Origin of the sequence: Candidatus Poriferisodalis sp., from assembly GCF_965204125.1 — a bacterium.
GTDB lineage: Bacteria > Actinomycetota > Acidimicrobiia > Acidimicrobiales > Poriferisodalaceae > Poriferisodalis.
The window spans coordinates 1710586-1825928 of the sequence record NZ_OZ241968.1 but is presented as its reverse complement, the minus strand read 5'-3'; the positions used below and the strand labels follow the sequence as shown (position 1 = coordinate 1825928).

At 66.5% G+C, this 115343-nt stretch carries 88 protein-coding genes and 1 tRNA gene (2 of these 89 only partly in view); 47 read left to right on the top strand and 42 right to left on the bottom strand.

Annotated elements, in window-relative coordinates; all coding sequences use genetic code 11:
- A protein-coding gene (locus ACOGXD_RS08660; RefSeq protein ID WP_419914193.1) for a cytochrome P450 crosses the window boundary here: on the top strand, positions 1–618 show its 3' portion. It extends 600 nt beyond the left edge of the window; only the last 618 of its 1218 coding nucleotides appear in the window; the start codon falls outside the window, past its left edge; the stop codon is at positions 616–618.
- Positions 549–1919 (top strand): MFS transporter, encoded by a 1371-nt coding sequence (locus ACOGXD_RS08655; protein ID WP_419914191.1) that lies wholly within the window; start codon positions 549–551, stop codon positions 1917–1919. Before ACOGXD_RS08660 ends, ACOGXD_RS08655 begins: the two co-directional genes overlap by 70 nt.
- Before the next feature lie 8 nt (positions 1920–1927).
- On the opposite strand, the gene ACOGXD_RS08650 is transcribed toward ACOGXD_RS08655, so the two are convergent.
- The 4 genes from ACOGXD_RS08650 to ACOGXD_RS08635 form a co-directional block, all read right to left on the bottom strand.
- Positions 1928–2206, bottom strand: a complete 279-nt coding sequence (locus ACOGXD_RS08650; RefSeq protein ID WP_419914189.1) for an HU family DNA-binding protein — start codon at positions 2204–2206, stop codon at positions 1928–1930.
- A 132-nt stretch (positions 2207–2338) separates the two neighbouring features.
- Entirely contained in the window at positions 2339–3214 is an 876-nt protein-coding gene (locus ACOGXD_RS08645; protein ID WP_419914187.1) for an ABC transporter permease, read from the bottom strand.
- Positions 3201–4187, bottom strand: coding sequence for an ABC transporter permease (locus ACOGXD_RS08640; protein WP_419909346.1), 987 nt, complete (start codon positions 4185–4187; stop codon positions 3201–3203). Before ACOGXD_RS08640 ends, ACOGXD_RS08645 begins: the two co-directional genes overlap by 14 nt.
- Positions 4188–4224: 37 nt before the next feature.
- Positions 4225–6018, bottom strand: coding sequence for an ABC transporter substrate-binding protein (locus ACOGXD_RS08635; RefSeq protein WP_419914185.1), 1794 nt, complete (start codon positions 6016–6018; stop codon positions 4225–4227).
- A gap of 153 nt (positions 6019–6171) precedes the next feature.
- Here ACOGXD_RS08635 and ACOGXD_RS08630 point away from each other — a divergent pair, with 153 nt between their 5' ends.
- From ACOGXD_RS08630 to dtd, 3 genes are read left to right on the top strand one after another with little or no spacing between them, the layout of a single operon-like run.
- On the top strand, positions 6172–8592 hold the full coding sequence (locus ACOGXD_RS08630; protein WP_419914183.1) for a CoA transferase: 2421 nt from the start codon (positions 6172–6174) through the stop codon (positions 8590–8592).
- Between the two features lie 51 nt (positions 8593–8643).
- A complete protein-coding gene (locus ACOGXD_RS08625; RefSeq protein WP_419914181.1) occupies positions 8644–9054 on the top strand; it encodes a RidA family protein in 411 nt (136 codons plus the stop codon).
- A 4-nt stretch (positions 9055–9058) separates the two neighbouring features.
- A complete protein-coding gene (dtd, locus tag ACOGXD_RS08620) occupies positions 9059–9496 on the top strand; it encodes a D-aminoacyl-tRNA deacylase (protein WP_419914179.1) in 438 nt (145 codons plus the stop codon).
- A gap of 25 nt (positions 9497–9521) precedes the next feature.
- Here the strand turns inward: dtd and ACOGXD_RS08615 are convergent, their stop codons facing one another.
- Both ACOGXD_RS08615 and ACOGXD_RS08610 read right to left on the bottom strand, forming a co-directional pair.
- A complete protein-coding gene (locus ACOGXD_RS08615; RefSeq protein ID WP_419914177.1) occupies positions 9522–9941 on the bottom strand; it encodes a Zn-ribbon domain-containing OB-fold protein in 420 nt (139 codons plus the stop codon).
- Positions 9938–11104 (bottom strand): thiolase domain-containing protein, encoded by a 1167-nt coding sequence (locus ACOGXD_RS08610; protein WP_419914175.1) that lies wholly within the window; start codon positions 11102–11104, stop codon positions 9938–9940. Before ACOGXD_RS08610 ends, ACOGXD_RS08615 begins: the two co-directional genes overlap by 4 nt.
- 96 nt (positions 11105–11200) lie before the next feature.
- Here ACOGXD_RS08610 and ACOGXD_RS08605 point away from each other — a divergent pair, with 96 nt between their 5' ends.
- Positions 11201–13660, top strand: coding sequence for a CoA transferase (locus ACOGXD_RS08605; protein WP_419914173.1), 2460 nt, complete (start codon positions 11201–11203; stop codon positions 13658–13660).
- Between the two features lie 110 nt (positions 13661–13770).
- Here ACOGXD_RS08605 and ACOGXD_RS08600 read toward each other — a convergent pair whose 3' ends face one another.
- The gene (locus ACOGXD_RS08600; protein WP_419914171.1) at positions 13771–13995 is read right to left on the bottom strand and encodes a hypothetical protein; all 225 of its coding nucleotides are present in this window, start codon (positions 13993–13995) and stop codon (positions 13771–13773) included.
- Between the two features lie 211 nt (positions 13996–14206).
- Between ACOGXD_RS08600 and ACOGXD_RS08595 the strand changes: the two genes are divergently transcribed.
- From ACOGXD_RS08595 to ACOGXD_RS08580, 4 genes are all read left to right on the top strand, one after another.
- Positions 14207–14632 carry a transposase gene (locus ACOGXD_RS08595; protein WP_419914169.1) on the top strand — a complete coding sequence of 142 codons (426 nt, stop codon included), beginning with the start codon at positions 14207–14209 and terminating at the stop codon, positions 14630–14632.
- On the top strand, positions 14533–15006 hold the full coding sequence (locus ACOGXD_RS08590) for an IS5 family transposase (RefSeq protein ID WP_419917380.1): 474 nt from the start codon (positions 14533–14535) through the stop codon (positions 15004–15006). Before ACOGXD_RS08595 ends, ACOGXD_RS08590 begins: the two co-directional genes overlap by 100 nt.
- Positions 15007–15115: 109 nt before the next feature.
- On the top strand, positions 15116–15379 hold the full coding sequence (locus ACOGXD_RS08585) for a hypothetical protein (protein ID WP_419914167.1): 264 nt from the start codon (positions 15116–15118) through the stop codon (positions 15377–15379).
- Positions 15380–15552: 173 nt separating this feature from the next.
- Positions 15553–15626, top strand: a tRNA-Leu gene (locus ACOGXD_RS08580).
- A 147-nt stretch (positions 15627–15773) separates the two neighbouring features.
- On the opposite strand, the gene ACOGXD_RS08575 is transcribed toward ACOGXD_RS08580, so the two are convergent.
- From ACOGXD_RS08575 to ACOGXD_RS08560, 4 genes are all read right to left on the bottom strand, one after another.
- Positions 15774–19250 (bottom strand): DUF499 domain-containing protein, encoded by a 3477-nt coding sequence (locus ACOGXD_RS08575; RefSeq protein ID WP_419914165.1) that lies wholly within the window; start codon positions 19248–19250, stop codon positions 15774–15776.
- Between the two features lie 312 nt (positions 19251–19562).
- Entirely contained in the window at positions 19563–20570 is a 1008-nt protein-coding gene (locus tag ACOGXD_RS08570) for a hypothetical protein (RefSeq protein ID WP_419914163.1), read from the bottom strand.
- 103 nt (positions 20571–20673) lie between these two features.
- Positions 20674–23484: a DUF1156 domain-containing protein gene (locus ACOGXD_RS08565; protein WP_419914161.1), complete on the bottom strand. Its 2811-nt coding sequence runs from the start codon at positions 23482–23484 to the stop codon at positions 20674–20676.
- A gap of 22 nt (positions 23485–23506) precedes the next feature.
- Complete coding sequence (locus ACOGXD_RS08560; protein ID WP_419914159.1) at positions 23507–27208, bottom strand: helicase-related protein; 3702 nt, start codon at positions 27206–27208, stop codon at positions 23507–23509.
- 344 nt (positions 27209–27552) lie between these two features.
- Between ACOGXD_RS08560 and ACOGXD_RS08555 the strand changes: the two genes are divergently transcribed.
- Positions 27553–28053 (top strand): hypothetical protein, encoded by a 501-nt coding sequence (locus tag ACOGXD_RS08555; protein ID WP_419914157.1) that lies wholly within the window; start codon positions 27553–27555, stop codon positions 28051–28053.
- A 75-nt stretch (positions 28054–28128) separates the two neighbouring features.
- Here the strand turns inward: ACOGXD_RS08555 and ACOGXD_RS08550 are convergent, their stop codons facing one another.
- From ACOGXD_RS08550 to ACOGXD_RS08530, 5 genes are all read right to left on the bottom strand, one after another.
- Positions 28129–29130 (bottom strand): DNA-processing protein DprA, encoded by a 1002-nt coding sequence (locus ACOGXD_RS08550; RefSeq protein WP_419914155.1) that lies wholly within the window; start codon positions 29128–29130, stop codon positions 28129–28131.
- The gene (locus ACOGXD_RS08545; protein WP_419914153.1) at positions 29127–31196 is read right to left on the bottom strand and encodes a RecQ family ATP-dependent DNA helicase; all 2070 of its coding nucleotides are present in this window, start codon (positions 31194–31196) and stop codon (positions 29127–29129) included. The genes ACOGXD_RS08550 and ACOGXD_RS08545 overlap by 4 nt, the downstream gene beginning before the upstream one ends.
- A 158-nt stretch (positions 31197–31354) precedes the next feature.
- Positions 31355–33928 (bottom strand): CoA transferase, encoded by a 2574-nt coding sequence (locus tag ACOGXD_RS08540; RefSeq protein ID WP_419914151.1) that lies wholly within the window; start codon positions 33926–33928, stop codon positions 31355–31357.
- Between the two features lie 143 nt (positions 33929–34071).
- Positions 34072–34788 carry a type 1 glutamine amidotransferase gene (locus ACOGXD_RS08535; RefSeq protein WP_419914149.1) on the bottom strand — a complete coding sequence of 239 codons (717 nt, stop codon included), beginning with the start codon at positions 34786–34788 and terminating at the stop codon, positions 34072–34074.
- 104 nt (positions 34789–34892) lie between these two features.
- Entirely contained in the window at positions 34893–36032 is a 1140-nt protein-coding gene (locus ACOGXD_RS08530; protein ID WP_419914147.1) for a serine hydrolase domain-containing protein, read from the bottom strand.
- 135 nt (positions 36033–36167) lie between these two features.
- Here ACOGXD_RS08530 and ACOGXD_RS08525 point away from each other — a divergent pair, with 135 nt between their 5' ends.
- A complete protein-coding gene (locus ACOGXD_RS08525) occupies positions 36168–37106 on the top strand; it encodes an LLM class flavin-dependent oxidoreductase (protein ID WP_419914145.1) in 939 nt (312 codons plus the stop codon).
- Positions 37107–37123: 17 nt separating this feature from the next.
- Positions 37124–38818, top strand: coding sequence for an AMP-binding protein (locus tag ACOGXD_RS08520; protein WP_419914143.1), 1695 nt, complete (start codon positions 37124–37126; stop codon positions 38816–38818).
- Here ACOGXD_RS08520 and ACOGXD_RS08515 read toward each other — a convergent pair.
- On the bottom strand, positions 38815–39726 hold the full coding sequence (locus ACOGXD_RS08515) for a YceI family protein (protein WP_419914141.1): 912 nt from the start codon (positions 39724–39726) through the stop codon (positions 38815–38817). The two genes, ACOGXD_RS08520 and ACOGXD_RS08515, sit on opposite strands and share 4 nt — an antisense overlap.
- 28 nt (positions 39727–39754) lie before the next feature.
- On the opposite strand from ACOGXD_RS08515, the gene guaB reads away from it, so the two are divergent.
- The 4 genes from guaB (at position 39755) to ACOGXD_RS08495 (ending at position 44246) form a co-directional block, all read left to right on the top strand.
- Positions 39755–40834 carry an IMP dehydrogenase gene (gene guaB, locus ACOGXD_RS08510; protein ID WP_419914139.1) on the top strand — a complete coding sequence of 360 codons (1080 nt, stop codon included), beginning with the start codon at positions 39755–39757 and terminating at the stop codon, positions 40832–40834.
- A 35-nt stretch (positions 40835–40869) separates the two neighbouring features.
- Positions 40870–41238 carry a preQ(1) synthase gene (gene queF / locus ACOGXD_RS08505; RefSeq protein WP_419914137.1) on the top strand — a complete coding sequence of 123 codons (369 nt, stop codon included), beginning with the start codon at positions 40870–40872 and terminating at the stop codon, positions 41236–41238.
- Between the two features lie 54 nt (positions 41239–41292).
- Positions 41293–43281 carry a putative glycoside hydrolase gene (locus tag ACOGXD_RS08500; RefSeq protein ID WP_419914135.1) on the top strand — a complete coding sequence of 663 codons (1989 nt, stop codon included), beginning with the start codon at positions 41293–41295 and terminating at the stop codon, positions 43279–43281.
- A gap of 86 nt (positions 43282–43367) precedes the next feature.
- A complete protein-coding gene (locus ACOGXD_RS08495) occupies positions 43368–44246 on the top strand; it encodes a haloalkane dehalogenase (protein ID WP_419914133.1) in 879 nt (292 codons plus the stop codon).
- 1 nt (position 44247) lies between these two features.
- Here ACOGXD_RS08495 and ACOGXD_RS08490 read toward each other — a convergent pair whose 3' ends face one another.
- A complete protein-coding gene (locus ACOGXD_RS08490; RefSeq protein WP_419914131.1) occupies positions 44248–45480 on the bottom strand; it encodes an LLM class flavin-dependent oxidoreductase in 1233 nt (410 codons plus the stop codon).
- Between the two features lie 284 nt (positions 45481–45764).
- On the opposite strand from ACOGXD_RS08490, the gene ACOGXD_RS08485 reads away from it, so the two are divergent.
- From ACOGXD_RS08485 to ACOGXD_RS08475, 3 genes are all read left to right on the top strand, one after another.
- A complete protein-coding gene (locus tag ACOGXD_RS08485; RefSeq protein WP_419914129.1) occupies positions 45765–46673 on the top strand; it encodes an NAD(P)-dependent oxidoreductase in 909 nt (302 codons plus the stop codon).
- Between the two features lie 4 nt (positions 46674–46677).
- Complete coding sequence (locus ACOGXD_RS08480; protein ID WP_419914127.1) at positions 46678–47601, top strand: HalD/BesD family halogenase; 924 nt, start codon at positions 46678–46680, stop codon at positions 47599–47601.
- 69 nt (positions 47602–47670) lie between these two features.
- Positions 47671–48378, top strand: coding sequence for a pyridoxamine 5'-phosphate oxidase family protein (locus ACOGXD_RS08475; RefSeq protein WP_419914125.1), 708 nt, complete (start codon positions 47671–47673; stop codon positions 48376–48378).
- 19 nt (positions 48379–48397) lie between these two features.
- On the opposite strand, the gene ACOGXD_RS08470 is transcribed toward ACOGXD_RS08475, so the two are convergent.
- On the bottom strand, positions 48398–48835 hold the full coding sequence (locus tag ACOGXD_RS08470; RefSeq protein ID WP_419914123.1) for a GFA family protein: 438 nt from the start codon (positions 48833–48835) through the stop codon (positions 48398–48400).
- Positions 48836–48947: 112 nt separating this feature from the next.
- Entirely contained in the window at positions 48948–50237 is a 1290-nt protein-coding gene (locus ACOGXD_RS08465) for a TolB family protein (protein ID WP_419914121.1), read from the bottom strand.
- Between the two features lie 76 nt (positions 50238–50313).
- Between ACOGXD_RS08465 and ACOGXD_RS08460 the strand changes: the two genes are divergently transcribed.
- Entirely contained in the window at positions 50314–51138 is an 825-nt protein-coding gene (locus ACOGXD_RS08460; RefSeq protein WP_419914119.1) for a gamma-glutamyl-gamma-aminobutyrate hydrolase family protein, read from the top strand.
- A 63-nt stretch (positions 51139–51201) separates the two neighbouring features.
- On the opposite strand, the gene ACOGXD_RS08455 is transcribed toward ACOGXD_RS08460, so the two are convergent.
- A complete protein-coding gene (locus tag ACOGXD_RS08455) occupies positions 51202–52221 on the bottom strand; it encodes an LLM class flavin-dependent oxidoreductase (protein ID WP_419914117.1) in 1020 nt (339 codons plus the stop codon).
- A gap of 182 nt (positions 52222–52403) precedes the next feature.
- Between ACOGXD_RS08455 and ACOGXD_RS08450 the strand changes: the two genes are divergently transcribed.
- From ACOGXD_RS08450 to ACOGXD_RS08435, 4 genes are all read left to right on the top strand, one after another.
- Positions 52404–54101 carry a flavin-containing monooxygenase gene (locus ACOGXD_RS08450; RefSeq protein WP_419914115.1) on the top strand — a complete coding sequence of 566 codons (1698 nt, stop codon included), beginning with the start codon at positions 52404–52406 and terminating at the stop codon, positions 54099–54101.
- 77 nt (positions 54102–54178) lie between these two features.
- The gene (locus ACOGXD_RS08445; protein ID WP_419914113.1) at positions 54179–55351 is read left to right on the top strand and encodes a thiolase C-terminal domain-containing protein; all 1173 of its coding nucleotides are present in this window, start codon (positions 54179–54181) and stop codon (positions 55349–55351) included.
- Positions 55352–55375: 24 nt separating this feature from the next.
- Positions 55376–55795 (top strand): Zn-ribbon domain-containing OB-fold protein, encoded by a 420-nt coding sequence (locus tag ACOGXD_RS08440; protein WP_419914111.1) that lies wholly within the window; start codon positions 55376–55378, stop codon positions 55793–55795.
- Positions 55796–55823: 28 nt separating this feature from the next.
- Positions 55824–58094 (top strand): xanthine dehydrogenase family protein molybdopterin-binding subunit, encoded by a 2271-nt coding sequence (locus tag ACOGXD_RS08435; protein ID WP_419914109.1) that lies wholly within the window; start codon positions 55824–55826, stop codon positions 58092–58094.
- 37 nt (positions 58095–58131) lie between these two features.
- Here ACOGXD_RS08435 and ACOGXD_RS08430 read toward each other — a convergent pair whose 3' ends face one another.
- Complete coding sequence (locus ACOGXD_RS08430; RefSeq protein WP_419914107.1) at positions 58132–59283, bottom strand: MFS transporter; 1152 nt, start codon at positions 59281–59283, stop codon at positions 58132–58134.
- Between the two features lie 125 nt (positions 59284–59408).
- Between ACOGXD_RS08430 and ACOGXD_RS08425 the strand changes: the two genes are divergently transcribed.
- Both ACOGXD_RS08425 and ACOGXD_RS08420 read left to right on the top strand, forming a co-directional pair.
- Positions 59409–61808, top strand: coding sequence for a CoA transferase (locus ACOGXD_RS08425; RefSeq protein WP_419914105.1), 2400 nt, complete (start codon positions 59409–59411; stop codon positions 61806–61808).
- 113 nt (positions 61809–61921) lie between these two features.
- Positions 61922–63448 (top strand): carboxylesterase/lipase family protein, encoded by a 1527-nt coding sequence (locus ACOGXD_RS08420; RefSeq protein ID WP_419914103.1) that lies wholly within the window; start codon positions 61922–61924, stop codon positions 63446–63448.
- A gap of 4 nt (positions 63449–63452) precedes the next feature.
- On the opposite strand, the gene ACOGXD_RS08415 is transcribed toward ACOGXD_RS08420, so the two are convergent.
- The 4 genes from ACOGXD_RS08415 to ACOGXD_RS08400 form a co-directional block, all read right to left on the bottom strand.
- Positions 63453–64712: an LLM class flavin-dependent oxidoreductase gene (locus ACOGXD_RS08415; protein ID WP_419914101.1), complete on the bottom strand. Its 1260-nt coding sequence runs from the start codon at positions 64710–64712 to the stop codon at positions 63453–63455.
- Positions 64713–64808: 96 nt separating this feature from the next.
- Positions 64809–65960, bottom strand: coding sequence for a serine hydrolase domain-containing protein (locus tag ACOGXD_RS08410; RefSeq protein ID WP_419914099.1), 1152 nt, complete (start codon positions 65958–65960; stop codon positions 64809–64811).
- A 130-nt stretch (positions 65961–66090) separates the two neighbouring features.
- Positions 66091–67053, bottom strand: a complete 963-nt coding sequence (locus ACOGXD_RS08405) for a hypothetical protein (protein WP_419914097.1) — start codon at positions 67051–67053, stop codon at positions 66091–66093.
- Positions 67050–67583 (bottom strand): RNA polymerase sigma factor, encoded by a 534-nt coding sequence (locus ACOGXD_RS08400; RefSeq protein ID WP_419914095.1) that lies wholly within the window; start codon positions 67581–67583, stop codon positions 67050–67052. Before ACOGXD_RS08400 ends, ACOGXD_RS08405 begins: the two co-directional genes overlap by 4 nt.
- Positions 67584–67764: 181 nt before the next feature.
- Between ACOGXD_RS08400 and ACOGXD_RS08395 the strand changes: the two genes are divergently transcribed.
- Genes ACOGXD_RS08395 through ACOGXD_RS08375 form a run of 5 tightly spaced genes read left to right on the top strand, consistent with a single transcriptional unit; the run spans position 67765 to position 77099 of the window.
- Positions 67765–69162, top strand: a complete 1398-nt coding sequence (locus tag ACOGXD_RS08395) for an ABC transporter substrate-binding protein (RefSeq protein ID WP_419914093.1) — start codon at positions 67765–67767, stop codon at positions 69160–69162.
- A gap of 58 nt (positions 69163–69220) precedes the next feature.
- Positions 69221–72052, top strand: a complete 2832-nt coding sequence (locus ACOGXD_RS08390) for an ABC transporter permease subunit (protein ID WP_419914091.1) — start codon at positions 69221–69223, stop codon at positions 72050–72052.
- A 10-nt stretch (positions 72053–72062) separates the two neighbouring features.
- On the top strand, positions 72063–72827 hold the full coding sequence (locus ACOGXD_RS08385) for an ABC transporter ATP-binding protein (RefSeq protein ID WP_419914089.1): 765 nt from the start codon (positions 72063–72065) through the stop codon (positions 72825–72827).
- Positions 72828–72840: 13 nt separating this feature from the next.
- The gene (locus ACOGXD_RS08380) at positions 72841–74190 is read left to right on the top strand and encodes an ABC transporter substrate-binding protein (protein WP_419914087.1); all 1350 of its coding nucleotides are present in this window, start codon (positions 72841–72843) and stop codon (positions 74188–74190) included.
- A gap of 50 nt (positions 74191–74240) precedes the next feature.
- Positions 74241–77099 (top strand): ABC transporter permease subunit, encoded by a 2859-nt coding sequence (locus tag ACOGXD_RS08375; RefSeq protein ID WP_419914085.1) that lies wholly within the window; start codon positions 74241–74243, stop codon positions 77097–77099.
- Positions 77100–77129: 30 nt separating this feature from the next.
- Here ACOGXD_RS08375 and ACOGXD_RS08370 read toward each other — a convergent pair whose 3' ends face one another.
- The 4 genes from ACOGXD_RS08370 to ACOGXD_RS08355 form a co-directional block, all read right to left on the bottom strand.
- A complete protein-coding gene (locus ACOGXD_RS08370; protein WP_419914083.1) occupies positions 77130–79028 on the bottom strand; it encodes a hypothetical protein in 1899 nt (632 codons plus the stop codon).
- Positions 79028–80245: an ABC transporter substrate-binding protein gene (locus ACOGXD_RS08365; protein ID WP_419914081.1), complete on the bottom strand. Its 1218-nt coding sequence runs from the start codon at positions 80243–80245 to the stop codon at positions 79028–79030. The genes ACOGXD_RS08370 and ACOGXD_RS08365 overlap by 1 nt, the downstream gene beginning before the upstream one ends.
- A gap of 224 nt (positions 80246–80469) precedes the next feature.
- Positions 80470–82866, bottom strand: coding sequence for a xanthine dehydrogenase family protein molybdopterin-binding subunit (locus tag ACOGXD_RS08360; RefSeq protein ID WP_419914079.1), 2397 nt, complete (start codon positions 82864–82866; stop codon positions 80470–80472).
- A gap of 58 nt (positions 82867–82924) precedes the next feature.
- A complete protein-coding gene (locus ACOGXD_RS08355) occupies positions 82925–83692 on the bottom strand; it encodes an SDR family NAD(P)-dependent oxidoreductase (protein WP_419914077.1) in 768 nt (255 codons plus the stop codon).
- A gap of 108 nt (positions 83693–83800) precedes the next feature.
- Here ACOGXD_RS08355 and ACOGXD_RS08350 point away from each other — a divergent pair, with 108 nt between their 5' ends.
- The 5 genes from ACOGXD_RS08350 to ACOGXD_RS08330 all read left to right on the top strand — a co-directional run bounded on the left by ACOGXD_RS08350 (position 83801) and on the right by ACOGXD_RS08330 (position 87482).
- Entirely contained in the window at positions 83801–84490 is a 690-nt protein-coding gene (locus tag ACOGXD_RS08350) for a metal-dependent transcriptional regulator (protein ID WP_419914075.1), read from the top strand.
- 177 nt (positions 84491–84667) lie between these two features.
- A complete protein-coding gene (locus ACOGXD_RS08345) occupies positions 84668–84931 on the top strand; it encodes a (2Fe-2S)-binding protein (protein WP_419914073.1) in 264 nt (87 codons plus the stop codon).
- 10 nt (positions 84932–84941) lie between these two features.
- Entirely contained in the window at positions 84942–85415 is a 474-nt protein-coding gene (gene bfr, locus ACOGXD_RS08340) for a bacterioferritin (RefSeq protein ID WP_323672579.1), read from the top strand.
- Between the two features lie 33 nt (positions 85416–85448).
- Positions 85449–86273 (top strand): sterol desaturase family protein, encoded by an 825-nt coding sequence (locus tag ACOGXD_RS08335; RefSeq protein WP_419914071.1) that lies wholly within the window; start codon positions 85449–85451, stop codon positions 86271–86273.
- Between the two features lie 15 nt (positions 86274–86288).
- Positions 86289–87482 carry a hypothetical protein gene (locus tag ACOGXD_RS08330; protein WP_419914069.1) on the top strand — a complete coding sequence of 398 codons (1194 nt, stop codon included), beginning with the start codon at positions 86289–86291 and terminating at the stop codon, positions 87480–87482.
- Here ACOGXD_RS08330 and ACOGXD_RS08325 read toward each other — a convergent pair.
- The 3 genes from ACOGXD_RS08325 to ACOGXD_RS08315 are packed head-to-tail and all read right to left on the bottom strand — an operon-like array spanning position 87442 to position 91642.
- Positions 87442–88467, bottom strand: a complete 1026-nt coding sequence (locus tag ACOGXD_RS08325; RefSeq protein WP_419914067.1) for a methyltransferase domain-containing protein — start codon at positions 88465–88467, stop codon at positions 87442–87444. The two genes, ACOGXD_RS08330 and ACOGXD_RS08325, sit on opposite strands and share 41 nt — an antisense overlap.
- 30 nt (positions 88468–88497) lie before the next feature.
- Positions 88498–89904, bottom strand: a complete 1407-nt coding sequence (locus tag ACOGXD_RS08320; RefSeq protein WP_419914065.1) for a DUF3179 domain-containing protein — start codon at positions 89902–89904, stop codon at positions 88498–88500.
- The gene (locus tag ACOGXD_RS08315) at positions 89870–91642 is read right to left on the bottom strand and encodes a hypothetical protein (protein WP_419914063.1); all 1773 of its coding nucleotides are present in this window, start codon (positions 91640–91642) and stop codon (positions 89870–89872) included. The genes ACOGXD_RS08320 and ACOGXD_RS08315 overlap by 35 nt, the downstream gene beginning before the upstream one ends.
- 83 nt (positions 91643–91725) lie before the next feature.
- On the opposite strand from ACOGXD_RS08315, the gene ACOGXD_RS08310 reads away from it, so the two are divergent.
- Positions 91726–93645, top strand: coding sequence for a flavin-containing monooxygenase (locus ACOGXD_RS08310; protein ID WP_419914061.1), 1920 nt, complete (start codon positions 91726–91728; stop codon positions 93643–93645).
- Positions 93646–93690: 45 nt separating this feature from the next.
- On the opposite strand, the gene ACOGXD_RS08305 is transcribed toward ACOGXD_RS08310, so the two are convergent.
- Positions 93691–94506, bottom strand: a complete 816-nt coding sequence (locus ACOGXD_RS08305; RefSeq protein WP_419914059.1) for an enoyl-CoA hydratase/isomerase family protein — start codon at positions 94504–94506, stop codon at positions 93691–93693.
- Between the two features lie 218 nt (positions 94507–94724).
- Here ACOGXD_RS08305 and ACOGXD_RS08300 point away from each other — a divergent pair, with 218 nt between their 5' ends.
- From ACOGXD_RS08300 to ACOGXD_RS08280, 5 genes are all read left to right on the top strand, one after another.
- On the top strand, positions 94725–96275 hold the full coding sequence (locus tag ACOGXD_RS08300; protein ID WP_419914057.1) for a trimethylamine methyltransferase family protein: 1551 nt from the start codon (positions 94725–94727) through the stop codon (positions 96273–96275).
- A 552-nt stretch (positions 96276–96827) separates the two neighbouring features.
- Positions 96828–97634: a hypothetical protein gene (locus tag ACOGXD_RS08295; protein WP_419914055.1), complete on the top strand. Its 807-nt coding sequence runs from the start codon at positions 96828–96830 to the stop codon at positions 97632–97634.
- A gap of 418 nt (positions 97635–98052) precedes the next feature.
- On the top strand, positions 98053–98436 hold the full coding sequence (locus ACOGXD_RS08290; RefSeq protein ID WP_419914053.1) for a hypothetical protein: 384 nt from the start codon (positions 98053–98055) through the stop codon (positions 98434–98436).
- Between the two features lie 57 nt (positions 98437–98493).
- Positions 98494–99552 carry an LLM class flavin-dependent oxidoreductase gene (locus ACOGXD_RS08285; protein ID WP_419914051.1) on the top strand — a complete coding sequence of 353 codons (1059 nt, stop codon included), beginning with the start codon at positions 98494–98496 and terminating at the stop codon, positions 99550–99552.
- Between the two features lie 76 nt (positions 99553–99628).
- A complete protein-coding gene (locus tag ACOGXD_RS08280) occupies positions 99629–100021 on the top strand; it encodes a nuclear transport factor 2 family protein (protein ID WP_419914049.1) in 393 nt (130 codons plus the stop codon).
- Positions 100022–100067: 46 nt separating this feature from the next.
- Here ACOGXD_RS08280 and ACOGXD_RS08275 read toward each other — a convergent pair whose 3' ends face one another.
- The 8 genes from ACOGXD_RS08275 to ACOGXD_RS08240 form a co-directional block, all read right to left on the bottom strand.
- Positions 100068–100859: an SRPBCC family protein gene (locus ACOGXD_RS08275; RefSeq protein WP_419914047.1), complete on the bottom strand. Its 792-nt coding sequence runs from the start codon at positions 100857–100859 to the stop codon at positions 100068–100070.
- A 138-nt stretch (positions 100860–100997) separates the two neighbouring features.
- Positions 100998–102545 carry a reverse transcriptase domain-containing protein gene (locus ACOGXD_RS08270; RefSeq protein ID WP_419914045.1) on the bottom strand — a complete coding sequence of 516 codons (1548 nt, stop codon included), beginning with the start codon at positions 102543–102545 and terminating at the stop codon, positions 100998–101000.
- A 385-nt stretch (positions 102546–102930) separates the two neighbouring features.
- The gene (locus ACOGXD_RS08265) at positions 102931–104268 is read right to left on the bottom strand and encodes an IS1380 family transposase (protein WP_419914043.1); all 1338 of its coding nucleotides are present in this window, start codon (positions 104266–104268) and stop codon (positions 102931–102933) included.
- A 178-nt stretch (positions 104269–104446) separates the two neighbouring features.
- Positions 104447–108250, bottom strand: a complete 3804-nt coding sequence (locus ACOGXD_RS08260) for an HsdR family type I site-specific deoxyribonuclease (protein WP_419914041.1) — start codon at positions 108248–108250, stop codon at positions 104447–104449.
- Positions 108247–109506: a restriction endonuclease subunit S gene (locus ACOGXD_RS08255; RefSeq protein ID WP_419914039.1), complete on the bottom strand. Its 1260-nt coding sequence runs from the start codon at positions 109504–109506 to the stop codon at positions 108247–108249. The genes ACOGXD_RS08260 and ACOGXD_RS08255 overlap by 4 nt, the downstream gene beginning before the upstream one ends.
- On the bottom strand, positions 109503–111053 hold the full coding sequence (locus tag ACOGXD_RS08250; protein WP_419917379.1) for a type I restriction-modification system subunit M: 1551 nt from the start codon (positions 111051–111053) through the stop codon (positions 109503–109505). Before ACOGXD_RS08250 ends, ACOGXD_RS08255 begins: the two co-directional genes overlap by 4 nt.
- A 90-nt stretch (positions 111054–111143) precedes the next feature.
- Positions 111144–111749, bottom strand: coding sequence for a hypothetical protein (locus tag ACOGXD_RS08245; protein WP_419914038.1), 606 nt, complete (start codon positions 111747–111749; stop codon positions 111144–111146).
- Between the two features lie 31 nt (positions 111750–111780).
- Positions 111781–112986, bottom strand: coding sequence for a helix-turn-helix domain-containing protein (locus ACOGXD_RS08240; protein ID WP_419914036.1), 1206 nt, complete (start codon positions 112984–112986; stop codon positions 111781–111783).
- 131 nt (positions 112987–113117) lie between these two features.
- On the opposite strand from ACOGXD_RS08240, the gene ACOGXD_RS08235 reads away from it, so the two are divergent.
- The 4 genes from ACOGXD_RS08235 to ACOGXD_RS08220 form a co-directional block, all read left to right on the top strand.
- Positions 113118–113633 (top strand): hypothetical protein, encoded by a 516-nt coding sequence (locus tag ACOGXD_RS08235; RefSeq protein ID WP_419914034.1) that lies wholly within the window; start codon positions 113118–113120, stop codon positions 113631–113633.
- A gap of 35 nt (positions 113634–113668) precedes the next feature.
- The gene (locus ACOGXD_RS08230; protein ID WP_419914032.1) at positions 113669–114112 is read left to right on the top strand and encodes a DUF7665 family protein; all 444 of its coding nucleotides are present in this window, start codon (positions 113669–113671) and stop codon (positions 114110–114112) included.
- Positions 114113–114161: 49 nt separating this feature from the next.
- Complete coding sequence (locus tag ACOGXD_RS08225; RefSeq protein ID WP_419914030.1) at positions 114162–114596, top strand: hypothetical protein; 435 nt, start codon at positions 114162–114164, stop codon at positions 114594–114596.
- A gap of 191 nt (positions 114597–114787) precedes the next feature.
- Positions 114788–115343, top strand: the 5' portion of a protein-coding gene (locus ACOGXD_RS08220; RefSeq protein ID WP_419914028.1) for a hypothetical protein. 644 nt of this gene lie beyond the right edge of the window; only the first 556 of its 1200 coding nucleotides appear in the window; the start codon lies at positions 114788–114790; the stop codon falls past the right edge of the window.

Here is a 115343-nt window from a genome sequence, read left to right as displayed (position 1 = left end):
ATCGCCGAGCGGCGCGCCGAGCCTCGCGACGACCTGCTCTCGGATCTCATCGCCGCAGAGGAGGAAGGCGACCGGCTGACGACCGAGGAGATGCAGTCACTGGCCAACGCCGTACTGCTCGCCGGCACCGACACCACGCGCAATCAGCTCGCCTGCGCTGTGGAACTGTTCGCCCGCTGTCCCGACCAGCTCCGGCTGCTGCGCGACGAGCCGTCGCTCGCGCCCCTGGCTGCCGAAGAAGTCATGCGGCACTTCGGCGCCATCCGGGGCACCGCCCGCTACGCCAGCGAGGACCTCACCTACCGCGACATCGAGTTCCCGGCCAGCACGCTGATCTTTCCCAGCTTCACCGCCGCCAACCATGACGAGACGCAGTTCGATCAGCCGCTGCGCTTCGACATCACGCGCCGGTCGAGTGCGCCGCACATGACCTTCGGCAGCGGCATCCACTACTGCCTCGGCGCGTTCCTGGCACGAGCCGAGCTGCAGGAGGCCCTCAAGGCCGTGGCGAAGCGAATGCCGGACTTGCGTCTCGACGGCGACGTGGAATGGAAACCGGTGTCCAACGGCATTTGGGGGCCATCGACACTGCCGATCAGGTTCACGCCGGGGCACTGAACCCCGCCTCCGCGCAGATGGGCCGCCTGCCCGACGTCTTCGAGGTCACTTCGGGCCAGGCCGCATCTAGCCCACCGGTACCCAGCGAGGTCGGGAGCACCCCGCGCGAGCGCGTCCGCTGGGGACGGGTGGTGCTGGTGGCTCTTTCGGGGGTGGTGTCGCACGTCTTCGGCCGGGCCACGGTCGGCGTGCTGGTGCCCGCCATGGCCGACGATCTCGACCTCAGCGACACGCTGATCGGCGCGCTCGGCTCGGCCAACATGGGCGCGTACTTCACCGGAGTGATCATCGTCACGTTCACTGCCGGTCGAATCGAGCCGTTCACCTTGCTGCGCGCCGGCATCGTCACTTCGACCGTGGGTCTTGCGGTGATCGGCACCGCGTCGAGCCCGGCAGCCGTAGTGATCGGCACTGCATTGGCCGGTCTCGGCGGCGGCGGCATCTGGCTCACGGCACCAGTGATCGCCAGCGAAGGCGTGCCGGCGAGTCGCCGCGGCGCCGCGCTCGGCACGCTCACCGCCACCATGGGCGCCGCGCTCATCGGCGTGCCGCTCGCAACCACTGCCCTGCGCAGCATTGCGGCCGACGATGCGATCTGGCGGCCCGTCTGGGTGGCCCAGGCGGCACTGTCGGTGGTGCTGTTTGCGGCGCTGTCGATATTCGTCCGGGCTCGACGCACCGAGCGGGTGGCCGGTGCCGGCGGCTTCGGAGCCCTGTTCCGGATTCACGGGTGGAAGCGCGCTGTCGCGGCATACATGGCATTCGCGTACATGGCGTCTTCGTTCGCGAACTTCTTGGGGCGAGCGCTGGAGGGCGATCACGAATTCAGCCGCACCGCCGCGACGCTCGTGTTCTCGTGGATGGGCGCGGGTTCGATCGTTGGGGCACTGGCCTTCGGACGGCTCAGCGACCGCATCGGGCGGCCCGCAACCATGGCCACCGTCATGGCCTTGAGCGCCGGTGCCGCCGTGGTCATGGCGACGCGTGCGCCCAGCGCCATGATCCTCGTCGCCGTGGTGGTTTTCGGCGCAGCATCGTTCTCGTTCCCATCGCTCACCGCGACGTTCGTGAGCGATCACGTCTCCGACCGCACGTTCGCCGCCGTGCTCGGCTCGATGACGATGTTCTACGGCCCTGCGTCGGTGATCGGCCCGGCCGCGAGCGGGTGGCTCGCCGACCGGACGAGCAGCTTCAGCACGACCTACTCGGTCATCGCTGCTCTTGCCCTCACTGCTTGCATCTGCATGGCGACGATGCGCCGAAGGGATGGTGTGGCGCCACAGACGGCGCCGCTGAGCTGAGCCTCAGCTCAGCTCATCAGCTGCTTTTTCATGGCAGCAGCGGTTGCCAGCTTGAGGGAGCGGCTCGGACCGATCTGGATGGACTCGCCGGTCTGGGGGTTGCGACCCATGCGGGCGCCACGCTCAGACATGGAGAAGGAGCCGAATCCCGGCCAGGTCACTTTGCCGCCGGCTTTCGCTTCGGCCGCAACGAGATCAAAGAACGCTGACAGCGTCCGCTCTGCGTCGCTCGCAGTCACACCGGCTTCGGCGGCTACTGCCTTGATGGTCTCTGCCTTGTTCGCCACAGTCCAGTTCCTCTCTGAAACGATTCGGGGTACCACCTCAGCACACAAAAGCCCTGAAGTGGTGGAATTGCGGCCCGCTGTCTACCGGCGCGACCCGGTACTTGCACCCCGCGACGACAGTCGGAGCGACCGTCAGCTGCGGCCTTCACCTCGCACGTCAAACGCATCGCGCAGGCCGTCGCCGACGTAATTCACGGCCAACACGGTGATGACGATGGCCAATCCGGGCGCCCACACCAGCCACGGCTCGACCGTCATGAAGCCCTCGTTGCCTCCGATCATGTTTCCCCATGTCGGCGTGTGGGCAGAGCTGACCCCCAAGCCCAGGAAGCTCAGCACTGACTCGGCCAGAATTGCACCAGCGACTGCGAGCGATACCGCGACAGAGATCTCACCGACCAGATTTGGCAGCAGGTGGCGAACCATGATCCGCGTGGTGCTTGCGCCCATCGAGCTGGCCGCCACAACGAATTCCTGCTCGCGCAGCGCCAGCGTCTTCGCCCGGATGATGCGGGCCAGCGCCATCCACCCCAGCAGCGACAGCACCAACACGACATCAGCGGCGCTGTCGCCCAAGATGCGCGCCAGCAGGATGATCATCATGAGGAGCGGCAGTGCGAGCAGTGTGTCGGTGAAACGCATCAACACGGCATCGATGCGTCCGCCCAGATAGCCGGCAACCACGCCGACGGTCGTGCCGAGCAGCGAGGCGATGAGCGCCACCGATATGCCGATGACGAGCGAGATCCGGCCGGCATACAGCGTCTGGCTCAGCGTGTCCCGACCCAAGGTGTCGGTCCCGAGCAGGAAGCCCGCCCCGGGAGGCGCCAGCACATGATCGAGATGCTGCTGTCCTGACCGGTAGGGGGCGATCAGGTCGGCACCGGCGACTGCCGTGGCAATGATCACGAGCGCAACGAGCGCTACGACCGACACGCGACGGCTGGCGAAGCGCCGCCAGGCTGCCATCAACGGGCGCTCTGCGAGCTCGTGATCAGCGAGCGCCACGCCGGATCCTGGGGTCGAGGACGCCGTAGGAGAGATCGCCTGCGAGGTTCACCAAGAAAACTGCTGTTGCAACGATCATCACGGAGGCCAGCAGCACGGGGTAGTCGCCGCCGTAGAGGGCGTCGACGAACAACCGGCCCATACCCGGGTACTGGAACACGAGCTCGGTCACCACCAGCCCGCCGACCAGCTGACCAGCATCGGTGGCGGCCTGCGCAGTCACGGGGAGCAGCGCATTGCGCACGCCATGACGAACCACCACGGTGCGTTCCGGCAGGCCTCGTCCACGAGCAGCGCGAACGTGATCCGAGTTCATGACATCAAGCAGGCTGGCCCGCATATAGCGGCTGTAGACGGCAATGAGCTGCAGCGACAGCGCCATCGTGGGCAGCACTAGGTGTCGCACTCGGTCGGCGAGGTCGAAGCCCTGCTGGCCAGGCGAGTACAGCCCCGCCGTCGGAAGCAGCGGCGGACCGATCCCCAGCCAATTTGCGAGGTACAAGCCGAAGAACAGCTGCAGCATGAGGCCCAGCCAGAACACCGGGATGGAAATCCCCAGGAACGAGATCGTGGTGGCCAAGTAGTCGATGAACGAGCCGCGACGGATGGCCGAGATCGCGCCGATTGCGATTCCCGCGACCAGCGAGAGCGCGACCGCCAAGCTCACCAGCACCAGCGTGTTCACCAACGCTGTGCGCACGATGGGCCATACATCCGCACCGTTGCGCACCAGCGAGATGCCAAGATCGGCTTGCACGAAGTCCCCGAGCCACTGCAGGTATCGGCTCAGGATCGGATCACCGAGCCCGAGGTGTTCGCGGTACCTGGTGATGTCCTCTGGCGCGATGCGGGGATTCACCGTGAGCGCGACCGTGGGATCCGAGACCTGATTCGCCGCCCAGAACACGGCGAACGAGATGGCCAGCAGGATCGGGACCGTCGTCGCGAGCCGTCTCAGCACGTAGCGCGCCACGATGTTGAGCCTGCCAGCCCGTTCGCGGGCTATGCGTTCATTCGACGTGCACGGTCCAGTCGAACATGTCGAAGAATCCGCCGTAGGGACTCGACACATAGGCGCCCGGTCCCGACACCGCATTGGGGTCCCAGATGATCATGTTGGGCAGCATGTACAGCGGGATCCACGGCACATCGGCCGCCAGGATCTGGCTTAACTCGTGAACCAGCTCCAAGCGGGCTGCTGGGTCCACTTCGGCATCAATCGCGAACGCCAAGTCGCTGGCCTGCTGGCTGCGGTAGGCCGTGAAGTTCTGACCCGTGTACTCGTTCTCCTCGGTGGGGATGCCGTCGATGTCGTAGAGATTGGCTACGGAGGGATCCGGGTTGGTGCTGTTCGCGAAGAGCGCCACCGGGCCGAAGTTCAGCGCCGGCAGTCGATTCTGGAACAGCTCGCCCGGGTCGTAGTTGATGATCTCCCAGCCGATGCCCAGCGGAGCGGTCATGTCGACGACCAGCGCTTGCACGTCCTCGCGCCGGTTGTTGCCGGCGACGGTGTTCCATGCCAGCACAAGCTCTTCACCTTCGGCGTTCATCCACAAGCCGTCGGGGTCGGGTCGTGTCCAGCCCTCGGCCTCGAGCAGCTCGGCGACCTTGGCCGCATCCTGCGTGTAGCGGGCGAAGTCGTCCTGGCACCAGGGGCCGAACCCGGGATTCCAGCCAGTGCACTGCAGGACCGGCGGGTCGGCGGTGATCGTGCCAAGCGCAATTTCGGCGATGCGTTCGCGATCCAGCGCATAGGCGACGGCTTGGCGCACGTTGCGCGTCATGTCGAAGCGGCGGTCGGGCGCGTCCTGGTTGATCCAGAGGCCTTCCATGTAGGTGCCCTCAGCGACCTTGTAGGTCAGATCACCGGTGATCCGCTCGCGGGCACCGGGAAACGGCTGGGGGAAGGCGGCCATGGCTTCGCCGGTCTGCAGGGCCAGCAGTTCCGAGTCGGTGTCCTCGCGGGGCACCATCACCACACGGTCCACCAGTGGGATGCGCTCGGCATCCCAGTAGCTGCGGTTCGGAACCAGGATGTGCTGCTCCTGATTCCATTCCTCCTGGATCCACGGACCGCCCGAGACCGTGATCTCGTCATTCCACTTGTCGGCGATATCGGTGTCGGGACCCAGCTCGTGCGCCGGCAGCAAGCCGCCGAACAGCGTCGGCCACGGTGCATACGGCTCGCTGAAGGTGATAACGGCCGTATGTGGGTCGGAATGGTCGATGTCGGTGATCAGATCCAGACCGATGGTGCTGAGCGTGCCGGTGGTGTCGAGCCCGGCGCGCCAGCTGAACCAGACATCTGTGCTGGTGATGGGCGTGCCGTCGCTCCACGTCGCGTCAGGATTCAGGCGGTAGGTGAGCGTGAACGTGCCATCGTCTGCGGTGACGAGGCCGCCGTTCGCCACGGTTGGCTCTTCGGCCAGCAACGACGACGCCACGTACGTGTTGCTCTGGTCGAGCTCCATGAGCCGCGGCAGGTAGTGGATCAGCACCGACCAGATCGTCCAGGTGGCATTGGCACACGAGGTGACGGGGTTGACGCACTCGGGCCACTGCTCGACGGCCAGCACGAGCGTGCCGCCGCTGGGGTCATCCCCGGTATCGGGTGCGACAGTGGTCGCAGATCCGGATGCCGGTTCATCGGGCACCGGCTCGTCGGTGGACGTATCGCTGCCGCACGCTGCGGCAAGAAATACGACGGCCATCAGAGCGATGCCGAAACGTCGACTGCGGCGCCGACGCGGGCCTGACGGTCTCGACGAACCCTTCGAGCTTCCCTGTGCCTCAAGCGTGGTCATGCAAGCAAAGTAACGCTCAGGCTCTTTGCCGAGCGGCAGTTCCGCGGACCGGACACCGCACGCATTGCACGCGTGCGGTGAGCGGTTCTGGCAGAGTTTGCGGGATTCAGCCGGGCACTCCGGCTCATTGGCGACAACTGGGGGCATACCGAGGTGCTGGACGGCTACCGGATTCTGGATCTGACCGACGACCGGGGCCATCTCGCCGGAATGCTGCTGGCCCAGCTCGGCGCAGAGGTGGTGCTCTGCGAGCCGCCCAGTGGGCATCGCACCCGTCACCGCGGTCCGTACGTCGATGACGTAGCCGACCCGGAGCGCGCTATCGAGTTTCTCGTCTACAACCGGGGCAAGCACTCGGTGGTCGTCGAGAACCCCGCGCAGATTGCCGAGCTCGCCGCCCGCTGCGATGCGGTGATCTCGTGCGGTGCGTTCGACGTCGACCTCGAGGCGCTGCGCGCAGCCAGCCCGCAGCTGGTGACCGCGGCCATCACGCCGTTCGGCGAAACGGGCCCCAAGACCGGCTGGGCCGCTACCGACCTCACCATCGCCGCTTCGAGCGGCACGATGTCGCTGACCGGCGACCGCGACCGGGCGCCGGTGCGCATCGGGCCGCCGCAGACCTGGCACAACGCTGCGGTGGACACCGCCGGCGCGGTCCTCATGGCGCTGCACGAACGGCAGACCTCCGGGCTGGGCCAGCACGTCGACACGTCGGCCCAGCAGTCGTTCGTGGACTGCACGCAATTCCAGATGATGGCGGTGCTCACCGGCGGCGAAGTGCCGGTGCGGCTGCCTGGCGCCGTGAACCTGGGCGGCTTCCTGATCCCCTGGGTGTACGAATGCGCCGACGGCTACGTGACCGTCACGTTCCTGTTCGGTCCGATGATCGCCCCGTTCACGAGCCGGATCCTGACCTGGGCCTGCGAGGAAGGGTTCTGCGAGCCCGAGCTGCGCGACAAGGACTGGGTGGACTTCGGCATGGCCATCGTGGAGGGCCGCGAGTCGATGGACACGTTCGATCAGGCCATCAAGGCGCTGACCTCGTTCGTGGCGACCAAGACCAAAGCCGAGCTGCTGGAACGGGCGCTGACCGACAACCTGCTCATCGCGCCGATCACCACCACCGCCGACGTGCTCGCCCTCGAGCACCTCGACGTGCGCGACTACTGGCAGCAGGTCGAGATGCCGCGTGCCGAAGGCTCGGCACCGGTGCGGCTCTGCGGCGCGCTCGCCAAGACCACCGGCGAGCCGCTGGCCGACCTGCCGGTGGCGCCGCGGCTCGGGGAGCACACGGCGCGTTACCTCGGCGGCGCGGCCGGGCCAGCGATCACCGCGCGCCCGCGGGCGGAGGCGGCACCTGTGGGGCAGCCGATGGAGCGCCCGCTTGATGACGTCAAGGTTCTCGATTTCATGTGGGCGCTGGCAGGCCCCGGCGCCACGCGCACGCTGGCCGACTACGGCGCCACCGTGGTCAAAGTCGAGAGCGAGCTGAAGCCCGATGTGCTGCGCGGCGTCCACCCGTTCATCGGCGAGGAGGGCGGGCAGGAGAACGCCCTGCAGTTCCACTCGATCAACGCCGGGAAAATGGACCTGACGCTCGACCTGTCGCTGCCCGAGGCCCGCGAGGTGATCCTCGATCTCGTCGCGTGGTGCGACGTGCTCACCGAGTCGTTCTCGCCGAAGGCCATGGAGAACTGGGGTCTCACCTACGACGTGCTGCGCGAGGTGAACCCCGAGCTGGTCATGTTCTCGAGCTGTCTGATGGGCCAGACCGGGCCGATGCGCATGTACGCCGGTTTCGGCACGATGGCGGCGGCCATCGCCGGCTTCTACCCGGTGACCGGATGGCCAGACCGCATCCCGGCGGGGCCGTTCACCGCCTACACCGACTACATCTCGCCGAAGCTGGGCGTGATGCTGATCCTGTCCGCGCTGGCGGAGCGCGATCGCACCGGGCGGGGCCAGCACATCGACTTCGCCCAGATGGAGGGGGCGCTGCACTTCCTGGCAACCGAGTTCGCCGACGAGGAGATCAACGGCCGCACCGCGGGCCGGGCCGGCAACGCCGACCGCCACATGTGCCCCCACGGCGTGTACCCCGCGGCCGGCGACGACCGCTGGGTCGCGATCGCCTGCGAGACCGACGAGCACTGGGACGCACTGGCGAACTTGCTGGGCGCAAACGCCGATCTGCTCGGTCTCGATGCAGAAGGCCGTCGAGCGCACGCCGAAACCATCGATGCTGCAATCACCGCGTGGACAGAGCCTCAGGCGGCAGCCGACATCGAGACGGCGCTCCAAGCGGCAGACGTGCCCGCCCACCGTGTGAGCGATGCTGCAGATCTCATGGCCGACCCGCAGATCGTGGCCCGCGATCACTTTCTGTCGGTACCGCACGCCAAGCACGGCCACACCTGGGTCGAGAACAGCAACTTCGAGCTGTCACGCACGCCTGGCCGGCCGCTGTGGGGCGGCCCGATGTTCGGCGAGCACAACATGGAAGTGCTCGAAGGCATCCTCGGCTACGACGGCGACAAGATCGCCGAACTCGTCATAGCCGGCGCCCTCGCCTAGAACGCTCCGTCAGCTTTCCACCGAACCCGACCATGCCGAATTGAGGTCAGCATGAGCACAGACAGCGGCGCTTCGGGCGTCGACAGGCAGAACATTTCAAGCGGCGGTCCGCTGGAGCCCGTGGCCGGCTACTCGCGGGCTGTGCGGCTCGGCGACTGGGTCGCTGTATCGGGGAGCACGTCGCTGGGCCCCGACGGCGTGGCGCACCCGGGCGACTGCTACGGGCAGGCCATCTACACGCTGGGGGTCATTGAGCAGGCGCTGGCAGAGGCGGGAGCGCAGATGAGCGATGTCGTGCGGACCCGCTCGTTCGTCACCGACATCGGGATGCTCGACGACTTCATCCGCGCCCATGGTGAGGTGTTCGGCGACATCCGGCCGGCGTCGACGCTCGTCGAGGTGTCGGGGCTGATCCATCCCGACCTCGTCATCGAGATCGAAGTCGACGCGATCATTCCCTGAGCGCGTGCGAGCACTGGTGCAGCGGGCCGCCGAGGCCCGGGTGCGAGTCGGCGGCGAGGTGATCGGCGAGATCGGTCCCGGGCTGTGCTGCCTGGTGGGTGCGACGCACGACGACAGCACTGAGTCGGCACACAGGCTTGCCGGCAAGATCTGGAACCTGCGCATCTTCGCCGACGACAACGGCCAGATGAACCGGTCAGTAGCAGATACCAGCGGCGAGGTGCTGGTGGTGAGCCAATTCACGCTCTACGGCGACACCCGCAAGGGTCGCCGCCCGTCGTTCGTTGCAGCAGCAGCGCCCGATCAGGCAACCGGGCTGATCGACGAATTGGTTGCCGAACTGCGTCGCCTGGGCGCCACCGTGGCCACTGGCTCGTTCGGGGCCGAGATGGCGGTCGAGCTGATCAATGACGGCCCGGTCACGCTGATGCTCGAAGTCTGACTCCGGCGCTCCCGCTGAACAGCGGTCAGGCTGGGGTGAAGCGCAGCAGTGCGGGGCCGTCTGGCGTGGGGTCGAAGACGGCCTGCACGGCTTGGCCGATATGGACCGTCTCGGGGTCGCAGCCGACGATGTTGGTGAGCACTCGGGGACCCTCTTCCAACTCGACGTAGGCGAGCACGAACGGGGCCGCCTTGCGCCACGAACCCGGGATGCGGCGGGTAACTGTGCAGCTGTACACGGTGCCTCGCCCCGAGGCCTCGAACCAGGTCACCGAGGTGCTGCCGGGCCCATCGCAGCGTTCCCGCGGGTACCACACGACGTCACCGCTGTTGTCGCAGCGGGGCAGCACCAGTCGGCCTTCGGCGGTGGCATCCCAGAACCGCTGCGTCTCGAGATTCACCGTCGGCGGCGGTACCGGCAGGCCGAACTGCCCGAGTTCGCTCACGTCGACCTGCCCATCACAAGCGTGGCGCTTCCCATGCGGGTGGCGAGGCTGCCTCCGGTGCCGTGCGCCAGGGCCAGCTCGCAGTCGGGCACCTGCACGGCCGCTTGGGCCTCGCCGCGCAGCTGGCGCACGGCTTCGACCACCTTGGTCATGCCGCCGCGGTTGGCCGGATGGTTGTTGCACAGGCCGCCGCCGTCGGTGTTGAACGGCAGCGCACCGCCGGGCGACTGCAGAGCGCCGTCGGACACGAAGCGTCCGCCATGACCCTTTTCGCAGAAGCCGAGGTCTTCCAGCGTCATCAGCACCGTGATGGTGAAGCTGTCGTAGATCGACACGTAGTCGATGTCGGCGGGTGTCACGCCGGCTTCGGCAAACGCCAGCGGCCCCGAGCGCGTCGCCCCCGTGTGGGTCAGATCGATGCGCCCGCCCGAGGTGTGCTTGATGGCGGTTCCCGTTCCCAGCACCGGCACGCAGTGGCGGTCAAGCGACGCCGCCACCGCTTCGCTGACCAGCACGAGGGCACCGCCGCCGTCGGTGATCACGCAGCAGTCGAGCCGGTGCAGCGGATCGGAGATCATCGGCGACGACACCACCTCCTCCACCGTCACGACGTCTTGGAGGAAGGCGTGCGGATTGTGCTGCGCATGGGTTGAGGCGGCCACCTTGACTTCGGCCAGCTGCTCTGAGGTGGTGCCGAATTCGTGCATGTGCCGTGCCGCGGCCAGCGCGTACCCGCCGGGTACCGACATGCCGAACTGGTTCTCGAACGAAGCCTCGGGCGCCGAGCTGAACCGGGCGCTGCCGCCTGGACCGGCGCCGCCGGTGCGCGGCTTGCCGGCCAGCGTGATCAGCGCCACGTTCACGTGGCCTGCAGCAATGGCCGCAGCGGCATGCTGAACATGGACCAAGTACGCCGAGCCGCCGGTCTCGGTGTCGTCGATGTAGGTGAGGTCGAGGCCGAGGTACTCCGCCATCGACAGGGCGCCGAAGCCGGGTGCGTCGCCGGCCGAGTAGTAGGCGTCGACGTCGGCCAGGGTCAGCCCGGCGTCGGCCAGCGCGCCCGCGGCTACCTCGGCGTGGATCTGCGGCAGCGTGCGGTCGGGCAGTTCACGGCCGGGATGCTCGTACACCCCGGCGATGAGTGCCTTGCCTCGAATCGTCACCGGCGGCACGCTAGCCGCCGGCGCCGACGCGATGCCCGATCTGCGCCGGTGCCGGGTCGTCGGTCGGCGCCGAGAGCGAGCGTTAGCTTCGCGGCGATGCTGAAGCCATACCGAGTGCTGGACCTCACCGATCACCGGGGCGCGATGTGCACCTCGATCCTCGGCTCATTGGGCGCCGAGGTGATCCTCATCGAAGGCCCCGATGGCCGCGGGCGAGACCATCGGGAAACAGGCCCCGACGGCACATCGCTGAACTGGTGGAACCTGCGGCGCGGTGCGCAGAGCTGCGTCATTGACGATCGCAACGAGCTGATGGAGCTGGTCGCCAGCGCCGACGCACTGATCGAATCGCCCGACCCCGGACTTGGCCTCAGCTACGACGAGCTGCGTGCGGTCAACCCGGGACTCGTGCACACCACCGTCACCCCATTCGGAAGCACCGGACCGAAGGCCGGCTGGGCAGCATCAGATCTCACCATTGCCGCCTCGGCATGCAGCGCTGCAATCACCGGCGACGCCGACCGGGCGCCGCTGCGCATCACGGCACCGCAGAGCTGGCTGCACGCGGGATCGCATGCCGCCGTCGGCACGGCGCTCGCGCTGCGCCAACGCGACCGCAGCGGGTACGGCCAGCACGTCGACATCTCGGCACAGCAGGCGATGATGCAGACGGCATTCCCCGGCATCATCCACGCCCCTAACGAATACCCGTCGGCCCGCCGAACCTCAGGCGGGATCCTCTTCCTCAACTTCCACCTGCAGTTCGTCTATCCGGCGTCCGACGGCTACGTCTCGATCACGCTGCTGTTCGGCGACACCATCGGCCGATTCACCAAGCGGCTGATGGACTGGGTGCATGAGAACGGCTGCTGTGACGACGAGCTCGCGGTACTCGACTGGGTCGATTTCGGGATGCGCCTGTTCACCGATCCTGAGGTTGCGCCGGGCCAGCTCGAGCAGACCAAGGCCGCGATCACCCGCTTGACGAGCACGCGCACCCGCGCCGATTTGTTCGCGGAAGCGCAGCGCCGCGAGCTGCTGCTGGCACCCGTGTACACGCCAGCCGAGCTGACCGAGGTGGAGCACTTCAACGAGCGCGGCTATTGGGACACCGTCGCCGATCCTGCGTGGGGCAGCGTGATCACCCCAGGCGCATGGTGCAAGCCCAGCCGCACGCCACTCCGCTCCCTCGGCACCCCGCCAGATCTCGGCGCCCACACCGCGGCCATCAAGGCGAAGCCGCGCTCGGCGCTGCTGGACGCCGCGGAGAAACTGCGCGACGGCGGCGGCGATCCGTCGAGCCCGCGGCCCCTCGAGGGGATCAAGGTGCTCGACACCACGTGGGTGTACGCCGGGCCGTTCACGACGCGGGTGCTCGCCGACTTCGGCGCCACGGTCATCAAGGTGGAAGGGCCAGCGCGATTCGACGCTGCACGCGGCAGCGGCGGCGGCCTGCGGGGAGACATGGGACCTGACGCCTCGATCCAGTACGGCACGCTCAACGCGGGCAAGCTCGGCGTGACCATCGATCTCAACACCGCCGAGGGCCGCGACGTGCTGTGCGACTTGGCGGAATGGGCCGACATCTACGTCGAGTCGTACACGCCGGGCACGCTCGACGACTGGGGCATCGGTTACGAGACGCTCTCGGCCCGCAACCCGGGCCTGATTCTGCTGAGCACCAGCCTGATGGGCCAGACCGGACCGCTCGCCACATTCGCCGGCTTCGGCAATCTGGCCGGTGCCATCACCGGCTACTACGAGATGACCGGCTGGCCGGACCGGGCGCCGGCGGGACCGTTCCTCGCCTACACCGACTACGTCACCCCGCAGTACATGGTGCCGCTGCTGCTGGCCGCGCTCGACGCCCGCGACGCCGATCCGCAGGGCCGGGGCCAGCATCTCGACTTCGCTCAGGCCGAGGCCGCGGTGCACTTCTTGGCGACCGAGGTGCTCGAGCACACGGTCAATGGCGTTGCTGCCACCCGATCGGGCAATGCCGATGCGTTCAGCAGCCCCCATGCGATGTACCCGTGCGACCAGGGCGATGCCAGTCCCGACAATCCCATCGAGCCACCGGAGGCGTGGATCGCGGTGGTGTGCGAAACCGAGCACCAGTGGGAGTCACTGTGTGAGGTGCTCAGCCGCGACGGCCAGCCCGTGCCGGCCGAACTCGCCGGCCTCGACGCAGCGGGACGCGTCGCGCGCAACGCAGACATTGACGCCGCCATCGCGGCATGGGCCGCCGGGCGCACACCGGCTGAAGCCGAAGCCGTGCTGCAGGCTGCGGGCGTGCCCGCACACGCCAGCCAGAACAGTCTCGGCTGCTTCGCCGATCCGCAGCTCATTCACCGCGGCCACTGGATGGACGTCGAGCACCCGGTGTACGACCGCATGATCGTCGAAGCGCCCCGCCTGCAGCTCGCCGGCACCCCCCACGCCGTCACCAGGTCAGGCCCGAGCCTGGGTGAGCACAACGACCGCGTCCTGCGGGACATCCTCGGTTACGACGACGACCGTGTTGTCGAACTCGCCGTGGCCGGCGCCATCGGCTGAACGCCGCTAGGGACTGTCCTCAAACAGTGAACCGTAGGTTGATGTCGCTCTGCCACCGAGTAGGGCACCAACGGGAACCGGTCGATGCGAACTTTCGAGTCGGCCGGTCTTCAATCTACCGACGAGTCTCCGTAGAGCGCCTGCCCGTAGGCCAGTACCGCTGCCGCCACGTTCGCATGCGTGTTGATCAGTTCCATGATTTCGGGGTCGTCTATGGGCGGTCCGCCCGGGCTGAGGATGCTGTCGCCAATCTGCAGCAAACGGTGACGGACCGATTCCAAATGTGCGCAGAGCGTTGCGTACGTTGGCTCTGTATCCGAAGTAATGAACGCCACGGAGACCTCCTCGTCGTCTCCGCGTACGGTACATCGGTTGGCTCATCAATCTATGAGACCCTGCCTCTATGGGCCGGCACCCGCAGACAACTGCGAGAAATCGCTCTACCCCCGCCCAGCGGGTGTCGGCTCCAAGAACTTATGATAATCGCAGGTCACGCCATGTTTCCGCAACGTGTTGCGAACATATATTCCTACTGTGTTTACCATAATGAGGCAAGCATTACCGGACGAACAGTGGAAACGGATAGAGCCGCTGCTCCCTCCGCAGCGCGGCCGCGGCCGGCCGTACGAAGCTTCCCACTGGGTGACGCTCGAGGGCATTCTCTGGATTGCCCGAAGAGGCGCTCCGTGGCGAGATTTGCCCGAGCGCTATGGCCAGCGGTTCCGGCGGTGGTCGCACCGAGGTGTCTTCGAGCGGTTGCTGCAATCTCTGGATAGCGAACTCGACTTCGGAACGCTCCAGATCGATGGCATGTTTATCAAGGTCCACCAACACGCCCGCGGAGCCCGCCGAAGAAAACGGCAAGGCCTCCCCTGCGATCCCCGAACAGCCTTGACGAAGCAATCGGAACAAGCAGAGGAGGCCCAACCTCCAAAGTCATCGCACTTACCGACCGATCGGGCCGGTTCCTGAGATTCAGCCTGCGACCCGGATACGCCGCAGAGTCGAAAGAGCTGATTCCGCTCCTTGATCGTTCCTCGGAACAGGCCAGCTGGCTCCTTGCCGACCGAACGTACGACAGCCAAGCTATGCAGGAGGACTTGGAGCGCCGTGCGACTGAGGCGGTGATCCCCTCGACGCGGGCGAGGAAGCTTCCGCACCCGTACGACGCGAACGCATACAGGGCCCGCCGCGTCGTCGAAAACGCCTTCGCAGACCTCAAGCAGTTCAGAGGCATAGCAACCCGCTACTGCAAGCTCGCCAGCACCTTCGCATCGCTTCTCTCGCTGGGCTGCTGGGTCCTGAACACCCGGGCGACGAGGCGGGGTGCAAGTCCCTACGACTGAGTGCGGTGCGGTCAGGTTCGCCATCGACAACGCACATCCCGCCTACGCGGAGCCGGCCAAATACGACGGCACCGGTTGCCTGGTTCCCTCCGGCTGGTCAGCGTCATCGATGGCAGACACCGACTTCCGTCAGGAGGGAACCGCCATGTCCGCACAGCCGCTTCATGAGCTTGCAACATCAGATGTTGCGGCAGCCATCAAGAGCCTGGACGAGGAAGTTGCCCTCTTCCGCAGATCAAAGATCGGCGGCGTGAAGGACACGTTCTGGGGAATGGCTCTCGGGGTCGTAGTAGGCGTGCCGCTGATCCTGCTTGCTGTCGTAGTGCTCTTGGCAATTGTCGGCATGGGGCTCGACTCGCCGCTTTCTAGGTGAGGAGCGCGCGTCCTGCTGGCCCATGGGCCAGTCTCGCAAATCCCTGAAACCCGCATAGTTACTGAGAATTCGAGAACCGTTCGCCACTATCCACAATTTGCGACAAGACGCGTCTACGGTTGCGGATGTAGCAGCGGGCCACCTGCGCCGTACGCAGGTGGCCCGCCTAAGAAGCCTCGGCAGCTTGACGGATCAAGCACTTGCCCTAGCGAAGCGAGAGATGCGGGTTCGAATCCCGCCCGAGGCTCTACGACAGGGACCGTAACATAGCGGCATCCAGCGCACTTATGCACGCTCGATTCTCTGCCCTACGGTCACCAAGACTCAGCCTGCCATGCGTGTTGGTTCGGATGGTGGATGCTTGGAACACTTGGTTCCGGCTTGTAGCCAGTCCCTAGTCCTCACTGAAGCCGGTGCCTTCCTCGAAGCCGAGAACTCGGGTGTTCTCGTTGACGTCGCGGACGAGATCGCCAGCGAAGCCTCCCGGCTTGCGAACTTCGACTTCGACTCGTACGACGACTTCTGCATCTGGGTGACCGATGAGGTGGGTGAGGACATCGTCGCTGACCTGAGTGAATGCGCGGGTGGGACGTTCAGGGTTCAGGACAATCGATCCTCGAAAGACGCTGAGGACTGGGCGCGCCGGATCCGTTCGCGTACCAGAACCTTCGCCTTGATCGTCTGCGCCGCCTCCGAAGTCGTCGTCCCCGCCTGAGGCGCCACCGCGGCCATCGCCCGAGTCGCCACCATCTCCGCTCGCTCCTTCAGCGTCGTGGGACGTAGCAGCTTCACGGTCTCGCTCGTGCTGCCGCATCGCCAAGTCGGGATGAACAATGAGATGGGATGGCGTCACTGCCGCTATTCGTTCCCCCGGCGGACTCAGCCCCAAGTAGCGACCGGTTGTCTCGTCGTAGGAAACGGCAACGGCGAATCCCTCTGTCGTCCAGGCGATGCCCTCGGGGCCACGTTCGATGGTGGACGTCAGCACATCCTGATCACGCAAGCGCGGCAGGTAGACGTATCGCGCCATGTCTTCCCAGAGCGCGGATAGCGACACGTGGCCCTCTGTCCAGCGCGACGCCAGCACCCCGTCGAGTTGCTGACGCAGCAAGACCGCTGGGAACTGCGCGCCCAGGCTGCCATCGTTCACGAGCCTTCGAGCAGCGTTCTCGGCTATGCGCGCGACGGGCTGCATCGCGCTGAGCTGATGGTCGCCGGCGCGCCGGCGACCGTTCCGCTCTCCCGCCGCGCTGTCCGCGTCCAGTCTGACCGCCTCCAGCGTGACCGAACCGCGCGGGTCCTCTTGCTGGGGAACCAAGAGGAAGCGGTAAGCCTCCGCAATTCGCAACCCAGTGGTCTGGTCAGCCCGCTCGCGCTGCGCCCGGGCGAGGTTCATCTGCTGGGCGTCGAGATTCAGCTCGTCTTGACGCGTGCAGATGCCTTCCCAGGCCAAAAACTCGGCGGCGGCCTGTTCCAGGGCCTCAGCGGCGCGCTGCTCAGCTGCGGCGAACACCAGCATGTTCCTGTACTGCCGCGGTCCGGCACCTCGTTGTTCGAGTATCTCTCGCGCCGTGGACACGGCGGGCGAATCGTCGGAGTTCAGAGTCAGCGTCGTCCCGGGTTCCAAGACCACCAAGCGCGCACGCGGCTCGTCAGCCACATCGGCGCCGCTCGACGGAGCGACATGGACACTTACGAATGCGTCGGCTTGCATGCCAGCCCTGCCGCTCCGCTCGCGCAGCCTCCTAACAATCTCAGCGTGCAACTGGAAGCGATCGCCCGAAAGCAGGTTCTCGATCTCGTCACGTGCCGTTCTCGTCACGTTCTGCTGCCGATCGAACCAGTACCGGTCGCGGTCGACGTACAGGTACGGCGCCTCGGCAGCGAGCCGGCTCAACGCATCAGACACCGGACCCGACGGATCGCCGACGAAGGTGGCCCCGAGACGTACGCGACGCAGATCCAAGCCTTGGTTCGGACCTCCGACTCGGGGAGTCGCGCCGACGAAGATGGTCCGAGCAACCCGACGCGCCGCATGCAGCGCCCCCAGGTGAGGCGTTGCTCGGTCGATGCGCCCGGCATGCGAGGACTGCCCGTCCACGTCAGAGTCGATGACCGGGTGCCAGTAGTCAGGCAGCCGCCCGGCCAGTTCATTGACTACGCGGTCGTCGCCCAAGGGGATCGAGCACGGCAGGATCAGGGGCGACTTGTCATCGCTCGCCCAGAGCGAGTCGATGGTTGCGGCCATCAGCCGAAGCACACCGCGAGTGCGCTGGAAGCGATCAATCGACGACCAGTCCTGATAGAGCCGGTCGAACACTTCCGGATGGATCGGATACGCCGCCTTGATGCGCTCGACGAACGCGATCTCGGAGCACTCGGAAGGGAAGTCGGCGCGTCGAGACCGGTAGAGGCGACCGAAGGCCTCTGCGGTTTCGTCCCGGTGCGCTCGTGCCTCATCGCTGAGCGGCTGGAAGAGCCGCCGACGCACGATCTCGTAGCTCTCGTCGCCGCTCGCGGGCTGCCAAGTCTCCGCAAGGCGGTTCGTGACATTGGTCAACCGCCGCAGCGCCTCCCGCCCGGCCGTGCCGCCCACCTCCAAGCTCGACACCGCGAAGCTGTCCTCGTCGGAATCGGCTTCCTCCGAAGCGGGTATGGACACCACGAACAGCGCTCCGTCGGTCGCCCTCGTCGCCTCCGAGAGCGTCTGGGCGAAGCTGAACTGAGAATCGAAGCTGCCGCCAGGCAGGTCGGTGCGCTCGTAGAGTTCGCGCGCGTAGGCGACCCATTCGTCGATGAGGATCAGGCACGGCGAACACACGGTGAGCACGTCCCGGATCGCCTCGCCGGGGTTGGTGCGGTTGCGGTCGCTGTCGGCGACCAGTTCGTACGCCGCAGCACCACCGAGCTGCCACGCGATCTCGCCCCAGATCGTTTGCGCCTCAGTGCCGTCGGGCTTGGTGTGAACCTCACCGGCCCCGAAACGGTTGCCGACGACGACAGCGCAGTTCACTTCGGGCAGATTGTCGACACCGGCATCGCGAACCAGATCGGCGACCTCGACCGGCATCTGAGACAGGTCGAGACCCGACATCAGGTGGTACAGCGCGATGAGACTGTGCGTCTTTCCGCCGCCGAAGTTGGTCTGGCAGCTGATGACCGGCTGTCCGCCTTGCCCCGATACGCGCCTGACGGCAAGCGTGAGCAGGTCGCGCAACCCCGCCGTCAAGTAGGTGCGCTCGAAGAACCGCCGCGGGTTGGCGTATTCCTCGCTGCCCTCGCCCCGACGAACCATCTCCAAGTCGGCTGCGAACTCCGCAACGCTGAACCGGCCTGAGTGAATGTCCGCATGGGGGTGGATCACCTCCCGCCACGGCCTCAACCCAGCCGGCGGCGAGTCCACCACGTTGAACACGGCGCCGGGGTGCTCGCTCTCGTCGTTGCGTTGCGTTCGCTCGTACTGTGTTCGATTTAGGTCGTCGAGCAACTCCTGCACGGCGGCGGCTTCCGAAGGCGCAACCGCTTCGATCAGCGTCACGATCCCGCTCAGCGTGTACTGCGCGTCATGCAGCTGGAAGCGCTTGTTGTGAGCCCACTCGTTGCGCTTGTCTCGAAGTGTGAAGACGATGTTGCGAGCGCCGCGTGGCAGCTGCCGCTCAAACCTGCCCTGCCAGCAGTCGGCAATCACCCGCAGCAGGAACGACGGGTCGTCCTCCGAGTACTCCCGCAGCGCCGGACGCGCCGTCGCTGCAAACGTCGCTGCCCAGTCCGCGCCACCGCCAGCCCCGCTCGACATGTGCCGGTCAACGAATGGGCGCAACACCCGAGCCAATACCTCGAACGCCTCCCCCACCCGAGCCCGATTGCTCATCTCCGCCATCGTCTGCCTCCACTCAGTCGGACCGAGACGCACAGCCACCGGAATTCTGCCCTCAAGGATGTCGTCATACGCTCGTCACTGAGTTCCTTGGAGCATCTGACTCCGCCCGCTGGTCCGACCGCACGGACGGCCCCCGGGCGGGCGCTTCCATTATGCGCACTCTCGTTCTCATCGACGGCCAACTCCTGTGCCAGCGCTGACTCACAGCCCATCGACCACGGCCACACCCGCGCACTGCGCGAGGCCTTCAAGCCGTACTGCCACCGAAGCTAGCCCTGAAGGCAGGTTCGCCTTCTGGGCGAATCAGGCCATCGCTATCTGAGTGTCACGGACGACGTCGAACAGGTTCGCTGCGTGGGTCTCAATCTCGGCGACCTGCAGCCCTGTCTCCCATTCGTGGGCGATGGTCTTGAGCATCATCACAGTCGGCGCGACGGCATGCCAGAGCACCGGCCGTAACCGCGACCGGACGCTGACCGTTCGCATCCCGCCTGCCACTTCTGTGTCCATCATTCCCATCAGCGTGTTGGGGTCGCCATGAACCGCGCCATGGAGGTTCGCCAGCAGCGCTTCGTCCGGAGGCAACTCCAAGTCAGGGTTCGCTCCACGCAGGGCATCCATCGCCGCTGCCATGCGTGTAGCGATGGACGGCGCTCCTTCTTTCGCGTTGAAACCGAATCGCTGCCCGATGTCGTCAAACCCGGCGAGAGTCGTCTTATACGAGGCAATTTCTTCGGCGAGGGCTTCCGTTTCTCGTGCCGACAGCACATGCCATTCCGACATCTCGTCGGCTTGCTTGGTCGCGCTTCGGATCTGCCGGTAAGCCAGCGTGATGGCACGCTGCAACAGTTCAGCGGGGTCTGTCCCGTTCGTGTTCAGCCATGATGCTGTACATGCGGCTTCCATGACGATGCGGCTCAGCGACATCAGCGAGAACACGGTCCGCTGTGGCAGACAGACGGCTATCGCGTGCAGATGATCCTGCGCTGACCAGACTTGTGCTGCCGTCTGTGACTTGACGAGTGCTGCTCCACGCTCGTTGCCGAGAATGTCATCGCAAGTCCTGGAGGGCACGCCGCGCTGCTCCAACAACGCGGGGATAGCAGCCATCCAAGGATTTGTTGGTTTCGGTACCAACGGATCCAGCTCATTCATGCAGTCAGCGAGGCCGCGGACTTCGTTCGCTGCTTGGGTGAGCAGTTCATTGACGTTGACTGGGCTGGCAGCAGTAGAGGGCGGCGAGTCGTCGGCGTCTGGCTGTGTCGGGATGACTTTCGGCGCGGGCTGTCGTCTCGGTCGTTTGCGGGCCATGTCCGCGAGTATGACGAGGCGGCGCGCACGAACCCATCGGCACGGCAAGCGTCAGCCGCCTCGCCGCGAACTGGCGAAGCACATCGAGCCATTCGGGTGCGGGTCAGATGAGGGTGAGGTCGGTGGGGGCTGTGGCCTGGCGGATGATCTCGGGCCAGGAGGTGACGAGGGCGTTGTAGGCCACCGCTTCGGGCTGCCAGCCTTGGCGCTCGCAGATGTGGAACAGGCGGTAGGCGAGATCGCGCGGGGCATCGTCGATGACGCCGCCTTGGGCCAGGAGTGCAGACGCTGCCTGCTCGCCGTCGCTCATCAGCTTGCGGCGCAGGTGGAGCGTTGTCTCCCAGACGGTCAGGCGCCGGTCGGTGGCCGGGTCCCAGTCCTCGTCGAGTTCGTCGACGGTCAGCAGGCGGCACTCGTTGCCCTGCTGCCACAGGATGCCCGCCTCCACCAGGCCCGCGATGGAGGTGTTCTTGGCCTTGCACAGCGTGTCGGCGTCCCCAGCGGGACCGCTGCCGTGACCGTGCTGCGAGTACCACGCCAGCGCCCAGCGGGTGTCGGCGTCGAGGTCAGCGTCTTGCTCTTCGAGCACGGCGTCGAGGGCACGGTTGATCTCGGCCAGCGCATCGCGGACCCTCATCGTGCTGCCATCGAGCTCCACCACTCGTGAGTAGCGGGAGAACACGGCCATGCCCGGGCCGATGGATGACTGCGCCAGATCGACCGGGGCGATGTTCTCGGCCTGGAGCTGGGCTAGCGCGTCCGGCAACTCCTTGCGAAGCGCAGTCAGAAAGTCCCGGCGGCTGACCACCGGAGCGTCATCGGACCGACGGCGGCAGACCAAGATGATCGACGACGCCAGCGCAGCCCGTCCAACCTCACGCAAGCCTCCAGACTGCTCAGTGCGCATCGGCCAAGTCCGCACAATGGATGCCCCGCTGTCGAGCAAACCTTCCAGCATCGTCTCCCAGCCCGTAGATGCGGTACCTGAGGCGTCGGTCTCGGACTGCTTGAACGCATAGAAGACGGTGTAGGGAAAACGGTCGTCTTGAACGTTGCCGATCGCGCTGAAAGCTTGCTGCAGGCCGCGCTCGAAGAACTCGGCGGCTGCGTCCCAGCCGTCGTGGCGGGCGGGCTCCGCTATCAGCTCCTGTGCCTTGGGTACCTGCAACGTGCGGAACAGGTCGGGATGGACATCGGCCAAGCTCTTCCGCAGCCAGATGTAGAAGAAGTCGGACAGGTCGGCATACGGGATGTTGTCGTAGTAGGGCGGATCGGTACACACCACCGCGGCCCCACTGCTGTCGCTCATGTCGCGGGCATCACTCTGAATCGCGGTTCCGGCAGCGGCGGCGGGCGCTCGGCTCAGCACCTCGACCAAGTAGTCAAGCTGGCCCAAGAAGTTCCCTGTAGAGGAACAGAACGGATTGCCCTCGGCAGATATCCAGATCATCGGAAGCGCTGGTCGTGCGAAAACCTGCTCGATCTTCTCGCCTCCTGCGTTCCAAAAACACAACGAGGAACTGCGGTTGGCGAGCCGACCGAGTGCAAGTCCGAGGTAGTGAGTGATGGCATCGGCGTAGGCGACGGGGCCGGTGCCTCCTTGGTGGAGCCGTAGGGCATCGCCTTCGATTCCCACTGCCTCGGCATCGGCGATGACTTGGTCGCGGACCTGCGGCAATAGCGCGGTGAAGGCGCACATCGTGGTCAGCTGGCGGGGCGTGAACACATCGGACCATGCCCGCAGGCCGTATTGCGGTACGCGAAAGCCGAGCGCCTTGGCCGGAAGGTCGCCGACGGGTGCATCCTCGGGGGCTGGCACCCGTGATGCATCGACATGTTCCTTTGTGGCCTCGACGTAGATGCGACCCCGCTGGCCCTCGGCCACGATGCACAGCAGTTGCGATCCGAGGCCACCAGCCTGCGCCAGTGCGCGGACATCCTTCAGTGGCACCGCGGTGCCACACACCAGACAGGTCGCACCCCGTCGGGTGACGGTACCGCCGGACGGGCACCCTGCACCGTGACGGACGCGGAAACGTACTCGCGATGTTGCCGTGTCGACCTCGGGTTCCAGCCACGCCTCGCGGTTGCGACGCCGTGACAAGGCGTAGGCGTTCAGCAGCGGCATGCGTGCCTCGCAGGCCGGGTTGCTGCATGGGACCGTGCGGGCCCACATCCATGCGATCACGGTGGCAGCTTCGCCACTTGGGACCTCCACCGTCGGATAGTGCGCGCCCACGCGGGCGCGAGCGAGGTCCCTCAGCACGCCCCCGTAGTGCCGTACGTCCTCAGCCAAGCCACTCGCGCCCGGCCAGTCGTCTTCGAGATGCAGCGCTTGGCGAAGCTGGCCACCGGACCATTCCGATGGGTCAGACGTATCAAGCCCGCCGCTGTCGGCTTCCAACGACGCAAGCCGCTCGCTGATCGGCGTCCGGCCGGCGAACTTGGGCGGAATCTCGATCAGCGCCTTGTTGATCAGGACCGCCACCGGGTTGAGGTCGCTGGCGTAGGCCCTCAACCCGAGCCGTTGGGCCTCCAGCGGGATACTGCCACCGCCCGCGAACGGGTCGAGCACTGTAGGCAGTCCGTCCTCGCAGGATTTGGCGATCTCAGCACGGGCGGCTGTGAATACGGCCTCATCAGACGTGTTCTTCCACTGGACCATTGCCTCGATGATCTTGAACAGGCGATCCCGCTCTTCCTCTTGGTCCTCGTCGGTCGGGAAGCGGCCCGGGTGCGCTGACGGGTCATCCACAAGTTGCGCGAACAACACCGCCCGCGCCGCAGCCAATGGCTTTCGTGACCACCACAGATGAAGGGTCGACGGATGGCCCCGGCGTATCGACTTCTCCTTTGCCGCTGCCGCATTGATGGCATCGAGCGGCAACGCGACCTCGATCAGCTTCTTCTTCACTCGGGAGACCTCATCTCACTCATCACTCAGCCGCCTGCATGTTGTCCGCGAGGGGGAAATCGCCAGGCGTCACGCCGCGTGCCCACAGCGAGGCCCAGTTGAAGTTGACGCTGGTCACCTCGAACAGATGGTCCCCCGAACCCACATCGAGCGGACCCTGCACGTAGCGCGCCCGGTCACGGTCTCCGTTGCCGTCGGGCGCTACTTCCACCAGCGCGAGGATCCAGCGGCTTGGCTCGTTGAGGCTGGTGAGGATCTCGTTGCGGCTTACGGTGACCGTGGTCGCGCCAGCTAGCCGGCCCTTGACCTCCAGGTAACGGAAGCTGGTCACGGTGCCTTCGGTGCGGCTCGACCGGATGTCGAAGCCGGGATGGTTTGGACGCTCTTCGTTGAGGTCAACCGCGTCCCACCCCGCATCTGTCTCCGCGGCCAGGACTGCGGCTATGGCTCGGCGCTCAGTCTCCCGTTTCGACAGCTGGTCGCCGACCGCAACCTCAGGCTGGGCAGTGCCGAGAACTTCAGGGTCTGCCGGCAGCAGCTCTGCCAGCAGGCCAGCGGGCACCACGAACGCACCACCCGCCACCCGCGGCGGCAGGGCGCTGACGGCTCGTTCCTGCTCCAGCGCCGCCAGCCGCTCTTTGAGACGCGCTTCGTACTCGTCGGCACGCCGGCGGGCGGTGTCGACGTTCATCTTGGGAACTCGGCCAGCATCCACATCGAGCTGCAACTGCGCTGCTCGGTTGTCCCAGTGGTTGATCTCTTTCGTCAGCCGCTGATGCACCGCTTCGCGGGTGTGCTCCACCCGAGCCAGCGTGCGCGCCCGGATGGAGGCCAAGTGATCGGGTGCTGACACGTTGACGGCGTGGTCCATGCCGAGCGTTTCCGCGCCGCGGCCGTCGCCTCGCCGCCGCTCCACCAAGTGCCCCACCGCTGCGGCTTCGGCCTCTGTGGCCGGGCGGTAGTCCAAGTAGCGGGCGTGCGAACTGGCCGACGGCTCCCCGGTCTCAGGGATTTCCACGAACTCGAAGCGGCGGCTCACCACCGTGTGCGGCGCCCTCGCGGTGGGGCGGGCATCGGCCACCTCGTGCTCGAGCATCACCATGACTCTCGGAATGGTTCCCGAGTCGGCATCGTCCACCAGCACCGCGCCTCGGCGGATCTGGTCACTGTGGTGTTCCAGAGTCAGGTCGACCACGGCTTCGAGCAACGGATGGCCAGGCGCCAGCAGGTCGGCGTCGGGCACGCCGGTGGCCTCAGTCAGGTCCTTGTCGAAGGTGACGCGCGTGTATCGCTCCAGAACGGCTGTGGCGCCCCGAGCCGCTACTGATCGGCTGTGCTGGCGAACCGACAGCGGCACCCGGCGAATCTGGAACCGGCCCGGTTCCTTCTCCTGCATGGTGCCGCCTAAGTCGCCCAGCGCTGCCTCGAAGAACGCTCGCACGTAGTGGGGCTGGATGCGCCTCAGTGCTGCTTCGTCCATGTCTCGCCGGATGCGGTCCAGATCGGAGTAGCCGATCACCTCCGATGCCAGCACCGGGTCGGTGATGGCCGCCTCCACGCGGGCAGGCACATCGGCGTCGATGACTTCGTCGAGTCGGCGTCGTACGTCGGGGCGGTCGCCGTAGCGGATGGCCTCCAGCAGCAGGCTGCGAAGCTCGCGGCCCGACAGCACCTCACCGAGCACGTCGTAGACCTGCCCGTCGAAGGTCTCGCGCATCTGCTCGATCTTCTCCAGCAGGCGCACATACACCTGCGCTTCGCGGGTGTCTTCGGCCACGAGGTTCCACATGTGACACACCTCGGTCTGGCCGATCCGGTGGACCCGCCCGAAGCGCTGCTCGATGCGGTTCGGATTCCACGGCAGGTCGTAGTTGACGACCAGGTGCGCCTGCTGGAGGTTGATGCCCTCGCCTGCGGCGTCGGTGGCCACCAGCACCAGCACGTCGGGGTCTTGGGTGAACCGGTGCTGGATGCGGCGACGCTCGTCGCGGCCCGTGCCGCCGGAGATGTGGACAACTGCCTCGTCGGAACCCAGGAACGTCCGCAGCCGGTCAACGAGATAGTTGAGCGTGTCACGGTGCTCGGTGAACACGATCAGCTTGCGTCGGTCGCCTGCGGGCGAGCGCATGTGCGGGGAGTCGCTGAGCGTGCGCGACAGCTGTGCCCACTTCGTGTCGGTGCCCTCGGAACGCAGCCGCAGCGCCAGTTCCTCTAGCTGTCGCAGCGTGCCGACTTCGGCCTCAAGCTCGGCGATAGTCGCGGCGGCGGTAGCGGCGTCCACGACCTCGGCATCTACTTCCGCCTGTTCGGACTCGTCGAGTTCGTCGTAGGCATCGGGATCCAGCGTCGATGCGTCGCCGTCGTCAGCGAGCAGTCGTGACAGGCGTTCTTCGCGGCCCGACATCCCCAGCCGGGCGGACCGAACCGCTTGCCGCTCTTCAGCTATCCGGGCCTCCAGCCGCCGGCGACGGCGACGCAGCGATTGGTAGATCGCTTCTGGCGACGATGCCAGCCGCCGCTGCAGCACGGTCAGCGCAAACCCCACTGTGTTGCCCCGTCGGCCGTCACCGCCTTCACGCAGCCGATCCGCCGCATTCATCTGCTCGCGCACGTACGACGTCACTTCGTCGTACAGCGCCATCTCTGCGTCGGACAGGTGGTACCGCACCGTCGTGGAGCGACGTTCGGGAAACAACGGCCTTCCCTCGAAGGTCAGCAGCCGCTCCTTGGTCATGCGACGCATGAACGCCGACGGATCCGTCGCGTGAACGCCGTCGCGGAACCGGCCAGCGAACTGGTCGCTGTCGAGCAGTGCGCAGAACAGCTGGAAGTCTTCCTCCTTGCCGTTGTGCGGGGTTGCGGTCATCAGCAACAAGTGCTGCGCCGCCTCACCGAGCAGTTCGCCAAGCTGGTACCGCAGCGTCTTGCGAATCTCGTCACCCCAGAAGTGCGCCGCCATGCGATGCGCCTCGTCGACCACCACCAAATCCCACTCGCCACGACGCAGGTATGGCCCTAGCTCCTCTTGCCGCCGGGCGATCTGGTCGACGCGGGCGATCAGCAGCCGCTTGCGCTCGAACGGGTTGATGCTGGCAACTCCGTCGAGGTCGTCTTTGGTAACGATGTCGAAGTGCAGGTCGAACTTGTCCCGCAGTTCTTCTTGCCACTGGGCTGTGAGGTTGCCGGGCACCACCACCAGCGCCCGCTCCAATGCCCCGCGCAGCATCAGTTCCTTCATGTAGAGCCCAGCCATGACGGTCTTGCCCGCTCCCGGATCGTCAGCGAGCAGAAAGCGCAGCGGCTGGCGCGGCAGCATGTGCCCATACACCGCCTCGATCTGATGTGGCAACGGCCGCACCCGACTCGCATCCAGCGCCAAGTACGGATCGAACAGGTGCGCCAGCCGAATGCGCCGAGCCTCAGCAGCCAACCGAAACAGCCACCCGTCCCCGTCAAATGTGAACGACCCGCTGGTCTCCGGCGCCACCAGCCGCAACGCCGCCTCGTCGTCCCGAAACAGCACCCGCTCCCCCAGCGTGCCGTCCGCCCGCCGATACGTCAGCGTGACCGCCTGCGTGCCATGCCACTGCACCGCCACCACCGTGACCGCCCCACCAGGCTCCACCCCGACCAACTCTGCCCCCGCGCCGATGTCCTCCAGCTCTACAGATTGCGGACCATGGAGAGCGCCCTCGTCATCCAGCGTCGCTTCCCCAACGGGCATCAGCAGACCCTAGCTATCGCTCTAAGACCCCAGACCTGGAACCGGCCGTAACGGACTTGCCGCCGGAGTGGGCGAGTGAGCGACGCAAACAAGAGATCGACTGCCCACGGGAGACTCGAACTTTGTCAAGCTGTCTGCGTTGGTCCGGCCAGCTGATAGCCCTGCTTGGTCGCTCAGAGCATTCGTCAGATGGCAATGATGCCCGCTCCGAACGGCGCAACCCCGGCCGTTTGCCGCAGCAGGGACGGTTCCGGGGCCTTCCGCAACGAATCTATAGCCTCCGTCTCGCGCCGACGAAGCGGACTGCTTGCGGACGGTCATCTCCAAGAAACCGAGGTTTTGACATGAACGCTGACGAGCGCTTGGCGACTATCCGGGCGATCCATGCCTCGCCGCTGCGAATCGTGCTGTCGGTGACGGGAGGCGGGATGCTGGCGGTCAGCGACCTGCTAACGGTGCCGGGCGGCTCGCGCACGATCCTCGAGGCCGGTGTGCCGTATTCGGTGAAGTCGCTCTACGAGCTGATGGGCTCGGAGCTGGAGCCGCACGTGTCCGATGAGGCCGCCCTGGCGATGGCCGACGGCTGCCTGGCCCGGGCGCAGTACCTGGTCTCGACGCCCAAGCCCGGCACTGAGCCGTGGCCGCTGGCGGGCATCTCGTGCACGGCCGCGCTGGTGACCGATCCGCCCCGGCGAGGCGAGGACCGCGCGCACATCGCCGCCGTCAGCGACTCGGGCACGCGCATTGCCCGCAAGGTCACGTACGAGACCGACGACCGCATCGAACAAGACCGCGAGACCTCGGACGCGATTCTCTCCCTCATCGCTGAGATCGTCACTGGCTGAGTTTCCGAGCGAGCGGCGGGCACCGTCACCGAGCGCACAGACACACTCAGCGCCACCTGTGGACAACCATGTGCCTCAGTCAGTGCTGGCGAGTGCTTCGAACAGAGTTCCTTGTTCGCCTGTTGCCACTGGCTCGGTGTGGTCGAGGTGGATGTCGGCTGATGGAAACGCAATGGGTTCATCAAGCAGGGCATCCACATCTGCGATATCTGCGACGGCGGCTGCCCCCGCCTGCTCCAGGCGGGCGTTGCCGGCGCCTTCACCGTGTCCGCGCCACACCGCAACGTGCCCGAAGCGATGATCGAGCGACTCGTTGGCACCCGTCCAGGTTCCGCCGCTGCCGAGTTCGCTCGCTACGACCAGCGTGACTGCGGCAAGGGCATAGACCAGCTTGTTGCGGCCCATCGCATTGCCAGCGCTGAACCCGGCGGAGGGGTTGTAAGGCGTACACAGGACGACGCGCTCATCGTGAATCGCCGCACGGACAGCGGGATTTCGGAGCTTGCGCACCAGCGAGTCGGCCAGCACGCCCGTCACCGTGCCACCTGCTTCGAATGCGGCGTCCATCGCCAACTGGTCAACGCCTCGCGCGCCTCCCGAGACCACAGGAAGCTCCCGGGCAGCCGCACGCTTGGCCGCTTCCTTCGCGACCTCGGCACCAGCCTCCCCGACGTTGCGACTGCCGACGACGCCAAGCCCCGGCACGCCCAACAAGTCGCTCGCACCTGCGGCGTACAACAGCGGAGGTGCCCTGAACCCGAGACGGTCGGTCAGGCGCTCTGGATAGTGCTCGTCGAACTGTGTGAGCGTCCGAATGCCCGAGCGCTCAAGTCCTTCGAGCTCGAAGGCGAGCGCAGTCGACCGTTCCAGCAGGGTCACGGTTCGCTCAGCCTCGGACATCGGTACACCCCGGAGCTCAGCGACATCGCTTGCATTCATGCCCAAGAGTCGACCGGGGCATTCGTCCACCTGCGATGTCAGCTTCCAGAATTCCGCAGCCTTGAGAGGCCGCAGGCCGTCAGCACAGAGCCGACTCACCAATGCGATGGTGGCGAGCGCGTCATCGCTGCGTCTCATCTGCCCGCGCCCTCCGAGGTGTCCGCTAGTGCCAATGGGATAACCACGCCGGCGCCTGCCCGTCGCAGTAGCTGCCCGACGACTGTCAGGGTCCAACGGGAGTCCACCACGTCGTCGATCAGCAGAACCGGACCCTCGGGCACTGCGCCTCGGGCCGCGAACGCCGACTCGACGTTGCGATGCTGCTGCAAGCTGTTCTGCATCATCTTCTGCGGGTGCGAGTTGCCCGCCTTCACTACCGAATCATGACACGGCAGGTCGAGACGAGAGGCGAGCCGTTCTGCGAAGTCGGCTACCAGCTGCGGATGCCGATGCGACGGCACGAATGTGAGCCACGTCGGCGCAGGCTGCGGGTGCCAGCGCTCACGTAGCAATTCGGCCGCGGCATCCACCAGCCGATCGTCGAACCTGCCGTCATCCTGCTTCCCTGTACGCACAAGGCTGCCCCAGCCAGCGTCGCCCCAGCGTGCCAGAACACGCCCTTCCGCCAGCCGGAGCTCGGCGGGGATGCGCTTCCGGTCCGGCCACTGCTTGCGAGGCTCGATGACCAAGTGGGCGCTGCGCATGAACTCGGCCGCCTCCTGCACTTGGGCCGGATCGAGTTCGAGAGCGAGCGACTCGCCGGTGCAGTTGTCACAGCGTCCACACGGCTCGGCGACGGGATCGTCAAGGAAGCGACGCAACATCTGCATCCTGCACTCGCTGGACTCGATGTAGTGCTGAACCTGTTCAAGTTCCGCGTAGCGAAGTGCCGTCACGGCCTCGGCCCGGTCGAAGTCGAACTGCCATGGTTGCAGGCTTCGTTGCCAGCGCTGGCCTGATCGCTCGACCGCACTGTCAACTTCCAAGTTCTTCAGGAGACCCTCCAGCCGTGACTGCCGCACGTTGACGTGGTTCAGCAGGTCCACGAGGCCCATCGGCTCGTGATCGGCTTCGAGCAGGGCCACCACCTGCTGTGCGAGCTCGGGTTCTGCAAACGCATTGTTGATGAAGTACTCCTGAATGTCGGAGTCCTCGCTCCCACGCAGCATCACGCCCCAGGACTCGCGCAGTCCGCGGCCAGCGCGGCCGACCTGCTGGTAGTACGCCACCGGTGAACCGGGCGACTGGTAGTGGATCACGAACGACAGGTCCGGCTTGTCGAAGCCCATGCCCAACGCCGATGTGGCGACGACGACCTTGAAGGCGTTGGACAAGAGCGCCTGCTCGATCTCCGGCCTCGCGTCCCTGTCCGTCGAGCCGCTGTAGGCCACAGCTTCAATGCCCCGCGACCTCAACCAATTGGCGACCCGCTCTGTGTCGCGCACTGTCGAGCAATAGACGACGCCGGTGCCAGGCAAGCGTTCGACGGCCGCTGCCAGCCAGGCCAGCCGCTCAGCGGGCGAGTTCATCGTGATCGCATGCAGACGCAATCCGTCACGCGCCAGCGGCCCGCGAACTGCAGCAAAATCTGATCCGAGCTGAGCTGTGACGTCGTCGACAACCCGATCGTTGGCAGTTGCCGTGCAGCACAGAACCGGAACGCCACGCGGCAGCAGTTCCAGCACTCGGAGCAAACGACGGTAGTCAGGCCGAAAGTCATGGCCCCAGTCGGAGATGCAATGTGCTTCGTCAATGACGAGAAGCCCGCATCGTTGCCCGATCATGGGCAGCACATCGCGACGGAAGTCCTGATTCGCAAGACGTTCCGGCGAGATCAACACCAGATCGACGCCGTCGTCCTCGATCCTCTGTGTGACACCGTCCCATTCAGACCTGTTGTCGCTGTTGATCGTGACGGCTTCCACGCCCATGCGCTGAGCGGCTTGAATCTGATTGCGCATCAGTGCGAGCAACGGCGAGACGATCAGAGTCGGACCCAAACCGTTGCTTCGCAGCAGCTTGGTGGCGATGAAGTAGACCGCGCTCTTGCCCCAGCCTGTTCGCTGGACCAGCAGCACCCGCGAGCGTTCGGCCGTCAGGCGGCGAATCGTGTCGAGTTGGTCGGGACGAAATGCAGCGTCGGGGTCGCCAGTCAGCTGACGCAGTAGGGCGACCTCGTCAGGGGATGAGGAGGCAGTGTTCATCGGCGGCCGGACCTCAGTGGGGGTTTCTGTTTCGAGTGCTCGCGACGGAACCTAGAGGGCCGGTGTGACAGGCCAAAGGGTGCGGGGTCAGCGATGCGGCACGTATACGGCGAGCGGGATGCCTGCACCCGGAACTGCTATCCGAGCCCGCCAAACGCTCAGCGGAACAGGCCGTCGCCGATGCCCTCGGCGATCTCCTCTGGCGAGTAGCCGACATCGGCCCAGACGTCGAAGTTGTGCTCGCCCAAGTAGGCGGGGCTGAGATGGCGGGGCGTCCAGCGCCGGCCGTTCCACAACCCCGCGAACGCGTCAACGGTCCGCTCGCCGAAGACTGCATGATCCACCGCTTGCCAGAATCCACGCTCGGCGTGCTGGGGATCGTCGGCGAACAGCTGGTGTGAGCTCTGCACCGGGCCCGCCGGCACACCGGCACCCTGCAGGGCATCGGCTGCTTCGGCTGCGGTGCGACCGGCAGCCCACTCCCCCAGCACCGCATCGATCATCGACCTGCGGTCGCGGCGGGCCGCTTCGGTGACCAGCGACGGATCGTCGAGCCGGGGATCGGCGAGCAGGCCGACGAGCCCGAGCCACTGCGCCGGCTCAGTCACCGTCACGGCCACGAAGCCGTCGCCCGTCGCGTACACCTCGTTGGGCACATGGTCGGCTATGCCGTCGCGGTTGCCCTCGGGACGCGGCGGCAACACGCCAGCCGATTGGCGGATGATCGCGGCGCCGATCGCGTAGGTGCCCACTTCGAGCTGCGCCATGTCGATGCGCTGCCCCTCACCGGTTCGCTCGCGGGCGTACAGCGCGCCGACGGTCGAGACCGCCGCGGCGAAGCCGGCCAGGTGGTCATTGAGCGAGAAGCCCGGGCCCACGTCGCCGCGGTCGGCGAAGTTGGTCAGGTGGGTGATGCCGCACACGGCATGCACGGTGGGCGCGTAGGAGATGACATGCCGCCACGGTCCGTCGTGGCCGCAGCCCGACATGGTCACGTAGACGAGCCGTGGGTTCCATTCGTGCACGGTTTCCCAGTCGAGACCCCACGAGTCGAGCACGCCGGCGCTGAAGTTCTCGATGAGCACATCGCACGTCTCGATCAGCCGCCGGGCTGCCGCCAGGGCGTCGGGATGCTTCATGTCGAGCGTGGCGCTGCGCTTGGAGCGGTTCCACACGAAGTAGTAGGGAAAGTCCGGCGAGTTGACGAGCGTCGAGCGCTCCTCGCTCTGGATGCGGATCACGTCGGCGCCGAGGTCGCCGAGCAGCTTGGTGGCCGACGGCCCGGCCAGCACCCAGGTGAAATCCGCCACACGGATCCCGTCCAGCGGGCGCCGGTCACCGTCACCGGGGCCCGATTCGCCGCCGCTCACGGCACCAAGATCCGATGCTCCGACACTTGACGCGTCAGTGCCCGGTTCGTCGGCACCGTGAACACGGGCGTCGCCGTTGCGAGCTTCGCCCGCGGGCGCCGCCCACGACGCCAATATCTCCTCGAGCGATGTGTCCGCAGCGGCCGGGGTGCCGGGCGGCACGGATCCGGATCGACCCGTATCGCTCCATCGCACCAAGCGCGCCGGCAACGTCACCGAACCGGCGGCGCTGCCTGCGCCTGTGTCCATCGATCGGGCCGATACCAGTGAACCGTTCGCAGCCGCCGCGCCGGGCGGCGGCACGTCGGCGAAGAACTCCCGGTGCGCGAACTGCGGGTTCGCGCAGACCTCGGCGATGTCGAGCACCCCGCCGAAGGCCACATGCCGCTCCTGCGCTTCCCACCAGACCTCGCGCGCGTCCTGCGGAGCGATCCAGCGCCGGACGGCATCCATGACCTCGTCCACGCTGAGCAGCAGCTCGCCGGGATCGATTCCGATCCACTTGTCGACTTCGTTGGATCCCGTCTCGACCATCCACTCCAGCAGCAGGTCGGGTGTCGGCGTCGGCGTGATCATGACGTAGCCGCCGTCGCCGCCCACACACTCCGCCAGGTCGTAGGCACGCAGCCAGTGCAGGGCGCCCTGGCGCGGGGCCACCTTGGGCAGCGGCAGCACGTCGTCGAAGAAGTACTGCATGAACAGGTTCTCGATCGAACCGGTGACCGTCTCGTGGACGGACAGGTCGAGATGCGCGCCCCGGCCCGTCGAGCGGGCCGACAATGCCGCCGCAACGCCCGAAGCCGCCGCCACGAAACCCGCGTAGTTGTAGGCCTGGCGGCCCCACACGTTGAGCGGGCGGTCGGCGAGGCCCGTCAGCCCCATCATCCCGCCCATCGCAGCGGCCACCAGGTCCGAGCCGAGCCACTGCGCCCGCGGGCCTGTGCGCCCGAACGGCGTGATCGACACCTGCACCAGCGCTGGGTTGTCGGCACTGATGTCGGGGTAATCAATACCCGCTTCGGCCAGGCGGCCGGGACGCTCGGTCTCTACGACCACATCGGCCGCGACAGCCAACCGGCGGTAGGAGTCTTGACCCTCAGCGGTGCTCAGGTCCACCGGGCAGCGGCGCTTGCCGCCGTCGTACCACCAGTCGGCGACCCCGCCGAGCGCTGCTGCAGGCGGATCTGCCAGCGGCAGGCCCGGCGGTCCGGCGCCAACCCGCACCACATCGGCGCCCAGCTCCGTCAACAGCTTCGTCGCAAACCGGCCTGCGTCTCCAGTGAGATCCACGACACGCAGTCCCGACAGCGCCCCGTGGACGGTCGACGAGTCGCGACCATGAGGGTTGACCGGCTGGTTCATGACAGCCCGAAGCTAGCCCCGGCGCGCACATCAGCCCATGGTGACGCGGGTTCCTGCCCAGAGGCTGAGCCGCATGGCGAAGCCGTGGCCCGAGCGGCCCGTGAGCGCAGCGAACAAGAGCGGGAAGTGAAGGCGACGGTGGGTTAGTCGAACGATGCCGCCATGAAGTTGAGGTAGAGCTGCTCGGCGTCGGCCGCGAAGCCGACCATGGCCCGGTCGGCGTCGGCGGCGAGCGCGTCCAGTGAGCCGGGGCCGAGCGTCGTCTCCAAGGCGTCGCGGTAGGCGTCGATGGCGCCCCAGTTGCGCACCGTGTCGTTCTCTACTTCTACGTGGTACTGCATCGACCACGCCCGGGGACCGACTCGCATCGCCTGCACCCGGCACTCCGGCGAGCTGGCCAGCACGACTGCATCGTCGGGGGGCTGCGCCACCTGCACCGAGTGCCACTGCAGTGCGTGCTGGCGGTCGCTCATCTGGCGGAAGATCGGGTCGCTGCGGCCCTCAGGCGTGAGATCCACAGCCAGCACGCCGATCTCGGGTGGGCGCTGGGGCCCGCAGGTTCCGCCCAGCGCGTCAGCCAGCAGCTGGTGCCCGAGGCACAGCCCGAGGAACGGTCGCTGCAGCTCACGCACCCAGCGGCGGATGGCGCGCTTCTCGGGCACCAGCCAGGGGCAGTCCTCCACGTCCCACACGTCCATCGGGCCGCCCATCACCCACATGGCGTCGTAGTCCTCCAGCGGCGGGATGGACTCGCCCTCGTCGAGTTCCACCGCAGTCCACTCGACGCCGTCGGCCCGCAGGAAGTCGCGCAGCCTGCCCGGATGCTCGCAGTCGATGTGCTGTAGTACGAGGAGCCGCATCGCCCCCGTTGCTACCACGTCCCCGTTGCGCGCCAAGGCAGCGAACGGGTCACCGGCGGCCGGTTGCGATGCGCTGTAAACAGCCGAGGTCCCGGCTCAGCCTCTCAGCCGGGGGTGGTGCAGAGCCCGGCGAGACTGCCGATCGCCGTGTCGCGCCGGGGCTGGCGAACCTCGTGCTCGTCGTAGCCGTTGGTGGTGTAGCCGAGCGACAGGCCGGTGGCCGGGTCGCCCCAGGCGAGCTGCCCGCCGGCACCGTTGTGGCCGAACGCCATCGGCGACACGGTGCGGCCCAGCCCGCGCATGTTCGACAGGCCGTCATCGCCGGCCAGGAACAGCCCGATCGAGCGGTTGGCCGGCATGCCCATCGGGTCGGGCATCGTGTTGCGGACTTCGCCCGTGCCGGTGGCGAGCATCTCGGGGTCCCACAGGTCGTCGGGGTTGTGGAGCAGGGCTTGGTAGAAGAGCGCCAGATCGACCGCGGTGCCGAACCCGCCGCCGCCGGGCACGCCCACCTCGCGCACGGTCGGCTCGTTGAACCGCAGGATTGCCTCATTGGTGACCTCGGTCATGGGCAGTTCACGCACGCCGAACGTCGCCTCGAGCTCGTCGGGCGTGGCCGGCTCGCCCACCAGGATCAGCTCCGCGATGCCGTCCTGGTCGTCGGCAGCCAGGCCCAGCAGGCGGGGCAGCCCGAGCGGGCCGGTGACCCGGTTGTGCACCTCGTCGCGGAAGTCGTTGCCGGTGACCGCGTTGATGATCTCGGCAAGCACCCAGTGCGCCGACGTCGGGTGGTACTCGTAGCGGGTGCCGGGCTCCCAGTTGAGCCGCCAGTTCGCCATGGCGACCAGCCGCGACTCCGACGTGTCCCACGCCGGCGGCTTCAGCGGCGCATGCGGGAAGCCCGACGTGTGCAGCATCACCTGCTCGACGGTGATCTGGTCCTTGCCGTTCTCGCCGAACGCCGGCACGTAGCTGGCTGCTGTGGCGTCGAGCTCCACCACGCCTTCGCTGAGGAGCTGCCACATCACCGAAGCCACGAACGGCTTGGTGGCCGAGAAGATGCAGTAGCGGGTCTCGTCGGTGGCGTCGCCGTAGGTGGCCTGCGCGACGATCTCGCCCTCGAAGCCGACCGCCACCTGGCAGCTCGGCAGGAGCCCCGATTCGACCTCGCGCTTGCAGCGGTCGAGCAACGCGTCGATGCGGGATGGCTGGACAGTGGATGCGGCGTCAGTTGTTGTGCTCACGGCCTTGGCCTAGCACCCGCGGCTACCGTCTCGCTCCACAAGAGCGGGCAAGAGGCTGAGCCGGCAGGCGAAGCCGTGGCCCGAGCGGCCCGTGAGCGCCAGCGAACAAGAGCGGGCAAAACTGAGGGGGACCCAATGAGCGACAGCACACCGGCCAACGGCAAGATCGAGTTCGGGCTGGCAATTCGTCGCAGCGACGACATCGCGGGGGCCGCGCGTGAGATCGAAGCGCTCGGCTACGACTACGCCACCACCGGCGAGCACGTCTTCTTCCACGTGCCCACCTCGAACGGCTTCATCTCGCTGGCGGTGGCAGCGGGCGCCACCACCACGCTCAAGCTGATGACGTCGATCACGCTCATCCCGCTGTATCCGGCGGCGCTGTGCGCCAAGCTCGCGGCCTCGCTCGATGTGGCCTCCGGCGGGCGCTTCCACCTCGGCGTCGGCGTCGGGGGCGAGATGCCCTCGGAGTTCGAGGCCTGCGGGGTGCCGGTGCGCGAGCGTGGCGCTCGCACCAATGAGGCGCTCGAGATCATGCAGCGGTTGTTCACGGAAGACGACGTGACTTTCGAGGGCCGCTTCAACACGTTGAACGGCGTCACGCTCGCACCCAAGCCGGCGTCGCCGCCTCCGGTGTGGGTATCGGGCAGGCAGGACGCCGCGTGGCGACGGGCAGCACGCTACGGCGACGGCTGGCTTCCGTACATGTACACGCCCGAGCGGCTCGCGCAGTCGATCGAGGCAATCGCCGGCTACCGGGAAGACGAAGGCAACCCGACGCCGGTGGAGCCCGGCCTGTTCGTGTTCTTCTGCTGCCACGAAGACAACGACACGGCTGTCCAATACGCCGCTGAACGGCTGTCCAAGCAGTACGCGCAGGATTTCTCCCAGCTCGTTCACAAGTTCGCCATTGCGGGCGATCCCGACCGCTGCGAAGCGCGGCTGCGGGAGTACATCGACGCCGGCGCCCGCACCGTGGTGCTCAGCGCCGCCTCGCCCATGAGCTACATCGAAGAGAGCGAGCGATTCTGGGCAGCGGAGGTGCTTCCGCGCTTCCGCGAGGGGCAGGCCTAGTCGCCGAAAGGGACCCGATGTCGGCAAAGCGATTCTTCGAGACCACGCTGGCAGCGGAGCGCATCGACGAGCTGAGCGCGTCGGGAGCCTGGCCGAACCGGCTGCTCGACGAGCGGATCGACAGGTGGACTGCCGAGCGGGCGGGCGAGCCGGTCATCACCGATCACTTCGGCACCATGACCTGGGGCGAGCTCGGCGACGACGTGGACGCTGTCAGCAAGGGCCTGCTGGAGATCGGCGTCCGCCCCGGCACGGTCGTGCAGTTGCAACTGCCGAATTGGCGCCATTTCGTGGTGACAGCAGTGGCGTGCGACCGCATCGGCGCGGTGGTGAACCCGGTGGCACCGATCTTCCGGCACAACGAGCTCACGGTGATGAGCGAACTCGGCCGGCCGATGGTGGTGGTGACCGCCGACAGCTACCGGGGCTTCAAGCTCGCCGAGATGCACGCGGAGCTGCGCGAGCAATGCGAATGGGTCACCGAGCTGGTGGTGGTGCCATCGCCCGAGACCCTGCAGTCGGATGCCGACGGCGACGAGTCGTGGCTGCCGGAGGGCGCGATCACCTGGGAGGACCTGGTCGAGGAAGGCCGGTTCTCGTCGTACGACCGCGCCGCCGTCGACCTGTGCCGGCCGGGGCCCAACGACGTGTGCGAGATGATGTTCACCTCGGGCACCACCGGCCTGCCCAAGGGCGTCATGCACACCCACAACATCCTGTCGGTGGCCGTCGATGCCTTCCTCGACACGGTGTGCGAGGGGCTCGATCCGCACCCTGGCGCCGGCGCGCCGCAGGCGTACGTCACCCACATGGCCTCCACCCTGGGCCACCAGACCGGCTACCTCTACGGGATGCGGCTGCCGCTGTACACGGGCGGCCATGTCGTCATGCAGGACGTGTGGGATCCGGTGGAATTCGTGGGGCTCATCGGCAGGCACCGCATCCAGCTGTCGATGGGTGCGACGCCGTTCCTGGCCGATGTGCTCAATGTGGACGATCTGGCCGGCTACGACCTCTCCACGTGGCAGCGATTCCTGTGTGCAGGTGCGGCGATCCCTCGCCCGGTGCTCGAACGTGCGCTCGAGTTGCTGCCCGATTGCGTGGTGATGCCGGGCTGGGGCATGACCGAAACCGGCCTGCTGACCGTGGGCCGGCCCAGCGACCCGCTCGAGCGCCGGCTGACCGACGGCCGAGCCGTGGACGACAACGAAGTGAGGGTGATCGACGAATCCGGCCAGGCAGTGACCGACGCCGAAGGCGACCTGCAGTGCCGTGGCAGCGCGCTGTTCGCCGGCTACATGGCCGGGCGGGAGTTCACGGAGCAGTTCTGGACAGACGGCTGGTTCGACACGGGCGACCGTGCGGTCATGAACAGCGACGGATACATCAGCATTGCGGGCCGTACGAAGGACTTGGTGATCCGCGGCGGCGAGAACGTCCCGGTCAAGGAAGTCGAAGACGTGCTGCTGCGGCACCCCGCCGTGGGTGTGGCCGCAATCGTCGCCAAGCCCCATGAACGACTCGGCGAGATCGGCTGCGCGTTCGTTCAAGCCATCGGCGAGGCGCCGACCCTGGCGGAACTCACGGAGTTCCTCGACGACCAGCAGGTGACACGGCAGTTCTGGCCTGAGGAACTCGTCATCGTCGACGAGTTCCCGATGACGCCGAGCGGCAAGATCCAGAAGTACCGGCTGCGCGAACGCTTCGACTAACTGCGTTTGAACAGCAGCTGGAACTCCATGATTCCGTGGTCTTCGGCGGACAGGACGATGGGCACCTGCGGCACCGTCACGTCGAAGTCGGCGAAGGTGATCTCGACCGAGCCGACGACGGCGATGAGGCTGCCGACGAGCTGGGCTTCGATGTCGATGGTCACTGGCTGCGTGATGCCGTTGACCGTCAGGTCGCCCGATGCCATGAGGCTGATGGACTCGCCGAGTTCCACGGCGCCCTCGATGTGCAATTCCTCGCTGAGCGAGAACGTGGCCGTGGGGTGCTGAGAGGTCCCCAGCGCTCGCTGGACCGCGCCGTCGCGGCGGCTGTCGTCGGTCCGCAGCGTGGTCAGGTCGACCTCGATCTCCACGGAGGTCACAGATTCCTCCGCGATCACCAACGTGCCGCTGACATCGCCGGTGCGGCCTACGGCCGTGAATGCGCCGATGCGCGCCAGCTCCTCGTCAACGCGGAAGCCGGCGAACGAGCCAGTGGCGTCCTCCAGGGTGAACTCCCCGGTCTCGGCATCCACGGCCCACGTGCCGTCAAGCTCGACGACGGCCGTCGCCGCATCGTCGGATGTCGTGTCGTCATCGGTGCCGCTGTCGCCGCTGGCTGTGTCGCCCGCGCCGTCGCCCGCATCGCCGTCGCCCGCATCGCTCGTCTCGCTGCTGCCGTCGGTGTCCTGCGCAGCGTCGTCGCCTTGCCGGGCATCGCTGCCGGTGTCGGGCGTGGCCGCTTCCGGTTCGACATCTTCTTGGGCCTGTTCGGCCACTTCGACCGCTTCGGCCAGGCTGACCTCTTCGGGGGCATCGCCGAGCACTCGCCACACGCCGACAGCCGCTGCGGCAGCCACGACTACGAGCAGCGCGACCACCGTCACAACCGTCCGGCGCCGGGGGCTCATGGCGGCTCACGGTAGCTTGGGGCCGCTCATGAAACTGCGCGACCTGAGAACCGGACTGACTTTCGACGACGTACTGATCGTGCCGCAGCGGTCGTCGATCCGCAGCCGCAGCGACGTGTCGGTGCGCACTCGCCTGTCCCGCAGCATCCCGCTGGATCTGCCGGTGATTGCGGCCAACATGGACACGGTCTGCGAGCACGAGATGGCGATTGCCATGGGCCGTCTGGGCGGCGCGGGCATCGTCCACCGCTTCATGCCCATCGACGCGCAAGCGGCCCAGATCGCCGCCATCAAGAACGTCGACGACGGCTCACTGGTGGCCGGCGGCGCGGTAGGCACCGACCACGACATGGGCGACCGAGCCAAGGCGCTGGTGGCAGCAGGAGCCGATGTGCTGGTGCTCGACATCGCGCACGGTCACGCCGATCACGCCATCGACGGGGTGCGCCGCCTGAAGGACAACTTCGCCGATACCGACGTGATCGCCGGCAACGTGGCCACCATCGACGGCGCGATCGACATGGCCGAAGCCGGTGCCGACGCGATCAAGGTGGGCGTGGGACCGGGCGGGGTCTGCACCACGAGGCTGGTGGCCGGGGTCGGCGTGCCGCAGTTGTCTGCGACCGACAGCGTGGTCAACGGGCTGGCCGATGCGGGGTTCGACGTGCCGGTCATCGCCGACGGCGGCATCAGGACATCGGGCGACATCGCCAAGGCGCTGGCCGTCGGTGCCGAGACTGTGATGATCGGCAGCATGCTCGCCGGAACGAAGGAGAGTCCCGGCGAGGTCGAGCAGGGTCCGCATGGGCTGCGCAAGCGCATCCGCGGCATGGCCAGCTTCGAAGCCATCGAGGCCCGGGCCGAGCGTCACGGCGAGGAAATCGACGACGAGTACTTCGAACAGCGGGCGCCTGAAGGCGTCGAAGGCACCGTGCCCTACCGCGGCGAGGCCGGCAAGCTGATCGGCGAGCTGATGGCCGGCCTTCGCAGCGCCATGAGCTACACCAACGCCCGCAACCTGGCCGAATTCACCGAGCGCACCGAGTTCGTCGCCGTGACGCCGCTCGGGTTGGCGGAGAACACCCCGCACGCCACCCTGTCGTACTGACGGGTACCTCTGCCCGCCAGTCGAGGAGTTCCGACATGGGAAGCGAACCGTCCAGAGACCTCATCGCGCTCGACGACCCCTACCCCGACCGCGACTACGAGGTGCGCTGCACCACGCCTGAGCTGACCTGCGTGTGCCCAGTGACCGGGCAGCCCGATTACGCCACAGTCGATATCGCGTACATCCCCGATCGTCGCATCGTCGAGCTGAAGTCGCTCAAGCTCTACCTGTGGAGCTACCGGGACGAGCCGGTCCATCACGAAGCCATCACCAACCGCATCCTCGACGACCTGGTGGCGGCGGTCGCCCCCAAGCAGGCCACCGTGGAGACACGCTGGCTGGTGCGAGGCGGCATTACCACGACGGTCACGGCCCGCCATCCGGCCCAGGCATCGCTGGGCTGAAGCGGCGGCACGCCTGACCGGAGGCCGTCTGGCGGCCTCAATACACTCGATCCGATGCCATTGTTGGCACCCGCCGACAGGCGCATTCTGCGCGAGCTGCTCACCCGTGGGGGTACGGCCGAGATCGGCGAGATCAGCGCGGCCGTGGCGCTGGACAACCAGACAGTGCAGACCTCGCTCGACACCCTGCAGGAATCGGGCATCGTGGCGCAGGCCGGCTCCGTGCCGGGTCTGCGGGGCGCTCGCTGGTCGCTCACCCGCCATGGCCATGAAGTGGGGCCGTCACTGGTCGGCAGCGATCTCGCCGGTGCCCCCGATGGCCGTGAGGCGGCCGGTCCGGCCGACCCGGCCGAGGGCTGGGGCTTTCCCTGGCGGCCGCCGAAGCCCGAAGCGCCGCTCTATGCGACCGGCCTGAGCCGGCGTGCGCGCCGAGCGGCCGACCGCGCCGTCATCGGCATTGCGGGGCCGCCGCCCAAGCGCCGTGGCCGTGGCCGTGCGATCGTGGCGATCCTGCTGGCGGTCGCCACCATCGGTGTGGGCTTCGTGGCGGTGAACGCGTTGCGCGTCACCGAGATCACCGTCTCGGGCATCAACGACGGCGCGATGGTGCGGCCGGCTGGGCTGGCCGGGACCGTCCTGGAGTTCAGCGTCGACGGTGGTGATGTCACCTCCGCGCAGATGCTGCTCGACGGCTTCCCGGTGAGCGGAGTGCAGCGCTACGACAACCGGATCGTGTGGCCAGTGCCGGAGCTGACCGAGGGCGCGCACGTCGTGACGCTCGATGTCGATCGACGCTTCTTCGGCACGGCAACGGCAGCGGTCACGTTCACGGTCGACGGGACGCCCCCCGCCGTGGAGCTGCCAAGGGTCTTCGAGCCGGTGGCATTGGACGAGCCGGTGGTGCTGGCCGGGTCGGTCGAGCCGGGCGTGTCGCTGCAAATCGGGGATCAGCGCGTCGACACGGCATCGGGCTCGTTCAGCCTCACCCTGCCGAGTCCGCCCGGCGGCCCAGTGCCGGTGATCGCTACGGACGCTGCCGGCAACAGCACCGAATTCGACGTCATCGTGCCCATCGGCTACCCGCACACCACGGGAGTTCACGTCACGGCCGCGGCATGGGACCACGACGGGCTGCGCGAGTCGGTGGTGGAGCTCATCGAGCAAGGTCGCATCAACGCGGTGCAGCTCGATCTGAAAGACGAGGATGGTCGCATCGGCCACCGGACCAACGTCCGGCTGGCGCAGCTGTCAGGTGCGTCGAGAGAGCTCTACGACTTGCGGGAGGCCATCGACGAGCTGCACGACCTCGGTGTGCGGGTGATCGGGCGCATCGTGGCATTCAACGACCCGACGCTCACTCGATATGCCGTTGCGAACGGCGACCTGGACTGGGTGGTGCAGACGCCTGATGGGCGCCCGCTGGCGAAGTACGGCGGGTTCACCAATTTCAACAACCCGATCGTGCGGCAGTACAACCTGGACATTGCCGCAGAGGCCGCCGAGGCCGGCATCGACGACATCTTGTGGGACTACATGCGCCGGCCCGAAGGCGACCTGAGCGGCATGCGGATTCCCGGCTGGGACGGCGGCGACCCCTCACCGGTCATCGTGAGCTTCCTGGCCGAGGCAAACTCCATGCTGCGCGAGGCGCAGGTGTTCCACGGTGTCTCGGTGTTCGGCATCGCTGCCGACCGCGGCGAGTGGGTGGCACAGGACATCGGCGCCATGTCCGACCACGTGGACTATGTGGCGCCCATGGTGTACCCGTCCCACTGGGGGCGCGGCGAGTACGGGGTGGTGCACCCGGAGGCGCAGCCCTACGACATCACCAAGGCCTCACTGGCCCAATTCCAGCGCGTGCTTGCGGGCACCAACACAGCCGTCGTGCCGTGGCTGCAGGACTTCTCGATGCGGGTGAACTACGGCCCTGCCGAGGTGCGCGCCCAGATCGATGCCGCCGCCGACCTCGGCATCAGCGACTGGCTGCTGTGGGATCCCCAGGTCACCTACACCAACGAGGGCATCCCGGTCTCGTACCGCTAGAGACGATGGCTGCCTGTGCATCGCCCCGGCGGGGCGGGCATCATGTGGCGCCGATCCGGCGCACCCCCACAACCCGAGGAGCACCCATGGCCACCCTCTCAGCCGAACCGCTGTCCAAGTCCTACGCCACCGTCAACGGCAAGCAGATGGCGTACCACGATTCCGGTTCGGGCGATGCGGTCGTGTTCCTGCACGGCAACCCGACATCGTCGTACCTGTGGCGCAACATCGTGCCCCACGTGCGGCCGCACGCTCGGGTCGTGGTGCCGGATCTGATCGGCCAGGGCGACTCCGACAAGCTCGACGACACCGGGCCCGACTCCTACCGCTTCGTGGAACACCGCGAGTACCTCGACGGCCTGCTCGACCAGCTCGACCTGGGCGACAACATCACGTTCGTGATCCACGACTGGGGATCGGCGCTCGGTTTCGACTGGGCCAACCGGCACCGCGACCGCGTCGCGGGTCTCTGCTACATGGAGGCCATCGTGCGGCCGATGAGCTGGGCGGAGTGGCCCGAGGCGGCGGCCGGCATCTTCCAGGGCTTCCGCTCCCCCGCAGGCGAGGAGATGGTCATCACCAAGAACCTGTTCGTCGAGGCGGTGCTGCCCGGCTCGATCCAGCGCAAGCTGTCTGACGAGGAGATGAACGAGTACCGGCGCCCGTTCGTCGAGCCCGAGCACCGGCGTCCCACGCTGACGTGGCCGCGCCAGATCCCGATCGAGGGCGAGCCTGCCGACGTCACCCAGATCGTGACCGACTACGGCGAGTGGCTGTCGGGCTCAGACGTGCCGAAGCTGCTCGTCAACGCCGATCCGGGCGCGATCCTGAACGGTCCGCAGCTGGAGTACTGCCGCACCTGGCCGAACCAGACCGAGGTGACCGTCGCGGGCAATCACTTCTGCCAGGAAGACAGCCCCGACGAGATCGGACAAGCGATCGCCGACTGGCTCCAGAACCGTTGAGCTAGCTCAGCCCGACCGCTTCGCGGGCTCGGGCCTCGCGCTGTTTGCGCTCGATCTCTTCGCGCTTCTCCACCGGCGTCTGGTTGGTGATCACCTGGTACAGGTCGGTGTCGATGTCATCGAGGACGACGTCACCGGCCAGCACTGCTGACTTCCAGTCCTGATGCTCGGCGTCGCGCTCGTGGAATTCCGGCATGACCTCCGCGGCGAACAGCTCGAGGCTGGAGCAGATGTCCTCGTGGGTGTTCTTGCCGGCCTGGTTCAGCAGGATGAGCTGATCGACGTGGGCGTCCTCGTACATCTCCAACTTCTGGCGGATGGTGTCGGGTGAGCCCACGAGGCCGACGTTGTTGCTGGCCTTCTGGCCCTTCGGCGATTTCTTCCACTCCTGGTACTCGTCCCACAGGTTGACCGAGCCCGGCTCGACGGGTCCGTGGGAGTTGTAGAAGACCAGCGAGAACTGGAAGAACGTCCAGCCCTCGGCCTTGGCCTGGGCCTCCTCGTCGGTCTCGGCGCACATGAATGGGCTCACCACGGCCACGCCGGGGTTGGTCTGGTAGTCGCAGAGCAGGTCGAGGTGGTTGAGGTAGTTGTTGTAGTAGGCGTTCACCCAGGCCCGGGCGGCGTCGGCCGACACGAATGAGAAGCCCAGCGCTCCCATGCCTCGCTGGGCCGCCATGACGATCGTGTCGAGCTGGCTGCACGCCACCCACAGGGGCGGATGCGGCTTCTGGTACGGCTTGGGCACCACGTTTCGGGCGGGGAACTTGAAGATCTCGCCGTCGTAGCTGTGGTTGACCTCTTGGAACATCGGCATGAGGCAGCGCACGGCGTCTTCCCACACGACGCGCTTGTCGCGGAAACGGCGGTCGAAGGGATGCAGTTCAGTGACCGATGAGCCCTCGCCGATGCCCAGCTCGACCCGGCCGCCGCTCACGATGTCGAGCGTGGAGACCCGCTCGGCCACGCGGGCTGGGTGGTTGGTGGGCAGCTGCACGATGCCGTGCCCGAGCCGGATGTTCTTCGTGCGCTGGCTGGCTGCCGCCAGGAACACCTCGGGCGCCGAGCTGTGGCTGTACTCCTCGAGGAAGTGGTGCTCGACCTCCCACGCGTAGTCGTAGCCGAGCTTGTCGGCCAGCTCGATCTGGTCGAGCGCCTGCTGGAAAAGGACGAACTCGGAGTCGTCGTTCCACGGCCTCGGCAGCTGCAGTTCGTAGAAGATCCCGAACTTCATGGTGTGTCCCCCTGTGCGCTGGACCGCCGGTCATCCTATGTGGGCGCTCCCGGTGCTGACCGGGGCGGGCCCTGTCAGCGAACACCCCGCAGTCCTCGCAAGCTGCGGGCTGCGGGGGCCCCGTTCGCTGCCACGCACCCCTCCCTTGGCGCGCACACGGACCCTCGCGAGTGCCGTCGTATCGGACCGCTTGGTATTGGCCGAGTGCACCTGAGTTTCGCCGTCTGGCGGCTCTACATACAGGGGTGTTTGGAAGGGAATGGGGGCGGTGGGAAGATATGAGCGTGAACACCGTTGGATTCGTGGGGCTGGGCACGATGGGCGGACCGATGTGCGCTCGCTTGGCCGGCGCCGGCTACCCGGTCACGGCCTTCGACCTGAATGCTGACGCGCTCGATGCCGCGGTGGCAGCTGGCGCGATCGCGGCTGGCTCGGCCGCAGCAGCAGCTTCTGGCGCCGATGTCTTTCTGACCTCGTTGCCCGCTCCACAGCATGTCGAGGCGGTGATGGGCGATGCCGGTGCGCTTGCGGCGCTGTCTGCCGGGTCGGTGTGGGTGGATTTGACTACGAGCCGCCCGGAGCTGATCCGGCGATTGGATGGCGAGGCTCCTGAGGGCGTCGCTGTGGTGGACTCGCCGGTCACGGGTGCCGTGGACGGTGCTCGCAACGGCACTTTGACGCTGTTTGCCGGAGGCGAGACGGCGGCGGTTGAGCGGGTGCGACCGGTGCTGGAACGGCTGGGGCGGGTCATTGTGTGCGGGGCGTTGGGCACGGGGTGCGTGACGAAGCTGGTGACCAATCAGCTGTGGTTCGTGGGCGCTGCCGCACTGGCCGAGGGGCTGGCGGTCGGAGTGCGCAATGGGGTTGAGCTCGGCGACCTCTGGGAGGCGATCAAGGGCAGCGTCGCCGACAGCTTCGTTGCCCGCCACGACGCGCCCAGCATCTTCGCCGGGCACTACGACCCGTCATTCTCGCTGGGCTTGTGCGTGAAGGACCTCGGGTTGCTGGGCGAGTTGGAGACCATCGTGGGCGCCGAGCTGCCGATGACCGCCGCAGCGCGGGCTGCCTTCGAACGAGCGGCCGAGCGCTACGGCGTGGACGGACCCGAGCTGAGCGTGGCCCGCCGCATCGAGGACGACGCCGGCCTGTCGCTGCGGCTCGACGGCGACTGGGTTCCGCACTGGGAGGCGTAGCGAGATGAGCACCACATCCGCTGTGACGTCGGGCCTAGACGACAGAAAAGCAGCCGAATTGGGGCGACTGATCGATGTCGACCGCTATCCGCTGGACGGACGCGACCTGCCCGCGGCCAACCCCAGTCACGCGGCCTACTGGAACGTGGTCGAGCACGCTCGCAGCGGGCTGCGGTCCGACGGCTGTGCAGTGCTGAAGCGATTCGTGACGCCTCACGGTGTGAGGCAGCTCAACGACGAGATAGTCGCTGCGAAACCGCAGACGCACTTCTCGACGCAGGTCATCAATCCCTACTTCCACACCCAGGTCAATCCCGAGTTCAGCGACGACCACCCGGTCAACACGTTCACCGAACGTTCGAGCGGCTTCATTCCGGGTGACGCGTGGCCGTCGGTGTGCGCCATTGACGCTGTGTTCCGTGCGCCGCAGCTGTGCCGGCTGCTGGCTGACTGCCTCGAGATCGACGAGTTGCACTGCTACGCCGATCCCCTAGCCGGCCTGACGGCGAACATCTTGGATCCAGGTCAGCAGTTCCCTTGGCACTTCGACACCAACGATTTCGCCGTGACCGTGCTGGTGCAGCCCGCCGACGAGGGCGGACTGTTTGAGTACGCGCCTGCGGTGCGATCCGCGGATGACGAGGGCTTCGAGGCGATCGGCGGGCTGCTGGATGGCGGGCGCGACGGCGTTCACACGCTGGATCTGCAACCGGGCGACTTGCAGATCTTCCGCGGGCGTTACTCGCTGCACCGGGTGACCCGGGTGGCTGCGAGCTCGCAACCCCGCCATGCGGCGATCTTCGCCTACACCCACCAGCCCGGTGTCATCGGGCGAGTCGAGCGAACCCGCCAGCTATTCGGCCGCGTCTTGGCCGAGCACGAGGAAGCCGAGCGCGGCCGCGTGCGCGAGGACGACCTGCTCGACTGACGGAGGGCGGCTGGACCGGAACCCGAAAATCACCATGACGGCGGTACGTGTGCCGCGTACCGTGCGGGCGTGAGCAAATCAGGCGAATCAGGCCCTTCAGACCAGAACAGCACCCAGGCACCCTCGGCGCGCACCAAGTTGCGGCGGATGGCTGAGCGCGGCCGTTACGGCAGTGACGACGTGCGGGAGATCCTCGACGCCGGGCTGATCGCCCACGTCGGCGTCGACACACCTGACGGCCCGCTGGTGCTGCCGATGGCCTACGGCCGCGACGACGAGAACCTGTACCTGCACGGGGCGTTGGCGAATCACCTGCTGAACTCCGGCGAGGGCACCGAGATCTGCGTGACGGTGACCCACCTCGACGGTCTGGTGATGGCGCGCACGCCGTTCCACAACTCCATGAACTTCCGCTGCGTCGTGGTGCGCGGCCTCGCTCACCGGGTCACCGATGCCGCGGCCAAGGAACGGGCACTGAAGCTGGTGACCGACCACATCGTCGCCAACTGGGACACCTCCCGGCCACCGACCGCGGAGGACCTGCGGGCGACGCTCGTGCTGGAACTGCCGCTGGCCGAGGCCTCTGCCAAGGTCCGGGCCGGCGACCCCGTCGACGACGCCGAAGACATGGCTGGCAACTGGTGGGCCGGCGTCGTCCCCCTCACCACCCGCTTCGAACTGCCCACCCCCGCCGCCGACCTCACCGAGGGCATTACCACGCCCACTGCCGTCGCGAACCTCGCCCACCGCACGCCTGACAACAGGATGTCGGTCTAGCGACAGGGGCGCCGGCGGCCTACTCGCGGCCCTCGGTCGGGACCGCCGGGTCGAGCGTGTGGTAGTCGGCTGCATCGTCCACGAAGATGGCCCACTCGGTGTGCAGGCCCGACGGAAGATCCAACGTGCCGGCGCAAATCGCAATGGTGTCGACCTGGTGCGACTTGCCCTCGGCCACCTTCCAGAACAGCGATGCACCGCACTCCCGGCAGAACCCGTAGGCCACGTTGGGGTCGTCGGCCGGGTGGTGCCACGCCAAGGAGGCATCCGAGATCAGCCGGAGGTCGGTGCTCTTGCAGCCCGTCGCTGCCATGAAGTGCCCCGTCCACCGCCGGCAGCGCCAGCAGTGGCAGTTCCACACATGCCGGATCGGCCCGTGCACCTCGTAGCTCACGGCGCCGCACAGGCAGTGACCCGAAGCCGCTGCTTCGGACGAAGGCTGGTCGATCCCGCTCATGGCACTCCTTCGAAGACTCGCCCCCAAGCCGCAAGGCTGTGATTGTCCCATGACACCCCGGCCTGCCTTGCCAGCCCTATGCGAGATGTCGACGTTGAGCGGATGTTTGGCGCTAGCCGTCTGGGTGAGGCGTGGGGCGGCGGTAGATCCAGTGGCCGCCTCTTGGGTCGATCGCGTGGAAGAGCAGGTGCTCGCCGGTCTCGCTCCATCGCAGGGTTGGCGTGCTGCCTGATGCGATCTCGCCGGCTGCATTCACGGTGATGCTGTAGCCCTCGGCGGCGGTCGGATCTTGCAGCGAGCGGATCGCGGCAGTCGCCTGGCCGTCCGACCACTCGCGCATCGCTGCGATTGCCGAGCCGTCAACCGACCACGTGCCGCGGCCGCCGACAACGCCCGTCAGCAGCAGCGACTCGGACAGGTCGTCGAGTTGCACCATCCTCAACTCGTTACCGATCAGGTAGGCGATGGCACTGCCATCAGGTGACCACGAGGGTGCTGACAGGCTCTCGGCACTGACCGCGACCACCTGCTCGGTGCCGTCCAATAGATCCACCACGACGATGCGGTGCTCGAAGCGGGTGCTTCCGTCGTCCTCGATCACCCGCATCCGGCGGGCGAACGCAATGCTGCCCTCGTCGGGAGACCAGGTGGGGTCTTGATCCAACACGCTCCCTTGCGTGATCTGAGCAAGGCCCAGACCGTCGGGCAGGATCATGAAGATGTGGCTGGCCCGCTCTCCCTCCACGATTGCGCCCTGCGAGAACGCAATCCACTGGCTGTCGGGCGACCACACCGGAGCATTCAGGCCGTACTGGGCCGTGAGGAACGGCAGATCGCTGGTTCCGTCGCCGTTGGCAACCCACAGGGTGCTGCCCACCCGGAACACCATTCGCCGGCAGTCGGGCGACCAGGAGAGATGATCGACGCCTTCGGGTTTGGTGCTCGCGAAGCTCAGGGGGAGCTGCACCCGCTGGGCGGGCAGCACTCCCCTGCAGACGGCAGCGGGCGGGCCAGGCTCGTCGAGTCGGATGCGACTGGGGATGTACGGCTCCACGCCCGATACCGGGTGCTCCGGTTCGCCGAAGGCCTCCGACAGCTCGGTGTCAGGCTCGTCATCGGCCTCGGCGGGCTCGTCGCTCGATGTAGGCGGCTCTGAATCCACCGGTGCCTCGGCAGCGGCGGCGGTCGTCACCGGCGCGGCATTCTCCTCGGGCGCAACCGCATCTGCGCTCGTCGCCGGGACCTCGTCTGCGGACGCGGCGTCATCGGCGGCCCCATTCGATCCCAACAGCGAACTGACCACGGCAGCAGCAACGAGCAACACGCCAGCAACGGCAGCGACCAGCCACCATCGCGTTCGAGGCTCATCGGAACCGCGGCGGCCTGAGCGCTGCACCACCATGCGTGCGACCGTACTTGGAACCACTCACGCGCAGCCCGTCAGAGGACGCATCAAGCAGCGCATCTAGGGTGGCCCGGTGCCCAAGCCGCTGATCGGACTGTCGGGACGGCGCCGCGCCGGCGCTCGCATCCGCGGCTTCCCGCCGGTGTTCGTGGACGTCGAAGTCGATCTGTACATCGCTCACTACGCCCAGGCGGTGCACGCTGCGGGGGCCATCGCAGTGCATGTGCCGCTCGACGCCGACCCCGCCGATGTGGTGCCGCGCCTCGACGCGGTGCTGCTCACGGGCGGTGAGGACGTGGCGGCGTGCCTGTACGCCGATCGCCTGCACGAGCAGGTGTACGACGGCATCGACCCGTTTGCCGAGCGCGCCGCAGGATTCGACAACGACACCGTCAGCGCCGTCGACGCGGTTCCGATGCTCGCTCGCAGCGACGGCGAGCACAGCAACTCACCCGCCGCCGACCGCGTGCCGCTGCGCGATGCGTTCGAGATCGCGTTGCTCGACGCCGCCGTCAACAGCGGCCTGCCGGTGCTGGGCATCTGCCGCGGCCCGCAGCTCATCAACATCGCCGCCGGGGGCACCCTGCACCAGCACTTGCCCGAGCACGCAGCCACCGACGGGCCGCCCGACGCCACCCCGCACACCGTCATCACTGTCGAAGGCAGCCAACTGCACCGGATGTATGGCCCAGAGGTGGCGGTGAACTCGCTGCATCACCAGGCGGTGGATCAGCTCGGCGACGGCTACATCGCCACCGCCCACTCCCCCGACGGGATCATCGAGGGCATCGAGCACGCGGAGCTGCCGATCCTGGCCGTGCAGTGGCACCCCGAGCTGATGACCGGGGCACTCGCCGACCCCTGCTTCCGCTGGCTCGTCGACAACGCCAGCACCTGATTGCGGCGGCGGCGCTCGCCAGCTACGCCTGCACCGTCCGCCACACCGCTACGAACCGAACGGTTAGCCCTCGACGGCGGCGCGCACCCGCGGGATGACGTTTCGAGCGAGCCGTTCGAGGGACGTGTTGAACAGCGACGGGGCTATGCCGGGCGAGGCACCCCAGGTGCACACGTCGGTGAAGCCGTACTGCTGAATAAACCCAGTCAGCTCGGCGACGCAGTGGTCCTCATCGCCGACGATCCAGTTCTGGGGAATCGCACCCTTCGACGGGTCGAATGCGGTGAACTCGTCGGGCGTCTCGGCGAAGAACTTGGCGTACACGCCGAGCCGGTAGCGCTCTGCGGCCTTGATGGGGTTCCACTCGCGCTCGACATCGTCGGTGACGAACACCGAGCGGATGATGCCCACCCGGTAGTCGTCGGGATCACGTCCGGTCGCCTGCAGCTCGTCCTTCCACGGGTCCATCACCACCTCGGGCGCACCCTGCGGCAGCAGATGCGTATCGAAACGGGCAGCCCGCACCGCGGCGTTCGCGCTCATGCCTGCAATCCATAGCGGCGGGCCTCCCGGTTGCACCGGCGCCGGCGTCACCAGCAGGTCGTCGAAACGGTGGCGCTTGCCGTGGAAGCTGAATGGTTCGCCCTTCCACGCCAGCCGCAGGATCTGCACCAACTCCTCGGTAAGCGACACCCGGCGGGATTGGGGGATCCCGAAGCCACGGAACTCGTGGGCTGCGTAGCCCATGCCGATGCCCAGCTCGATGCGCCCGCCGGAGATGTTGTCGAGAATCGCCAGGTCCTCAGCCAGCCGGATCGGATGCGCGAACGGCGCCAGCAAAATGTCGGTGGACAGGCGAATTCTCGAGGTGCGAGCGGCCACCGCCCCGGCCACCGGCACGAAGTTCGGCAGGTGCCCGTCGTCGAGGAAGTGGTGCTCGGTGAACCACGCCAGGTCGAACCCCAGCTCATCGGCCATCTCGAGCTGGTCGAGCGCCTGCGCGTACATCTCGGGCAGCGGCACATCGCTGCCGGGCGGGCTCCGCAGATCGTGGACGACCCCGAAGCGCAGTGGTGGAGCCATGGCCGGAGACTAGGGCCAGGCCAGCCGAGCCGACCGTTCGACGCTGGGCCCCCACGAAATTTCCTAATGGGCGTTCGACTATTGTGAAGAGACGGGTCCGGAGCGTCGGCGTCGACTCTGGCGAATTCGCAGCCGCTCCATCCGGCGATGCGCCGTACGATCTCAATTGGGGGAGACCAGACATGGCAGCAACAGCGACCAACGGAACCTCAAACGGCAGCGCCGACGGCACGAACGACTACGAAGTCATCATCATCGGCGCGGGCGTGGCGGGCATCTACCAGATGTACCGGCTGGCCGAGCGCGGCGTCCACGCAACCGTGCTCGAGATGGGCAGCGACCTCGGCGGCACCTGGTTCTGGAACCGCTACCCCGGCTGCCGCTTCGACTCGGAGAGTTACACCTACGGCTACTCATTCTCCGACGAGCTGCTCGAGGAGTGGCACTGGAAGGAACGCTTCTCTGGCCAGCCCGAGAACCTTCGCTACCTCAACTACGTCGCAGACAAGTTCGACCTGCGCAAGTACATGCAGTTCAACTGCACCGTCGAGACGGCGCACTTCGACGACGATGCGGGCATCTGGCGACTGCACCTCGGCGACGGCCGCGACCTCAGCTGCCGCTTCCTGCTGACCGCACTGGGCCTGCTGTCGGCGCCTACCTACCCCCGCATCGAGGGCGTCAACGCCGACGGCACCGATGTGTTCGAGGGCCCGTCGTTCCACACCTACCACTGGCCCGCCGATCCGGTCGAGATCAAGGGCAAGCGGGTGGCGGTCATCGGCACCGGTGCCACCGGCGTGCAGGCCATCGCGGCCATCGGCGAGCAGGCCGACCACCTCACGGTGTTCCAGCGGCGGCCGAACTGGTGCGCCCCGCTGCACAACAGCGAGATCTCCGACGAGGAGATGGTCGGCATCCGGGCCCGCTACGACGAGATCTTCGACAAGTGTGCTCGCACGCCCGGCGGTTTCGAGCACGAACCCGACCGCCGCGGCTTCTGGAATGTCCCACCCGAAGAGCGCCGCGCCATGTGGGAGAAGCTGTACGGCGAGCCGGGCTTCGGCATCTGGATGGCCAACTTCCGCGAGATCTTCTTCGACGAAGAGGCCAACGCCGAGCTGTCGTCATTCATCGCCGACAAGATTCGCGAGCGGGTCGACGACCCGATCGTCGCCGACAAGCTGATCCCCAAGGACCACGGCTTCGGCGTGCAGCGGGTGCCGCTCGAGACCCACTACTACGAGACCTACAACCGCCCGAACGTGGATCTGGTGGACATCAAGGAGACACCGATCACCCGGATCACGCCGACCGGCATCCAAACAGCCGACCGGCACTACGAGTTCGATCTGATCGTCTATGCCACCGGCTTCGATGCCATCACCGGCTCGTTCGACCGGATCGACTTCCAGGGCTCGGGCGGTCTCAAGCTGCGCGACAAATGGTCCGACGGGCCAGTCACCTACATCGGGCTGATGGTCAATGGCTTCCCGAACCTCATGACCATTGCCGGCCCGCAGAGCGGCTCAGCGTCCACCAACTACCCGCGGGGCATCGAGATCGGCGTCGACTGGGTGACCGGCATGCTCGACTTCGTCTGGGAGCACGGCTACACCCGCTTCGAGGCCGACGAGGATGCCGAGACGGAGTGGACCAACCACGTCATCGAGATGTACAGCATGATGCTGATGCGCAAGGCCCAGGGCTGGTTCACGGGCTACAACTCGAACGTGGACGGCCACGAGCAGGGCACCATCCGCTACCTCGTGTACAACGGCGGCGCCCCCAAGTACAAGCGCCGGATCGACGAGATCGCTGATCACGACTACGAGGGCGTGTCGTTCGCGACCGAGCGCACGGCCGTCGGCGTCGGCTGAACCGGATCTGCACAACCGAAACGGGCTGCGTCCCGCGGCCCACGCGCCGACGTGACCGTTGCTGGATGAGGTGAACCGTGGACATTTCCGGATCCGCCGCCATCGTCGGCGTCGCCGAGACCGACTACATGCGAGGCACCTCGCTGAGCGTGCCCGAGCTGGTGCTGGAAGCGACCATGGCCGCGATCGCCGACGCTGGGCTCGACCCCAGCGAGATCGACGGCATCCTGCCGCCGCCGGGGTTCATCTCGTCGGAGGAGATCGCCGCCAACCTCGGCGCTGACGACATCCGCTACGCCGTCACCGTGCACATGGGCGGCGCGAGCCCGGTCGCGGCGCTGCAGTCGGCCACCATGGCGATCGCGGCGGGCGTCGCCACCAACGTCGTGATCACCATGGGCTGGAACGGTTACTCGGCAATGCGCCCGCGTCCCGACGCTCGCCCGACCAAGCGGCGCCTCGAGCCGGGCCCGTTCGTGGACGTGAGCCGCAACTTCTACGCGCCCTACGGCGTGCGCTCGGCGGTGCAGTGGTACTCGATGTACATCCAGCGCTATGTCGACCTGTACGACGTGGAGCCCACCGACGCCGCCCAAGTCGCGCTGACCTGCCGCGAGCACGCGCACCTCAACGACAAGGCTCTCATGGGCGGCCGGCCGATGACCATGGACGACTACCTGGCCTCGCCGCTCATCACCGAGCCGATGCGCAAGTTCGACTGCTGCCTGGAGACCGACTGCGCGGCCGCGGTGGTGCTGACCTCGCCCGAGCGGGCGAAGGATCTGCCCCACGCGCCGGTGCTGTGGCTCGGCGGCGCAGAAGGGCACCCCTATCCCGCCGACGAGATCACCAACCGGCCCGACATGCTCAAGCTCGGACTCGACTCGGCAGCGCCGCGGGCGTTCGCGATGGCCGGGGTTCAACCAGCCGACATGGACTTCCTGCAGATCTACGACTGCTTCACCTACGTCGTCATGATGGAGCTCGAAGCCATCGGCATGTGCCCCAAGGGCGCCGCCAAGGAGTTCGTGGCCGACGGGAACATCTCGCTCAGCGGTCGCTACCCCATGAACACCCACGGCGGCCTGCTGTCGCAGGGCCACGCATGGGGCCTCAACCACGTGGTGGAAGCGGCGCGCCAGCTTCGGCACGAAGCCGGCGACGCGCAGGTGCGCGACGCCGAGCTGGGCGTGGTGACCGGCTACGGCGACCTCGGCGACGGCAGCATCGCCGTGCTCGCCCGAGGCTGAGCCGGTGCGGACGAGATTGATGCCATGAGCACAGCCAAATCGGCCCGCAAGTACGTGCCCAAGCCCGAGGGGCTGAACCTCGAATTCCACCTGGCGTGCCTGGAAGCGGGCACGCTGCGCATCCAGCGGTGCACCGACTGCGGCCAGTTCCGCCACCCGCAGCGCTGGTACTGCCCGTCGTGCCACAGCCGCAACTACGACTTCGCCCCCGTCTCAGGCAGCGGGCGGATCTACTCGATGGCGGTCAACCACTTCACGGTGGATCGCGGCTGGGCCGACGAGCTGCCGTACATCACCGCCGTCGTGGAGCTCGACGAGGGTCCCCGCGTGGTCGGCTCGCTGCGCGACGTGCAGCCGGGCGAGGCCAGCCTCGGGCAGCCGGTGCATGTCGCGGTGGAAGCTCGAGGCACCGAGTTCGCCTACCTCTGGGTTGACTTGGCCTGACATCTCGGCACTGGAGGATCACCGCACCATGAGCATGCTCGGCACCCGCGTCGAAAGGAAGGAAGACCCCGAACTTCTTACCGTCGGCGGCACCTACGTCGACGACGTCGAATGCGAGGGCGCGCTTGTCGCGGTCTTCGTCCGATCGACCATGGCCCACGCAGACATCGCTGCCGTCCACACAGACGAGGCGCGTGCGATGCCCGGCGTGGCGGGTGCCTTCACGGCAGCCGATCTGCAGCTCAGCGCCGATCCGCCCCGCATGCCGATGCTCAACCAGCAGATGCTGCGCTCGCCGCTGGCCGCTGGCCGGGTGCGCTATGTGGGCGAGCCGTTCGCCGTGGTCGTCGCCGAGTCGCAGTCCCAAGCGATCGATGCCGCCGAATTGGTGTACGCCGACTACGAACCGCTCGATCCGCTGCTGGACACCGCCGAGTCTGCACGCAACCACCGGCTGCTGTTTCCCGAGGCCGACACCAACACGGTCTTCGCCATTCCGCCGGGCCCCCAGAACGGGCAGGATCCCTTCGACGCCTGCGAGGTCGTCGTGGAGCTGGAGTTCTGCAACCCTCGGATGACTGCAGCGCCTATCGAGCCTCGCACTGCCCTGGCCTCCTGGGACACGGGCGCGCAGCGGCTCACCTACTGGGCCTGCACCCAGTTCCCGCACCAGACCCGCGACACCCTGTCCGCGTTCTGCGGGCTCGAGCCCAGCCAGGTGCACGTCATCACGCCTGACGTCGGCGGGGGCTTCGGCGCCAAGAACGCCCAGTACGTCGAGGATTTTGTGGTCGCTCGCCTCACCTGCCACCTCGAACGCCCGGTGCGCTGGGCGGAGACACGCTCGGAGGCCATGGTCGGCTTCACGCACGCGCGGGCAATCTCGTACTCGGCGCGTCTCGGGGGCACACGCGACGGCAACGTGACGGCATACGAGGTGGACGCGCTGCAAGACGCCGGCGCCTACCCGATGATCGGGTCGCTGTTGCCCATGTTCGTCCGCACCATGGCGTCGGGCGTGTACGACATCCCGAACGTGGCGGTGTCCACCAATTCGGTCACCACCAACACCGCGCCGGTGGGTGCGTACCGGGGCGCCGGGCGCCCCGAGGCCGCGCTGGCGATCGAGCGGATGATGGATCTGTTCGCCGCCGAGATCGAGATGGACCCCGGCGAGCTGCGCCGGCGCAACTTCATCCCGCCCGACGCGTTCCCGTTCACCACCCCGACCGGCGCCGACATGGATTCGGGCGAGTACGCCAAGGCCCTCGACGCCGTGATGGAGGCCGCGGATTATCCCGGCCTGCGGGCCGAACAGGAGCGGCGCCGTTCGGAGGGCTCAGCGAAGCTGCTCGGGTTGGGCTGGAGCGCGTACGTGGAGATCTCGAACCCGATGGGAGCTCCGGAGTTCGGCAGCGTGGAGGTCCGTAACGACGGATCGGCGCTGGTGCTCACCGGCTCGTCGAACCACGGGCAGGGTCATCACACGGCGTACGCCCAGATCGCTGCGGACCTCACCGGCATCGATTTCGAGATGATCGAGGTGCGCCACGGCGACACCGACGAGATCAAGCGCGGCGGTGGCACCGGCGGCTCCCGCTCGCTGCAGACAGGCGGGGCCGCGGTCTTCGAAGCAGCCGAGGCAGTGGTCGAGCAGGCCAAGGAGGTCGCCGCGGCGATGCTCGAGGCCGATCCCGCCGACATCGTGCTGGATGTCCATGCGGGCACGTTCGCCGTGGTCGGGACACCGGCCCGGTCGCTCGACTGGGCTCAGGTCGCTGCTCACGTCAGCCAATCCGAAGACCACGAGCTGCGAGCCGAGAGCGACTTCCAGCCGCCGGCGGCCACGTTCCCGTTCGGCGTGCAGCTCTCGGTGGTGGAGGTGGACCGCGACACCGGCCAGGTCACCTCGCTGCGGCATGTGACATGCGACGACGCCGGCGTCATCGTGAACCCGATGATCGTCGAAGGCCAGGTGCACGGCGGCGTGGCCTCGGGCATCGCTCATGCGCTCGGCGAGGTGTTCGTCTACGACGGCGACGGCAACCCGCTGACCGGCAACTTCATGGACTACGCGATCCCCTCGGCCGCCGAACTGCCCAGTTTCGAGCGGATCCCCCTGGAGACTCCCACCGACCGCAATCCGCTCGGCGCCAAGGGCATCGGCGAGTCAGGAACGATCGGTGCCACACCAGCCGTCCACAACGCCGTCGTCGATGCGCTGTCGCACCTCGGCGTCCGCCACGTGGAGCTTCCCTGCACCCCCGAACGGGTCTGGCAGCACCTGCAGCACGCCTGACGGCTGGCGTTCCCAGCGAGGCTGCCGCGCCCCTGTTTCAGGATTGGCCCGCCATGTCGATCCGGCTGGCCAGAACGGCGACGATGGCGAACGCGCCCGCCGCCGCAGAGCCGAGATAGGCCCACGTCGGGCTGAAGGTGAACACGGGCAACCAGATCACCGCACCGAGCGCATGACCGCTGAATCGGAGCGAGAGCGTGAACGACAGTGCTCCCGCGCGATTGTCGGGTGTCGCAATCGAGGCGAGCGATTGGAAGCTGACCACGACGGCCTGCGTTGCAGCGCCGGTGACGAACCAGAGAACGGCGAGCAGCCATACCGCGCCCGCGGCAGGCAGCAGTGCCACCAGTCCCGAGCACACGGCGATGGCAATGGTGGCCGCCCGCCGCCCGCCCAAGCGGTCGAGCGCGATCCCCCATAGCGGTGCTGCTGCCATGCCGGCCAAACCGCCGGCCAGCAGCAGCACACCCACCTGCGAACCCGTCAACCCCACCACGTCGCGGCCGCTCAGGCTCACGAGGATCCTGGCCCCGATGGGGCCCATAGCGCACAGCGATGCCGTGGCGGCTATCAGCAGCGTCGGGCGGCGCATCAAGGACTGCAATCGGGGCGGAGAACCTGCCTGCTGGCGAGCGTCCGGCTCGGCTCGGGCTGTGCTGGCCGGCAACAGCAGTGCGATCATCGCTCCGATCGCGGCCGTCGCGACATACGCGATGCGCCAGTTCGTGTCGGCACCGATCCCGCCCAGCATGGGCGCGGAGAGCTGGCCCAGCGCCTGGCACGCCGCGTACCGACCCACGATGCGACCGACTCCCCCGGTCGGCGCGGTCTCGGTGAGCGTCGCCAGCAGCAGCGGCGTGATGAACGCGTTCATGGCGCCCTGGCCAGCACGGGCCGCGAGAAACCACCCGTAGTTCGGCGCTAGGGCACACCCGAGCGTCGCGACGGCATACAGCGCGACGGCGCTACGCAGCGTGCGCGCCCGTCCCCACCGGTCGCCGAGCGTGCCCGACACCAGCAGAAGGCCGGCAAATGGCACCAAGTAGACGTTGAGCGCCCAGCCGATCTGGCTCGTGCTGACCGAGAACGCGTCGCGCAGCTCGGGGATCATCGGCAGCATCACGAACGTGCCGAGCGGACCCATCATCCCGCCGACATAGAGCAGCACCCGGCGCCACTCGCCGTTCACCGCCGTCTCCCCATAAGCCTCCGCACGCTACTTCGCAGCCGCTGGACGGGTCCCGGCGAACGCGCTCCGGCCCGTGGGTGCAGCCGCTCGCGCCTACCATCGCCACGCGACGGACGGGGGCAGTCATGGCCGAACAAGCGCCGATGACGTCCCGCCGCCCGCCGCCAGTTGCTCCCGAAGCCGGACTGTCCCATGTGCGGGTGCTGGAGCTGGCCGGCAGCGTGGGAGTTGCCTGGGCGGCGAAGCTCTTCGCCGACCTGGGCGCAGACGTCATGCGTGTCGAGGACGACCACGACCTGGTCCGGTCGCGGCCGCACGATGTCCACCGATGGCTGAACTCCAATAAGCGCTCGGTTTGGTCGGTAAGCGACGAGCTGATCGCCGGTGCCGACCTGGTGATTCACGATCGCCGCGACCTCGCCGATCTGACGCTGCAGAACAGCCGGCTCGTTGTGCTGTCCATCACCCCGTTCGGGCTCACGGGGCCCTACGCGCACTACGACGCCGCTGAGATCAACGTCATCCACGGGTCCAGCTGGGGAAACCTGTCACCCGGGGGCGCCACCGATCCAGACCTGCCGCCGCTGAAGGCGCCCGGACATCACGCCAACATCAACGTGGCCTCGGTGGCCGCGATAGTGGCCCTCGCGGCAACCGAACGTGCTGCCGCGAGCGGCCAAGGCGAGTACATCGACTTCTCGGCTGCCGCCGCCGCGGCCAAGCTCACCGAGGTTGCGCCTGCGTCCGTCTCGTTCCTGGGCGTGGAGGCATCTCGGCTGGGCACGCGCACGGTGGTGCCGTGGCGCATCTTTCAGTGCGTCGACGGGCTGCTTCAGCTCATCTGCCCCGAACAATCCCAATGGGAAGCGTTCGTAGAGCTCATGGGCTCCCCCGAGTGGGCATCACTCGACGTGTTCGCCACCGGTCCGGACCGGACCCAGAACTCCGATGTCGTCAACATGTACCTGGCCGAGTGGTTCGCCGACCAGCGGGCCGATGAGATCTACCACGCCGCCCAGGCTGCTCGAATTGCCGTGACGCCGGTGAACACGATGGCCCAGCTCGAATCCGATAGGCACTTCGCCGAACGCGGATTCTTCGCCACGACGCCCGACGGGCTGAAGCTGCCGGGACCGGGGTTCCAGATCGATCAGCCATGGTGGAATCTCGCCACCGAAGCACCCGACGCCGGCGCTCACGAAGGGGAAAGCTGGCGGCACAGGACGGTTGCCGCTGAGGGCGCCGGAGCCGCCGCGAGCGCCAGCAGCACGGCGCCCGCAGCTGCAGGAGGCCGCCCGCTCGAGGGCGTGCGAGTCTGCGACTTCACGTGGATCTGGGCCGGTCCGTTCTGCACGCAGATCCTGGCCCACCTCGGCGCCGACGTCATCAAGCTCGAATCTCCCGATCACCTCTGCATGTTCCGGCGACTGCCGCTGAGCCCACCCGACAGCCCGCCGTCGCATGACACCTCGGGCCTGTTTCAGCTCTACAACAGCGACAAGCGCAGCGTCGGCATCGACCTCTCCCACCCGGATGCCGCGGAGGTGGTCGCACGACTCGTCGCCATCAGCGACGTGGTGGTCGACAACTTCGGCGTCGGCGTCATGGACCGGCTCGGGTTCGGAGCCGAGCAATTGCGAGCGATCAACCCGGATGTCGTCATCGCCTCGCTGTCCGGCTACGGGAGCACGGGCCCCTGCGCGCAGTATGTGGCGTACGGACCTGCCGGCGGCGCGTTCGCGGGCCTGTACGCCTCCAACGGCTACGAAGGCGGCCCGGCGTACGAGACCGGCGTGGCCATCGGCGATCCATGCACAGGAATCACCGCCGCGTGGGCGGTGGTGGCATCGCTCGCCGCTCGACGCCGCAGCGGCATTGCCGCCACGATCGATGTCGCCATGGCCGAAGCCGTTGCCGCCACCGTCGGCGAGGGCTGGATGCAATACCAGCAAAACGGCCAGTCGCCGGCTCCCATCGGCAACCACGACCCGATCTGGTCGCCCCACAACTGCTACCCGGCCCGCGGCGACGATCAATGGGTCACGATCGCCTGCACCGACGAGGCCATGTGGCAGTCGCTCTGCACGGTCATCGACCCCGGCCTCGCGACCCGCCCGGAATTCGCCGGCGCCGCGGATCGCAAGCGGAACGAGACCGAGCTGGATGCCGCAATCTCGGCATGGACGCAGACGCGGGACCGCTGGCAGATCACCGAGGAGCTGCAGGCGGTCGGCGTCACCGCCTTTCCCTCGCTGGCATCGCACGAGCTGTGGACCGGCGACCCCCATTTCGATGCCATCGGCATGCTCGAGCGACCTCACCATCCGCTCACCGGGAACCGGGTGGTGCCCGGCGTTCCGTGGCGCTTGAGGGACGGACCCAACGGTCTGCGACGCCCAGCACCCCTGCTCGGCCAGCACACCGTCGAGGTGCTCACCGACGTGCTGGGCTATGCGCCTGACGCGGTGAGCGAGCTAGTCGCCCGTGGTGTCGTTCAGGAACCCGCCACGGCTCACACCGATTGAGAGCGCGCGCATAGTGTGAGCCGCGAGTTCCTGCGGTCCTCGCCACCGGGGTGGCGTGCAGCATCGCCGGATAACGCTGCGGGGCGGCCCCGCACGCCGACAAGGGAGCAGACATGGCTGCAGAAGTAACGATCAATTCCGGAAGGCTGGCCGGGGGCGACGACCAGGGCGTGCACGCCTACAAGGGAATTCCCTATGCGGCACCGCCCGTGGGCGACCTGCGATTCCAGCCGCCGGCCGCCCCGGCGAGCTGGGACGGTGTACGTCAGGCGTCCGACTTCGGACCCGTGGCACTGCAGCAGCCCATGCCGGGCATCTTCGGCGAGCTGGGAACCCCGCCCAATCCCGCCGGTGACGACTGCCTGCGGCTGAATGTCTGGACGCCCGACCCTGGTGCCGGCGGCATGCCGGTGCTGGTGTGGATCCACGGCGGCGCCTTCTATGCCGGCAGCGGCGTCGACGACGTGTACAACGGCGCAGCGTTCGCCCGAGACGGCGTCGTATGCGTCACGATCAACTACCGGCTCGGCGTACAGGGCTTCATGAACCTGGCAGGCCACTTCCCCGCGCTGGCCCAGTCCGGCAACCTCGGCATGCTCGACCAGATCGCTGCGCTGCAGTGGGTGCAGGACAACATCGGCGCATTCGGCGGCGACGCGTCCAAGGTCACCATCGCCGGCGAGTCCGCGGGCGGAATGAGCTGCTCGACACTCATGGCGATGCCGGCGGCCAAGGGCCTGTTCCGGGCTGCCATTCCCCAGAGCGGCGCTGCCCACAACGGCCTCAGTGCCGACACGGCGTCGCTCATCAGCACCTACGTCATGGAAGCGGTCGGCGTCACACCCGGCGACTCGGCTGCGCTTGCCGCCGTCAGCAACGACGATTTGCTCGCCGCGCAGATCGCCATCACCGATGACCTGGGTGCGACACGTGACCCCGAGAAGTACCGCGAGGCAGCGGCGGTGCCGATGGCGTTTCAGCCCACGTACTTCACCGAGGAGCTGCCGCAGCGGCCTATCGACGCGATCGCAGGCGGCTCGGCGAAGGACATCTCGGTCATGGTCGGCTCGACCAAGGAGGAAGCGCTCATATTCGTCGTCGATCTCAAAGAGATATTCAACGAAGAACTCGTGCAGGCCACCGTCGGGGCGGTTTTCGGCATGGCCGGCAAGGACGGCGACGCTGCCTTGCGGCTGTACACCGACAACCGGCCGGGGGCTGCACCGCACGAACTCGCCGCAGCGATCGAGACCGACCGGATGTTCACCGTGCCGGCCATCCGCCTTGCTGATGCTCAGTCCGCGCAGAACGCGGACCTGTGGATGTACCGGTTCGACTGGGAGAACCCCGGGGGCGAGTGGGGCGCGCACCACTTCATCGAGGTGCCGTTCGCGTTCGACCAGGCCGACAACGAGATGGGTCGAGGCTTCGTCGGCGACAACCCGCCGGCGGACCTGATAGCGGCCACGCACGACGCCTGGGTCCGGTTCGCCACCGACGGCAACCCCAACCACGGCGGACTGCCCGACTGGCCTCGCTGGGATGCGAGCAGCCGGCCCACGATGCTCTTCGACAACGAGTGCCGCGTCGAGAACAGCCCCGCCGCCGCAGAGATCAGCCTCTGGGACGGCGTCCTGTAGCGATTCAGGCGCTGGCGGCTGCTTGGACTGTGGTGGTGACCTCGGGCGCCAAGTCGAGGCCGTGGAAGTTCTGGAGCCGCTCGATGGTCTCGGCGTAGCGCTCGCGCTTTGCGGCCTCGCGCTCGGGGGCACGCTCGGCGAATTCGCCCATGACCTCGGTGGCGAACAGCTCCATTGACTCGCAGATGTCCTCGTGGCGGTTGCGGCCCGCCTGGCTCACGAAGATCAGCTCGTCCACGCCGGCGTCCTCGTAGGCCCGCACGAACTCGCGGATCTGGTCCGGCGTGCCGATGCAACCGCGCAGCGAGTCCAGCCCGCCAGCGGTCACCAGGTTGTCGGCGCCCTCCGAGCCCACCGCCTCCTGCACGGTGGCGGTCAGCTTGGCGAACCCCATCTCCTCGCGGTTCTCCTCGAATTGGCTCCAGATGTCGGTCGCGCCTGGCGTGTGCGTGCCGAATGCGTAGTAGTGCAAGAGCGAGTAGGCGAAGAAGTGGAAGCCGTCGAGGCCGCGGTCGAGCGCTGTTTGCTCGTCGGGGTGGCACATGAAGCCCGTCGTCACTGCGATGTTGGGGTTCGGCGCCAAACCCGCCGGGTCGGTGCAGGCCTCAAAGGCCGCGTAGTAGTCCGACACCCACTGGCGAGCCTCGTCGGGATCGATGAAGGAGAAGCTCAGCGCGCCGAGGCCACGCTGGCCCGCCATCAGGATGGTGTCGCGCTGGCTGCACGCCACCCACATCGGCGGGTGCGGCCGTTGCAGCGGCTTGGGCACCACGTTGCGCGCCGGCATCGAGAAGAACTTGCCGGTGTGACCCTCGTACGGCGCCTGGGACATCATCTTGGCGATCTCGGGCACCGCTTCTTCCCACATGGCCCGCTTGTCGGCCCGCTCGATCTCGAAGCCGCCGAGCTCCATGTCGCTGGAGGTCTCGCCGGTGCCGAACTCGACGCGCCCGTTCGAGATGATGTCGAGCGTGCCGATGCGCTCGGCTACCCGGGCCGGGTGGTTGTAGCCCGGCAGCACCGGCACGATGCCATGCCCGATGCGGATGTTCTGGGTGGTCGCGGCGCACGCAGACAGGAACACCTCAGGCGCAGACGAGTGCGAATACTCCTCCAGGAAGTGGTGCTCCACTTCCCACACCGTGCTGAACCCGAGCTTGTCAGCGAGCTGCACCTGCTCGAGCGCCTCGTGGATAATGCGGGCCTCGGCCCCGTCGTCCCACGGGCGCGGCAGTTGGTGTTCGTAGAAGATGCTGAAGCGCATGCCGGTTCCCTTCGAGCGGCGCTGAGAGGCCCGTAGTGTGCCGTGGCTGACGCAGTTCGGGGCGCCCGCGAGCGGGCGGCAGCGGGCTCGGTGCGCTCAGCCTGCAGCGGCAATGCTGGCGAAGGCAGCATCGACGATGCGATTGCCCCGGGGATCGCCGGTGATGGTGCTCTCCATGCGGTTCATCACATAGGCCACCGATGCCCGGACATCGAAGTCGACGACAGCCACTGAGCCGCCCCAACCGCCCCAGAACATGTGGTTCGGGTTGGGACTGGTGACCCAGCCGTCGAGATCGCGGGCGAAGCCCAGGCCATGGCGCATCCGCATGTACAGCACGTCATCGACGTTGTCGATCTGCTCCTCGAGGGCCTTGCGCGCACCGGCCTCGGACATGATCCGCACGCCGTCCACCTCGCCGCCGCAGGCCAGCATCGAGTGAATCCGCGCAATGGAGCGGGCGTTGCCGATGCCGCCAGCCGCGGGGATCTCTGCCGCACGCCACTCGCGTGTCTGCGGCTCGGAGGCGTCCAGCATGCAGCTCATCAGCGTCTTGGCGCAGAGCGAGTCGAGCTCGATGGGCACGCCGTTCATCTCGAGGGCTTCCAGGTTCACCTCCGGCGGGATGAGCTCGCCCATGCGGCCGTCCTCGGAGGCGGGCAGGCTCATGTGAAAGTCGGCCCCGAGCGGCTCGGCGATCTCGTCGCGGAACCAGTCCGCCATGCGCTTGCCGGTGATGCGGTAGAGGATCTCGCCTTCGAGGTTGCCCTGGGTGACGGCGTGGTAGGCCGATTTGCTGCCCGGCTCGAACCACAGCTCCTGGGCGGCGAGCCGCTCGGCGATGGCGTCGAGGTCGTACAGGTCTGCTGCGGTCACCGGCGGCACGAAACCCGGCAGTCCGGCGGTGTGCGCCATGACGTGGCTGACGAGCACGCCTTCCTTGCCGTTCTGGGCGAACTCTGGCCAGTACTGGCACACGGGAGCGTCGAAATCGAGCTCGCCGCGGTCGGCGAGGGCGAGCATGCAGGTGGCCGCCATGGTCTTGGTGCTCGAGTACACGTTGACGATCGTGTCCCGGTCCCACGGCGTGCCGTTGGGGTCCGCGTCTCCGGCCCAGATGTCGACGACAGCCTCGCCGTCGACGGTGACTGCGGCAGCCGCGCCGACTTCCAGGCCCTCCTCGAAGTTCTCCACGAAGGCATCGCGAACCGCCTCGAAGCCGTCCTTGCACATCCCGCGTACTTCCATGACTGTCCCCCTTGTGGCACCGGACCGTCCGGCCCGCAATTCACGGCTCATCATTGCAGTCGCGACATGCAGTCGCCGATGCCGGATCTGTCCTGCCCGGGCACACCCGGGCGGCTGGCAATGACGAGGTTCAACTCGTGGGTGCGGTGATCGGCGGAGCTTCGCCGAAGTCGTCCCAATCGGTGACGACACTGAATGAGCCGGTGCTCTCGATAAAGGCGGTGTAGCTGACCCGCCGGATGAGGTCGTCACGGTCCACCCACACGTCGAGCTGGACGTTGTCGAGTCGCTGAGGCGGCTCCTGACCCGTCATGGTCATGAACATGCCGAGCGACATCAGGAACCCGGCCCCTGCGCCGGCTGGCACCGAGTGCGTGCGGTAGTGGGCGACGGTGATGCCGTCGAGGCGTGCGTCGCCCACCTCGACGAAGTCGAACATGGCACCGAGATCGTCGATGGTGACCCCGAACGTCAGATTCGATCGGGCGGGTGCGCTCGCGTCCTGGGAGTCCGGCGCCCAGACATAGGGGTGGGGTCCCTCCCACGGTCCGTCGCCGACAGAGCGGTACGCCTGATCACCGACGACGACCTCGGCATAGGAGCCCAGCTCCGGAATGCCCGCCTCGGGCACGGCGGGTCCGGATGTCAGCCGGTACTCGAAGCTGCTGTCGGAGAAGACGCCTTCGATCGTCATCTCCCACGGCTCAGCCAACACGTCGAAGTCGAACGTGACCGTCGTGGACGAGGTAGCCGAGTTGCTCAGCCCGATCGTGGTCTCGACGGCTTCGTGCACTGCAGCTGTGGCATCGCGGCCGGTGCCGGTGTCGTAGACAACAACCGTCGTCACGGCAACCAGGGCGATCACCGCGGCGGCGGCTGCTGCAGCCAGCCATCGCTGTCGCCGGGGCGAATCGAACCGGATCTTGCGTCGAGCCGCCCGGCCCAGCACCGGAGCGTCGCCGGCGTCCGCCAGGATCATCTCCAGCGAGCGCGCCGGTCCCGGATCGGTCGCCGTCTCCAAATCACGTTCGTTGACCGGGTTGGCTCGACGCAGTTCGGCGAGCAGTTCATCCTGGGTGTCAGTGCCGTTCATTGCGCCTTCCCTTCATCGATCCCTGCGTGGTCAAGACGATCGAGGCGCGCAGCGAGTCGCTTGCGTGCCCGGTGGACTCGGATTGCCGAGGCGTTCGCCGAGATGCCGAGCACCTGGCCGATCTCGGCATGACTGAGTTCCTCCCACGCCACGAGCATGAGCACTTCCCGGTCGGCTTCAGACAGGGCGGCGAGGGCTGTTGTGATCAACGTCGAGCGCTCGCCGGTGTCCGGCGCGGCCGGATCGTCGACCTCCGCCGGGCGGACCAGTCGCAGCCGATCGTGCGCCGCTTCGCGTCGGCGGCTGGAGCGCGCGGCATTGCGGATCATGTTGCGGGCCACGCCGAACAGCCACAGCCGCTCCGAGCTGTCGGGAACGTCGTCACGTCGGCGCCACGCAGTCAGGAAGGTGTCAGCGACGACCTCGTCTGCTGTTGCAGCATCCACCCGGCGCCGGGCGTAAGCCAGCAACGGCTGGTACGTCTCGGCGTACAGGTTCCGGAACCAAACCTCGTCATGATCGGCGAGCATGCAGACAGCCATCATGGCTGTCATGTCCGCACCAGCGGGTCCCTTTCAGGCTGACAGTCCCCGACGCATCGACTGGCAGCAGTGAGGCGACATAGGATCGGCCGCATTCGCTTGGCACGGCGACAGTCGCGCGGGCTCCCAGCGGTGCCTGTCACGAGCGATTGAGGGATCAGGGGACTCCATGAATTCACGACTGCTTCGGCTTCTCGCACTGCTCTTTGCGTTCAGCCTCATTGCTGCCGCCTGCGCCGATGATTCGGACGACGACGGCACCGCCGATGACGCTCCAGCAGCGACGGCGGCCGATGACGGCGACGACATGGCCGACGACGACATGGCCGACGATTCCGGTGACGACATGGCCGACGACAGCGACGACATGGCTGACGACGACATGGCCGACGATTCCGGTGACGACATGGCCGACGACAGCGACGACATGGTCGACATCGACCGCACCGGCGAAGTCATCAAGATCGGCTACGTGAACAACGAGGGTGCTGCCTTCGCTCTGCCCGAGTTCCGTACCGGCGGCGAGGTGGCGATCCAGTTCATCAACGACAACGGCGGCATCAACGGTGCGATGATCGAAACCGAGGTCTGCCTGTCGGATGGCACGCCTGAAAGCGCGATCAATTGCGCCAACCAGCTGATCGAAGCCGATGTCGTGCTGGCCTACATGGGCATCGAGGTGGCGTCGGAAGCAGCGATCAACCTGTGGGTTGAGGCCGGCATCCCCTACATCTCGTCTCACGCGTGGGGCGTCACCGAGCAGAACAGCCCCGGCTCGGTCATCCTGCACTCGCCCGCAGGCGCCTACGCAGTCGGCCCGGCAAAGACGTTCGCCGATCTCGGCATCGACCACATCGCGGTGATCCTCGAGGACACCCCTGCGGGCAACGCCTTCATGGACGAAACCAGCAATCCGATCATGGCGCACCACGGCATCGAATGGGAGGGCATCTTGGTGGACCCGGCGGCGCCGGACTGGACCGCGGCGATCGCCACTGCGCAAGCGGCCGGTGTCGACGGCGTCTGGGGCCAGCTGACCGAGCCCGGCTGCATCGGCATGGTCAGTGCCGCTGCCGCCAGCGGTTACGACAAGCCGGTGTTCGCGGGCTCGTGCAGCTTCTTCATCCCGATCTTGGGGCCCGCCGCGATCGGCGCCTACACCCAGAGCGACGTGTTCTTCCCATCGACGGCCGAATTCGCGCCGCCTGAGATCCAGGCACAGATCGCCGAGTACGTCGAACTGATGACCGCCGCCGGATACGAAGACCACATCGAAGGCTTCGCGGTCGCGCCGTATAGCGCGTGGCGTGCGATGGAGATCATCCTCGAGCGCATCGAAGGCCCGATGACCTCCGAAGCGGTGCTCCACGCCTTCAAGAACGCCGGCGAAACACCCGGCTGGTTCGGCCCGAATCATCGCTGCGGCGAGGAACCGTGGCCGGCTGAAACGTCGGCCTGCAAGTCTGAGATCGCGGTGTGGCAGATCGCCGAGCGAGACGACGGCACGATCGGGCGCGTCCTGGTCGGCGACGGCTTCATCGACGCTTTCGAATTCAGCGGTTTCTAGGCGGTTGAATCCGGCCGCCTACAGCTTCGGCAAGAGCTGAGCACTCGACCTACACGACGTGCAGCAATATCTCCTGTTCGCCATCGTCGGGCTCGGCTTCGGCACCATCTACGCGGCCATCTCGATGGGCGTGGTCATCACCTACCGCGGCACTGGCATCATCAACTTCGCCACCGGAGCGATGGCGATGTGGGGCGCCTACGTCTTCGATGAGCTGAACCGCACTGGCGACCTGGTGTTTCCTGTCGCGATCATCCCGCACAAGGTGAGCCTCGGCGACGGCTTGGGCTCTGTGCCCTTTGCGCTTGCGATGGTGCTGGCCGTGCTGTCGTGCAGCCTCATCGGGCTGCTGGTGCACTTCTTGGTGTTCCGCCCGCTGCGACGGGCGCCGATCCTGGCGCGCGTCGTGGCATCGGTGGGCGTGCTGCTGGCGATCCAAGCCCTCATCGTGATGCAGTTCACCAGCACCCCGCGAGCGGTGGCGCCGATCCTGCCGAACGAGCCGGTGGATTTCGCGGGTATCAGCTTCTCGCGCGATCGCCTGTGGCTCACCGGCGTGGTCATCGTGATCGCTGTGGCGATGTGGGCGTGGTTCCGCTTCACGCGTCTCGGGCTGGCCACACGAGCGTCTGCGGAGAACGAGCGGGCCATCGGCTTAGCCCGCTTCTCACCGCAGGTGCTCGCCGGTTCCACCTGGGTGCTGTCGAGCACCGTTGTCGGCTTCATCGTCATCCTGACCTCGCCAACGGTGATCCTGAACCCGCTGACCTACGTGCTGGCCATAGTGCCGGCCCTGGCAGCGGCGCTCATCGGGCGGCTCTCGTCGATCGCAGTCACGGTGAGTGCGGCGCTGGTGCTGGGCATGATCCAGTCCATCGTGGTGTTCCAGACCACCAAGGCCTGGTGGCCTGAGTGGGCGAAGGCGGGGCTGTCCGACGCCCTGCCGTTCGTGGTCATCGTGATCGCGCTCTTCGTGGTCGGTGATTCGCTGCCGAGCCGCGGGGCGGTCGAGTCGGATCCGCTGCCCGAGGTGTACCGACCGAAGATGCGAACCGCGGTGATCGCTCCGGTCGTGATCGGCGCAGGCGTGGTGGCCACCCTGACCTCGGGCAGCTACCGCTTCGGAATCATCACCAGCATGATCGTGACCATCATCATGCTGTCGCTGGTGGTGCTCACCGGGCTGGTCGGGCAGATCTCGCTGGCGCAGGCCGGCATCGCCGGTACTGCCGGATTTGCTCTCAGCAAGCTGGGGGACGCGGCAGGCATTCCGTTCCCGATCTCGCCGCTGCTGGCAGCGCTGGTGGCGACCGTCTTCGGCGTGCTGGTCGGCATCCCGGCGTTGCGCATCCGCGGCGCTCAGCTCGCCGTGGTCACCCTGGCGGGCGCCGTGGCATTGGAGAAGTTCATCTTCCGCAACACCAAGCTGGCCGAGGCGGCCGGGAACCCCATCGCGGACCCGACGCTGTTCGGTCTCGACATGGGCATCCGGGAAGGTCGCACGATCGCTCGTGTCGAGTTCGCCATCCTCGTCCTGCTCGTGGTCACGGTGTGCGCGATTCTCGTCGGGAATCTGGCACGCAGCGCGACCGGCCGGCGCTTCCTGGCAGTGAGGTCGAACGAGCGCGCGGGCGCATCGGTCGGCATCTCCATTGCCAACACCAAGCTGCTGGCGTTCGGCATCGCGTCGTTCCTCGCAGGCGTCGGCGGTGCGTTCCTCGGCTACAGCCGCGGGCAGCTGTCCGCGGACAGCTTCACTGTCATGGTCGGGCTGAGCTTCCTGGCCTTTGCCTACTTGGGCGGCATCACCACGGTGTCCGGCGCGATCATCGCCGGCACCTTCGCCCCGCTGGGCATCGGCTTCGTGATCTTGGACCGTGCCCTCGACATCGGAACGGCATACCAGATCCTGGCGGGCATCGGCCTCGTGCTGACAGCGATCTTCAATCCGGAGGGAATCGCTGGCGCGAACCGCAAGAACTTCGACAAGATGCGCGCGGGGCTGGCTGCCCGCGCCGCCGCCAAGGCCGCGCCCGTCGACGACGATGCCGCTGCTGCGAGCACGGTTGCGGCCGATGCGGTGCCAACCGCCGCTGCGCCGGCACCTCGCGCCACCCGGCGGCCGAGCTTCGACGACGCTCCCGTCATGCTCGCGATCAACGAGCTGACCGTGCGCTACGGCGGCCTCAAGGCCGTCGACGACGCGTCGCTGCGAGTGCGTGAGGGCGAGATCGTCGGGCTGATCGGGCCGAACGGTGCAGGCAAGACCACGATGATCGACGCGTTGACGGGGTTCATTCCCTCTGAAGGGCGGATCGAATTCTGCGGGGCTGAGCTCACCACCGAGCAGCCGTACCAGCGGGCACGCATGGGCCTGTCGCGTACGTGGCAGTCGCTCGAGCTGTTCGGGGACCTGTCGGTGCGAGAGAACGTGCAAGTCGCCGACGAGCGAGCCACCGCCGGTTCGGTGCTCGCGGACTTCGTCAAGCCCGCGAGACCGGTGGACCTCACACGCGTGGACTCCGCGCTCGACCTCGTCGGTCTCGCCGGCGATGCCGACGCCCGTCCCGGCGATCTGCCGCTCGGGCGACAGAAGCTGGTCGGCGTGGCCCGGGCCCTCGCCAGCTCTCCCCGCGTGATGCTGGCCGACGAGCCTGCAGCCGGTCTCGACACTGCCGAGAGCCGGGCGCTGGGCCGCGAGATCATCGACATCGCCGAAGGCGGCGTGTCGATCCTGCTCGTCGACCACGACATGGGCCTGGTGCTGGAGGTCTGCGACTACATCTACGTTCTCGACTTCGGCCAGATCATCGCCGAGGGCACCCCCGCCGACATTCGTGCGAACGAAGCCGTGATCGACGCCTACCTTGGTTCTGAGGTTCACACATGAGCGCGTTCACATGACCAGCACGGAGACGCAGATGCCGGGCAACGATGCCTCGACGACCCCGGCGCTGGACGTGCGGAACCTCGTGGCCGGCTGGGGCGGCGTGCCCGCCGTGCGAGACCTGTCGCTGCATGTCCATCCCGGCGAGGTGGTTGCGCTGCTGGGGCCCAACGGTGCCGGCAAGACGACCACGCTGCTGACCATCGCAGGGATCCTGCGACCGATCAACGGCGAGATCGATGTGCTCGGCGAGCCGCTCGGCGGGGCCAGCGCGCACCAAGTGGCCCGCAGGGGCGCCGCGTTGCTGCCCGAGGACCGGGGCATCTTCTTCCAGCTCACCGTGGCCGAGAACCTGCGCCTGCACCGGCACCGTCGCAGCGAGGTGACCGAAGCCGACATCATCGGCTGGTTCCCGGCGCTCGAGCAGCTCCTGGACCGCCGGGCCGGGCTGCTCTCGGGCGGCGAGCAGCAGATGCTGGCGTTGGGCTGCAAGCTCATCGCCGATCCGAAGCTCCTGATGGTCGATGAGATGAGCCTCGGGCTCGCGCCGATCATCGTGGAGCGCCTGCTGCCGGTGGTGCGACGCATTGCAGACGAAACCGGCACGGCGGTGCTGCTGGTGGAACAGCACGTGCATGCTGCACTCGCCATCACTGACCGGGCCTATGTGCTCAACCACGGCGAGCTGGCACTGTCGGGCACTGCGGACGAGTTGGCGCAGCGACCCGAGGTGCTCGAAGCCAGCTACCTCGGGGAGCGCACCCTCGACCACGAGTAGCGTCGGGGACTCCATGAGACATCTACATGCACGATCATTGGCGCTGCTCGTTGCGTTCTGTTTTCTGGCAGCTGCGTGCGGCGGTTCAGACGACACTGGCGACGACGCCCCGACCACCACAGCCTCGAGCGGCGCCGCCACCGACACCGACACGGCGACCGATGACACGACCGGCGACGGCGCTGGCGGCGTTGCAGCGGGAGGCGACGACGCGTCGGGCGATGCGGCCCCCATCGACCGCACGGGCGAAGTCATCAGGGTCGGCTACGTCAACAACGAGGGCGGCAACATCTCGCTGCCGGAGCTGCGCATCGGCGGCGAGGTGGCCATCAAGGTGATCAACGACGCGGGCGGTATCCACGGCGCCATGATCGAGCCGGTCGTCTGCCTCTCCGACAACACGCCAGAGAGCGCCATCAACTGCGCCATCAAGCTCATCGAGGAAGACGTCGTGATGGCCTACATGGGCGTCGAGCTGGCTTCCGAAGCGGCGCTCAGCCTGTGGGTCGACGCCGGCATTCCCTACGTCTCGTCGCACTCATGGGGCCCCACCGAGCGGAACAGCCCCGGCGCCTTCCTGCTCCATGTCGCAACCGGCGCCTTTGCCGTCGGTCCGGCGAAGACGTTCAAAGAGCTCGGCATCGATCACATCGCCGTGGTCATCCAGGACTCGTCCACCGCCCTGGACTTCATGGACAACATCATCGCCCCGGTTCTCGAGCACCACGGCATCGAGATGACACGCGTCGTGGTCGATATTGCTGCCCCCGACTGGACTGCCGCCATCGCAGCCGCGCAGGCCGCCGACGTCGGAGGCATGATGGGCCAGCTCGACGAATTCGGCTGCATCGGCATGGTGGGCTCGGCCGCTGCGAGCGGCTTCGACAAGCCGATCTTTGCCGGGTCGTGCACGCTCTACATCGACCTGCTGGGTCCCGCGTCGGCAGGCACGTACACCCAGGGCGATCAGTGGACCCCGTGGGTTGCCGAGTTCGCACCGCCCGAGATCCAGGAACGCCTCACGGCCTACGCGGACCACATGACGGCGGCAGGGCACGAGAAGCTGATCGAGGGATTCGCCATCGCTCCGTACGGGGCATGGCGCGAGATCGAGTTCATCCTCGAGACCATCGAAGGGCCCATCACTCCCGAGTCGATCACCGATGCGTTCACCAATGCCGGCGAGACGCCCGGCTGGTTCGGCCCCAACCTGCGATGCGGGCAGGCACCCTGGCCGCCGGAATCTTCGCACTGCATGTCGGAGATCATGGTGTGGCAGGTGGTCGAGGCCGAAGACGGAGGGCTGAAGCGGATCGTGGTCGGCGACGGGCTTTTCGATGCGTACGAGCTGAGCGGGCTCTAGCCGGCAATCACCACACCGCCGCCAGTTCATCTGCGAGCATCTTGAGATGAGTGATCGGCCCCTCTGAGGTGGATCAGTACCTGCTCTTTGCGATCGTCGGTCTGGGATCGGGCTGTCTGTATGCGGCCCTGTCGATGGGCCTCGTCATCACCTACCGGGGCACCGGCATCATCAACTTCGCCACCGGCGCGATGGCGATGTGGGGGGCGTACGTCTACGACGAGCTGAACCGCACCGGCGACCTTGTGCTGCCGGTGGTGCTCGTCAAGCACCGCTTCGGACTGGGGGGCAGCTCCGGCAGCGTGCCGTTTCTGGCGGCCATCGTGCTGGCGGTGCTGTCATGCAGCCTCGTCGGGCTGATGGTGCACTTCTTCGTGTTCCGGCCGCTTCGACGCGCCCCGATCCTGGCCCGCGTCGTGGCGTCGGTGGGCGTGCTGCTCGTGGTGCAGGCACTGATCGTGATGCACTTCACGAGCACCGCTCGGGTGGTTGCGCCGATCCTGCCCAACGAGCCCGTCAGCTTCGCCGGCATCAGCTTCCCGCGTGACCGCCTGTGGCTCACCGGCGTGGTGATGGCGACCTCCATCGCGGTCTGGGCGTGGTTCCGCTTCACCCGCCTGGGGCTGGCGACACGGGCCTCCACCGAGAACGAGCAGGCAGTCAGCCTGGCCCGCTACTCACCGCAGACACTCGCGGGCGCCACATGGGTGCTGTCGAGCACCATCGTCGGCTTCCTCATCATCTTGGCTTCGCCGATCGCCCAGCCCAACCCGAGGACGTACATCCTGGCGATCGTGCCCGCGCTGGCCTCGGCGGTCATCGGCCGGCTGCTGTCGATCGCGGTCACCGTGGCGGCAGCATTCGGCCTCGGCATCTTCCAGTCGATCGTGGTGTACCAGTCCACCAGTCCGTGGTGGCCCGACTGGGCCATCACCGGGATACCCGAGGCACTGCCCTTCGGCGTCATCGTGATCGCCCTGTTCGGTCTGGGCCACACCTTGCCGACCCGGGGAGCGGTCCAAGCCGACCCCTTGCCTGAGGTCGTGAGGCCCCAGATGCGCGCCGGCGTGGTCGCAGCCATGGTGGCGATCGCCGGCGTGCTGATGGTGGTGGCGCAGGGCAGCTACCGCATCGGGATCATCACCAGCATGATCATGACCGTCGTCATGCTGTCGCTGGTGGTGCTGACCGGGCTGGTCGGCCAGATCTCGCTGGCACAGGCCGCCATCGCCGGGGCCGCGGGCTTCGCGCTCAGCAAGCTGGGCGACTCGCTGGGCATCCCGTTTCCCCTGTCGTTGCTGCTGGCGTCCCTGATGGCCACCGGCTTCGGCCTCGTCGTGGGGGTGTCGGCGCTGCGCATCCGGGGGGCGCAGCTCGCCGTCGTCACGCTGTCGGGTGCGGTGGCGCTCGAGGAGTTCGTCTTCCGCAACTCCGCCATCACCGGCCTGTTCGGCAACCCCATCTCCGGCCCGTCGCTGTTCGGGCTGAACCTCAGCATGCGGGAGGGAAGGAACTTCGCACGGCTCGAGTTCGGGTTCCTCGTGCTGGCCGTGGTGACCGTGTGCGCCGTCGGGGTCGGCAACCTGGCGCGCAGCGCCACCGGGCGACGGTTCCTGGCCATCCGATCCAACGAGCGTGCCGGCGCGTCCATCGGGATCTCGGTCGCCCGCACCAAGATGCTGGCGTTCGGCATCGCGTCGTTCCTGGCCGGGGTGGGCGGCTCGTTCATCGGCTACAGCCGCGGCCAGCTGTCCGCGGAGAGCTTTGCCGTGCTGATCGGCCTGAGCTTCCTGGCGCTGGCCTACCTGTGCGGCATCACCAGCGTGGCCGGGGCGATCATTGCGGGACTGTTCGCGCCGCTCGGCGTCGTCTACATCACCGCTGACCGGGTCGCTCCGCTCGGCAGGTGGTACCAGTTCCTCGCGGGTGCCTCGCTCGTGGCCACTGCCATCTTCTTCACCGAGGGCGTTGCCGGCGCCTACCGCCAGAACCTCCGCAGGCTGAAGGCGTGGCGTGCTGCCCGGCGAACCGTCACCGCCATCCGGGAAGGCAGCGACCCCCGTACGGGGCTCACCGACGTCGACGCGGGCCCGAGCGTCGAGATCCCCCTCGAGTCGCGCTACTGGCGCAAGCGGCGGCCGACGAGCTTCGACGATGCTCCTGTCGTGCTCGACGTCGCCGATCTCACGGTGAGATTCGGCGGGCTGAAGGCCGTGGACAGCGCATCGCTGCAGATTCGCGAGGGCCAGATCGTCGGCTTGATCGGCCCGAACGGGGCCGGCAAGACGACGTTTGTCGATGCGCTGACCGGCTTCGTCTCGTCGCGAGGGAAGGTCAGGTTCTGCGGGAAACCGCTCACCCACGAAGCGCCGCATGTACGCGCCCAGCTCGGCTTGACACGCACCTGGCAGTCGCTCGAGTTGTTCGACGACCTGACAGTGCGCGAGAACGTGCAGGTCGCCGCCGAGCGTTCTTCGTTCGGCTCCGTGCTGGCCGACTTCTTCGTGCCGACACGACCCGCTGAGGAGTCCCGGGTGGATGCGGCGATGGAGCTGGTGGGCCTGGCGCGTAACACCGAGGCGAAGCCCGCGAGCCTGCCGCTCGGCAGCCAGAAGCTGGTGGGCGTCGCACGCGCATTGGCGCCCGCACCGCGAGTGATGCTCGCCGACGAGCCCGCCGCAGGACTGACCACTCCCGAGAGCATCGCGCTGGGCGTGCGGCTGCTGGATGTGGCCTCGGAGGGCGTGTCGATCCTGTTGATCGACCACGACATGGGCCTCGTGCTCGAGGTGTGCGACTACATCTACGTGCTCGAATTCGGCCGGGTCATCGCACAGGGCACTCCTGCTGAGATCCGGGTCAACGAAGCCGTGGTGGACGCCTACCTCGGCTCGGACGCCGACGCCTGAGCACTGCCAAGCCGGGCGAGTGCCACAGGCTCACGCCGGCTCTGGATCGCGGCGGCGGGCAACCTCAGCGGCAAGCAGCAGCGTCGCGATGGCAGCAACGATGCCGATCGCCAGCACGATCACCCGCGCATCAGGTTCGTTTGCATCGGGATCGAGAGCAGCAGCGTCGGAGAGGACGTCGTCGAGCAGCGTGTCGATGCCGGCTTGCAGCGCGAGCGTCGCCTGACGGCTGGACCCGATCAGCTCTGCTTCTTGAGCGATGAGGGGAAGCCGGTGCCGCAGCGAGTCGAAGAAGTTCGCCTCCCCGTTGCCGAAGGCGATGAACTGGCGAGCCAACGGGACCAGTTGAGGATGCACCTCGCTTCCGCCCTCCTGCTCCAGATACGCAATGCTCGACTCCAGACGGTGGGCCGCAGTCGCAAACCTCTCTTCGGCCTCGGCGATCAGCGTCGGCTCGGAGATGATGATGGCGATGATGAGGCCAGAGAAGGTCCGGAAGAGCGAGTTGAAGACGAGCGTCAGGTGCCGGTACCGCAAGAGCTCCTCATGTGACAGCGGTTCAGAACCGCTCGCCCCGCCGTCGATGAACTCGCTGCGGCCGGTCAGCATGTAATACAGCTGGTTGTCGAGGCTCGAGACCACCGCCGGACGAAGCTGGTAGTCGAAGAAGGCCCTCAGCTGCGCCCGCTGACCTGCTGCAGCTTGCAAGGCCTCGACCAGCGCCGGGCGGCCATCGTGGACGTTGTCGACATTCGACTGCATGCGGTCGACCGATGTGCGCATCGGCCCGACCACGTCGCTGTGACCAGCGCCGTCGAGCACGTCCAAATGTTGGCGAATGCCTGCGAAGCCGGCCGTGGCAGCGTCACTGACTGCCGGCAACTCGCCCAGTGGCGTCGTCGGGGCGCTTCTGGCCGTGGCGACTGCCGCAACGGCGCTCAGATGCCGATCAGCCGCCAGCGCAGCGTCCAAGGCATCAGCGATCCCGCCGTACCCGTCGACATATCCGACGCTGTCGACGGTCTGGGCCAGGAGCGCCGTGGCCTCAGTCTGCAGCGACGCCACGATCCCTTCGAGCGCAGCGATGTTGCGCGCTTCGGACGCCGCCAGACCCAAGCGGGACTTCATCATGTCGATCAGGTTCGCGTCGCCGTAGGCAGCGTCCACGAGGTCTCGAGAAAGCGGGATCAGCGTGGGTTGCAGATCTTGATGGGTGTCTTCGGAGAAGACGTCGAGACTGTCGGAGAGCTGGTACATCACCAGATCGACGTTCTCCTCGACAGTGGCGACGAACGCGATGTCCGACTGCCTCGCCGCGACCTCGAGCAACACCGATCCCTGGTCGACCTGCTGCGTCAAGAGCGCCAGGCGCGAATACCGCAGCAGGTCGTCGGGGGTGATGGCATCGCCGCTGTCGGTGATCAAGCGATAGAACACGTCGTCCTCGCTGGCCACCGAGGCGGGCAGCAGTTCCCAGTTAGTCGTCGCGATCAGCGCTTGCCGGCGTCGCTCTGATTCGCGCCGGACCTCCGCGAGCTGCGGGCGACGGTCGTCGATCGTCGCAGTCGTGCCAGCCAGCGCGTCGACCAGGTCGCGCATCGGTGCCGAGGCCTGCGCGTATCCAGCGGCCTCCAGTGCGTCAAGCTGCCGGCGCAGCACTTCGATGTCAGCTTCCAGAGATGCACGCGACTCAGCCAACGACTCCGGCGTCATGCTGGCTTGCGTGCTGACCGTGGCGGCGTCCGCCACCGACTTCACTTGCCGTACAAGCGCCAGGGCAGCCGTCACGGCGCCGATGTCGGGTGCTTCGTCTGGCTGGGTCGCCGAGTCGCCGACGGCAACCCACGCCACGGCCGTGCTCGCGGCGATGACCGCGAACACCACCAGCGTGACCGTCGCCAGACGGGCCGACACCCGCAGACGGCCCATTACTGCGAGTCCCCAAGATCGGCCGCCGGAACGAACCTGCCGTCGTCGTTGATCACGGTCAGGAGAACATCGTCGGAGCCTTGGTTGTCGCCGGGGCCGTACTGGAGGCTGACGCCGGACAGGTCGACGGCACCCAACTCGGAGAATGCACCCAAGAAGCACTCACGGGTCAGGTCTGCGCCGCACGTCTCGAGTGCGACGATGGCCAATCGCCCGGCGAGATACCCCTCCAGCGAGACGAACCCAGGCGCTGCGTTCGGGTCGATCGCGCTGAGTGCCGCCCGATACTCCGCAACGACCGGAGTCTCGGCGTCGTCGGGAATCGGGACCACCTGCGTGACGTACACGCCGGGCGCCTCGTCCCCCAGCTCCTGCGCCAGCGCGTTGCTGCCCACGAACGAGACCGCCATGAAGACGGGATCGATGTCCATGCGCAGCAGCGTGATCGCCTTGGCCACCGGCTGGTAGGCACCGATGAAGATGACCGCTTCGGGATCTGCGTCACCGATGTGGAACACCGCCGCCTTCACAGCACTCGAGTTCCGCTCGTAGTACCAGGTGGCAACGGGTGCGAGTCCGCGCTTGTCCAAGGCGTCGATCACCCCGTTCAGGCCGGATTGGCCATACGAGTCGTTCTGGTACATGACCGCGACCCGGGTGACGCCCAGGTCTTCGGTGAGACGCTCCACCATGTGCTCGGTCTCCTGCGCATAGGAGGCCCGCAGGTTGACGACCGAGTTGAGATCAGGATCGCGCAGGAAGCCTGCGCCGGTGAACGGGGCAACGAACGGCACCGCCCGAGATTCGGCGAGGGGAACAGCCGAGCGCGATGTGGGCGTCCCCACCTCCCCGATCAGCGCGAACACTCGCTCTTGGGTGATCAGGTCTCGTGTGTTCGCGAAGGCGAATCCCGGCTCGTACCGGTCGTCCTTGGTGACGAGCTCGAGCATGCGGCCATGCACGCCGCCTGCTTGGTTCTGTTCCGCGAACGCGGCCTCGATACCCAAGCGCATGGCATGTCCCAATGCCTGCGCCGGGCCGCTGAACGCCGCAGACTGCCCGAACAGCACACGATCATCGGAGACCCCCGGGATCCCCTGAACACCGGCCGCCGGAGCTGTCGCCGCCGGAGCCTCTGATGTTCCGGTCGTCACGTCATCATCCGGCGCAGCACCGGTGCACGCCGCCGCCAGGATGGCCACGCCCGCAACCAGCACTGCCAACCTCCCAGCTGCCGGGCGAAGGGGAGTAGACATAGCGTCCTTCCTTTGCTGAGAGTCGCGGGGAGCGTCCCGTCCGTCGATGGATACGGGGATCGTAGGCGTGCACGAGTCGCATGTACTGCATGCGTGCGCCGTGCAGCATGCAGCAGGTGCACGAACGGTTGCATCGCGTGCATCTGTGTGGTGATGCCTGACGGGCGAGTGCCGGGTGCTGCGCTCTAGGGCTGAGTGCGGGCAGCGGCGATTGCAGCGTGGATACGGGCGGGGCTGAGCGGCAGCTCGTCGATGGTGATGCCCAGCGGCGCAAGCGCGTCGCATACGGCATTGGCGATGGCGGCGTACGGGCCGAGCGTGCCGCCCTCGCCCACGCCGCGGATCTGGTTGAGATTGTGCGCCGGATCGGCGATATGGCCCAGCTCGATCGAGGGCATCCGGTCGGCGGTGATGGCCAGGTAGTCCATGAACGTGCCCGAGTGCAGCTGGCCATCGGCGTCGTAGACGAAGTGCTCGTACAGCGCGCCGCCAATGCCCTGCGCGATGGCGCCGTGCATCTGGCCCTCCACGATCATCGGGTTGATCACGCGGCCGGTGTCCTCCACGCACACCATGCGCGCCAGGTCCACCTCGCCGGTGTCAAGGTCGACCGCGACCACTGCGGCTTGCGCGCCCGCTGCGAACGTGCCGGTCATCGGGTCGTAGAAACGCATGGCTTCCAAGCCGGGTTCGACGCCGGGCGGGAGCCGGTGGGGCTCGAAGTAGGCCACGTGGGCGACCTCGCCGAGGGTGACACCGACAGCGGGCGCATCCTGCGTGTGGATGAAGCCGTCGTCGATGCTCAGCCAGTCGGGCTCGGCTTCGAGCAGGTGTGCTGCGATGACCAACGTCTTTGCCAGTACGGCGCGAGCGGCCAGTGTTGCTGCGCCCGAGCCGATGACACCCTGGCGGCTGGCGAATGCGCCCATCCCGAACGAGATGCGATCGGTGTCGCCCATCTCGACGGTCACCTGTTCGACACCGACGCCGAGTTCGGCAGCTACCACCTGCGCCATGGTGGTTTCCAAGCCTTGGCCTTGCGAGGTGACGCCCATGGCCGCAGTGATCGCTCCCGACGGGTCCACCCGCACTTCAGCCGACTCGTGACCGGTGCGGAAGGGCAGTCGCGGACCCGCCGAGGCTTTCTGGCCGAGACCGGTCAGCTCGTTGTAGCAAGCGAAGCCGATCCCAGTGAGCCGACCGTCTCCGGTGGCGCGAGCAGCTTGCTGCGCCGAGCGAAACCCGTCGTAGTCGACGAGCTCCACGGCTTGCTCAAGACAGTCGAGGTAGGTGCGTGAGTCGTGCACCAGCCGCGTGGGGGCGGTGTAGGGCAGGTCGTCGGGGGCCACGAGGTTGCGGCGCCGGACGTCGAGGGGGTCCATGCCGAGCTCGGCGGCCGCATCGTCGAGCAGACGCTCCATCACGAACACAGTCGCTGGTCGGGCCACACCCCGGTATGGGCCGGTCGGCGTGGTGTTGGTGGCCACGCCCAGCACCTCGCAGCGGTAGTGGGTGAGCTTGTAGGGGCCGGTCAGCAGGCCGCCGGCCATGAGCGGCTCGATGCCAGCCGTCCATGGCGGTGAGCTGTAGGCCCCCACGTTGGCATGCAGCACTGCGTCGACCGCCACCAGCGTGCCGTCGGCCTCGAAGCCAGCCCGCACCGAGTAGTGATGGTCACGGGCATGCAGCGCAGTTGCCATGTGCTCCGAGCGGGTTTCCACCCAGCCCACCGGGCGGCCCAGCCGTCGTGCGAGCTGGCTCACCACGACGTCTTCGGGGTACAGCGCCCCCTTGATGCCGAACCCGCCGCCGACGTCGCCGACCACCATGCGCACGGCGCCGTCGGCCAATCCGAGCACCTTGGCCATGCCGCTGCGGTGCAGGTACGGCACCTGCGAGGTGGCGTGCAGCGTCAGCTTGGTGCCCTCGCGATTCCAGAGAGCCACGGCGCCGCGACCCTCCATGGGCGTGGCACCGTGCCGGTTGGTGCGGTAGCGGCGTTCGAGCACCAGGTGCGAGCCGTCAATTGCCCCATCCGCGTCGCCGGCATCGAAGGTGCGGGTGACGATGAGATTGTCGGGCGCGATGTCGTGCACCGGTTCGGAGGGATCTGCTGCTGCAGCGACAGCATCGACGTGCACCCGGAGTTCGTCATAGGTCACCTCGACGAGCTCGGCGGCGTCGGCTGCCGCCGCAGGGGTGGCAGCGACCACTGCCGCGACGGCTTCGCCCTGGTAACGCACCTTGCCGGTCGCGAGCACCGGCTGGGGGGTGTTCACATGGGTACGCAACGCCGACTCGGCTACGAGCGCCAAGCCTGCGAAGTCCGGGTCGGCGCCGGTCGCAACATCGAACACGCCGGGGGCTTGGCGAGCAGCTGAGACATCCGCCGAGACGATCCGCGCATGAGCTACGGGACTCCGCACGAACGCCACTGCGAGCTGGCCGTCATAGCGGACGTTGGCGATATAGCGACCGCGCCCGCGCAGCAGCCGGCTGTCCTCGCGGCGCGGCACAGGCTCACCGAATGGACCGCCCGTCGTCGGCGTCGTCTCATCCAGCCCGAATGGCTCGTCTGCCACGTTGCAATCTTCCCGGCCGGGGTGTCGGCAGCGTCTCGTCTGCCGCGCAGCCTGACGCTCAGACCATCGAGTAGCCGCCGTTGACGGAGACGGTCTGGCCGGTCGTCCATCCCGACAGCGGCGAGGCCAGCAGCAGCACTATCGGCGGCACGTCGTCGGGCACGCCGACCCGCCGCAGCGGGTACATCTTGGCGATGCGGGCCATGCGCTCGTCGTCAGCATTGCCGGTGTGGTGGGCGAACCGCTCCGAGCGCACCAACCCGAGCGACACGGTGTTGGCGCGGATGCCGTTGCGGCCGAATTCCTTGGCGACCGACTTCATCAGTCCCATCGTCGAAGCACGGGTCGCTGCTACACCCGCCAGGCGGCTCTCGCCCACCCGGCCCGAGTCGCCCATCAGCGACACGATCGAGCCTTCGACGCCGGCGTCGATCATGTGCCGCACAACTGCTTGAGTCATCCGCAGGGTGCCCATCACGGTCACGTCCACCATTCGGGCCAGATCGTCGGGATCGGCGTCGATGAAGGGTCCGGTGTCGGTGTACGCGGCGTTGTTGACGAGCACGTCGACACTGCCGAACTCGCTGACCACCTCGCTGACGGTGCGGTCCACATTGGGCTGGCTCGTGACATCGCACCGGAGCGCGAGCGCCGCCCGGCCCGATTCCTGCGCGGCCGCCGCTCCCTTCTCTGCGCCCTCGCTCGACGAGTTGTAGGCGAAGGCCACGTTTGCCCCTTCGCCGGCAAACGCATCAGCGATGGCCAGCCCCAGTCCTTGGCCTGCCCCCGTCACGAGGACGTTCTTGCCTGCCAGTTGCAGATCCATCTCGCACTCCCCTTCGCGCCCCGGCGCCCGGCAGGCGCAGCGCCAGTCTGCCTTGAGCGATGGCTGTGCGCCTGCAAACTCGGTGCAGCGAAAGTCTGGGCTAGGGGTATGGTGGCGACCGTGGGGTACGAGCCGACTGAACACCATCCGGCCTTCGAGGAGTACTCCGAGACGGTGTACGAGCTGGCGGAGGACGGGGTCGAAGTCATCCAGGCGCGCATCGCCGAACGACTGGAGGTCTCGCGTCCCGCGGTGTCGGAGATGATCCGCCGCATGCAACGCGAAGGCCTGGTGAGCGTCGACGACGACGCCCACATCAGCCTCACTGACGAGGGACAGCAGATCGCCACCACCGTGGTGCGAAGGCACCGGCTGGCCGAGCGGTTTCTCACCGACATTCTCAAGCTCAACTGGGCAGTCGCCCATCACGAGGCCGGCCGCTGGGAGCACGTCATCTCGCCCGTCGTGGAGCGGGCGATGATGGATGTGCTCGACGATCCCAACACGTGCCCGCACGGCAACCCGATTCCCGGCACCGACTATGTCGCCCCCGCAGATGCGATGCCGCTCGCCGAGGTCGGCGCCAGCGGCGCATTCACCGTGGAGCGCATTCCCGAGGAACTCGAATTCGAGCCGGGGCAGCTGGAGTTCCTCGAACAATCGGGGCTCATGCCAGGGCGCGCCGGCGAGGTTATGTCGGTGGCCCCTGACGGCACCGCCACCGTCCGTATGCCCGAGGGCACGGTCGGCGTGAGTGCGTACACCGCCCAGCGGATTCTCGTCACTGCGGGCGACTGAACGACGCTGTGGCACTCGGCGCTTGAGCGCTGTCACACCCCGCACTCGCGCGCTGTGACACTCAGCGCTTGCACGCTGTCACACCCCGCACTTGCACGCTGTCACACCCCGCACTTGCGCGCGGTGCGTTAGCAATGCCTAACATGGGCCATAAGGAGTCGTGCACCACGTTGGTGCATGCGCCGCCGCCCGCCGGAGCCCGCTGCATCGATGATCGTCTGCCAATGTCTTGCGACGAATGAGGCCGCCATCCGGCGGCTCGCCGCGCACGGTGGCACGACGGTCCGCGACGTGTCGACGGCCTGCGGTGCCGGGACCGACTGCGGCAGCTGCGTCGCCATGATCCAAGCCGTGCTCGACCAGTGCGTGCTCGAGGCCATCGACCCCGAGCATCACCCTGTCCACTCGATCGCCTTCGAGCCGATCGCGGTGGGCGCATAAGCTGGAGTTCATGCAGGGATCACCCGAGGTCATCGAATTCTTGAACGAAGCGCTGACGGCCGAGCTGACGGCCATCAACCAGTACTTCGCCGCCTCGAAGATCGCCGGCAACTGGGGTTATGACCGGTTGGCCTCCAAGTACCACGAGGAATCCGTCGAGGAAATGCGCGATGCCGAGAAGCTCATGGAGCGCATCCTGCTGCTGGATGCGCTGCCCAACATGCAGCGGCTGGGCACGGTGATGATCGGCGAGACCGTGCCAGAACAACTTGCCCTCGACCGGCAGCTCGAAGAGCACGCCATCGAGCGGTACCGCACGGGTGTGCGGCTGTGTCTCGACCACGGCGACGCCGGTACCCGGGAGCTGCTGGAACATCTGCTGGTCGGCGAGGAAGAGCATCTCGACTGGATCGAGACCCAGCAGAGCCTCATCGAGGACATCGGCATCGAGCGGTACCTGCTGAGCCAGATCGGCGACGACTAGCGCCGAGGCTCGACGCCGAACGGAGCAATCGGCATGGGAGGGATCGACTGGAGCCTCCTCATTGCGTGCATCGGCGGTGCCAGCCTCGTGGGCATCGCCGCGTATCACGCGGTCGCCGGCTGTTTCTATTGCCGGTACTACATCCGGCGGCGCGCGGCGGCCGACTCGTGGAAGCTGCAGCCTGAGCGTTTCCTGTCGCCTGAGCTCCATCGCCTCGCCGTTTGGACCGGCACCCGCAACATGGCGCTGAGCGGCCTGCTGAGCGGCGCTCTCGTCTACGCCATCCTCAGCGGCAGCCTCGACACGCCCATCTACACCGATGTCGCAGGCTGGGGCGGTTGGTCGTACACGATCGGCTCCACGCTGGTGCTGTTCGTGCTGACCGACTACATCGCCTACCTGGTGCACCGCACGTTGCACACACGGTTTCTGTTCAAGCATGTGCACCGATTTCATCATCGGTTCGTCGCGACGAATCCCTACGTGACGTTCGCACTGCATCCGGCTGAACTGCTGCTCATGCAAGCCGCCACGCTGGCACCGCTGCTCATCATTCCCTTCCATGCGGTGTCCGTGGTCGGTGTGCTCCTGTACATCGTTGTCTTCAATATCGCCGGCCATTCCGGCGTCAGGCTGGAGTCGGCGCTGCCGTGGCAGCCGCCGGCACGGTTCCACGATGACCATCACGCCCATGTCCATGTCAACTTCGGGCAGCATCTGCTGGTCTGGGACCGCCTGCACGGCACCATGCGCAGGCAAGGCAGGCACTACGGCCCGGAGGTGTTCGGCGGTCGTGGCGAACGAGACCGCAGCGAAGCCGGCGCCGGGCGCCAACTCGAACCGTTCGTCAGGTACTGAGAGGGCGTTCCGACAGTGAGAACGCTGCCGTGGGAGGTGTCGTCGGACCTTCCTTGGAAGACGTTCACGGGCCCCGCCGAACAGTGGGCCAACCTGCCGACGTTCCTGATCGGCGAGTACGTCATCATCCTGTGTGCCGTGCTGGCGCTGGTCCACGCGGTTCGGTCTGGGAGCGCCAACCGGCTCGCCTGGGTTGCCGCGCTCATCACCGGCACGGCCAACGACTTGATCTTCATGGCGCTGCCGGTCGTCGACACCTTCTGGCAGGCCCAGGCGACGATCATGATCACGCCGCGCCTGCCGCTGTACATCCCGTGCGTGTACATCGTCATCCTGTACTGGCCGACCGTCGGCATCCGTCGCCTCGGACTGGCGCGCTGGCCGGCCGCGGCGCTTACCGGACTGGTGGCGGTGGTGCTGTACGCGCCCTACGACATCGTCGGCGCCAAGTTCCTCTGGTGGACATGGCATGACACCGATCCCGCCATAGCGGACCGGCTCTTCGGGGCCCCGCTCAGCAGCAGCCTGTGGGTGCTCACGTTCACCGGCTCATTCGCCTTGCTGCTCGATCTCGTGCTGCGCGGCCGCCATGTCACCAAGCTGAGCTTTGTCACCAAGCGGCGCTTCATCGCCGGCATCGTGCTGGCGGGATGCGTCACAACGCCGCTGATGATGGCGCAGATGTTCGTGCTGCAACTGCTCGACAGGGGAACCCCTGGCCTGGTCGCGTTCTGCACCGGGGTGGTCATCTACGGCGCAGTCTCGTTCTTCGGGCGCGGCACTGCCCGTCCCGACAGGCAACCGGTGGATTGGCTGGGGCGCGGAGCTGCCGCCTACTTGATGGCCCTGGTCATCTGCATGGCGTTCTTCGCGCCGGAAACCCACGTGAGCAGCGGTTTGCACCAGGTGCCCGGCCCCTGCGGTGTCGAAGAATCGGACATCACCGGCAACACGCGCGACAAGTTCCTCTGCGTGGACGACTACACGGAGGACTTCACGTTTGCGTGCACCACGCCTCCCGAGCACGGGGTGCAGTGGTACACCGTCTGCGGCAAGGAGCACTCGAGTTACCCCGCGTATGTCGCCGTCGTCAGCGGTCTGGCGCTCGCGGGAATTGCTGCATTCTTCGCCATGTTCGGCGCTGTGGGCGGCAGCGCCGGGCGGGCGGCTACGCCGGCTTACGCACGAGCACGAAGTACAGCGGAGTGAAGATCCCCAGCCGCCCGGATTCTGCGAGGGCTGCCGCTCCGATATTCAGAATTCTTGATGCTCCAGACGTACCGGTCGGCACGACCCGAAGCGCTTCGAGCGCCCGGAGGGTCATGTGGGTCGCCGATCGCCCGACGCGGGAGCTCCTGAGACCCGTCAGCGACAGCCTGGGGCCGACCAAAGGCTCGTACCACGGGATCGACGGCCCAGCCTGATCGGCCATGTCGAGTGCCTCGAGCACCTCGAAGCCGACCTTGTCCAAGGCGGCATTCACTTCCTGCAGCGAGACGATGTCCTGCAGCCCGGCGCCGAGTTCGATGTCGTGCTTGAGCTGCCGGTGACGCGAGTCGCCCGCATCGAATCGATCCGTCAGGCACCACTCGTGCGACGCGAAGCAGCCTCCTGGCTTGAGCAGGCGGAACGCTTCGGCGAAGACGTCGACGCGGTCAGGCACATGGCAGGTCGACTCGAGCGCGTAGATGGCGTCGAACGATTCGTCGGGTTCGTCGATGTCGGTGAAGTCCGATTCGAGGTAGGACCCGAGATGGCTGAGCCCTGCCTCGGCGGTGTAGGCGATGGCGCGCCTGAGCTGGTACGTGCTGACGTTGATTCCCACGATCTGCGATCCCGAGAAACGGGCGATCTCTCGCAGCGGGCCACCGATGCCGCAGCCGAAGTCTGCGACGCGCATGCCGGGCCGAAGGCCGAGCTTGAGTGCCATGAGGTGCTCTTGTCGCGCAATCGACGCACGACGGCTCTCGCCTGGTACCCGCGGGGCAAAGTGAAACGACTCGCCCCAGCCGTACTCATACAGATCGGTCGCCAGGTCGTAGTAGTTCTCCACGAAGCCCCGATGATCGGTGGCCCGCCGGTCTCGGCCCTTGCGGCGCCCGAAGTCGAAACTGCGTTCGTGCACATCGACGCTCGACTCGACGTCTTCGGGATCCAAGGATCGCCGGAGTATCTGTGAGAGCCGGATCGGCATGGCGGTGGTCTCTGTGCGATACGTGCTGAGTTACGGGGCGTCGAGGAGTTCGATGGTGGGGTCGTAGGCGGCGGCTGCGAACCAGAAGGTGTCGATGTGCTCGATGGGCTGGAGCTGGGCGCCCTCCAGCGGGCCGTCGAACGCCCGGCCGAGAATCGACCACCTAGAGCCGGTCTGGTCGTCGGTGAATGCTCCCGGCCCAGCCGAGCTCGCGGCGTCGGGATTGCGGGTGAACGTCAGCGCCCGACCGCCGACGTTGGGGTCGAACACGCCGGTCGCGCCGACATCACGGCCGAAGGCCACCTGCTGGTTCTGGATCGGGGTGGCCGTGCCGGGGAGATGGAAAGCGACCACCGGCGTGCCGCCCAGGTCCAACGGCAGCACGCCGGCTGTACTCAGCGTGTCCAGCTGCACTGCCACCGAAGCGCCGCCGTGGCGGACGACCAGCACGCGGGTCTGCGGCGGCAGGCGATCATCGGGTGTGCCGCCGAAGAAGGTCGGGCTTCCATTGGGCGTGTCGTAGTTGACGTAGGGATTGGTGCCGTATGAGCGCCCGAAACCGCCGGGACGGGTCATCACAAGGCCGTCGGGATGCTCGTCGAGGAACGTTTCGAAGGCCACGGTGGCCATTGGGATCAGCTCGAGCTGGGATCCGGTGAGCGCGCCGGCGATGGCCTGCCCGGTGTAGTGGACCCACAGGCTCTCGGTCTGGCGGTCGTACATGACGAGTGCTGAGTTGTAGAGCCGGCCTGAGGTGCCGAAGTCGAAGATGCGACCGTCGAGCTGGCGGTAGTACCCGATGGCCGTGTTGCACAGCGGGCAGTAGGTGATGGTGACCGGCTCGCCGCCGACGGTGTCGTTGACGATCTCGTGCCACAGCAGCACCTGCACCGGGTAGGCGCGGGCATCGCCGTTGAGCGTGAGCGTGACGACGGCCTCTTGGGGCTGCAGGAAGCCGACGTCGGTGGCCCGCTCGAACTCCGGTGCATCGATGGAGGGGATGCCGTCGGGCGGCGGCCCGCCGGAGAGGACATCGAGGGGCGACACCAGCGGTTCGGGCAGCAGCGGCGCAGTCATGCCCTCGCGCAGCGCCGAGACGGTGGACTCGCGCGGGCCGCCGGGGATCTGGGTGACCCTGACGTCGACGATCACCTCGGCCGGCGTGGTTGCTGGCGTCGCCGCTGCGGCCGTCGTCGCCGGCGCGGTGTCGGCGCTCGCTGCCTCGGCGGTATCGGATTCGGACGGCTCGTCGCTGGACGAGTCATCGGCACACCCAAGCGCGATGAACATGAGCGCTGCTGCCAGCAGCACCAGTACCCCGCGGGTGCCGGGCCCTCGTACGGCCGCGAACTTCAGCGGGAACCGATCCCGACGGCCGCAGGCCGCCGTACCGGCGCGGACTTCAGCCGGTACGGATGCCGCTGTCGTGAGAGCCATCGTGCGACGCTACTCCGGCAGTCTGCGCTCCCATGTTCAGGGCGCCGACGCATGTGCGCTTGGGCAGATGCCACAGCGCCCACGAAGCGGCCGGTTCGTCGACGAGGTGCCGGGCGTTCGTGCAGCGCTGCGCCAGGTCATCGTGGGCGATGACCAGCTCCGAGCACGGTCGGTCGCCGGCGTCGAGCCGTACGCGTTCGTGAGCGATCTCGGGCAGCTCCAGGCGGTACAGCCACAACGCGTACTCAGGCACTGACGCCCGGTCGTGGGCAAGACACGTCAGGCCGTCGTCGACGGCGTCGGACACAGTGCCTGCCGAGACGACCTGGTCTCGGGCGACGGCACCGACATCGGCAAGGTGGCGGTGATTCGAGACCGTCGCGACTGCTCCCAGCGCGAGCACCGCGGCAACGCACACGCCGAGCACTGCTCGCCTGCGCAGAGCGACGGCGGCGAGCAGCACGCCGAAGAGCGTGAAAATGAGCGACGCCACGGCTACAGCACTCAGGCGCTCATCGAACAAGGTCCATGCCGGACTGAACGACAGAGTCATGATGCGGCGTGGCGCAGCGTCGTAGTTGCCCGCAACAGCGACAACCACAACACACGCGAGCACAGCCACGACTGCGCTTGCCCCCAGCCACGACGATGTATCTGGTCGGCTTCGTCGCCGGGCCGCAAGCCAGGCCAGCGCGGCGACGGCCAGCGGCACCGCCCATGGGTCGACATAGCGCCCGTAGAGCAGCGCGTCGGCACGCTCGCTGCCGGTCAGCGTCCAGCCGCCGAGCAGTACGGCCCCGAATGCGCCAATTGCCAAGCAGACCAACGCCGCCGTGAGCGGATCGGGCATGCCGGCAGTCCGACTCCGGGCCAGCCAGATTGCTGCTCCGAGTCCGGCGACCAGGCCGATCATGCCCAGCCCGACCGTGCCGCCGCCCAGGGCCAGCAGCTGCCCCGACACCGTGGCGATCGGCTCGGCGCCGCGATCCAGCTGCGCAGCTTCGCTCAGCCGCTCCACCGGCCACGTGTCGGTGAGGGTCAGCGCCGCGGCCGTGGCTGCGCCGCCGGCGACCAGTCCCATGCCGAGAGCGGCCCAGGCACGGCGGCCGATGCCGCACAGCAGCGCCGTTGCCACCACGGCCACCACCAGCACGATCATGCGGGCATGCAGCGCCACTGCCAGAGTTGCGAGCAGCCCGGCACGGGCCCACGCCCGCTGGCTCGCCGCGGAGCCGGCATGCAGCACGGCGAAGGCCACCGCGAGCGCCACGATGAGCACGAACAGGGAGAGCAGGGTCTCGGGCCAGGCGATCCGCGAGGCGCTCGACAGCGACGGATGGACCGCCGCGACCAGCCCCGCTGCACCCGCCACCCACCAGCGCCGCGAGCCCACCAGGCCGAGCCGGCCGGCCACCACCACTGCGGCGACCGCCGCCAGCGAGTTGACGACGAGCGCGAGGTAGTGCACCGCCTCTCCCTGCGTCCCCAGCAACGAGACCTGTGCAACGGCCACCAACGGCGCAATCAGCAGCCCGTAGCCCGGCTGGAACGGGATGTGACCCAGCGCGAGCCCGTCGCCGCCGACCCATTGAGCGACTCCCAGGTATGCCGGCACATCGGGCACCGCCACCGGCCCGCCCGCTACGACTGCCGTGCGCAGATGCACAACGAACACGGCCAGCACGACGCACATTCCGATCGAGGCCCACATGAACGCTCGCGGTGGGTCGCGCCGCATACCGCTGAGAAGGCTGTCACACCCCGGCGCGCCCCGAAGCCTCTCCCCTAACATCAAACGGGGCCTACAGGGAGGTTGAACCGATGGCGGCGAGCCAGGTGACAACTGACGCGAGCACACGTCCGGCGGTCAGCATCGACCCGGAGACGGGTCGCAAGATCTTCAACACCCGTGCGGCGAAGGCGTCAGAGAAGATCGACGGCGTGGGCTACTCGGTCAACGCCGACGAGCATCTGAAGGAGCTGCCCCCGCCCCCGCCCGGCGCCGTGTTCAACGCGGAAGAGCAGGCGAAATATCGCGACTTCAAGGAAGCGCGCCGGGGCGCTGCCGACTACATGGCCATGGAGGGCGAGTTCAAGCGCTACCTCGACGACGTCTATTCCGAGCCGCCGATCGAGCGCGAGGCGCTCGACGACGAGTGCGAGGTGCTGTGCATCGGCGCCGGTTTCGCCGGGTTGCTGCTGTGGCACAAGCTGAGCAGCGCCGGCTTCACCGACGTGCGGTTCTGCGAGAAGGGCGGCGACGTCGGCGGCACCTGGTACTGGAATCGCTACCCGGGCATCGCCTGCGACGTGGAGTCGTACAGCTACCTGCCGCTGCTCGAGGAGATGAAGTACATCCCCACGATGAAGTTCGCCTCTGGCTTCGAGATTCTCGAGTACTGCCAGGCGATGGCCGACAAGTTCGGCTTCTACGACCACTGCCTGTTCCACACCACCGTCGATTCCACGGTGTGGGACGAGGAGACCGGACGCTGGACCGTCTACACCGATCGCGGCGACGCCATGAAGGCCCGCTACGTGATCCTGGCCAACGGCATCCTCACCAGCCCGAAGCTGGCCCGCATCGACGGCATGGCCTCGTTTCAGGGCGAGTCGTTTCACACCTCACGTTGGGACTACAACATCGACCTCGAAGGCAAGCGGGTGGGCATCATCGGCACCGGGGCCACCGCCGTGCAGGTCATCCCCGAGATCGCCAAGGTGGTCGGCGAGCTGTACGTGTTCCAGCGGACGCCGTCGTCGATCGACGTGCGCGACCAGCGCGAGACCGACCCAGAGGAGATCGCCGAGTGGTCGAAGGAGCCCGGCTGGGCACGGGCCCGCCGCAAACGCTTCTCCCGAATCTCCTCGGGCCGTACCGCGATCAAGGCCAACGACGACTACCTGGCCGGCCGGGTCGACGACTTCAAGGAGCGCAAGCAGCACGCCCGCAAACTGTCGCCCGACGAGCTGGTGCAGAAGCAGCTCAACACCAACTTCCGGATCATGGAGCAGATCCGTGCCCGGGTGGACGCGATCGTGGAAGATCCCGACACGGCCGAGGCGCTGAAGCCGTACTACCCCTACGGCTGCAAGCGGCCCACGTTCCACGACGAGTACCTGCCGACGTTCAACATGCCCCATGTGCACCTGGTGGACACCGCGCCGATGGGCGTGCAGGAGATCAACGAGCGGGGCGTGGTGCATGAGGGCATCGAGTACCCGCTCGACGTGCTGATCTACGCCACCGGGTTCCAGTGGATGGCGACCTCGACGTTCAACATGATCTCGGGCCGCGACGGCGTGACGCTGAGCGAGAAGTGGCAGACCGAGGGCACCCGGACGTTCCTGGGCCTGCACAGCCACGGATTCCCGAACCTGTTCATCGTGTCGGGCCCGCAAGGCGGCGGCGGCAGCTTCAACTTCACCGACGCCATCGATACCCACGGCGACTACATCATCTGGATGCTCACCGAGATGCGCGACAAGGCGTGGAACGTGGTGGACATCACCGAGGACTCAGAGGTGAACTACGCCGAGCACTGCAGGGTGGCCGACATCACCACGGCCCCGCTGCGCGACTGCCTGTCGTATTACAACGGTCATGGCGACGCCGAGCCCGGCAGCTTGGCGTACTACGGCGGCGGCTACTGGCACAAGTGGCGGATCGCCGCTCAGGAATCGCTCGATCCGTACCTGTTCGAGTTCAAGCCAGATCAGGTAGCCCAGCCCGCCGGCTAGCCCGGCGCAGGGCCGGTCGGGCCCGTTTCTGGCCGGTTGCGGCGGTCAGCGGTTGGACCACTTGACCTGGCGGCGTTCGAGGAACGACGCCATGGCCTCACGGCTGTCTTCGGTGAGCGAGGACATGATCTGCGTGCGGTTCTCCAGGTCGATGCCGGCGCGCAGGCTGCCGATCTCGAGGTTCGACCACATCACTTCCTTGGTCATCCACACGCCGAAGGGGCTGTTGGCGGCGATCTCGGCGGCGACGCCCAGGCAGGTGTCCATGAGGTCGTCGTCGGGCACCACGGCGCTGACGAGCCCGATGCGGTCGGCTTCGGCGGCATCGATGACCCGGCCGGTGAGCAGCAGCTCCCACGCCCGTGAGGCGCCGATGAGGCGGGGCAGCATCCAGCTCACGCCGATGTCGCAGCCTGAGATGCCGAGGCGCACGAAGGCGGTGCCGAACTTGGCGGTCTCGGCGCAGTAGCGGACGTCGGAGGCGCAGGCGATGGCGAACCCGCCGCCTGCGGCTGCGCCGTTGATGGCGGCGATGATCGGCTGGCGCACATCGCGCATGTGGTGGACCAGCTCGGCGATCTCCTGCTGGACGGCCATGCCGCGCTGGGGACCACCGTGGTCCTCGGTGCCTGGGACCGTGCCATAGCCGGTCAGGTCAAGCCCGGCGCAGAAGCCCCGGCCGGCGCCGGTGAGCACGATGGCGCGGGTGTCGTGGTCGTTGTCGACGGCGCTGAGCGCATCGTGGAGATCGCTGACCAGCCCATGCGTGATCGCGTTCAGCCGTTCGGGCCGGTTGAAGGTGATGCGGGTGACGCCGTCGGCGGGCGCATCGATGCTCAGGTTCTCGTAGCCGTCGGACATCGGGACATCCTCTCGCTCAGCAGCCGCTGTGTCTCGCAGCGTTCGCTGTGTCGTGCAGCGACAGCACAGTAGCCAGCAGGATCGAACCCCTCTCGGTCGGATCAGGCTGGTCCTGCTTGGCACGCAGATGCGGCGGCACACGTGCGGACTGGCGGCACCGGCCTGTGCCGTGGTCGGCATCGGGCACGGTGACGCGAGACGTAGCCCAGAATGTGCCGATGGCTGGCGGAGACGGCAGCGAGCGCCGCACACGGCGAGGGCGGTCGAGCCGGGTCGCGGCACGCACCGCTGCGCCGCTGCCGTCTGCTGAGCAGCTCACGCCGCGACGACGCATTCCCACCTATGAGCTGCTCGACGATCCAGCGCTGGAACAGCTCGAGGCGCACGCCGACTGGATCCTGTCGGAGATCGGCGTCGAATTCCGTGGCGACGACGAGGCGCTGGAGCTGTTCCGGTCTGCCGGGGCTCAGGTGGACGGCGAGCGGGTGCGCTTCGAGCCCGGTTTGGCCCCGCAGCTCTGCTCGACTGCTCCACGCCAGTTCTCCATGTGGGGCCGCGACGGTCGACGCATCGAGATCGGTGACGATCACGTGCTGTTCACGCCGACGTATGGCCCGCCGTTCGTGACGGATCTGGACGAGGGCCGCCGCTACGCCACCATCGACGATTTCCGGAACTTCGTGAAGCTGACCTGGATGTCGCCGTGGCTGGCGCACGGCAGCGGCACGGTGTGCGAGCCGGTCGACGTGCCGGTCAACAAGCGCCACCTCGACATGGTCGACGCCCACCTGCGCTGGTCGGCCAAGCCGTTCATGGGCGCAGTGACCGCCCCCGAGCGGGCCGAGGACTCGCTCGCGATGGCCCGCATCGTGTTCGGTGCCGAGTACATGGAGACGCACTGCGTCATCCAGGGCAACGTGAACGTGAACTCGCCGCTGGTGTGGGACGCCACCATGAGCGGCGCGCTCAAGGCCTACGCCCGGGCGAACCAGGGCTGCCTGATCTCGCCGTTCATTATCGGCGGCGGCATGGGGCCCGTCACCCAGCCGGCCCTGGTCGCGCAGGCCCATGCAGAGGCCATGACCGGCATCGCGCTCACCCAGCTCGTGCGGCCCGGCTCGCCGATGATCTACGGCAACTTCCTCACCACCATGGATCTGCGTTCGGGCGCGCCCACTTTCGGCACGGCGGAATCGACGCTGGCGACCTACGCGATCGGCCAGCTCGCTCGGCGGCTCGGCCTGCCGTTCCGCTGCGGCGGCCACTACACGGCCTCGAAGATCGCCGATGCGCAGGCCATGCAGGAATCAGCCGATGCGATGACGCCGGGACTGCTGGCTGGGGCGAACTTCATCCTGCAGGCGGCCGGCTGGCTGGAAGGCGGGCTGACTCTCGGGTACGAGAAGTTCGTGATGGATGCCGATCGCTGCGGCATGCTGCATCGCCTCATAGAAGGCCTGACCGTCGACAGCAACGAGCTCGGGGGCGAGGCGTTCAGCGAAGCCGGCGCGGGCGGCAACTACCTGGCGACCGCCCACACCATCGCCAACTTCGAGACAGCCAACTTCGAAGCCTCGCTGTGCGACACCCGCTCGTTCGAGCAGTGGTCAGAAGAGGGTGCGCTCGACATGGCCCAGCGAGCCAATCAGAAGTGGAAGCAGACCCTCGCCGACTACGAGCCGCCCCCACCCCTCGAGGAGGCAGCCGACCGCGAGCTGCAAGCCTTCGTCGACGACCGCAAAGCAGCCGTGCCCGACGCCTGGTACTGACCCGAACGAGCCCCGAGGCACGCATCGCGTACCGGGTGTCATGGGCCTGTATGGCTTCGCTATCGAGAAGGTCGGACAAAATTCCGGGGCCGCTCACGTCAATCCCAACTACGTTCCGACATCTCCGGAATGGAATGGTCGCGTCCAGCGGGCCTACTGCCACTGACGGTCGGATTCCGCGGTCTTGTTTCATAAATGGTTGTGTTTCAGTATCGGTGAAACAAGATAGAATATGAAACACCATTTCCCTATACGTGTCTGACGAGCGAAGTACCCATGACGTCACGACAGCTTCCAACGGAGACCGGCATCGCTCGCGATGTCGTGCGCTCCCTCGCTGACCGCATGCCGAAGGGATGGAGAGCTGACGTCCAGCTCGAGCCTCGAATCGGAGCGACGACTCGCCGACCTGATGCCGTCGTTTCGGTGCAATCGCCGGACGGACGCTTCGCTGACCTCGTCATCGAGGTCAAGCGGCGCATTGAACCCCGAATGGTCAGGTCAGTCGTCGAGCAGGTGCAGCAGTACTGCGCAGCGCTGGACGAGGCAGCAGTGCCAGTTGTCGGCGCTGCGTACCTCTCTCCACGGGCACGCGAAGCGTTGACGGAATCCGGCGTCGGTTACGTCGACACCACCGGCAATCTCAGGTTGGAGGTTTCCGCTCCCGGCATTCTCATCTCAGATTCTGGCGCTGACCGCGACCCATGGCCAGCGGATCATCAACTGAATTCCCTCCGTGGACGCGGTGCCGGAGCGGCCGTTCGAGCGATTATCGACAATCAGGCGCCGTTCGGAGTACGACAACTTGCTGATATCACGGGGGTGCCGGCACCGACGCTCTCCCGCGTGATCGTTCTGCTCGACCGCGAGGGAATCGTGGCGCGCAAGCCGCGTGGCCCGGTGCTCGACGTCGATTGGCAAGGCGCTATTCGCCGATGGGCCGAGGACTACGGCCAGCTCACATCGAACAGGCCGACAATGCTGCTCGATCCGCGTGGACTTCGAACCACGGAACACCGCCTCGCAAGTGCGTCGTTCAAGTACGCAGCGACCGGCGCATTCGCAGCCCGGCGCTTCAGTCCGGTAGCACCGGCGAGAACGGCCTCCCTGTACGTCGAAGATCCGATCGAAGCAGCCAACCAACTCAATCTCCGAGAGGTTGACGCCGGTGCAAATGTCGTGCTGCTGGAGCCGTTCGACCCGGCCGTTCTTGCAGGCGCCACGACCCGCGACGGCTTGACGTGTGTTGCGCCGAGTCAACTCGCCGTCGATCTCCTCACGGGTCCGGGCCGAGAGCCCTCGCAAGGTGAAGCACTGCTCGAATGGATGGCGGACAATGAGTCAGTTTGGCGAAGTTGACGAAGAGTACGTCCTTGCGCGTCGAGCGCTGCTGGATGCCGCAGATGCGCTCAGTGAGCACTTGGACGCAGTCGTGTTGGTCGGAGCGCAGGCCATCTACCTCCAGACCGGCGCCGCCGAGTTTGCGATAGCCGAGTACACGACTGATGCCGATCTCTCGATCCAACCGGCTGGACTCCGAGATGCACCCCGCATCCCCTCCCGGCTACAAGCCTCAGACATCACCCCCGTCATCCGAGGTGACCAACAACAGCCCGGCCAATGGCTGAGTCCTGATCGCGTACCGGTAGATCTCATGGTGCCCGATCGACTGGCCGGTTCGGGATCTCGTAGTGCCGACTTGGGTGTTCACGGACGACGCACCGCGCGACGCGCCAAGGGTCTCGAAGCGGCATTCGTCGATCGAGAGTCCATGACAGTGAGCGCTCTCGAGCCTGGGGATGATCGCTCGATCGAGATGAACGTCGCCGGACCGGGTGCTCTTCTTGTCGCCAAGATCCACAAGATCGCTGACCGATCCTCGACTCCTGACCGGCTGATTGGCAAAGATGCGCTGGATGTACTCCGACTGCTGCAGTGCGTCTCGACTGACGAGCTGTGTGCGCGTCTGGTTCGGTTGCGTCAGGATGAATTGAGCCGAGATGTCACTGACGAAGCAATTGCGCAGATGCCATTGCTCTTCGGCAGTTCAGACAGCCTCGGCGTGAGCATGGCGGTGCGCGCGGTCGGCGACCTCGAAAACCCCGATGTCATCGCGTCATCGATGGTCGCCTTGGCGAACGACCTTCTCGACGCTCTCTAGCCGGTCGGCTCGTCGCATTGTCCAACTAGCGTCCCATTGCTGAGCAGGGAGCACGGCATGGCGCAATCGCTCAGATTCGGGATCGTGCACGACTTCCGCTGCCCGCCGGGCAGCGACGTGACCATGCCGCAGGTGTACGCCGAGACGTTCGAGCAGGTGGTGCTGGCCGAGCAGCTCGGCATGGAGCTGTGCTGGTTCACCGAGCACCACTTCATGGCCGACGGCTACCTGCCGAATTTCGTGCCGGTGGCGGGTGCGGCAGCGGCGCTCACCAGCAGCATCCGGTTCTCCACCGACATCTGCCTGATGCCATTCCGAGACCCGGTGCGGCTGGCCGAGGATCTGGCCGTGCTCGACAACATCTCCGATGGCCGCATGGAGTTGGGCATCGGCATGGGTTATGCCGCGCATGAGTTCGCCGGATTCGGGCTGCCGCTCAGCCGGCGGGTGTCGCTGACCGAGGAGGCCATCGAGATCGTCCGGCTGGCATGGTCTGGCGAGCCATTCAGCTATGAGGGCAAGCGGTACAGGTACCGGGACCTGCGGGTTACGCCCGATCCGGTACAGCCCGGCGGGCCGCCGCTGTGGGTGGCGGCTACGAGCAAGGCCGGGGCGCTGCGAGCTGCACGCTTCGATACGAACCTGCTGCCCCAAGGGCCGAAGGCTGCCGTGCTGGACCCGTGGAAGGAAGCGCTGGCTGCTGACGGCCGCGACCCCAGCGACAAGCGCGTGGGGATCATCCGTGGCGTCTATGTGACCGACGGCTCCGACCGAGCCGACGATCCCGTCTGGGAGGCAGTGGCTGCCGCCGAGAAGTACCGCCGCGATGTCTATGTCGGCATCATCAAGGCCAGCGCCGACCACAAGCAGACGGCCCGCGAGCGTGCTGCCCGCACCGGTCCGCGCCAGCCCGATCCGCTGAACCCGCTGGTGTGGACCGTCGGCGACGCCGACCACTGCGTCGCCGAGCTGACCGCCATGATCCGCGACCACGACGTCACCGACCTCGTCACCTGGGGCGGCCCGCCCGGCCTGCCGCCGTCGGTGATGAACGCCTCGCTGGAGCGCATGGCCAGCGACGTGATCCCCAGAGTGCGCGCCAACCTCTCACGCTGACGGTCTGGTCCCGCAATCTCGGCCTCAGGCCGGATTCGCCGGGGAACGCTTGCGTCGAGTGGCCTATGGTCCCGGCATGGACATTGCTGACCGTCTGGAATTGCACGAGCTGCCGGGGCGCTACGGCGACATCATCGACGACCGCGATTGGGACCGGCTGGGGACGATCTTCACCGACGATGCAGTGTTCGACCTAACCGATCTGGGGGCGCCGCGGCTCGAGGGCCTGACCGCGATCCGCGACTTCATGGCCGATGAGGCCGAGCATCCGCGCACGCACACCATGACCAACATCTACGTGAACGAAACCGCGGACGGCGTGGAGCTGAAGTTCCGCATCCTGGCGCTGCTCGGGGGCGGCAAGGTCGGCACCGCCTCGTATCACGACCTCGTGGTGAAGACGCCGGATGGCTGGCGTGTGCAGGACCGCATGCTGAAGCGCCGCCGCACGCAGGTGTACCCCGACTGAGTTGTCGCAGGCCCTGTTTCGGGCCAGCGGGAAGACAGTCGAGACGTCAGTCGGTCGCGGGAGCGTGGCTGTCGAGCCAGGCGCGCCAGCGGGCGTCGTCGCGCTCGGCGGCGGCTGCGCCCTCAGGACCGTAGAGGTACAGCCACACCGAGACCATCGTGAAGCCGCCCCCGTCCTCGGACGTCAGGAATCCGGTGCCCGGTGCGGGAGTGTCCAGCAGCAGGCTGATGCGGCGTGGCCCGGTGCCGACGACCGTGCCGCCCATCTTCGTGTCGTCGTCGGCGGCCACGTCGAGCCGGTCGCCGACGCTGGGCATCTGGCCGATGCCGAGCCCGCCGGCGAGGATCTCCCAGCCCTGCTCGGGCGTGACCGGCCACATCACCATCGGCAGCGCAGAGGTGGCCGTCTGGCCGGCGAAGTACTCGAGGTGGAGCTGCAGGTTCGACATGAACAGCTTCCAGCCGTCCACCATGGCGTCGTACTGCGAGTCATCGTCGCCGAAGCCAGCATTGTGCAGCCGCACAGCGCAGGTGTTGTCGTCATGCGGCTCGACGGTCCACTCGAACGACAGTCCCTCGACAGCCTCGCCCCCGTCGAATATCACCCGGTGCGGCGGCTCCCAAACCGCAACTCGGCCTTCGATCTGCATCTCAGGCTCGGGGCCGAACGAAGCCACGCCCGCTCCCCCAGCGCGCTCCTCGACAGTGTGGGGCACATACCAAGCCGAGATCCCCGGCCCGGTCGCCACCGCTCGCCACACCGTCTCAACGTCGCCGATCACCTCGACCGACAAATCAATAACTCGTCCCGAATCCGCCATGCCCACAGCTTGCCTCATCTACGTGCAGATTCCACTGCGCTGCACGGAGTCTCGACGCGCTGCTACGGACACTACCTAGGACGCAAACAGGTAAAGCGACCTTCGATCATTAGTCTGTGGACCGTTCAGCTTATGGCCCGCATCGCTAAGCCGCCATCACCACAAGGGATATACCGCATTTGGCAAGCGCCCGTACGGATCACTCTTGCCAACTACGCTCGGGCCGTACTGCTTCGTTGCAGAGCGAATTATGCGCGCGATGCGTTGAACGCTTGGAACAACAAGACTAATGGTCTGCCCGCTTGTCGAACCAACTACCTCTAGGTTCCGTAGTGCATTTCGAGAATGCCCGTGCGGCGATGGCAACCGCGGACCGAGCCCCTGAGCGCGCAGCAGGGAACTTCTCTTTCTGACCGCAAGATATAACTGATCCAATATCCAATTGTCGAGCTCATCCAGATGCGCGAGATCGTCGATTAGCGGATAGGCAGACATTATTCCGCGAAAGCGCCTAAGTGGAGCATCACCTTGTTGATAGCGCCGCACTGCCTTCTCAGACAAATCGCCATACAAGAAACGTCGGATCCGCCAAATGAGCGTCACGTAATCACGGTCGACATTTCGAGATAGGCGGGCAGGATTCTGCGTCGAGTTGGCAGGCTCGTGTATCAAGTTCCAATAGATGAGGTCACTGATTCGTTTCTTGATCCTTGAGGTCGCAGACTCTTTCATCGTCGCACCGCTGAGGCCCAAGCGGTAGCCAAGGTAGTCGATACAATCGGTACCCTCCATTTCAACATGGGCTTCCGCGTCTGCAAGGAGTCGAATCCCTGGAGACTTGGCGGAGTTAATGTCAACTCCGATTGCCGCTGCCTGCTCTTGCAGTATGTCTACTGCGTGACATATTCGGCCGTAGTCCTTTGACCACATCAGCGTGTCGTCGGCGTATCGAACAAATCCAACGCCACATTGTTCGAGTTCACGATCGAGATTCCAAGCTGCCACGTTGGCAAGGAAGAGAGAGATCGACGTACCCTGTGGAACGCCACGATCGCGAATCTCAGCACTGGCCAGCGCATAGTTATCTTGGCCACGCGGCGCTACACGCAAGAAACCTTCTATCGCTGAACGCTCAACTTCGGTTAGAAGGAAGTGTGCCTTCAGAGTCTTGCGGATGTGCTCGTGATCAATCATGTCGAAGTATCGCCGAAAGTCATACTCGGCCACGAATAAGCGCTTTCGGCCAGCGAACTCTGACTTGACGTACTGAATTGCGTTCTGCGCTGAGACGTCTTTGCGGTAGGCGTAGGCTCGTGCGCTTATGATCGGTAGGTTCTTCTTGAGTAATCCTTCAAACAGCATTTTCGAGACTGCCCCATCTGCGACCTGATATACGCACACATAACGATCCTCATTCGCATCTTTGGGGATTGGCAGGAGAACCGGACATCTGGGCTCATACTGACGGCTTGCGAGCCGACCGCGGATGCTGTGGGCGATCCGAGACGCCCGGGCTCGTGTCAGATACGGATCGAATCCCTCGTGGAGACTCCATTGAGGTGGTCGCAGAAGTCTGAGAGGCTCGCTGGGGTTAGTTGTCCGCCGCGCGCGGCGGACGTTCTCCTCCGCCAGAAGACGCCCTTTTGTCTCGTGGCGCACAATAAGCCGTTGAGCCTCTTGACGTATTTCTCTCTCGACTCGCATCGCTCTCTTTCTCGTCGGTGAGGCCCGGCCCAATAGCGGGCCGGGCCTAGCGGCCTCCGAAGATTCCGGAAGGGAAACAACGCTGTCACGCGGAAGCCGTACCGGACGATACGGAATCCAGTACAAACCGCAGGGCGATCAACCCGGGCGCGGTCTGGCAAGTCTCCGGTGGCCTACCCCCCTAGCCCTGACTATTCATGAGGGCGCGGGTTGGGGGCGTTGGGGCCGGTTTTCGGCGTCGGTTTGAGGGTCGGCGGGGGCGATGCGGTGTTGGCTGTGTCGGTGGCGGGTGGTTGGGGCGGTTGTGGGTGCGTTCGGCGGTTGTGGGTGCGTGTGGGGTGGGGCTGCGGGCGCGGGCGGTGGCCGTGTTGGGGGGCGTGGGGGTTCAGCGGGGGTGCTGGGCCGCGAGGAGCGCTCGGGCGCCGGGAAGCCGCGTGGGAATGCGTATGAGGGTGCGGCGGGCTCGGCGGCACACGATGCCGGGCAGGTGCCACAGTTGCCATCGGAGCCGTTTGGGTGCTGCTTTGGCGAGAGCGCCGGTGAGCTGGTGTGTCTGGAACCATGTCACGAGCGCGAGCGAGATGAGGCACATGGCGGTCCAGGCGCGGTTGGCGTTCCAGGCGGCGAACGGCATTCGTGCCAGGCCGGAGTCTTTGAGCCGTTCGATGCTGTTCTCGACGTGGGCGTGGTGGCGCATGAGCGTGTCGACATGGGCGGGGCTGCCGGGCGCGTCGGTGAGGAATCCCCAGTAGCGGAAGGTCTCTGAGGGGAACAGGCTGCGCCGGGCGCCGGCGTGGAGCGGCTCGCGTCGGACGATCAGCCGAGTCCCCTCGGGCCACTCGGTCAGGTCCACGAGCTCGGTGAGCTCGGCGACCTGGGTCCGGTTGGGCTTGCGGGCGTGCTTGGGGTTCGGCGCCGCAGGGACCCACATGTCGTGGTCGAGGCGGGCGGCGGCTATCGCTGCGTCGATGCCGTCGGTGGCGCGCGCGGTGACTGCGAAGCCGACGTTTCGGTCCCTGCACCCCAAGGCGATGCGCGCCGAGCATCCCGCCGCGTCGATGCGCACCAGCAGCCGCCGCCGCACCAGGTCCTTGGGGTCGCCGGCGCGGTGGCCCGCAGCGTCGGACTCGGGCAGCATCGAGATCGCACGGTCGAGCACGTGCAGGTGATCGGCGATGCTGTTCGCCGCCGCGTTGCCCGATCGCAGCATCCCCCACAGCGGCTCCCCCTCGTCGGTGGAGCACACCATCGGGTGGAACCCATAGCCGCCCTTGTAGTGCGGCGCCGCGCCTTGCTTGTTCTCCGAGTGCACCTCGACCAGCGTCGAGTCGATGTCCACCACCAGCGGCCCCGTCGCCGGCGTCTGAGGCCACACCCGCTCGCGCACCGCCCCCGCCGCCTGCCACAGCCCGTCGAGCTCCTCGTCGCCGACACCGCTGAGCGCACGCCACAGCGTCGAGTCCGACGCCACCGGCCCGAACAGCTCCGGCTGCGCGCGCAGATGCTCGATGTCGCTGCACGCCTCCCCGCCGCCCGCCAGCGCCAAGCACAGATGCGTCAACAGCACCCCCCGGTCATGGACCGGCGCCCGCTCCCCGCGCGGCACCAGCGCCCCCGACAGCTCCCCCGCCAGCCCCACCCGGTCCGCGAAGCCGCCCAGAACGAACAGCCCCACGCCCGACACTGCCCGGTCCCCGCCAGATGTCAGCACCGCATTGGACACGCTTCTAAGCTTCACCTCGGAGATGCCTTTCCGATCCGCACAATGTGTGCCTCGACAACACACATCGTCGCAGGTCAGAAAGGCTTTTCCGCGGACGCGAAAACCCCGCCACCCCAATTCTCATGAATAATCAGGGCTAGGGGGCTACACCAAGAGAGACGCTAGCTGTGTCGCCGTCCTAATCAAAGCGATCAGTGAGGAAGGCGTCGATCTCGTCGGCGGGGATGGCACGGGTGGAGTTGTTGCGGCGTTGGTAGAGGGTGGCTGAGCCCTTTGGGTTCTTGACCCAGATTGGGCGGGAGCTGGCGGGAACGTCGATGCGGCAGATGTCGTGGCCGGCGACCCGGTCCATGCGAACGGTGAGGCGGTTGGCGCCGGCGTGGCCTAGGCGGTTGTCGAACAGGGTGTCGAGCCAGTTCACGAAGCCGTCTGCATTCGGGGGCTTGACCTGGGCGTAATCGTCGTCGAGTCCGACGGGCTCGCCGTCGTCGGTCACGCCGATGAGCAGCGTGCCGCCATGGTCGTTCAGCATTCCGGCGACGGTCTTGACGATCACCTCTTCCATAGCCCGATCCTTGCGCTGTTCCCGAACGTTCCACCTGGCCGTCTGTTTGTACTCCACCTCTCGTGTCTCGCCGCTGAGCAGTTCTTCGGTTGGGCGTGCCCATGTGGCGTGCGCGCCGAGCAACTGCTCCATGAGCAGCGCTCGGACCTCCGGATCGATGCCGGCCAGTTCAACTAGCTCGTTGCTGACTTCGTCGGCGGCGGTCGGCAGTGCGGCCACGGCTGTGGTTGGGCCAGCTGCGGTCTCGGGAGCGTCGTACACACTTCCGTGATCGTCGAAGTAGCTGGCGTAGATGTGGTCGTAGATGTTGCCGACCTTGCGGTCGAACAATTCGGGGCCATAGGCCTCAGGCAGCTCTTGGTCGAGGACGCTGCTGATCGCGACCTTGACGGCCGCGCGGGTTTGTTGCCGCTTCTTCCAGTCGAGAACGAGCTTGTCCTCGATGCGCTCCAGCAGCAGCTTCGCCGCGCCCTTGACCTTGCGGGCATCGGCCTCGGCCAGCTCCGGTTCGGGCTTGGTGAGCAGGTCGAAGATCGCTAGTTCAGCCTCGCTCATGTCTTCCCGGACAGCCCGCTGTTCTTCCTCGGTGAGTTCGTCGTTGATGGCCTTGAGCCGGCGGAGGAACTCTTCGAGGTTGTGGGTGCCGGCGTTGTAGTCGTCGATCAACTGCCGGAACCGCTCGGCAAGATCGAGGCGCACCGGGTTCTTCCGCACCGCATTTTCGAGGCGCTGTTCGAGGTCTTGCTCGATGGCCTTGGCGACGGTGCGCTTGTTGGCTGCGAACTGGAACGCAAGCTGATCGAAGTCCAGCTGGCTCAGGTCGATCAGCGGGTCAGCGCCCCCGGCCGACCGGATGATGTACTCCTTAGCGCCCACCGACCGGTCGAGCAGATCCGAGACCGAGTCCATCACCTCGCTGATGTCAGGCGCCTCCGACGACGACTCGATCTTCGATGCGATCGAGCGAATCACCGCCACTCGGTGCGTCACGGCCATCGCCTCGGGGTCGGGCAACAGCGACTTGAACGCCTTGCGCACCCGTCGCGCCAAGGCGACGTAGTGACGCCGGGTCTCCTCGTCGACCAGCAGCGCCTCGACAGCGGATTTCTGCAGCGCGATGAACTCGAACCCTTGCGCCGACTCCAGATCGTGGAGGTCGATGTCGTTGGCGTCGCAGAAATCAACGGTCTCGGCGAGTGCGGCTTCGAGTTCGGTGATCAGCTCGTCCTTGGGACGAATCGGTGAGTCAACTTCCCTTCCGGCGTCGTCACCGTCGGTGCCTGGCCGTTCCGCTGCATAGATCGCAAGGGCACGCTCCAGGTTCCGGAACACGCCCACATAGTCGACGATGAGGCCGTTGTCCTTGTCGCCGAATACCCGGTTGGCCCGCGCGATGGTCTGCATCAGCACGTGGTTGCGCATTGGCTTGTCGAGGTACACCGTCGACGTTGACGGCGAATCGAAGCCGGTCAGCCACATTGCGCAGACAAACACCAGCCTGAACGGATCGTCGGGGTCCTTGAACTTGGAATCGAGATCCTCTTCGACTATCCGCTTGCGGTGCTTTGCGATGTCGAGTCCGGCGTCGGCCATGTCCGCTACTTCGTTCTGCGCCTGGGACACCACCACTGCCATGTCGGTCGTGCGCATGAACTCGATCAGCGACTCCAGGTGTGGCCGTTCCACCTCGGGCGTGTCGGCCAGCTTCGCCTCAAGCTCAGCCCGGTAGCGGGCCCATTCGGCTTCAACCAGGTCGAACATGTGCACGGCGGTGGCCTTGTCGATGGCCACGTACATGGCCTTGCCTCTGAACCCGCGGTTGACGAAGTGGTGAACCAGATCGGCGGCGACCTCTTCCAGACGCTGCGGCCGGGTGATCAGCTCGTACTGCTGGGAGAAGCGGCGGGCGACAGCTCGCTCCTGGGCGTCGTCCAGCTCCGCCTCTTCGAGCAGGTCTTCGAGTTCGTCGTCGAAATCGTCGTTGGTGAGCTGCAGCTCGGGAGTGCGGTTCTCGTAGTAGAGCGGGACGGTGGCGCCATCGGCGATCGAATCCCGGAAGTTGTAGATCGACACGTAGTCGCCGAAGACGCGACGTGTTTCTTCCTCGCCGACGATCAGCGGCGTGCCGGTGAATCCGAGGTAGGAGGCGTTGGGCAGCGCCAGACGCATGCTGGCGGCCAGCGTGTCGTACTGGGTGCGGTGAGCCTCGTCGGTGATGACCACGATGTCGTCGCGCTCGGACAGCACCGGCATCGGTTGGCCCTTCTCAGGCGGGATGAACTTGTGGATCAGCGTGAACACGTAGCGGTGGTCCTGGCCCAGCAGGTCCCGCAGGTCGGCCGACGATTCGGCGTGGACTTCCTGACCAGCGGTGATGACGCCCGAGTCGGCAAATTGCTCGTAGAGCTGCTCATCGAGCTCTTTGCGGTCGGTCACAAGCACGAATGTCCAGTTGCCGGGTTCCCTGCGGAGCACCTTCTGGGTGAACCACAGCATCGACAGCGACTTTCCCGAACCCTGCGTGTGCCAGAACACGCCGAGCCGGCCTTCCCGCTGCTGCAGTTGCTGCAGGGCTTCCAGCGAGTTGTTCACCCCGAGGTACTGGTGGTTCTTGGCGAGCGCCTTCACCAGGCCACCAGGCCGCTCGGTGTAGGCGATGAAGTTCTCGACGAGGTCCAGCGTCCGATATCGGTCGCAGGTGCCCCGCAGCGCTGTTTCCAGCGACACGATGCCTTGTTCGCCTTCGGAGTCGATGCGTTTCCATTCCGCGAAGTGCCCCCATGGGGCGTAGGTGGATCCGACCCGCGTGTCGGCACCGTTCGAGAGCATGACGAAGGCGTTGAACCAGAACAGATGAGGCGCCGTGTCGCGGTAGTCGCGCAGGTTGGCCTCGTAGGCGTCGTGGACGTTCTTGTGCGACACCTTGAGCTCGATGAGCACGAGCGGGATGCCGTTGACGAACAGCACGATGTCGGCGCGCCGCTTGTACATGTCGCCGGCAATCCAGAACTGCGAGACGGCGAGCCAGTCGTTGGAGTCCGCATGGTCCCATGCAATGAAACGGACGGTGGTGGTCTGCTGGGTACCGCCGCCGCCGGTCATCTCGACCTTCGCGCCGTCGCGGATCAGTTCGTACACCTCCCGATTAGCCCTCACGCGATCCATCGCGGACCGGTCTTGAACGAGCTGATCGATCGCTTCGCCAAGGACGGTGTCGTCGAGCCCCGGGTTTAGCCCACGTAGAGCATCTCGAAGTCGATGGGTGAGGACAGGTTCCGATTGCGAATCTCGGCCGAGGGTGCCGATGGGGCCTAGCGCTTCATCAAAACCCGAGACGACATCCCATCCGAGTTGCGCCAGAAGCCGAAGCGCTGGCTGCTCGACCAGCTCATCCTCGGTCAAACTGGATGGGTTCACGCCACCATGGCCTCCGACTCCGAGTCAGGGCCCAAAACATCCAACTCGCCGGAGACCAAACGAGGCAGCAGGAGATCTCGGGTGTCACGCGCAACGGTATTCACTTGGGTTAGATGCTTGATCAATTCAGCCATCGGCAACACCGCCGATTCGAAGTCTCTAGCGACTCGCTCACTCGGAATCAAGAGTGTGATCGACTCCATATCCTTCTTTGTCACTGAATTGAAGATTGTGCCACCTCCGATCATGTCCTCAGTTACAAACGTATCCTTCAACTGCTGAAGCAAGAAGCCTTGGTTACCATCTAAGGCCCGAATCGCGCATAAGCCGCGACCCACAACGAGGCGATCTGATGCTAGGTTGATGCGACCTACCGGTGCCCGAACACTGAACAATATGTCTCCCGGTTCGGCAACTCTCTTGTCTACTGTCGTCCATTTCACATGCGTAGGAAAATACTTGCCAAAATTGCTGACCCCCTGATGAAACGGCAATCCTTCGCCTGTGTCATTGTAGTATTCGGACCTGGGTGATTGTCCCATCACTAACGAGCATACGTCGCCCAGTGTAGCCACCGACCAATCTCCAGGAATTGGTCCGAGATTGGAATCGACGAGTTCGACAGCCTCATGGCTGGGAAATCGGAGATGCACAAACCACTCTTGGTATAGCAGCCTCGCCATCTCGTCCAAAGTCTCAATCCGCCTCCGATTGTTCTCGACCAGCGCTTCGAACGAATCCAGTGCATCGATGATCTCCATTTGGGTGGAGATCGATGGAAACGTCACTGGCAGCTGTCGCACGACTCCCGCGCTGAGATTGGACATTGTGGCTCCGACTGAATGGCCCTTCAGCCACTCAATTGCCAGCGGCGATTCCAAGTAGTAATACAGAAAGCGTGGAAGGAGATCCCGCCCATTGCCTACCGAGATACGCATCGAGCCTGTGCCGCAAAGCCAACCAGCCTCGTCGGCGCCGACCCATGCCCTCCGCCCTATGTCCCCACGGCGACCGAGCACAATATCTTCCTCACAGAGAATGTGAGAATTGAGGCGCTCAACCGTCGGCTCATCAATGCGGGCAATTGATGAAATGTCAATCTTCCCGTCCGCCATATCTTTGGGCATCACCACGGGCGTGGCACCTAGATCATCAACATAATCGCACTTGTGGAGCTGGGACCCGAAAGGCCCCGTTCGAACCTCCCCACCGCACTCGTCGGCGATCTCGCCAAGAGTCTTGGTTGACCAGCTCACCCCCTCAGCACCTCGTTTACTACTGACTGAGTGCGCCCTGACAAGATCTCAGCTTGAGCCGTAAGGTCTGCAAAATGCTCCTCCAACAACTCTAGCCTTGCCATGAATTCAACATCGTCGACGCGGTGCCTCGTGAATCCTACATAACGGCCGGGGTTCAAACTCCAATGTTGCCTGACCACCGTCTCAAGGTCGGCTTGGCCACATAACCCCTCAACGTCGTGATATTCAAGCTTCGGAAAGGAGGCTTCGATAAGTTCTCGACTGCCTTCTTCAAATTCAGGATCTCCCCCACGCCAGAGTCGGACGATGTTCGCCAGAAACTCGATCTGCTGCGAGGTCCAGTCGCGGTGGGCGCGATCGACTTGGTTGTAGACCTTCTTGGCGTCAATGAAAAGCACCTTGTTCTCGCGTTCGGTGCCTCGCTTCCCACGGTCAAGAAACCACAGCGTGACCGGCAACGTCACGGTGTAGAACATGTTCGTTCCAACGGATATGATCACATCGACGCAGCGGTCTTCAATCAGCTTGCGGCGGATCTCAAGCTCGCTGCCCCGGGCATCAGAGGCAGAGTTGGCCATGACGAAGCCAGCCCGTCCAGTTCCACTGAGGGCCGAATAAAACGTCTGGATCCACAGAAAGTTGGCGTTGTCGGCCGACGGCAAGCCGAAGGGGAATCGATCGTCATCTTCGAGTTTGACCTTGTCAACCCCATTGACGTTGAACGGCGGGTTGGCCATAACGAAATCGAACTGCCCGAACGAGTCGTGCAGATCCTCGTAGTAGGTGTTTCCCTGCCGGATATCACCGCCTAAACCGTGGACGGCAAGGTTCATCTTGGCAAGCCGGACCGTGTCACCAACCCGCTCTTGGCCATAAATCGAGAGCGTGTGGCTCGACTTGTCGCGATGCCGTTCCACAAAGTGGGCTGACTGCACAAACATGCCGCCCGAGCCGCAGGCGGGGTCGTAGATCTTCCCGTGGAACGGCTCGAGGATCTCGACGATGAGGCGCACGATCGAGGTCGGCGTGAAGAACTCGCCGCCGCCGCGCCCTTCGGCAAGGGCGAACTTGCCCAGGAAGTACTCGTAGATCAGTCCGAACCCGTCCCCCTCGATGGCATCCGGCAACGACTGCAGGAGTCGCAGCAGCTCGCTGAGGATGTCGTCGGGGATGCGGGAGTAGTCCTTCGGCAGTACACCGCGGAGGTCCTGATTGTGCTCTTCGACCGCCTCCATGGCCTTGTTGATCGCCTTGCCGAGATCAGCGCCTTCCGGCAGGTTCAGCAACCGCTCGAAGCGGGACTCCTCCGGCAGGTACAGCGCTCCGATGGCCTTGTAGTCGTCGGGGCCGATCTTCCGACGCTCGCTGCCCTCGCCCACCTGTTCGGTGGCTGCGGCGAATCGCTGATCGGCGTACCTGAGGAAGATGAGTCCCAGCACGGGCGATGCGTACTCGGACGACTTCAGCTCCGAGTTGGCTCGCAGCTGGTCGGCTGTCTCCCAGAGCTTGCTCTGCAGTTCACCAAGATCTGTCGCCACACCCATCCCTCCGACGAACCGCCACATTCTTGCCGCCACGGCGGAGCCGAGTTGCGGCGAAGCCCGACTGGCCCATGTTCCGTTGCGACGTGAGGCTCACTCGAAAGGCTGACCGCTGTCCCAGAACCCGAGTGAACGCATCTCCGCGTGGAGTCGGTTCGCCTCCTCACGCGTGATACGTCCCTCATCAGCGGCACGAATGAGCAGTTTGCGGATGCGCTCGTAGGGATAGGTCCGACCTCCGTGCTCTTGGTCGAGAACCTGGAGCGCGTCGGCGTCATCGGTCACAATCGTCCAACCGCGCTCCAACGAGATCGCTACACAGGCTGCCTCGCCAGGTCCAAGCCCGAACTTGAGCCCGTATGTGCTGACGTGACTGCCCTGAAGTCGGGCGGCCAACAGCTGCTCCACATGAGTCATTTCGACCGGTACGAGGCCAGATTCGTCGTATAGCTGATCGACGAGTCTGATTTTGGTCAACAACTCGATCGCATGGTCCGGGGATTCCGATTCCTCGGCCAACGTGGCCGCCGTCTCGTAGTGCCCCAAGGCCTGCCGCATCTCGGACAGCAACTCGGGTCGCGGTGCCGGCTCATCCGAACGCGCTCGATCAGCGGGGTCGTAGACCGCCACTGGAACTTGCAGCGGCCTACCGAGGAGATCGCCGAGCAACCCTTCCTGCCCAACGAGCAGGAAGTACATCAGCACAACCGTGTCGATGATGTGGGAGCCGTCAGACAACGCCTGTCACCTCGAACTCGTCGAACTCTGCCTCAAGATGCGACGCTTCTTGCTCAGCACCACCGAGCGGTTGGCCAAGGATCTGGACTACGTCCGGAACTGCGAGACCGGCGAACGAGGCGGCCGTTGGCGCGGACATCAGGTCTGCCACGACCGCTCGCCGCAGCATCCGTCTGAAGGACATCGGGAAGCGCTGGATGCGCCAACGCTCCGAATCTTGCGCGTCTTCCTCAGGATGAATTGTGTAGCCAAGCGCTCGCGCCAGCGAAACGGGGCGCACTGACTCTCGGAGCTCGGTGTACGTCTCTGGCGCCAGCCACTTCATTTGACGGAGCCGTACGAGCGCCGTCGGCCATGAAACCTTGAAGTAGCGCTGCATGTGAATGATGTCGACCGGGTCAACGATGCGGGGTGGAAGTCCGACCTCCTCAGCAAAGCGGCGGATGCCCTCGCTCGGCATCAGAAACTCACCTGCGAAGCGGTTTGCAAAGCTCTCCCGCGACCCCTTGCCGTGCGAGAGCACACGCGTGGTTTCGTTGCTGTGAAACAGGGCGTGGGCCAACTCATGCGCGACCGTGAATCGCCGTCGGCCTGGCGTCATGTCGAGGTTCACCAGAATCGCGAATCCGACTTCGGGGTGACTCAGGAACGCTCCTGAAGGCGCACGGCTGAGATCGGACCCGAGTGGTGCCCGGTACAAGGTCACACCCAGCGTCTCGCAGACCGGGTCAAGATCCGAGATTGGACCGGAACCGAGGCCAAGATGCGCGCGGACTTCCTCGGCCTTGCGGCGAATGTCGTCCTTCTGGGTGAACTTGTGCCGAAACACAAACGGGCTTTGCCTGAGGCCCCGGATGGGTTCGTCCAAGCTGCTCGCCAACTCAGCGAACCGGTCGAGGAACTGAACGAACTCGCGGATGCCTGGTGTGGCCCCCTCGTCGACGCCGTCCTCTGCACGCAGCAGCAGATTCACGAGATCATCGGCTCTTGGCCGGAGCTCGCGGCCTTCCAAGACGTCGAGCAGCTCGACGCCATACAACCGGGCCAGCGCGCTGAGCTGTCGATCGTTCGGGGTTCGCGTGCCGGACTCCCAGTACGACACCATGGCCCGGTTGATGCCTAAGGCTGCCCCCACATCGTCCTGCGAGTAGCGGGCGCTCGTGCGAGCGCGCGCGAGCGCCTCACCCAGCTGGCTCATGGCGTCTCCCCTCGTTCCCCTGCGGTGGGTCTGTTACGCATTCTGCTACGTGTTGGTTCATGCCGCAACTATTCCATTCTGCTGTTACACTAGAACTAGTAGGAAGCCCAGGAACATAACAGGAGACGGCTATGACTACTTCCCTGAACCCCGAAACCGACGAGAACGTCATCGAGGTCTACGTCCACACCGAGGGCACACCGGACCTGCAGTTGCTGCCGGTGAACCGCGACGGTCACGTGCGAGACCTGCTGACGACTGACGACCCGGCGGTGTCCGACGAGTCGATCTGGCTGGCGGAGCAGGACGAACCGCTCGAGCTCGAGATCTCACTTGTGGACGCCGGCATTACGGAGCGATGTCACGTGCATCGGGGCTGCTGTACCAGCGTCAAGGCGCGAGTTCGATACCACGATCGAAGTCTCGACAAGGAGTTCCCCCCGGCGACACGACTCTCGACGGTGTATCGCTGGGCCGCGGGAGAAGACGGATTCAAGCTTCCGAGCCAGGAAATCCCTCGCCATGCTCTGCTTGTCCGCGGCACCAGCGAGTTCATCGACGCTGAAGTGCACATCGGCTCGCTCACAACGAGTCCCCGCTGTGACGTCGACTTCGATCTCGTTCCGAAGAAGCGGTTCGAGGGCTGACGGAGTCGATGGTCGTGGCGCCTGACGAACGGGCCATGAGTGCTGCTCTGGAAGCCGCTGGCTTCCAGAGTGGTGTCGACGGCGGCCGTTGGCGGCTAGTCAAGCTCGAATGGCCGATCGGCATCTTCGCCGTGTCCGCTGCAGAGCGCCCCAACTCGCCGAGCGAGTTCGGGCTGCGCGTTGACCTCACGGGCTATCCGCAGCAAGCGCCTACGTCCGCACCGTGGGACCTCGACCTCGACGCCGCTCTTCCCCCGGCTCAACGGCCGAAGGGCGACCGGGTGGGGAAGGTGTTCTACAACGGCAACTGGGATGAAGACCTCGCACTGTACGCCCCGTGGGACCGCAAGGCGCTTAAGGGGCACGCGACTTGGCGCGACCGACACCCCGAGGATGTCTGGCACCCAGGACGTGACATTGCTTTCCTCCTCGGGCGAGTGCACGAGCTACTGAACGCCGATGACTACGCGGGCATCTAGTTCGGCTCGTCGGCCGCTCGTCTCTCTGACGCGGTGGCAATGGCGCTCGTTGATTCGCGAACTTGGCCGGCGAGGACAAGGCACGCGCGAGGCGGGGGCCTTTCTTCTGGCACCTCTCCCCGACTCGCGGCGAGTTGCTCATGTCGAGTACTTCGACGATCTGGATCCGATGTGCTTGCGCGGCAACATCGAGATCCAGGGACACGCCTTCAGCAAGCTCTGGGACATCTGCGAGGCGAAGAAGCTCACCGTCATCGCCGATGTCCATACCCATCCCGGCGCCGCCGTCCAGCAGAGCTCCATCGACAAAGACAGTCCGATGATCGCTCAAGTCGGGCACGTGGCCTTGATCGTGCCTCACTTTGCGACCCGTCGAGTCAGGCCTCGCCAGGTCGGTGTGCACCGTTACTGCGGAAGCGGCGAATGGGATTCGTGGTTCGGGCGGGCGGCGGCTCGACGCCTGTCGGTTCGGAGATGGACATGAACGCGGTCGGTCGCGACGAGCTCAGTCGAACGGCCAAGATCCTGCTCGACGGTGATCTGGCCAGCGACATCAACGACGCCTATCGCCGCCTTGGAGACCTTGTACTCCAAGTCGAGGTGGGTCCTGACATTGCAGCCGATCTCGCAGCCCAAGCCGCACTGCTGACAACCCTCAACACGGGCCACAGAGCGATGCTCGGCGGCATCGAAGTGGCTGTCGCCAGCAATCCAGAACTCACGTTGCCTTGGGCACGCGGCCGGACTGTGGCCGACGTCATTGACGAGTTCGGTGGCACCGTGGTGGACCGGCCGGACTCAGACCTACCGACGTTGCGAATCGCGACACCGTCTCCGTGCCGCCAACGCCGGCGCAGACTTCAACTAGATCTCACATGGCACGGTTGGTGCGGCGGTGTGACTGAATCCACCGGAACCGAGCCACGCGAACCGGCGATCCCCCTTGCAGGCATCGTGGCGGGCGCCCTGGGCGTCTCAGAGATGTTCCAGCACATGGTCGGCTCCCCCGTTGCTGGTCGTCGGACCGTCGGGCTATCGCTCTGGATGCCAGACCTGGATTGGCGGTCGCCTGAGGCACTGGGGCCAACACTTCAGTACTTACCAAACGGGATTTGGCTGCTCGGTCTAGGTCACCTCGGTCAAGCGAATGCCTGGAGCATCGGATGCCTGCCCTATGAGCGTCCTAAGGAGCTCAAGGTTTTCCTCGTTGACTTCGACGTGGTCGTTGAGG

Bases quoted from the DNA above. Each gene is read 5' to 3' on its own strand.
- ACOGXD_RS08655 (WP_419914191.1), top strand. From the start codon at position 549: ATGGAAACCGGTGTCCAACGGCATTTGGGGGCCATCGACACTGCCGAT.
- ACOGXD_RS08635 (WP_419914185.1), bottom strand. From the start codon at position 6,018: ATGACCACGCTTGAGGCACAGGGAAGCTCGAAGGGTTCGTCGAGACCG.
- ACOGXD_RS08625 (WP_419914181.1), top strand. From the start codon at position 8,644: ATGAGCACAGACAGCGGCGCTTCGGGCGTCGACAGGCAGAACATTTCA.
- ACOGXD_RS08605 (WP_419914173.1), top strand. From the start codon at position 11,201: ATGCTGAAGCCATACCGAGTGCTGGACCTCACCGATCACCGGGGCGCG.
- ACOGXD_RS08595 (WP_419914169.1), top strand. From the start codon at position 14,207: ATGAGGCAAGCATTACCGGACGAACAGTGGAAACGGATAGAGCCGCTG.
- ACOGXD_RS08585 (WP_419914167.1), top strand. From the start codon at position 15,116: ATGGCAGACACCGACTTCCGTCAGGAGGGAACCGCCATGTCCGCACAG.
- ACOGXD_RS08575 (WP_419914165.1), bottom strand. From the start codon at position 19,250: ATGAGCAATCGGGCTCGGGTGGGGGAGGCGTTCGAGGTATTGGCTCGG.
- ACOGXD_RS08570 (WP_419914163.1), bottom strand. From the start codon at position 20,570: ATGGCCCGCAAACGACCGAGACGACAGCCCGCGCCGAAAGTCATCCCG.
- ACOGXD_RS08560 (WP_419914159.1), bottom strand. From the start codon at position 27,208: ATGCCCGTTGGGGAAGCGACGCTGGATGACGAGGGCGCTCTCCATGGT.
- ACOGXD_RS08555 (WP_419914157.1), top strand. From the start codon at position 27,553: ATGAACGCTGACGAGCGCTTGGCGACTATCCGGGCGATCCATGCCTCG.
- ACOGXD_RS08550 (WP_419914155.1), bottom strand. From the start codon at position 29,130: ATGAGACGCAGCGATGACGCGCTCGCCACCATCGCATTGGTGAGTCGG.
- ACOGXD_RS08545 (WP_419914153.1), bottom strand. From the start codon at position 31,196: ATGAACACTGCCTCCTCATCCCCTGACGAGGTCGCCCTACTGCGTCAG.
- ACOGXD_RS08540 (WP_419914151.1), bottom strand. From the start codon at position 33,928: ATGAACCAGCCGGTCAACCCTCATGGTCGCGACTCGTCGACCGTCCAC.
- ACOGXD_RS08535 (WP_419914149.1), bottom strand. From the start codon at position 34,788: ATGCGGCTCCTCGTACTACAGCACATCGACTGCGAGCATCCGGGCAGG.
- ACOGXD_RS08525 (WP_419914145.1), top strand. From the start codon at position 36,168: ATGAGCGACAGCACACCGGCCAACGGCAAGATCGAGTTCGGGCTGGCA.
- ACOGXD_RS08520 (WP_419914143.1), top strand. From the start codon at position 37,124: ATGTCGGCAAAGCGATTCTTCGAGACCACGCTGGCAGCGGAGCGCATC.
- ACOGXD_RS08515 (WP_419914141.1), bottom strand. From the start codon at position 39,726: ATGAGCCCCCGGCGCCGGACGGTTGTGACGGTGGTCGCGCTGCTCGTA.
- guaB (WP_419914139.1), top strand. From the start codon at position 39,755: ATGAAACTGCGCGACCTGAGAACCGGACTGACTTTCGACGACGTACTG.
- queF (WP_419914137.1), top strand. From the start codon at position 40,870: ATGGGAAGCGAACCGTCCAGAGACCTCATCGCGCTCGACGACCCCTAC.
- ACOGXD_RS08500 (WP_419914135.1), top strand. From the start codon at position 41,293: ATGCCATTGTTGGCACCCGCCGACAGGCGCATTCTGCGCGAGCTGCTC.
- ACOGXD_RS08495 (WP_419914133.1), top strand. From the start codon at position 43,368: ATGGCCACCCTCTCAGCCGAACCGCTGTCCAAGTCCTACGCCACCGTC.
- ACOGXD_RS08490 (WP_419914131.1), bottom strand. From the start codon at position 45,480: ATGAAGTTCGGGATCTTCTACGAACTGCAGCTGCCGAGGCCGTGGAAC.
- ACOGXD_RS08480 (WP_419914127.1), top strand. From the start codon at position 46,678: ATGAGCACCACATCCGCTGTGACGTCGGGCCTAGACGACAGAAAAGCA.
- ACOGXD_RS08470 (WP_419914123.1), bottom strand. From the start codon at position 48,835: ATGAGCGGGATCGACCAGCCTTCGTCCGAAGCAGCGGCTTCGGGTCAC.
- ACOGXD_RS08465 (WP_419914121.1), bottom strand. From the start codon at position 50,237: ATGGTGGTGCAGCGCTCAGGCCGCCGCGGTTCCGATGAGCCTCGAACG.
- ACOGXD_RS08455 (WP_419914117.1), bottom strand. From the start codon at position 52,221: ATGGCTCCACCACTGCGCTTCGGGGTCGTCCACGATCTGCGGAGCCCG.
- ACOGXD_RS08450 (WP_419914115.1), top strand. From the start codon at position 52,404: ATGGCAGCAACAGCGACCAACGGAACCTCAAACGGCAGCGCCGACGGC.
- ACOGXD_RS08440 (WP_419914111.1), top strand. From the start codon at position 55,376: ATGAGCACAGCCAAATCGGCCCGCAAGTACGTGCCCAAGCCCGAGGGG.
- ACOGXD_RS08435 (WP_419914109.1), top strand. From the start codon at position 55,824: ATGAGCATGCTCGGCACCCGCGTCGAAAGGAAGGAAGACCCCGAACTT.
- ACOGXD_RS08425 (WP_419914105.1), top strand. From the start codon at position 59,409: ATGGCCGAACAAGCGCCGATGACGTCCCGCCGCCCGCCGCCAGTTGCT.
- ACOGXD_RS08420 (WP_419914103.1), top strand. From the start codon at position 61,922: ATGGCTGCAGAAGTAACGATCAATTCCGGAAGGCTGGCCGGGGGCGAC.
- ACOGXD_RS08415 (WP_419914101.1), bottom strand. From the start codon at position 64,712: ATGCGCTTCAGCATCTTCTACGAACACCAACTGCCGCGCCCGTGGGAC.
- ACOGXD_RS08410 (WP_419914099.1), bottom strand. From the start codon at position 65,960: ATGGAAGTACGCGGGATGTGCAAGGACGGCTTCGAGGCGGTTCGCGAT.
- ACOGXD_RS08405 (WP_419914097.1), bottom strand. From the start codon at position 67,053: ATGAACGGCACTGACACCCAGGATGAACTGCTCGCCGAACTGCGTCGA.
- ACOGXD_RS08400 (WP_419914095.1), bottom strand. From the start codon at position 67,583: ATGCTCGCCGATCATGACGAGGTTTGGTTCCGGAACCTGTACGCCGAG.
- ACOGXD_RS08395 (WP_419914093.1), top strand. From the start codon at position 67,765: ATGAATTCACGACTGCTTCGGCTTCTCGCACTGCTCTTTGCGTTCAGC.
- ACOGXD_RS08385 (WP_419914089.1), top strand. From the start codon at position 72,063: ATGACCAGCACGGAGACGCAGATGCCGGGCAACGATGCCTCGACGACC.
- ACOGXD_RS08380 (WP_419914087.1), top strand. From the start codon at position 72,841: ATGAGACATCTACATGCACGATCATTGGCGCTGCTCGTTGCGTTCTGT.
- ACOGXD_RS08370 (WP_419914083.1), bottom strand. From the start codon at position 79,028: ATGGGCCGTCTGCGGGTGTCGGCCCGTCTGGCGACGGTCACGCTGGTG.
- ACOGXD_RS08355 (WP_419914077.1), bottom strand. From the start codon at position 83,692: ATGGATCTGCAACTGGCAGGCAAGAACGTCCTCGTGACGGGGGCAGGC.
- ACOGXD_RS08350 (WP_419914075.1), top strand. From the start codon at position 83,801: ATGGTGGCGACCGTGGGGTACGAGCCGACTGAACACCATCCGGCCTTC.
- ACOGXD_RS08345 (WP_419914073.1), top strand. From the start codon at position 84,668: ATGCGCCGCCGCCCGCCGGAGCCCGCTGCATCGATGATCGTCTGCCAA.
- bfr (WP_323672579.1), top strand. From the start codon at position 84,942: ATGCAGGGATCACCCGAGGTCATCGAATTCTTGAACGAAGCGCTGACG.
- ACOGXD_RS08335 (WP_419914071.1), top strand. From the start codon at position 85,449: ATGGGAGGGATCGACTGGAGCCTCCTCATTGCGTGCATCGGCGGTGCC.
- ACOGXD_RS08325 (WP_419914067.1), bottom strand. From the start codon at position 88,467: ATGCCGATCCGGCTCTCACAGATACTCCGGCGATCCTTGGATCCCGAA.
- ACOGXD_RS08320 (WP_419914065.1), bottom strand. From the start codon at position 89,904: ATGGCTCTCACGACAGCGGCATCCGTACCGGCTGAAGTCCGCGCCGGT.
- ACOGXD_RS08315 (WP_419914063.1), bottom strand. From the start codon at position 91,642: ATGCGGCGCGACCCACCGCGAGCGTTCATGTGGGCCTCGATCGGAATG.
- ACOGXD_RS08310 (WP_419914061.1), top strand. From the start codon at position 91,726: ATGGCGGCGAGCCAGGTGACAACTGACGCGAGCACACGTCCGGCGGTC.
- ACOGXD_RS08305 (WP_419914059.1), bottom strand. From the start codon at position 94,506: ATGTCCGACGGCTACGAGAACCTGAGCATCGATGCGCCCGCCGACGGC.
- ACOGXD_RS08300 (WP_419914057.1), top strand. From the start codon at position 94,725: ATGGCTGGCGGAGACGGCAGCGAGCGCCGCACACGGCGAGGGCGGTCG.
- ACOGXD_RS08285 (WP_419914051.1), top strand. From the start codon at position 98,494: ATGGCGCAATCGCTCAGATTCGGGATCGTGCACGACTTCCGCTGCCCG.
- ACOGXD_RS08280 (WP_419914049.1), top strand. From the start codon at position 99,629: ATGGACATTGCTGACCGTCTGGAATTGCACGAGCTGCCGGGGCGCTAC.
- ACOGXD_RS08275 (WP_419914047.1), bottom strand. From the start codon at position 100,859: ATGAGGCAAGCTGTGGGCATGGCGGATTCGGGACGAGTTATTGATTTG.
- ACOGXD_RS08270 (WP_419914045.1), bottom strand. From the start codon at position 102,545: ATGCGAGTCGAGAGAGAAATACGTCAAGAGGCTCAACGGCTTATTGTG.
- ACOGXD_RS08250 (WP_419917379.1), bottom strand. From the start codon at position 111,053: ATGGGTGTGGCGACAGATCTTGGTGAACTGCAGAGCAAGCTCTGGGAG.
- ACOGXD_RS08245 (WP_419914038.1), bottom strand. From the start codon at position 111,749: ATGTACTTCCTGCTCGTTGGGCAGGAAGGGTTGCTCGGCGATCTCCTC.
- ACOGXD_RS08240 (WP_419914036.1), bottom strand. From the start codon at position 112,986: ATGAGCCAGCTGGGTGAGGCGCTCGCGCGCGCTCGCACGAGCGCCCGC.
- ACOGXD_RS08235 (WP_419914034.1), top strand. From the start codon at position 113,118: ATGACTACTTCCCTGAACCCCGAAACCGACGAGAACGTCATCGAGGTC.
- ACOGXD_RS08230 (WP_419914032.1), top strand. From the start codon at position 113,669: ATGAGTGCTGCTCTGGAAGCCGCTGGCTTCCAGAGTGGTGTCGACGGC.